This window comes from Variovorax sp. Soil_C_12, assembly GCF_057657375.1.
Genome location: NZ_JBDGIO010000014.1, coordinates 1 through 112590 on the forward strand (window position 1 = coordinate 1; position 112590 = coordinate 112590).

A 112590-nucleotide genomic window follows, 5' to 3' on the forward strand; every position below is an offset into this window, starting at 1 on the left:
TTGATCTCACCGCCGCCTGAGCGGCTCCTATCCAACCTCCGCCGCAGTGAGAAGGGCGTGGTTCATTGACCGCTTACAACTGATGGGGGCCACACCGATACTTTTTGACGAGGGCGGTTCTGGCGTCAGAAGGATGGATCGCTCGACGACAGAGGCGCCTCGGCGCAAGGCGGCGATCGGCCGGGCCAATCAGGCTTGGGCGCGCCCATATAGGACTTTCCGCCAGCTCAAAGCGCCGCGGCACCGGCAGGCTGCACGTGTGCCGGAGCAGCGAGCCCTCGCGTAGCAGGCCACCTCCTGCCCTGCAGATCAAAGCGAGGACATAGGGTCGGCGACGCGGCAATGTTCCGGCGGTTCTGCGGGTTCTCCCCTACCAGTAACCACGTGACTTTCAAAACGCACGGATGTATTCTTCTAAGCAAGTGCTTTTGGAATTCGAGCGAACGAATGCAGCAAGCGTGCGAATGCTCGGCACCCGCGCGCTGCCTGCTGAGTCTGTCGTTTTCGACGTTGATTGCTCATTGAAACCTGAACCGGACACAGATCCCTCCCCATCGCGCTTCCCCGGCGCTTGTTTCCAGTTTTTCCTACCTTCATCAGGAGCTGTTCATCATGCCCAACACCGAACATCCGGCCCCTTGGCTAGCGCGCGACCTGCAGCGCGATTCCAGCTGGATTCACAAGCTGACCGACAATCTGGTCGCGGAGCTGCGGGCGGCCGTGCGTCATGCATCGAGTCTGAACAAGCAGATCCTCGAGATGACACAGCAGGATTTCCCCCTTAATGCTGCTGCGGTGAGGGAGATTCGCGACGCATTTGCAGCCGTGCAGCGCCGATGGGGCCTGTGCCTGATGAGGGGATTCCCGGTTCGCGAATGGTCCGAAGCAGAGAGCCGGCTCGCGTTGTGGGGGCTTGCGTTGCACGTCGGCGTCGCACGCCCCCAGAACAAGAACAGCGATGTCATGAACGACGTGCGTGACGAGGGCAACCAGTACCGCACACGCGAAGGCCGAGGCTACAACACGAATTCCAAGCTCGATTTCCACATCGACCTCTGCGACGTCGTTGCGCTCCTGTGCCGACGTGCGGCCCGCAAGGGTGGCCGCAGCCTGATCGGCAGTTCTCTGGCGGTCGTCGACGAATTGACGCGCGTTCATCCGGAGTGCGCCAAAGCCCTGCTGCAGCCGTTCGCAATGAGCCGGGTTGGCGCCCAGGGGAAAGGGGAGCTGCCCGTCTACCTGTCGTCGCTGACAGGGGTCGTGAATGGAGTGCGCGCGTTCCGGATCAACCGACATTCGATCGAGCGAGGGCAGCTTGATTTTCCGGATGTTCCTCGGCTCACCTCTACGCAAATGGAAGCCGTGGACACGGTGGAGCGCTTGCTGGCGGATGACCGCTTCTGCTATTCGATGGACTTGCAAGAAGGTGACCTTCAACTTCTGAACAACTACGTGGTGGTCCACTCTCGCACGGACTTCGAAGACTTCGACGAACCGGACGAGAAGCGCCACTTGCTCAGGCTGTGGATGGCTGTGCCCGATTCGCAGCCGCTGCCGGACGACTGGCGGGATGCGTTCCACGATGTGCGGGCGGGTGCCGTCCGCGGCGGGTTGAGAGGAGGGCAGATCACCCCGGCTTTCCTCGCCTTCGAGCGGAGGCAGGCCGAGGCGTTCGGCATGCCGAACACATACATGGCCTAGTACGAATGCGAGCATTCGACAAGGAACCACAAATGAATTCTGCGGCGCAACTCAGGGAACGCCTGGCTTTGGCGCCAGTGATGGCAGCAGCTTGTTATGACTCGCTCTCTGCGCGCATCGCCGAAGTCGTCGGCTTCGATGCCCTTTACCTGAGCGGCATGGGAGTGGAGGTCAGTCAACTCGGTGCTCCGGACATCGGCCTGATCACGATGTCCGAGCTTGCCAGCCATGCCGCACGCGTCGTTGACGCCGTGGAGTTGCCGGTGGTGGCGGACATCGACGCAGGGTTTGGCGGGAACATCAACGTTTACCGAACCGTGAGAGCCATGGAACGTGCGGGCATCGCCGGGCTGCAGATAGAAGACCAGGTTCAACCCAAGAAATGCCCGGTACTCCCTGGCCGCGCGGTCGTCAGCCGTGAGGCAGCACTGGATCGTCTGAAGGCGGCGCTGGATGCGCGCCGAAGCTCGGACCTGGTCATCATCGCGCGAACTGACGCCGACGTGAACTCGCTGCAAGAGACGTTGGACCGTTGTGAGATGTTTAAGGAGGCCGGTGCCGACATGGTGATGCCGATGTATGGCGAGTTCATCAAGGGGCTGTCGCCGCTTGAACAAATGGACTTCCTCCGGAAGATGTGTTCCCGCATCCGCGGGCCGGTCATGGCGCAGGGGTCGCTACCCCCTGCAGGTTTTACGGCCGATGACCTTGCGGCCGCAGGCTTTCGGTTCGTCATGTTCGCCTCGTCGGCGGTCCTGACGACGGTCAACGGGCTGGCCAAGCTGTATCGCGAGATCAAGGAATCGGGGGCCGACGATCGCAGCTACAAGGATGGCGAATTTCCCCTGCTGCTCGATGTTTTCAAGGCCTTGCACCTGGAACGGTACAACGCCATCGATGGTGGTTGACTGCGATAGCGCGCTTCCACTGCGCGTCCTCATCGGGCGCGTCACTTGTTTGACCCCTTTCATGCCTGGAGCCTCTCATGACAAGATTTCAAGCGGACACCTTCACACCGGAGCGAGTGGCTGATCGTCTGGCCATTCAGGACCTGATCCACCGCTGGTGTCGCGCGGTCGACCGCCTCGACTTCGAGGCGATGCAAGACATCTTCCATCCTGAAGCCATCGACGACCACAACCGCTATAGCGGTGACATCCCCGGGCTGCTCAAATGGATCAAGGAGCGGCACAGCACAATCACCTTCTCGATGCACATGGTCGGCAACATGGTTATCGAGTTCGCAAGCCCAGAACTCGCCCTTTCGGAAACGTACGTCTGGTACATCCAGCGGTATCCTCCGGAAGCAAAGGAGTCTCTTATTGCGCTGACGAATGGCGTGCCCGGAAATGATGGCACCGGGATGGACCTGATGGGATGCGCCCGCTACGTCGATCGGGTCGAGAAACGCGACGGACAATGGCGCATTGCCAAAAGGACAGCCGTGGCTGACTGGAAGGGGGTCCAGCCCTTTGACAGCGGCGGGCCGGCTCCCTTGCCGCACTGGAACATCGGCCGCCGAGACAAGGGCGATCCTCTTTACCGTGAACGCGCGGCAGTCGGCTTGCCTAGCGCCTAGCTCGCCCGGACGCCGCGTTCAACAAGCAACAGGCGTGCTAAGTCGTCCTCACCCCGGGCCGTAATGGGAGCCCGGTGAGTGGGCACTCAACGTTGCCGCGATACGAGCGCCCTGGCTTTGGGGTCGGCCGCGGTATTCGCGTCCGCAGCCACCATCCGAAAGACAATCTGCGTGTATTGCTCGCCGATAGCGTCCGGCGTCAACTTTCCCGAATCGGAGAACCAGCGCGCCACGGAACTGCACAAAGCGAGAATACTCGTGCACATGATGCGAGGATCGGCAATGTCGAAATTCTTTGCCTTGCATCCTTCCACGAGCGTGTCGTAGAACAACGATTCGATCTCCTTGCCAATGTCATCGATGGACTTCCGGTATTCGGCGTTCAAGAATCGAAATTCGGTAGTGGCAACTCGCAACGGTCGCCGCATGATCGCGTGACAAACGACATGCAGCTTCACCAGAGCTGCGAGGCGCTCTTGCGGATCTGGAAAGCTTTTTGCGGTGTTGACAAGTTCCTCGATGATCCATTCGCCGACGATCCGGATGATGGTAAAGAGGACTTGCTCTTTCGTGCTGAAGTGCGTGTATACAGCGGCGGGGCTCATGTTCGCCCGATCCGCGATGTCGCGGGTACTGGAGCCGTGGTAGCCTCGATCGGAAAAACACTCGGTCGCCGCGACCAGGATGTTCCGTAACGAGTCCACATGCGTGCGGGCGCCAAAGAGCTCCTCCGGCGTTTGGGGAAACTGGGTTCGGGGACGCAGCCGCGCGTACAGGCGCTGGCTCTTGCGATCTTCATCACTCATGCTATTGACAACCTTTTCGCGTGTCGCTTGCTGTTGCTGCGCCATGGGCCGTGATTATAGCGATCACTTAGTCGAATCCAGCGACTGCTTTTAGCCGATGAGCGCCGTTCTCGGCATGCCCGCGCGCCCGTTTCACTTCATCGCAACTACGAAGAGCTTGTGGCGCGTTCACCGTCCAAGACAAGGCGGCTCGCCCGTTCCTAGGGTAACTCCCTAAAGCCTGGGTTTGACGGCCGGCAAAGCCGCGGCTAACATAAGCAAATGCTTAGGAAATGCTAGCAAATGATCTAAGAAGCGAAGCGACGGATGTGCAGTCAGTGCTGTCCGATGCCCCTGAACCTGATCCAAAGGTATCCCCTCTATGTCGGTACTGCTTACAGAAGTTCGAGAGTTCGTGGGAGTCATGACCCTGAACAGGCCCGAAAAACACAACGCGATGAACGCAGAAATGTTCGTCAGAATGGCTCAGACGTGGGACGCGTGGGCAGTCGATCCCAATGTGCGATGCGTTGTCATTACCGGTGCAGGCGAACGGGCCTTTTCAGCCGGCGGTGACCTCGGCTCATTGATCCCGGTTCTTACGCGGGCCCGACCGCCGCAAGATGAGTTCGAGACGACGATGCTGGAAACGCATCCTCGCGTTCGGGACGTTGCAATGCTCCGCACGTTTTTTCCGAAGCCGGTGATCGCAGCCATCAACGGATTCTGTGTCGCCGGCGGAACGGAAGTTATCGAGGGAACAGACATTCGGATCTGCACGGAAAGCGCCACCTTCGGTCTGCCCGAAGTCAAGCACGCCATCCTCCCTGCGGGCGGCTCGCTGACCCGTCTGACTCGCCAAATGCCGTTTTGCAAGGCAATGGAAGTGATCCTCACGGGACGATCGATCACCGCTGCAGAAGCACTCGAGCATGGCTTTGTCAATTACGTGACCTCCCGAGACCAACTACTTGCCAAGGCGATGGAAATTGCCCGAGAGATCAGCCAGAACGGGCCACTGGCGGTGGCTGCAGCCAAGAAGGCAATGATCGAGACATCTGGGATGCCTCTTGACCAGGCTTATCTGATCGAGGACAAGGCCTGGGACTCGGTAGCCAGCTCGCAAGATGCGAAAGAGGGGCCCTTGGCATTCATGGAAAAGAGGCGCCCCGTTTACGTCGGCCGCTAAGAAGCATATGAACAAACTTTCCGATAAATCGTGCATCGTGGGAATCGGGCAAACCGAGTTCACGAGGGGCACTGCAAAGAGCGAGCTGCAACTGCTTCTCGAAGCCACAGACAAGGCCCTGCAGGACTGTGGGCTCGACGCCCATCAAATTGACGGCATCGTCGGGCCGCCGGTCGCCGCGACCGCTGAGCAACTTGCCGCCAATCTGGGAATCAGGAATCTGAAATACGCATCCACCGTCTTGATGGGCGGGGCGAGCCCAGTGGTCGCGTTGCAAACCGCCGCCATGGCGGTTGCCACCGGGGTGGCGGAATACGTGCTCGTGCCCATGGGATGGAACGGTTTCACCGATCGGCGCATCAGCAAGGTCGGCACGGATGTCAAGGCGATCGCAGGTTCGCTTGGATCCTATTACATCCCGCACGGCGCGGTGTCCCCGGTGCAATGGTACGCGTGGCTCGCCACGCGGCACATGGCGATGTACGGGACCAGCGAGGATGCACTCGCAGAGGTTGCCTTGAACAGCAGGGCGCACGCGCAGATGAACCCCGATGCACTGATGCATGGCCGGCCGCTGACACGCGACCAGTACGACAGTTCGCGCTGGATATCCAAGCCCTTCCGGATGTTCGACTGTTGTCTGGAAACGGACGGTGCGTGCGCGGCGATCGTCTGTTCGCCCGAGCGAGCAAGAGACCTGCGCAAGAAGCCGGTCTTCATTGCAGGCATTGGCGAGGGACACCCCTATCCCGCCGATGATTTCTGTTCACGCGAGGACATCTTCAGAATCGGGTTGTCCGACGCAGCCCCTGGTGCTTTCGCCGACGCAGGCATCACTCACAAGGACGTCGACTTTCTCGAGGTGTACGACTGCTTCACCTTCGTCGCATTGCTTCAGCTCGAAGCCATGGGGTTCTGCGAGAGGGGGGAGGTCGGCCAGTTCGTGAGCGACGGGCGGCTGCGTCTTGGAGGCGCGATGCCGATGAACACGCACGGCGGCCTGCACTCCGAAGCCCATGTCTGGGGCATGAACCACATCAATGAAGCCGTCAAGCAACTGCGTGGAGAGTGCGGCGACCGGCAGGTGTCCGGTGCCAAGGTCGGCGTGGTAACCGGTTGGGGCGATTTCGGCGACGGCGGCTTGGCAATCCTGCGGAATGACTGACATGAACGACAAAATCGCCTTTATCGCTCCGGCCCCCTCCAAATTGTCGGACGAGTTCTACAGTCACTTTTTGAACGGCAACTTCTGCATTCAGAGGTGCAGCGCGTGTGACGCCTGGCATCACATTCCGAGAGAGAGATGCGCAAACTGCGGCTCTTTCGACCTGCGATGGGCGGCGTGTTCAGGAGAAGCTGAGCTGTTCTCCTGGACCGAAACAAGGACAGCGCCGCTACCGTCTCTGCAGGAAGACGTTCCATTTACCGTGGCGTTGGTCCAACTCGAAGAAGGCCCGCGCCTCGTTTCCCGACTTGCCAATTTCAACAACGACGATTTAGCCATCGGGCGCAAGCTAAAGCTGAAGGTTGAGTTGGTGGATGATGAATTTGCTCTGCCTGTCTTTGAGCCCGCCTGACTTGCCTGGAGATGCACATGACCCAATTGAGAACCCCGGACGATAAATCTATCTATTACGAGTATTACCCTGGTCGCGGCCCAGTCGTCGTTCTTGTCCATGGCTGGGGACTCAACGTTCGAGCCTGGGATGCGACCCTCAACGCTCTCATCGGCAAAGGGCGCGCGGTCGTTGCCTTCGATCAGCGGGCTTGCGGCAAGTCCGACATGGATTTCCAGACCGCAACCATCGAAGACGGAGCCGGTGACGTGGCCAACCTGGTGAAGTCCCTCGGGCTGCAGGAGGTCGTGCTGAACGGCTGGTCACTTGGCGGCGCCATCGCGGTCGAGGCTGCGCACCAATTGGGTGCGGTGTGCAAGGGACTCGTCCTGACCTGTGCCGCGGCGCCCCGCTACACCAATGGCGCGGGCTTCACCGCGGGGGTGCAGCAGGCCGATCTGGATGGTATGGCGTCGGCCTTCCGGCGCGACAAGGCCGCAACCAGCTTGGCTGTCGCCACCGCATGCTTTGCACCAGGTCGTCCGGCGAACGACATCGAGTGGGTGCAACGGATGTTTCTGGACACCGGTCCGATGGCCCTCCAGACGCTGGAGGCCCTGGGGCCCCTCGACCAGCGAGAGGTGATGAAGGGGCTGAAAGTACCCACGTTGATCATCGCGGGGGAAGTGGACACGGTGACTCCGCTGGGATTGGCACAGTCGTCACATGAGCTGATTGCCGACAGCCGCTTGGCCGTCCTGTCCGGATGCGCGCATGTGCCCATGGTGGAAGGCTTTGACGAGTACCACGCCGTGCTCTTCGACTTCATCGACAACAAGGATTGACGCTGCCATGAATCCGAACGCCGGGGTCCTGAGCGGCCTGCGGATCGTGGATCTTTCCACGATCGTGTTCGGCCCTTACTGCACGCAGATGCTGGCGGACATGGGGGCCGAGGTCATCAAGGTCGAAGCACCCGAGGGTGACTTCTTCCGCCAGAGCGGCAAGGCCCGGACCTCCGACGACATGGGTCCGATCCACATGACGCTGAACCGGGGCAAGAAGTCCGTCGTCCTCGACCTGAAGTCGGACTCCGGGAAGCAGGCGCTGATCGACCTGATTCGCAGTGCCGACGTCTTCATCCACAACGTCAGAAGCGCCGCGATCAAGAAGCTGGGGTTCGACTACGAGACAGTCGCGACCCAAGCGCCCAACGTCATCTATGTTCACTGCGTCGGGTACGCGTCCGTCGGGCCCTATGCTGATTTCCCCGCGTACGACGACACGATCCAGGCGGCGAGCGGGCTGATCGACCTTTGCGCGCGGACCTCGGAAACCTACAGCCCGAAGTTCATTCCCACGATCGTGGCGGACAAGGTTAGCGGCCTTTACGCGGCCCAGGGCGTGCTCGCGGCGTACATCCACAAGCTGCAGACCGGCAAAGGTCAGCACGTCGAGATCCCGATGTTCGAGAGCTTCGTCCACTTCCTCCTCGAAGAGCATCTCTTCGAAAGGACGTACGAACCGCCGGTCGGCAACTTCGGGTACCGCCGGATCATGGACAAGGATCGGAAGCCCTTTCCGACCTCGGATGGCTTTATCAGCATCCTGGCTTATACGGACCAGAACTGGAAAGATCTCTTCAAGCTGCTCGAGTGCCCCGAGATTCTTTCCGCCCAGCCCGTCGAGGGTTCGCTGCTGCGAGTCCAGCACGTTGGCCAGTTCTATGCGGCCATCGCCGAAAGGACACCGATGCGCACGACCGCGGCCTGGATGAAGCTCTTGAACCAGATCAATGTTCCGGCGATGCCGGTGCGGAAGATCGAAGATATTCTCGAAGACCCGCAACTTGCCGCCGGGGGCTTCTTCAAGGTAGTCGAGCATCCTACGGAGGGTTCTTACATCCAGATGCAGCCCCCCGTCAAATTCAGCGCTGTCGGCTCGCCAGAGGTCGGGCACGCCCCGCGTCTCGGTGAACACACGCAGGAGGTGCTGGAGGAACTCTCGTCGGGCGCCAGACCCGACAAATCAGTTGAAATCATGGAGCGTCATCGATGACAAACGAGTCGGTTGTATTCGAGCGCGAGGGTAGTGTCGCGATCCTGAAGTTGAACAGGCCGGAGGTGCTGAACAGCCTGACCCGGGAGATGCACGTCAGGATCAGGGAAGCCTTGGACGAAATCGAATCATCGACAAAGTACCGTGCGCTCGTCATTACGGGCACCGGACGGGGTTTCTGTGCAGGGGCCGATCTATCGCAGATCGACATGACTCCGGATGAGGAACTGCTGGATCGCATCGACCCCGGCAAGCTGCTGAGCGAGGCGTACAACCCCACGGTCCGGCTCCTGAAGAAGCTCAGGGTGCCCACGATTGCTGCGGTCAACGGCGTGGCGGCGGGGGCAGGGGCGTCACTGGCGATCCTGTGTGACCTGATCATCGCGGACCCGAAATCCTATTTCGTGCAGTCGTTCGCGAGAATTGGGATGATTCCGGATGCAGGTGCCACCTGGAGTCTGGTGAACCGCATCGGCTATGGCCGGGCCATGGGCTTGTGCATGACTGGAAAGCGCTTGGATGCGAACCAGGCGAAGGAATGGGGCCTCGTGTGGGACGTGAGCGAATCCTGTCTGGCCGATTCGATCCGCTTGGCAACCGAGCTCGCGAGCATGCCGACCCGGGCCCTCGCCGCCTTGCGACAGGTCCTGAGCGTTGCCTGCCATCAAGGCATGGATGACCAGCTCGACATCGAAACGAGCTGTCAGTCGGATCTTGGCAAGAGCAAGGATTTCATCGAAGGCGTCACAGCTTTCATGGAAAAACGGCCAGCGGTGTTCCTGGGCCTCTGATGAACGAGAACGAGCGTAAACCATGAAGTTGTCGCTGATCACTGAGGAAGAGGGCGTCTACACGCTGACGCTGAATGCGCCGGAGAAGCTGAATGCGATGTCGTATGAACTTCTCGACGACTTCAGCCGAAGCCTCGATGTCGTCAAGGCCGACAAGCGCGCCAGAGCCGTCGTTCTGACGGGCGCCGGGCGCGGGTTTTCCGTCGGCGCAGAGCTGGGGGCGATGGATTCCCGAATGGCGGATAAGAGCTTCGGGGCAGGAGTAGCTCACTTCATGCACTCGGTGTGCTCTCCCGTCATCGAAGCGATCAGAACGATGCAGGTGCCCGTCATCGGTGCCATCAACGGTCCAGCGGTCGGCGGCGGATTCGGGCTTGCCATAGCGTGCCACATCGTGATTGCTGCTCGCTCGGCTTATTTCAACTTGCCGTTCGTCCCAAAGCTGGGCTTGATCCCGGACATGGGGGCCACCTGGTTTCTCCCGCGCTTTATCGGCCGTTCCCGGGCTCTCTCCCTCTGCTTGCTTGGCGAGCGCCTGTCTGGCGAAGATGCGGCAGAAATGGGATTGATCCACCGCTGCGTCGACGACGCGGACCTGATGCAGGAAGCACAGGCCCTCGCCGCGAAGATGGCTCAATTGCCTGAAGGTGTCTTCGGGGAGCTTTGCGACGCTTTTGATGTCGCGGAGCGCAATACGCTCACGCAGCAACTTGCCTTGGAAGCGGACCGGCAAGGTGTGTTGATCGAGCGACCTGCGTTCAAGGAGGGCGTCGCCCAGTTCCTGAAGGCGAGGGCTACGAAGTCCAGCTGAAGTGCGGTGGCTCGTGGCCACCGTTGGGGTTGTGCAATACAAAGGACGGTGTGGAATGTCGACGGATACCGGCTCTTCCGCGGACGAAGCAAGGCTGCCGCCGGATCTCGAGTTTCGGGGGCGGATTGCCTTGGTCGTAGGCGGCGGATCGGGAATCGGTGCGGAAGTTGCCCGCCAACTCGCCGCGATGGGATCGGAGGTCATCCTGATGGATCGATCGGCGGCTGCAGTCGAGGAGAGGGTGAAGTGCATCCAGGACTCCGGCGGCGCGGCCACTGCGATCACGGCCGACGTCACGGACTTCGCGCAGTTGCAACCGGCACTACAGGCGGTGTCAGCCAGGCATGGCGGCATTGATCTCGCTGTCAACGCGGCAGGAGTGGCGTCGAAGCCAGCGCAGTTGCACGAATGCAGCGCCGAAGATTGGGACCGGGTCGTCGGAGTGAACCTCACCGGCTTGTTCAACTGTCTGAAGGTGCAGATCCCGCTCATGCTTTCGAGGGACCGGCCCGCCATCGTGAACATTGCGTCGATCGCTGGCCTGGTCGGAATGGCGGGATCAAGTTCGTATTGCGCGTCGAAACACGGGGTGATCGGGCTCACCAAGGCATGTGCGCTGGACTACGCAAGGTCCATCCGTGTCAACGCCGTCGCGCCCGGCTTCATCGCGACGCCTTTGCTTGGCAGCGTGGTTCCGGCAGAGGGCGGTCTTGACAGACTCGCGCCGCTTCAGCCGATGAAAAGGATCGGTACCGTCACCGAGGTGGCCGATCTGATCACCTTCTTGCTTTCGTCCCGGGCCAGCTTCATCACGGGCTCCGTCTTCAATTGTGACGGCGGATTCGTAGCCCAGTGAAGCGGATGCTGTCATCTCTTGACGCCCGGGGCAGCTCTCCTTCCCTTCCACCTGACCTCGCGGACCCGCGCGGGATCGCTGCGGGCTGAAATCATGCTTCACGGACTCATGCAGGATCAGCCTCTGCTGATCTCGAATCTCATCTGCTTTGCCGAAAGGCACCACGGCGACACGGAGATCGTTTCGCGTCGCGTCGAGGGCGACATCCACCGGAGCACCTGGCGTGAGTGCGCTGTGCGCGCGCGGCAGGTGGCGAACGCGCTGGAGGCCGAGGCCCTGCGTGTCTCCGACCGTGTCGGGACGCTCGCCTGGAATGGCTACCGCCACCTCGAGCTCTACTACGGCGTGTCCGGTTCCGGCCGCGTATTGCACACGATCAATCCGCGCCTTCATCCTGACCAGGTCGCATGGATCGTGAACCATGCCCAAGATAAGGTTCTGTGCTTCGACCTCAGCTTCCTGCCGCTCGTCAACGCCATCCACGAGAGATGCACGAGCGTGAGGAAGTGGGTTGCCCTCTGCAGCGCAGAGCGGTTGCCGGACACGGGCGGCATGCCCGGTCTGGTCAGTTATGAGGAGTGGATGGGGCGCCACCCGTCGGACTACCACTGGCCCCAGTTGGATGAAAACTCCGCTTCGAGCCTGTGCTATACGAGCGGCACGACGGGCAATCCCAAGGGCGTCCTCTACAGCCACCGATCCAGCACGCTTCATGCGTATGCGATCGCTCTTCCGGATGCCATGAATCTCTCTGCGCGGGACTCGCTTTTGCCGATGGTGCCGATGTTCCATGTCAACGCTTGGGGAATTCCGTTTTCCGCTGCGCTGGCTGGATGCAAGCTCGTGTTGCCGGGCCCCGCTTTGGATGGCCCGTCGGTTCACGGCCTGATCGAGGCCGAGAAGGTCACCTTCGCGGCCGGTGTTCCCACGGTCTGGCAGGGGCTGCTTGGCCATATGCAGGCAAACGATCTGGGGTTCAGTACGCTGCGTCGAACCATGATTGGCGGAGCGGCATGCCCGCCAGCCATGCTCCAGACCTTTCGTGAACAGTATGGCGTTGATGCGGTGCACGCGTGGGGAATGACGGAGATGAGTCCTCTCGGGACGGTCTGCACGCTGAAGAACAAGCACCTCTCGCTGGCCCCGGAGCAACAGCTGGCGGTGCGCATCAAGCAGGGACGGGCGATCTTCGGCGTCGACATGAAACTCACGAACGATCAGGGTGAAGAGCTGCCTTGGGACGGCAAGACCCCCGGCAACTTGATGGTCAGAGGGCCCTGGGTGGTCAGCCGATATTACGAGGCAGAAGGTGGTAAACACTCCGCCATTCACCAGGAGGGTGATGGCTGGTTTCCGACCGGTGACGTTGCGACGATCGATTCCGACGGCTTGATGCAGATCACCGACCGCAGCAAGGACGTGATCAAGTCCGGCGGCGAGTGGATCAGCTCCATCGACGTCGAAAACGTCGCTGCTGCCCATCCGGGCGTCGCGATGGCTGCGTGCATTGGAGTCTTCCATCCCAAGTGGGATGAACGGCCCGTCCTCGTGGTGGTCAGGATGCCCGGGGCAGAGGTGAGCCGGGAGGAACTGCTGGCGTTCTACTCCGGCAAGATCGCCAAGTGGCAGATCCCGGATGATGTGGTGCTGGTGGAGTCCATCCCCGTGGGCGCCACGGGGAAAGTCCTCAAGAGCCGTCTGCGAGAACAGCTGAAGGACTACAAGTTGCCGGAGGTTCCTGGATGACCAGGTGCACTCTCTGCGTCCTTAGCAGTTAGGCTGGTGCGCCGGCGTCGCGCCGGCGTCTCCAGACTGCTATGCGCAGTCGTAGCCACTCATTGCATGCCGTCCGCCTAGCGCCCTCGGCGTAGTCGAACGCGACCAGCTGTCGTGGTAAAGAAGTGCCGCCAGCTTCAAACTCCCTTCAGGGAATGCGCACCGCGCCGCGCCGCGCCGCAGCGCACATGTCTCGGAACACATTGAAGACGATGCGGGCATCGACCGCCCCGAGAAAGATCCTGCAGCCCTTTGCCGCAAGTCGCTCGCGCGATGCAGCGGCAGCCGCCGGCTCCCAACCATCGAGGAAACAAACGACCTCGATGCCGCGACTGCGCACCAACTCCATCGCACCTTCGAGCTTGGCAAGCACTGCAGGGTGGCTTCGATCCCCGTCGCAGCCCATCGAGACAGCAAGATCGAATTCGCCGAACTGGATTCCATCGATGCCAGGGACGTCCAGGATCTCCGACAAATTATCCATACCTTCAGCTGACTCCACGAGAAGCCACACTGCACAGTCGCGGTTGGCACGCGTGGCATGCTCCGCCCACCCTGGCGAGCTATAGCGGGTGGAACGAACGCTTGGGCAAGCACCACGCGTTCCCAGTGGATACTTCTCCGTTCTGTATTTCGACGCAGCGACCACGGCTTGCGCTTGCTCAGCTGATGCAATCTGGGGCACCAGGAGTCCCATGGCGCCCGCATCGAGAAACTGTCCTAGCTCCTTGAGCGTACCGCCCGCGACGCGCACGATCGGCATGGTCCCGGCTGCCTCGGCGGTCCGAATGAGTTGCACCGCGGTGTCGAACCCAAATGCCCCGTGCTCACAGTCAATAACAACGAAGTCATACCCGACCTCGCCGGCAATCTCGGCGATGCCGGTGCTCCCCAGTTGCAGGAACGCCCCCACCGCTGCCTCGCCGACATCGAGTCGCGAACGAATTCGGTTGATTGATCTGAAATTGCTTGGCCAAGTAGAACGCGCCATTCGGTTTGATTCGGTCATAAGGTCCTTCCACTGCTCAACGGAAATTGAAGCCGCCTTCGGGCCCGGCTCTGGAACTCTATTGCTTTTCTAGTTCAAGCAAGCGCTTACCATACACGGCATTCAACACAAAGTCACGCGAAACGGAAGCAGATCACTAGGTCGATGAAGAGCCGTCCTGGTCCGCACCGTGACGCCCTTGCAGGACCAAACCGCAGCCCGTCGGTCGGCCGCGCTGCCAGCTGAACCCACCACGCTGCTTGTGCTGCATTCGCTGTAGGCGCGCCCAACTCGCAGAAAAAAATGCAATCGACCGAGGGGAGACCCTAGGTGTCAACTCGTTGACAGTCTGCGTGGCGGATGTAGACTAAGCAAACGCTCGATGAGCAGAAGCAATAGCTCTTTTTGTTGAGCGTTTCGGCGGACCTCTCCCAGCCGCCTCGCTTGACTGCTGTATCTCATCGAACAAGGCCCGGACCACCATGCCCACGACATTGCTGCGAACGTATTTCATCAAGCCCGGACATTGGGACGACTTTCTCTTCATGTGGCGTCAGGTCGCAGCGATCCGCAAGCGCTTCGGGTTCACCATCGAGTTCGCTTACGAGGATCGAGAAAAAAACATCTTCACCTGGGCGATCAGCCACCCGGGCAACGTAGATGAGGTTCACGCTGGCTACTACGCTGATCCCGACCGTGTGAAGTTAAAGCCGATCAAGGAACATCTGGCGGCGATCGACGTCAGGCAGGTTCAGCCCGTCTCGTTCGAGTAGCGCCGGTTTGCTGTTCGCCCAACCCCCGAACGCCATCTGCCACCATCAAGGAGATTCAGAAATGCGCCATCAATTCACCCGTCGCCAAGTTATCCACGCTGCCAGTTTGATGCCGGCAGCGGCGCTCGCAATGATCTTGTCCACGTGGTCCGGCAGTGCGATCGCGCAGAGCGCCTATCCAGCCGGCAAGGTTGTGACGATCATTACCCCGTTCGGCTCGTCGACGGAAATCTTCGCAAGAATCGTCGCGGAGCAGCTGACAAAAAGGCTCGGTGGAACGTTCATCGTCGAACAGAAGTTGGGGGCAGGCGGGACGATTGGAACAGCCTATCTAAGCAAGCAGAAACCGGACGGCTACACGCTCGGTATCGGGCTCAATTCGACTCTCAGCGTCGCGCCGCACATTTATAAACGGATCAACTATGAGCCGCGTGATCTGACGTACCTGGCTGGCCTGATGACGGCACAGTCAGTTCTTCTGGCGGCGCCGAACATCGGAGTGAAGTCGCCCCAGGACCTGGCCGAACTTTCGAAGAAGCGTTCGCTGAACTATGGTTCACCGGGTGTCGGAAGCTCCATGCACCTCGGAGTCGAGCAATTCAACTCCGCTGCCAACATTGCCAAGGCTGTGCACGTGCCATTCAAGACCACTGAGACCCTGGCAACGGCTCTGATGGCGAGCGATATCGACTACTACATGAGCGTGACATCCGTCAGCAAGGAGCTGGTCAAGGCCGGGAAATTCACGGCCATTGCAGTCAGTGGCCAAACACGAAATCCAGATCTCCCAAATGTGCCTACGTTCCGCGAGGCCGGTCTGGGCAGCATCGATCTGGATGTGTTGTATGGCGTCATTGCGCCGCCCGGCCTCCCTGGAGAGATCGCCGATCGGCTGCTCAGCGCACTCCAAGCGATGGCGGCTGACCCTGAATTTCGCGCCACCATTCTGCGGACGGGCAACTTCCCCGTGGCCATTATGGGAGACAGCTTCAAGAAGACCATCATTGAGGACATGTCCCGGCAGGGAGCGCTGGTGAAGGGGATCGGCATTGAACCTCAATAGCGGTTCCTTCCACGTCGCATGGCAAAAGGCTGCGGCGAGTGCCCGCGATGTGACTGTTGACGCGATGTTTCGGCGGGCCTTTCGCACCTTTGCCGGCCGGCCGGCCGTCACGTGGGAGGACGGCAGCCGCACATATTCCGAGGTGGGTGACCGTGCGTGGCGGCTTGCCAACGCGTTGCGCGGCTTGGGATATCGGCGCGGTGACACGATCGCGGTGTTGTCCGACACAAGACCGGAATACGTCGAGGCCTACGCAGCGTTTGCCGCACTCGGGATCACGCTGGCGGCGCTGAATATCCGCCTCCACCCCGCGGAGTTGTCTGCTTGCATTCGCAAGTGCCGCCCCACGGCGTTGTTGGTGTCCGATTCGTTTGCGATGCTGGCCAGCCAGCTGCGGATGGATGCGCCTGGTGTGCGGAACTGGATTGTATTTGGCGAGGTGCCCGGCTTCGACAGCTATGAAGCACTGCTCAAGGACAGCACGCAGGACGAACCGCTTCGTATCGCATGCGGCGACGACGTGCACAACATCCTGTTCACAAGCGGCACAACAGGGGCGCCCAAAGGCGCGCTGATCAGCCAGCAGGCCGCGGCTATGCGCGGCCTACGGATCGCACAGTGGTTCGGTCTGACGGAGAACGACGGCTTCGTCGGGTGGTTGCCGCTGTTTCATTGCGGCGGGGACGAATCTCTCTATGCCACCATCTGTACAGGGGGCACTTTTGCGACCTTGCGGCGGGCGGAAGTGCTTCAGATGTACCGGCTGATCGAGCGTGACCGACTCACTTGGACATGCCTTCTTCCGGGCGTCATCACCGCGTTCCTCGATGATCCTGCGCGAAAGCAACACGACCTTTCCAGTCTCCGCTTCGCGCTTGGCTACGCGAACATGATGCCGCAGGTCATCGCCCGCCTCACGCAGGAGTGCAAGCTTCACTTCTATGATGCCTACGGACAAAGTGAAGTCAGCTATTTGCTGGCCCACGGCCGTTCGGGGCCAGGTGAGGTGCCCAGCCTACGCAAGACACCTGCTCCACTTTTGGAGGTGCGCATCGTCGACGATGACATGAAGGACATGCCGGTAGGGGAGGCAGGCGAGTGCGTCGTACGGGGTCCCACGGTTATGTCCGGCTACATCGACGACGACGCGGCAAACGAAGAAGTCTTCCGCGGCGGCTGGGTCCATACAGGCGACCTCTTGCGACGCGAGGCCGACGGCACGTTGACATTCGTCGATCGGAAGCGCTATCTGGTGAAAACTGGTGGGGAGAACGTCTATCCCGCCGAAGTAGAAGCAGTGATTGGTCAGCACCCCGCAGTGCAGGAGGCCTGCGTTTTCGGCGTGCCGGACGATCATTGGGGCGAGTCCGTCAAAGCGGTGGTTGTCGCGCGAACCGGGAGCGAGGTGACCCGCGATGAGATCGCAGCCTGGTGCCGCGAGCGTCTGTCAGGGTACAAGAGGCCACGCTACTTGCAATTTTTGGAAAGCGACGAGTTGCCTCGAAGTACCACGGGCAAGGTGCTTCGCCACGAACTTGCACGGCTGCCCACAGACGATTCACAGCGCGCCGCGTAGCCCCTAACTTACGCCCGCATCCAATCTGAACCGCATGTTCCGGAGATGACATGGAAAAGTCACGCGAGAAGAGTCTGGCAGCTTGGGGTGTAAAGCTTGCAATGCCCGATCAAGTGCTGAGTGGTTCGGCGGAGTGTGTTCTTCCCGCCGAGTTGGCACGCTTGAACCTTCATCGAGCATTTCTTATCGTTAGCGGCAGCCTGAATTCCAAAGCTGACTCGATCACGTCGATCGTCACAGCCCTCGGGCCGCGTTGTGTTGGTGTTTTTGATCGCATGCCGTCGCACACGCCGGACACGGCGGTCGTGGAGTGTATGAAGCTCGCAAGCTCGCTGAAGGCGGATGTCATCGTCAGCATCGGTGGCGGGTCGGTGACGGACGGGGCAAAAGCCGTAGCGCTGTGCGTATCGAACCACGTAAGCGATCTTGAGGCGGTCGAAAAATACTACACGCAGGTTGATGTGAACGGCACTCGTTCTTATCCGGAGTATCCGGGCATAGCCGTGAAAGTCGTGTGTGTTCCGACGACTTTGTCCGGAGGCGAATTCAATTCTCGGGCCGGGATAACCGACACGCGAAGCCGGATCAAGCGAAGCTTCGATCACAAAAGTTTGACTCCGTGCTCGATCATTCTCGATCCGCACCTGGCATGCAGAACCCCTTCAGAGCTCTTCTTGTCCACCGGCGTTCGGGCCATTGACCATGCGGTAGAGACGCTCTGTTCCTTGGACGCCAACCCCTACACCGATGGACTGGCGATTCAAGCACTCAGGCTTCTTGGACCAGGCCTCAAAGCGGTGGCTGCAGATGCTGATGATGTGGCAGCAAGGTTGGACTGCATGGTGGGTGCCTGGATGTCGATGACGGGGATCGTTGGCGGGATGCGGATGGGCGGCAGCCATGCCCTTGGGCACGTTCTCGGCGGTGCATTCGCAGTTCCTCATGGCGTGACCTCATGCATCACCTTGCCTGCAGTGCTTGAATGGAATGAGCCGGCGACACGGAGCATTCAGCAGATGATTGCCCGCGAAATGGGGTTTTCCAGCGAAGTACTCGCCTCCGAAATGCGCCGCTTTGTCGGGGAACTCGGACTGCCCCGGCGCTTGAGTGATGTTGGCGTCGGCCCAGAGCACCTTGAGATTGCTGCGGAAAAATGTCTGCTCGACGAATGGCTATATTCCAATCCAGTGCCCCTAGATAAGGAGGCAATCATCCAAGTTTTGCGACGTTGTCTTTGATCGAATACCGGAACGCGGCGCGCGCCAGCCTAATGCGTGTGGCCTGCGGCCCAGTCTGATTCAGGCTAGTGTCGTGAGTTAGAAGTTCGTTGAACTATTGATTACTGCTGAAGTCTCTCGTGTACCGTGTGTACCCGACGAGGCTGCAATGAGCGGACGACCCAAAGCGACACTGGTTTTGACCGATGCCGAGCGCGAGGACCTCCGAGCCCCTTTATACCGATCCGATGTTCGTGGAACTGGAGCTGGGCGGAAATCTGGTCTTAGCCAACACTCAATGCTCTGACGTACGAAGTTCATCGCTTAACCAGTCCACCACCTTCAGGGTGTCCGAGCGCCGGCTCAAGTGAGGCGCTACCCAAACGGAAAGCGTGTGGGGTCCGGCCAGGAAGCCCAGCGGTGCGATCAGTGCTTCGCTGTTCAAGTCATCGCGCACCAGCATGCGTGGCACGTTAGCCATCCCGAGGCCGCACTTGGCGGCCTGGATCAGCAGGTAGAAGTGATTGAAGGACTCGGCGATGGGCGGTGCCACAAGATCCGTACCGGCGCAACGACTCCAGTCGTCCCAGGCTTGGGGACGGGTGCGCGAGACCATCAGTCGCGCGTGCTGTAGATCCGCCGGCGAAGTCAGCCGAACGGTTTGCAGGTAGCCAGGGGAACAAACCGGGCCGATCCATTCGGTCACGGTGCCCACGCGAATGACGTCCTTGGGCGGCTCGATCGTGGACAAGCGGATCGCCACGCTGATGTTGTCGCGTGCAAAGTTCACCGGCCCGAAGCCAAGGTTGAAGCGCAATTCGACATCCGGGTTGTGCTCCTGAAAGCGCGTGAGCCGCGGCAGGAGCCAGTACATCATGATCGAATCGGAGCACGACAGCGTCAGCGGTCCGGGTTGAAGTTGCTCGACGCTGGCTCTGATGGACTGAAATCCCAGCGCAAGACCTTCGGCCAGCCGCTGGCCCTCGAGAGTCGGCTCGGTCCCATGGGCGCTGCGCTTGAGCAGTTGCAGGCCCAGGTCATCTTCCAGCATCCGAACATGGCGGCTCACCGCACCGTGCGTCACCGACAACTCATCCGCCGCGGCGCTGAAGCTGCGCAGCCGGGCCGTCGCCTCGAAAGCGCGCAAGGCATTGAGGGACAAGCGGTCCACGGCCATGTCGGTGCTCCTCTGTGAACGAAAGCCGGGTTGGGGTTTTCCCGGCTGTTGTGTGAGTTTTCATCACAGCCCGGAGAAATCATATCGTTTGTCCCGCTGCGGTGTCGCTCCTACCATTTACCCCCATCGAGTTTCTTCCCACGCAACCCGGCCGGTCAATCCAGTCAAGCGAAAAGCTCACACCCCATGACACCTCAGACATCGCCACGCGCCGAATTCCGCGCACGCTATCTCGTCGAAAGCACCGTCCCGTCGGAACACGTGGCCGAGGTCATCGCCGGCGAGCAGTCCAGCGGCACCTTCCTGTCGCTGCCGGGCGAGACCGAACAGCTCAAGGAGCTTTCACGGGCCCGCGTCGTCCGCATCGACCCGCTGCCGCCAGCGGCGCAGCCCACGTTGCCGAGTGCGTTCGTGGCGCGCCGTGGCAACCCGGCCGTGTTTCACCGCGCCGAGATCGAGATCGCCTTTCCCGTGGCCAATGTCGGCCCGAACTTGTCGACGCTGCTGGCCACGGTTGCCGGCAACCTGTTCGAGCTGGGCGAAGTCACGGCGCTTCGCTTGCTCGACCTGGACCTGACTGCCGACTACGCCGCCCAGTTCCAGGGTCCGGCCTTCGGCATCGAGGGCACGCGGCGCCAGGCGGGTGTCTTCGATCGCCCTCTGATCGGCACCATCATCAAGCCCAGCATCGGCCTGACGCCACAGCAGACGGCCGATCTGGTGAACGACCTTTGCGCGGCCGACATCGACTTCATCAAGGACGACGAGCTGATCGCCGACCCGCCCTATGCTCCCTTCGACGAGCGGCTGAAGGCGGTGATGCCGGCGCTGCGCCGCCATGCCGACCGCATCGGCCGCATGCCGATGTACGCGATCAACATCTCGGGCTCGATCGACGAGATGCTGCGCCGGCATGACGCGGTGCTGGCAGCCGGCGGCACCTGCGTGATGGTCAGCATCAACTGGGTCGGCTTCGCCGCCGTGGAGCACCTGCGCCGTCACGCGAAGCTGCCGATTCACGGGCATCGCAACGGCTGGGGCGCCTTCACGCGCCACCCTGGCTTGGGTTTCTCGTTCAAGGCCTACCAGAAGCTGTGGCGGCTGGCGGGGGTGGACCAGCTGCACGTCAATGGGCTGCGCAGCAAGTTCTGGGAGCCGGACGAATCGGTGCTGGACTCGGCCCGCGCCTGCCTGTCGGATTTCGCCGGCCTCCAGCCCTTGATGCCGATCTTCTCCTCGGGGCAATGGGCCTCGCAGGCGCCGGACATGTACCGCGAACTTCGCTCGGGCGACCTGATGCATCTGGCCGGCGGCGGAATCATCGGCCACCCGGACGGCATCGCCGCCGGCGTGCGAAGCATGCGCGAAGGCTGGGAGGCCGCCATGCAGGGGGTGCCGCTGGACAGCTATGCCAGCACCCATCCGGCGCTGCAAAAGGCGCTGGCGCACTTTGCCGGACGCTGAGGTGAACGCCATGTTCGACCAACCCACTTCCAGGCCCTTGCGCCTGGCCTTCTACGGCGACGACTTCACCGGCTCCACCGATGCCCTGGAGGTCCTGGCCTTCAGCGGCCTGCGTTGCGCGCTGTTCCTGTCGGTGCCGACGGCAGCGCAGATGGAAGCCCTGGGCGGCTTCGACGCCATCGGCGTGGCCGGCAGCACCCGCGCCATGACCAACGCGGAGCTGGACGCTCATCTGCCGGGCGTGTTCGCCGCCCTGGCTGCGCTGCCGACGCCGCTGGTGCACTACAAGGTGTGCTCGACCTTCGACAGCGCGCCGGCCACCGGCAGCATCGGCCACGTGATGGAGCTGTCGCGCGAGGCCTTCAGGCAGCCGCTCATCCCCGTCGTGGCCGCCACCCCGGCGCTCGGGCGCTACTGCCTGTTCGGCCACCTCTTTGCCCGCTCCGGCACCGACGGGCAGGTGTACCGGATCGACCGCCATCCCATCATGAGCGTGCACCCGGTGACGCCCATGCACGAGTCCGATCTGGCCCGGCATCTGGGCCAGCAAACGACGATGACCATCGGCAACCTGCCGCTGACCCGCTTCGGCGCGTCTTCGGGCTCGATGGTCGAGGAGGTGACGGCCATGGCGGGCGCCTGCCAGGCGGTGGTGCTCGATGGCCTGGAAGCCGGCCACTTGACCCAGGCCGGCGAATGCCTGCAACAGATGGCCTCGGCGCAGGCGTCGCCGCTGTTCGTCGTCGGCGGATCCGGTGTCGAGTACGGGCTGACCCAGTACTGGCAGCAGGATGGACAGGCGGATTTCGAGGCCAAGAGCCACAAGAAGGCTGCGGACCGCTACAGCCAGTTCGACGGGGTCGATCAGGTGCTGGTGGTCTCCGGCAGCGCCTCGCGCCTGAGCGCCACGCAAATCCAGACGGCCGTCGACGCAGGCTTCAAGGAAGTGGCCGTCGATGTGCAGGCCCTGAGCCTGGCCTCGCAAGCCGTCGCCGCCGTGGAGCGGCTGGTGCGCGAGGTGCTCGATGCCCTGGCCACCGGCGCCAGCGTCGTGATGCATACCGCGCGTGGCCCGGAAGACGTGCGCATCGATGCGCTGATCCAGACCCTGCAGGCCGAGGGTCACGGCCCCGAGGCAGCCCGGCACCACGGCGGCCGCCTGGTCAGCGACCGCTTGGGCGAGGTGGTCGATGCGATCGTGCGTTCGCATCCCTTGCGCCGCCTCGTTCTCTCCGGTGGCGACACCTCCAGCCGGATCACCCAGGTGCTGGCGCCCGATGCCTTGGAGATTCGCGCCCGGCTGGCGCCTGGTGCGCCGCTGTGCCGGCTGCTGTCGTCTGCACCCCACCTGCACGGGCTGGAATTGGCCCTCAAGGGCGGGCAGATGGGCAGCGCCGACTACTTCGTGAAAGCGCTCGAGGGCAGCGCCATGCCCGCCGGAGTCGCCCGATGAATCCCGATCCGAATCCATTGAACCAGGAGCCAATCAGCATGCAACAAGCAACCTCCCCGACCCGTGTCGCTTTCGTCACCGGCGGTGCCATGGGCATCGGCGCCGACGTCTGCCAGCGGCTGGCCGCAGCCGGCATGACGGTCGTCGTGGCCGATCGTGACACGGCGGCCGCCGAAAAGACGGCGGCGGAACTTCGCGCCCAGGGCCTCCAGGCCGAGGCGCAAGCTGTCGACGTGGGCGACGCGGATTCCGTGGCCCGCGCCTTTGCCGAAGTGGAGCAGCGCCACGGCCGCTGCGACGTGCTCGTCAACAGCGCCGGCATCGCCAAGGTGTTCCCCTTCCTCGAGTTTCCGCTGGACAACTTCGTGGCGACGATGAATGTCAACGTCACCGGTGCGTTCCTGTGCTCGCAGCACGCGGCGCGCCTGATGGTGCGCCACCAGTGGGGCCGTATCGTCAACGTCGCCTCGGTGGCCGGCATGCGCGCGGTGGGCACCGGTCGAACGGCGTATGGCACCTCCAAGGCCGCGGTGATTGCGCTGACACGCCAGATGGCGGTGGAGCTCGCCGAGCACGGCGTGACGGCCAACGCCGTGGCACCCGGCCCGGTCGACACGCCCATGACGCAGGTGCTGCACACGGAGCGCTTCCGCCAGGAGTACTCCAAAGCCATACCCATGAACCGCTACGGCACGACGGGCGAGATCGCCGCGGCCGTGATGTACCTCGTATCTGAAGACGCTGGCTACACCAGCGGCGTGACCTTACCCGTGGACGGTGGCTTTCTCGCCTCCGGCGCACGCGGCCTCTAAACGACCAACCCAAGGAGACAGTGATGAACAACGTGAAACTCAAGACCCTCGTGACCAGCATGCTGGCCGCTCTGCTCGTGGCCGGCGCGACCGGCGCTATGGCGGCGGACATCAAGGAACGCACCATCAAGTACGCCGTCATCTACGACATCAAGCACCCGCATGGCCTGGGGGCGCAGAAGTTCGCCGATCTCGTGGCGCAGCACAGCGGCAACAAGATGAAGGTCAAGATTTACGCCAATGCCACGCTCGGCGGCGAGGTCCCGATCATTTCGTCAATGCAGGGCGGCACGGTCGAAATGTCGGCCATGGCCACGTCGCAGTTGGTCGGCGTGATCAAGGATTTTGCGGCGTTGGACTTGCCGTTCCTGTTCAACAGCGAGAAGGAGGTCGATCGCGTCGTCGACGGCCCGGTCGGCAAGGTGTTTCTCGACAAGCTGCCCGAGAAAGGCCTGATTGGCCTGTCGTGGTTCGAGCACGGTTTCCGCAACCTGACCAACAGCCGGCGCCCGGTGACCAAGCTCGAGGACATCCAAGGGCTGAAGATCCGCGTGGAACAGAACGCAGTTGCCATCGATGCCTGGAACGCACTGGGCGCCAACGCGGTGCCCATGCCCTTTCCCGAGCTGTACAGCGCGCTGGAGCAGAAGGCGGTCGATGGACAGGAGAACCCGTACAGCACGGTCGACAGCTCGAAATTCTTCGAAGTTCAGAAGTACCTGAGCGTCACGAAGCACAAGTACACGCCGCTGATCCTGACGATGAGCAAAAAGTTCTGGGACCAGCTCTCCGACGACGAGAAGAAGGTCATCCAGAGTGCGGCCACCGAGGCTGCCGTGTACCAGCGCAAGGCCAACCGCGACCTCAACGATCAATACCTCCAGTCGCTGAAAAAGGCGGGCATGCAGATCAACGAAATCCCTGCCACCGAGGTGGAGCGCATGCGCGCCAAGGTGCAACCCGTGGTGGACAAGTACAGCAAGCAGATCGGCGGCACGCTGGTGAAGGACCTTTACACCGAGATCGAGAAAGCCCGCAAGCAGTAGCAGTCAGGCCGGTTGGTCCACGGCCCGCGAGCATCGAAGTGTCCACGCGCGGTGCCCGGTCGTGCGACCGCCTCTAAAGCACAAAGGATTCACAGACATGCGGCCAAGCAATGCCAAGATCGTAGCCACCCTCGGGCCGGCTAGCGACGATCTTCAGACCATACAGGCGCTCTTCACCGCCGGTGCCGACGTGTTCCGCCTGAACTTCAGCCATGGCACGCATGCCGACCACAAGCAGCGGCTGGACACCATCCGCGCGATCGAGAGCGACGTCGGCCGCCCGATTGGCGTGCTGCTGGACCTGCAGGGCCCCAAGCTGCGCGTCGGCACATTTGCCAACGGACCGGTCAAGCTGGTCGAAGGTGCCGCCTTCCGGCTCGATCTGCAGCGCGATCAACCCGGCGACATCACCCGCGCGCCCCTGCCGCATCCGGAGATCTTCGCCGCGTTGAAGCCCGGCGCCGAACTGCTGCTCGACGATGGCCGCTTGCGCCTGAGGGTCGAAAAATCCGGCCCCGACTTCGCCGATACGGTGGTGGTCAACGGCGGCATGCTGTCCGACCGCAAGGGCGTCAACGTGCCCGGCGTGGTGCTACCGCTGTCGGCCCTGACGGAAAAAGACCGGGCCGACCTGGACTACGGCCTGACCCTGGGAATCGACTGGATCGCCCTGTCCTTCGTGCAGCGCGCCGAGGACATCACCGAGATCAAGGCCATCGTGCAGGGCCGCGCCGGCATCGTCGCCAAGCTGGAAAAGCCGGCCGCGATCGAGAGCCTGGACGCGATCCTGGCCGAGACCGATGCGGTGATGGTGGCGCGCGGCGACCTGGGCGTAGAGGTGCCCGCCGAACAGGTGCCAGCGATCCAGAAGCGCATCGTGCGGGCCTGCCGGCGGCTCGGGAAGCCGGTGATCGTGGCCACCCAGATGCTCGAATCGATGGTAGGTGCGCCGGTGCCCACGCGGGCTGAAGCCTCGGATGTGGCCACCGCCATCTACGACGGCGCCGACGCGGTGATGCTGTCGGCCGAATCGGCCTCGGGCAAGTACCCGATCGAGTCGGTCGCAATGATGGACGCGATTATTCGCCAGACCGAGGCCGACCCTTACTACCGCGACGCGATCGATGCCGGGCACACGCCGCCGGGCGCCAACACGCCCGATGCCATCGGCTGGGCCGCGCGCTCGGTCGCCGGCCTGCTCGATGTAGCCGCCATGGTGGCCTACACCAGTTCGGGCGCCTCAGCGCTACGCATGGCGCGCGAGCGGCCGCGCGCGCCCATCGTCGGCATGACGCCGCGGCGATCCACCGCGCGGCGCTTGGCGCTGGTGTGGGGTGTCAATGCTGTGCTGTGTCACGACGTAATGAGCGTCGACGAAATGACCGAGGTGGCTGTGGAAACGGTCGCCAAGCTTGGCTTCGCCCAAGCGGGCCAAGCCCTCGTGATCGCCGCTGGCATGCCCTTCGGTACCGCCGGTACCACCAACCTGCTGCGCATTGCGCAAGTTTGATTGAAAGGAAAGTTTGATGGCAAGCATTCGACAGGTTCGCGGCTTCGAGATCCTCGACTCCCGCGGCAATCCCACCGTCGCGGCCGAGGTCGTGCTGTCCGACGGGGCGCTTGGCTACGCGGCCTCGCCGTCCGGCGCATCGACCGGGGCGCGCGAAGCGCTGGAACTGCGCGATGGCGATGCGCGCCGCTACCTCGGCAAGGGCGTACTCAAGGCGGTCGCCAACGTCAATGGTGAACTGCGCCAGGCGCTGGCCGGGCTGGCGGCTGACGACCAGGCCGCGCTCGACCGGCGGATGATCGAGCTCGACGGCACGCCGACCAAGGCGCGCCTGGGCGCCAACGCGATCCTCGCGGTCTCGCTGGCGCTGGCCAAGGCCGCTGCGGCCTCGGCCGGGCAACCGCTGTACCGGCACCTGGCCGGCGCCCGCGCCGCGCGGCTGCCGGTGCCCATGATGAACATCATCAACGGCGGCGCGCATGCCGACAACAGCGTCGACATGCAGGAGTTCATGATCGTGCCACTGGGCGCGCCCACCTTCTCGGAGGCGCTGCGCTGGGGCGTGGAGGTGTTCCATGCCCTCAAGGGCCTGCTCAAACGCCGCGGGCTGGCTACCGCAGTGGGCGACGAAGGCGGCTTCGCGCCAGACCTGCCGTCAAACGAGGCGGCCATCGAAGTGATCCTGGCGGCCATCGAGACGGCCGGTTTCAAGGCGGGAACCGAGATCGCGCTCGGGCTCGACGTGGCCAGTTCCGAGTTCCACAAGGGCGGCGTCTACGAACTCGCGTCGGAAGCCAGGCACTTCGACTCGGCGCAGTTTGTCGACTACCTGGCGCGCTGGGTCGATACCTACCCGATCGTCACCATCGAAGACGGCATGGCCGAAGACGACTGGGACGGCTGGGAACTGCTGACCGCCAAGGTGGGACAGCGCGTACAGTTGGTGGGCGACGACCTGTTCGTCACCAACACGGAGATCCTGCAACAGGGCATCGCGCGCAGCGTGGCCAATTCGATCCTGATCAAGCCCAACCAGATCGGCACGCTCACTGAAACGCTGGCTGCCATCGACATGGCCGATGAGGCCGGTTATGCCTCGGTCGTGTCGCACCGCTCGGGCGAGACCGAGGACACGACGATCGCAGACCTGAGCGTCTGCACCGCGGCTACGCAGATCAAGACGGGCTCGCTGTGTCGCTCCGACCGCGTCGCAAAGTACAACAGGCTCCTGCTGATTGAGCAGGAACTCGGTAATGCTGTGCCCTATCTGGGCCGCGCGGCCTTCCGAGCCCAAGGTTGAGCATCATGGCGACTGTTGTGCTCCTGCGTCATGGTGAATCGACCTGGAACCGGGAAAACCGCTTCACCGGCTGGGCGGACGTCGACCTGACGGAGAAAGGTATGAGCGAGGCCCGCGCCGCGGGTGAGCTATTGAAGGACCGGGGCCTTGTCTTCGACGTCGCGTTCACGTCCATGCTCAAACGCGCCAACAAGACCCTGTCGACCGTGCTGGACGTGATGGACCGGATGTGGATCCCTGTCCACCACTCCTGGCGTCTCAACGAGCGGCATTACGGCGCGCTGCAGGGCCTCAACAAGGCCGAGACGGCGGCGCAGCATGGCGAAGCTCGAGTCAAGGCCTGGCGCCGTGCCTATGACATCGCGCCTCCTGCGCTGCCAGATGGTGATCCCCGCCTCAGTGACACGGACCCCCGCTATGCGAACGCCGACGGGTCGTTACCGCGTACCGAGTGTCTTAAGGACACAGTGGCGCGATTTCTGCCCTACTGGCATGGAGCTATCGTGCCGCAGATTCAGGCAGGCAAGCGCGTGCTCATCGTCGCCCACGGCAACAGCCTGCGGGCTCTGGTGAAGTACCTCGACGACATCTCGGATGCGGACATCGTCGAGCTCAACATTCCCACGGGCCAACCGCTGGTCTATGAGCTCGATGCGGACCTCAAGGGCCAGTCCCACCGGTACCTGGGCGATCCGGAGGCCATTGCCGCTTCCATGCTGGAAGTGGCGCGCCAAGGCACCGCGGCTCGCTGAACAGGCGAGACGAGCACGCAGAACTGCCCGCGCCGCCGGCGGCCCTGCCATCCCTACTTATGGAGACAAAATGTCGAAGTTCCTTGACGGTTACTGCAGGCTGCTCGACGGCCTGATCGCGCTCGCGCTGGCCATCATGGTGGTGCTGGTGTTCGGCAACGTGGTGTTGCGCTATGCCTTCAACACGGGCATCACGATGAGCGAGGAGGTGTCGCGCTGGCTCTTCGTGTGGCTGGTGTTCCTGGGCGCCATCGTCGCGCTCAAAGAGCACGCCCATCTGGGCAGCGACATGCTGGTGTCGCGCCTGCCACGCGTGGGCAAGAAGATTTGCCTGGTGCTCGGGCAGCTCTTGATGCTCTACATCACCTGGCTGATTTTCTCCGGCAGCCTGGCGCAGGTGAAGATCAACATGGACGTGGAGGCACCGGTCACCGGCATGTCGGTGGGCATCTTCTACGCCGCCGGCATCGTGTTCTCGGTCTCGGCCGGTTTTTTGCTGCTGCGCGAGTTCTGGCGCGTGCTCTCGGGCAAGGTGCGCGATGAAGACCTGGTGATGGTTAAGGAATCGGAGGAAGCGGGCGAGCTGGAAGAACTGCAGGCGCAACTGGCCCGCGAGAACGCCGAGCTGCCCGCCACCATCAACACCCACCCCGGAGCCAAGCCATGACCGTCGCCATCTTTCTGGGCGCCCTGATCGGCGCGATGGCCCTGGGTATTCCGATTGCCTACGCCCTCTTGGCCACCGGCGTGGCGCTGATGTGGCACCTGGACATGTTCGACGCGCAGATCCTGGCGCAGAACGTGATCAACGGGGCCGATTCGTTCCCGCTGCTGGCCGTGCCCTTCTTCATGCTGGCCGGCGAGATCATGAACGTGGGCGGCCTGTCCAGGCGCATCGTCAATTTCGCGCTGGCGCTGGTGGGCCACGTCAAGGGCGGCCTGGGCTACGTGACCATCGTGGCGGCCATCCTGCTGTCGGCCCTGTCGGGCTCGGCGGTGGCCGATGCGGCGGCGCTCACGGCGCTGCTGCTGCCGATGATGGTGGCCGCCGGCCACAACAAGGCCCAGGCCGGCGGCCTGATCGCCGCCTCGGGCGTGATCGGGCCTGTGATTCCGCCCTCCATCGGCTTCGTGATCTTCGGCGTGGCCGCCAACGTGTCGATCTCCAAGCTGTTCCTGGCCGGCATCTTCCCGGGCATCCTGATCGGCGCGGCGCTGTGGCTGACCTGGATGTACCTGGTGCGCAAGGAAACGCTGGTGCCGCCGCCGCGTCAGAGCAAGGCCGAGATCCTCGCGGCGCTGCGCAAGGCGACCTGGGCGCTGATGTTGCCGGTGATCATCCTGGTGGGCCTGCGTTTCGGCGTGTTCACGCCGACCGAGGCGGCCGTGGTGGCGGCGGTCTACGCCTTCTTCGTGGCCACGGTGGTGTACCGCGAACTCAAGCTCAACCAGCTCTACGCCGTGTTCGTGAGCGCGGCCAAGACCACGGCGGTGATCATGTTCCTGGTGGCCGCGGCGCTGGTGTCGGCCTGGCTCATCACGGTGGCCGACCTGCCGAGCAAGGTGATCGATCTGCTTCGGCCTTTCATGGGCAACCAGACGCTGCTGCTCATCGCCATCATGGTGCTGTGCATGCTGGTGGGCACGGCGATGGACATGACGCCCACCATCCTGATACTGACGCCGGTGCTGATGCCGGTGATCAAGGAGGCCGGCATCGACCCGGTGTACTTCGGCGTGCTGTTCATCATCAACAACTCGATCGGACTGGTGACACCGCCGGTGGGCACGGTGCTCAACGTGGTGGCCGGGGTCGGGCGAATGAAGATGGACGAGGTCACCAAGGGGGTGATGCCCTTCATGCTGGCCGAGTTCGCCATCCTGCTCCTGATGGTGCTGTTCCCGCAGCTCGTCACCGTGCCCGCCAAGTGGTTCGGTGGTTAAGAAAACTAGCGCCGTGAAGTTAGCCGAGGCGACACCTGTTGTCTTGCGTAGCGCCGCCCTGTCACTAGAACAAAAGCACGAGCAGCTTGCGAGTCGCATGCCACTTGGATCGCGGCTTGAGCATTTAGTAGCTCAAAGCAGATCTGCACGACCAATGGAGGAGACCCAGGAGAGGGCACTTACCGGTCGGGCGGAACTCACCAGCAAGCAGTTGGCGTGCGTCAAGGGCGCGGGCCCGAATCCGACAGTCGCAGAAATCGATGCCGTCGAGTCCCTCGAGCGGACCGCCGCGAAGTTGGCCAAGGAGATGGACAACTTCGTGAAGCACAGACTCGGTTGACGGCCGGGTGTCGCTTCGACCTTAGGCCGCCTTGTATTGGCGGCTTGTCTTTCGTGAGGGTGCCTAGCAGGCGGGGCGGTGCTCAGGGCCCGCGGTGTTCCAAAGTCTATTAATGGGTGAAGCACAGCGAGCTGGCGTTTTTTTTAAACACTGTTTGTCAGTTTCCGATCTCTATTGGCGCGCACCACGGGGCCGCCTTTTTCAAATGGCTCAAGGGACTGAAGGCCATCGACGCGGGCGTGGCAGCAGGCCGGAGCGCGCATTAAGCAGCAATGGTCGACAAGGCCGCCGTCTCCGCCGGCAAAGTCTTGACGCGGGACAGGATTGCGACGACGCTGAAGCTCAGCGGCAATGCCGCGGCCATCTACCTGACCGCGAGGCACCCTGACTTGATCGGCGGGCTGTTCGAGGACATCGGCGGCAAGCTGGGCCTGTCTCCGTTCCTCAGCAAGTTGATCGGTTGGTCCCGGCTGCTGTCGCCCGTTATGGCCTGGCTGCTGCCCTTGGCGCTCGCAGCGCTATCCGCCCTGGTCCCTGCGCTGATTGCACTCGCGAGTCTGGGCGCATGGCTACGCGGGCGGGCGCACCCGCGGTAATCCCCATTCATAGGCCTCTCTGTCTGGGATCGGTAACGCGCGCTGGAAATTGCGTCGATCGAGCCCCTCGACCGTCGGCTTCTGGGCCGTACCTCGGGTCACGTCTTTGTGGAGTCAGCGGGAGGCCGCTACAACGTCACTTCGCGGTACTAATGCACGCGCCAAGCGCTGACCCCAACCCGACAGGCGAACTCCGTCGTCGCGTCGGCGCTGCTCGCGACCATCGATTGTCCGGAAGAACAAATTGGGGTCAGTTGTGTCGTACCGTAGGCTTGGCGGGCCAGAGAGCACCGTACCTCGGCTCGATGCCGATTCGACCATCTTGGACTCTCAACTCAAGGTCCCCGTTCTTCAAAATCACGTTAGTAGTCGCCCGCACTGTTGTCAATTCGGTAGAAGATATTTGCCCGGGTGCGCCTCAGGGGCTCGCCGTACTTGCCGCCGCCCCCCGTCATCGCAGCGGATGACTTCGTAGAACGTGGATTTGACGCCTTCGATGCTTCTCGTGCAGCGATGGCACCACTGCTGTGCTCTGCGAAGCGCTGGTTCTTGCTCAGGTGCATCGCAATCACCAGCGGCACATGGAAGAGCAGCTCTCAGTTGTAGACCGCGTACGCTCCGCCGGAGGTGAAGTCCAGATCCTTGACCGGACGCGGCTCACTCACGAGCGCAGAAGGGTTGTAGTGGGTCATCGAACAGGGCAAGCAACCGGCTGAGCAGCACCACCGTCGGCAACGCCGCGCCGGAGCCCTGCCGTCTGCGACTGACAAGTGCAACCAGACCTTCGTCGCCGGGCCACGAGCGGTGGTCTGGGCCAGCGAGACCCGCAACGCCCCGCAGTTAGTTTTTTTGGCATATTTGTCTTAATTTGGCAAAGTCAGGCTAGGCGCTCATACTTTCGCCATGATTGAATTTCGCCAAGATTTCCGGACCTCCGCTGAGGACGTGAGTCGCAGGCTGGATGACATCAGCCGGTCGCTGAAGCGCTTCTCGGATGGCCCGGGACGGCTGACCAGGATTACCAATGGCAAGCTGTCCCTCGCCAGCTCGCCGCCGGGCGCCGTCAGCGCCTTAAGAGACAGCGCGGAGGCGGTTGAAAAGGGTCTTGGCGGACGCCGAACGCGTGTTCGCCGCCTACCCAGACTCGGCAGAGTCGCTCAGCGCGGTGGAACTGGGCCGCCTGCTCGGCGTGACTGACGAGACGGTGCGGAACCGCGAGCAGGCGGGCGTCCCTCCTGCGCCCGGGCCGCAAGCGCGGGCGGGAATACCCCGCCTTCCAGGCCTGGGACGGCGTCGCTGGCGAGCCGCTCAAGCAGGTGCTCGCGGCGCTGGGCCGCCCGAGTGGCCCCGCTGCGTACGGCTTCTTGACGTCCCCGCAGGACACCCTCGCGGGCCTCACGCCGCTGGAGGCTCTGGTGGGCGCGACCGGCCGCGAGGTCGCGCCGGAGGCGCAGGAGTTCCTCAGTTCCGACGCGGGCGATCGCTTGGCGGTGGTCCTGCGGGCCGCGCGAACCTACGCCTCCAGCCTGGCTGCATGAGCGCCACGTTCGAGGGCGCGCAGTTCGACCTGGAACTGTTGGACCCGGGCGGCCCGCCCCTGGTGCGACCCTTTTGCCGAGTTCTTCATCCGGGCGTGCGCACCCATGTTACCGAAATCGAGCGCATCCATCAGATGTTCAATCAATACCTCCGAGTCGACGGCTTCGAGCTCGTCGAAAAGGGTCGAATGGGCCCGTCTACGCGGGGCGCTTCGTCGGCATCGCAGGTAGTCGCTTGGTTCTAGGCCGCCTGCGGCCGCTAGGGGCCTTACTATCGTCGCTTTTCGTTTGCCGTGAGCTTTGGATTTCTCACCGGTCCAGGAAAAAAGGTGTTGGCGCGTGGCGTCCACGGAGATGAATCCATTGAGTGCCTTCAGGCGCCCGATATGGCCCCAGCCTCCGAGTTCGTCGGGCAGGAGAATCGGCCTGATGAAGGTCGGGTTGTCTAGATTGGTTGTGCTTGACTTCATACTTGCCCCTCGCTGCCAAGTCACGACGCATTGCAGCAGAGGAGCGGGGTCTGATCAAGCAGTTGTTGGCGCGCGCAATCGCTCCTCCGTGCTTGGAACCCTCGGATCCCAAACAGGAGGTCATTTAAGTATGTCGAGCAAACCGGGAACGTCGCGCGTCGTGCTGTGATGCCCGACTGCAATAGCTGCTTGGCGACACCTTCGTCACCGAGCGGGGCGGAGCAAGCGACCGCCGAGTACCCGGGCTGCCAGCGCGAGCCCGCGAGCCCCGGCGTGGAAGGACCGATCGCGCACGAGGGTGCCGTGACGGATGAAGATCTGGGCACGGCGGCGGAATGTAGATGATCCCTTTGCCGAACTGTGCCGGACTAGATCGCAACCCGCAAACGCTTGGCCCGCTCCTTGAAAGCCTTCTCGCCTCCTTCGAGAATTTCGCAAACCCGTTGCCTGATGCGCGGGTTCTCCAGGCCACCGCACTCGTAGGCGATCTCGGGAAGCTGCCCGAGCCGATGCCGGCCGCATGAAGCCACGATGACCTGGTCGGCATCGGTGTTCACCACGAGATTGGCGTTGTGCGTCACGATGATGATCTGGCGCCGCTTCCTGGCTTCCCGAAAGCGCGTCACCAACTCCTCGAACACCGACTGCGGATCCAGGTTCTCCTCGGGCTGGTCAATGATGAGCGGCCGGTCGTCCTCCGCGTCGATCGAAAGGTACAGTAGCAACAAGACAATGCCGCGCGTGCCTGGCGATAGCTGCTCGATCTCGACGCCGTCGTACTGCAGGCTGTAGCCCACGTGGATGTGATCGGTGCTGTAGAGCCAGTCCGAGATGCGCAAGGCCCATTCCCGGAATTCGATGTTTTCCGGCTTGTGCGCCTTCAGGTTGTCCTCGTTGGCCTGAACGAATTCCAGTAGGGCCGTTGCTGCATCGGCCGCCGAGCCGCTTTGCCATGCCTGCTGTAACTTGGCTCTGACAGCCTGCAGCAACTGTCCACGCCCGCGGAACGGTCCGGTGCGAAGGTCCAGCAGCGCCTCCCCGTCGCTTGCCCAGCGCTCGACATCGACTTGGCGCCTCACCGTGAATGCCAGGCGAGCCATGGAGCCGGTATCCGACGAGATCCTCTTCTGGATCGGGGCATAGAGCTCCTTGAGCGTCTGTTCTTCCTCAACGATTGCTTCGAACACACCCGCATAGGCGCTGCGGCGCAGCTGAATGAGCTCCTTAATCTTGGCGTCAGCCTCGCGAGCCCGTTTGATCTGCTCGTCGAGCTTGCCCAGTGCCAACTCGGCCTTCGTGATCTTTTCGCTCAAGGCCGCGTAACGCTTGACCTTCGTCTTGTCGGCGCCCACCAATTCATTGAGGCGCTTGACCTCGCGGTCTAGCAGTGCCAGGGTTTGCTGGCCCAGATCCGAACCGGCCGCAATGAGCGGCATGGTCGGATCGGCCTTCTCCTTCAGCGGCGCATCCGGTGGCGCCGGCCCTTGCAAGCTGATTGCACGCGCCTTGGCCTGGCGCAGGCGCTCGGCAAGTAGGCTGTCCACATCGCCGACAAAATCCACTTTCAACTGGTCCCAGTCCGCATCGGACATCTCGGTATCTGGGCGGTCTTGCTTGAGTTCACTCAGCAGGGCGGGGGCGCGCCGAGTCCGGAAGTCCCGAACGTCCTCCTGTAGATGGGAAAGCATCTGCATTCGGCGCTTGGCGCGTTCGACCTGTTGGCGCCTTTGCTCAGCCGCATGCGACACCTCTTCCAAGCGCTTGACCCGCTCTTCGTTGCCGTGGGAAACGAGAGACTTTCGATCACGCTTGTCCTGCTCGTTGGTCTTGTCCTTTTCTTCGCGTTCCTTGACAAGTGCTGGAAGGCCAGCCTTGCGCGTGCGCTCCTGCGTCAGATCGCTCGAGGCTTTTTGCAACATTTCCTCGTGGCGCCGGCGCTTGTGATGCGAACCTTCCAGCCGCAGTTGCAGTAACTCCTCGAAGTTGGATGCACCTGATCGAGCGTCGCGCGGGTGGGCGCTGAAAATGACACGTTCGATCTCGGCGTTCAGCGGGTTGCTGGTGTCTTCCGGCGAGCACAGCTTGTTCACGAATTGCTGGGAGAGGTACTGAACATGGGGGGAGTCCCAGAAATCCTCGTCATCCACACGCGACAACTCGTTGCTGGTGGTCTCTGCGTTCTCCCAGGTGAGCTGCGCCTTGCACGTGCCGAGATGCTCTTTCGCACGAAAGACGAACGACTCCTTGTTGAGGTGAGGCGAGAGCGCCAGGCCACCGGCAGCGACCAGGTCGGCGAGCGCAGTCTTTCCGGAGCCGCGGGCGCCGATCACTGCCACCAGGCCGGCGTTCAGCGGGATGGTCGCCTTCTTGAGCCACGGTGCGCCCGAGACATCCAGCGACCCGATGGTATGGCTCTGCAAAGAGCCGCGTCGTGGCTCGGGACCGATCACGACTCGTTCTTCCGGCTCCAGGCACGTTTGGCGCAGCGCTTCGAAGGTGAGATCGCCCTTGATCCAGCAGAAGCGTTGCTGGTCCGGCGTTCCCACGGTCTCCGTCGCATGAGCGTCCGAGCCGTGAAGGCAGGGCTTGCGGCCGTTGTACTGGGCGTCGAGCTCCGCCGCCGACAGGCGACCTTGACCAAGCCAGAAGCTCACCTGCTTCGGATTCGAGTCGAAAATGATGTCCGCCAGTTGCTCGATGTTCTTGCGCTGGGCGGCCCAGGAGTCGGACGGATCCCGCAGTCCCGACGTGCCGTCCTTCTGGCCGCCGGCGACCGCGATGAGCGCGTTGCGTTTGACCCAGTCGTGCTTGGGCCAAGCGGCCTTTAGCTGTTCGAGGCTCACCTTGAACAGGTTCGCGCCCTCCGACCGGGCCGCTTCGTCGTTTGTCTGTGACGGGTTGTGCTTCCTGCCAAGCCGTATCAGGTCCTCACGGTGGCAACGGAAGTTTTCCCCTTGGTACCCGAACTCGAACTCGAGAAGGAAGCGCTTGATGCGATCGACATGGTCCGGTTCGTCAGGCGGGAAGAGGAGGTGCAGGTTGAGGGCTGCCCCTCGGTTCGTTTCGATGCCCAGGCGCAGTTCCACGTTGGGGAAGATCAGCCCGACGTTCGGCAATCGGCCCTGGCGCTTGAGGTCACGCACCTTCTCGTAGGGGTCAATGCCGAAATAATCGGTGATCCCGAGCGCCTCAATCGCGGGACTCGCGGCCTCCACCTTCGAGAGAAACGCTTCCCACGGGTCAGATCCTTTGTACTGGTCGTTCAGGACGGTTCCGGGCGTGTGAATGTGAGGATCCCATCGACGCCATTCGGAGCCTCGTTCGCTGTGAACCCAATCAATCTCCTCCGTCCTTGCCTCAACTAAGTTCATCCCTTTGTTTCCAAAACGAGAGCGACCATTCTCTACTACGCGCGCGCACTCGCCAGCACGTAGGTCTGAGGGCAGTTTTGGGTACATGCCAGAAGCCCTGAGCGCCGCTCAGACTAGCTTTCCACGGGTCAGAGCGGAAGTGGTCAAAGAGGGGGAGTGGGCCCTGTTCAGGCAATTATTGGCACTCGCGCGCTCTCCATCGCGGCTCGGGTAGGCGTTGTTTGGGATTTCAGGAGCCGCTGCCAGCGGAAAAGGCCCTTCGGAAGCCGCGCGCTGCTTAGGTGCGCGTTTGCGCATATTTTGAGCCGGAACAGCATTTGTAGTGCTGCCGTCGCGCCGACGCAGCTCAGCAGTTTCAGGCAAGAACGAGCGCGTTTCCGACAAACGGCGCCGGCGCGTCGGGAGGACACTGCGCCATTTGGCATCACGCTCGACCCAGGACAGGAGCTGACATGGACAGTCCCGCAACCCCCTTGATCTCGCGACGCGACGCACTCATCGCCGGCGCCGCAGCCGCCGCGGCGGTTTCGTCGACGGCGCCCGCTGCGGCCGCGCCGGCCCCGGCTTCCGCCGCTGCTGTGCCGCTGATGAAGCTCTCGCTGAGCGTCAACGGCCAGGCTCGTACGCTCGAGCTCGATACGCGGGTGACCTTGCTCGACGCGCTGCGCGAGCACCTGCACTTGACCGGCACCAAGAAGGGCTGCGACCACGGGCAGTGCGGTGCCTGCACCGTGATCGTCGACGGCAGGCGCATCAACGCATGCCTGACGCTCGCCGTCATGCACGAGGGCGCTCAGGTCACCACCATCGAAGGCCTGGGCACGCCGCAGCGCATGCACCCGATGCAGGCCGCTTTCGTCAAGCATGACGGCTACCAGTGCGGCTACTGCACGCCTGGCCAGATCTGCTCGGCGGTCGCCGTCCTCGACGAAATCAAGCGGGGGGTCCCGAGCCACGTGAGCGCGGATCTGACCGCGCGTCCTCTCCTGTCGGCCGAAGAGCTGCGCGAGCGCATGAGCGGCAACATCTGCCGCTGCGGCGCCTACTCCAACATCGTCGACGCCATGACGGAAGTGGCGGGGAGCAGAACATGAAGCCGTTTACCTACGAGCGGGCGCAATCTCCGGCGCAGGCCGCCGCGGCCGTGGTGCGGAGCCCGGGCGCCAAGTTCATCGCCGGCGGCACCAACCTGCTGGACCTGATGAAGCTGCAGATCGAGGCGCCGACGCACCTGGTCGACGTAAACGGTCTTGCCCTGGACAGGATCGAGGCGACGCCAGAGGGCGGATTGCGCATCGGCGCGCTGGTGCGCAACACCGATCTGGCGGCAGACGAGCGCGTGCGGCGCGACTACGGCGTGCTGTCCCGCGCGCTGCTGGCCGGCGCCTCCGGGCAACTGCGCAACAAGGCGACCACCGCGGGCAATCTTCTGCAGCGCACGCGCTGCCCCTACTTCTATGACACGGACCAGCCCTGCAACAAGCGCCAGCCCGGCAGCGGATGCAGCGCCATGGGCGGCGTGAGTCGCCAACTCGCGGTGATCGGCGGGAGCAAGGCCTGCATCGCAACGCACCCCAGCGACATGGCCGTGGCGATGCGCGTGCTCGACGCCGCGGTCGAGACGGTACGGCCCGATGGCCGCACACGCGTGATCCCGATCGCCGATTTCCACCGGCTGCCCGCCGACACGCCGCACATCGAGACGGCGCTGGAGCGGGACGAACTGATCACCGCCGTGACGCTCCCCCGTCCCGTCGGCGGCACCCACATCTACCGCAAGGTCCGCGACCGCGCTTCCTATGCCTTCGCGCTCGTTTCCGTCGCGGCGATCGTCCAGCGCGACGGCTCGGGCCGGGTGGCACTCGGCGGCGTGGCCCACAAGCCGTGGCGCCTCGAGGCTGCGGAGGCCGCGATGCCGCAGGGCGCCAAGGCGGTGACGGCCCAGCTGCTGGCCGGTGCGCAGCCGACCCACGAGAACGCCTTCAAGCTGCCACTGGCCGAGCGCACGCTGGCCGCCGTGCTGCTGCAAGCGAGGAGCTGATCATGAAATTCGATACACCCGCCACGACCAACCCGATCGATCAGCTCAAGGTGATCGGCAAGCCCACCGACCGCGTCGACGGCCCCCTCAAGACCACGGGCACGGCGCCCTACGCGTACGAGCGTCACGATGTGGCGCCCGATGCGGCCTACGGCTATGTGATCGGCGCGGGCATTGCGAAAGGCCGCATCGCCTCGATGGACCTGGCCGCCGCGCGCGCAGCGCCTGGCGTGCTCGCCATCGTCACCGCGCGCAATGCCGGCAAGCTCGGCAAGGGCGACTTCAATACGGCCAAGCTGCTGGGCGGGCCGGAGATCGACCACTACCATCAGGCGGTGGCGCTCGTCGTCGCGAACACCTTCGAACAGGCGCGTGCCGCGGCGCAGCTGGTGCGCATCGTGTACACGCGCTCGCAGGGGCGCTTCGACCTGGCTGCAGAGAAGGATGCGGCGCAGATGCCGAAGCCGAACGAATTCTCCGGTCCGCCGGAAACGAAGGCGGGTGATTTCGCCGGCGCCTACGCCGCCGCCCCCGTGCAGTTGGATGCGACCTACACCACCCCCGAAGAGTCGCACGCCATGATGGAGCCGCACGCCTCGGTGGCCGCCTGGAAGGGCGATAAGCTCACTGTCTGGACATCGAACCAGATGATCGCCTGGGGCGTCGGCGATGTGGCCAAGACGCTCGGCATCCCGAAGGCCAATGTCCGCCTGGTTTCCCCATTCATCGGCGGCGGCTTTGGCGGCAAGCTGTTCGTGCGCGCGGATGCGATGCTCGCTGCGCTGGGCGCGCGGGCCGCCCGGCGGCCGGTGAAGGTGGCGCTTCAGCGGCCGCTGATGATGAACAACACCACGCACCGGCCGGCAACGATCCAGCGCATCCGCATCGGTGCCACGTCCGACGGCAAGATCACCGCCATGGCCCACGAGGGCTGGTCCGGCGATCTGCCGGGCGGGCAGGCGGAGACCGCGGTCAATCAGACCCGACTGCTGTACGCCGGCGCGAACCGCCTGACGACCACGCGCCTGGCGGTGCTCGACTTGCCCGAGGGCAACGCCATGCGAGCTCCCGGCGAGGCGCCGGGCATGATGGCGCTGGAGATCGCCATGGACGAAATGGCGGAGAAGCTGGGGCTCGATCCGGTCGAGTTTCGAGTGCGGAACGACACCCAGGTCGATCCCGAGAAGCCGGAGCGCCCGTACTCCCAGCGCAAGTTGATCGAATGCATGCGCACCGGGGCCGAGCGCTTCGAATGGAGCAAGCGCAACGCACGACCGGGGCAGCAGCGCGAAGGGCGCTGGCTCGTGGGCATGGGGGTCGCCGCGGCTTTCCGCAACAACCTCCTGACAAAGTCGGCCGCGCGCGTCCGTCTGGACAACCGCGGTGTGGTCACGGTGGAAACCGACATGACCGACATCGGAACCGGGACGTACACGATCATCGCGCAGACCGCTGCCGAAACGATGGGCGTGCCCCTGCAGAAGGTGCTGGTGCGCCTCGGCGACTCGGCGTTTCCCGTCTCGGCCGGCTCGGGCGGGCAGTGGGGCGCCAACAACTCGACCTCGGGTGTCTACGCGGCGTGCATGAAGCTGCGCGAGGCCGTGGTGAAGAAGCTCGGCATCGCGCCGGGCGACGCGGAATTCTCGGAGGGCATGGTGCGCGCCGGCGATCGCGCGGTGCCGCTTGCCGAGGCGGCCGGCACGAACGGCCTCGCGGCGGAGGACGTCATCGAGTACGGCGACCTCGACAAGAAGTACCAGCAATCCACCTTTGGCGCCCACTTCGTGGAGGTCGGCGTCGACGCCGCGACCGGCGAGGTCCGGGTGCGGCGCATGCTCGCCGTCTGCGCCGCCGGGCGCATCCTGAACCCCAAGTCCGCCCGCAGCCAGGTGATCGGCGCCATGACGATGGGCGTCGGCGCGGCGCTGATGGAGGACCTGGCGCTCGACAAGCGGCACGGCTTCTTCGTCAATCACGACCTGGCGGCCTACGAGGTGCCGGTACACGCCGACATCCCCCACCAGGATGTGATCTTCCTGGACGAGACGGACCCGATCTCCTCGCCCATGAAGGCCAAGGGCGTGGGGGAGCTCGGCATGTGCGGCGTCGCTGCCGCGGTGGCCAATGCCGTCTACAACGCGACCGGTATCCGCGTGCGCGAGTATCCGGTCACGCTCGACAAGTTGCTGGATCGCCTGCCGCCAGTGGCGTGACGGCTTTGCTCATTCCGAGCGGGCCCACACGTCGACGCTTGCGATTGCCGCGGAAGCGCGTAGCATTCTGGCGGCATCTCTCAGTGACGTCCTTTGCCGTCCGCGCGAGGCCCGCTTGCATCCCCTTGCCCGCCTTGCAGATGACTCGCAGATCATTTCACTCCCAGTGCGCTTGAACGGCGTCGGGCGGTCGCGTCGGTTTCGAGGGCAGTTGGCATCGGCCGCCTATGTCGAACCTGAAGGAGATGACATGGTCACTTACGTTGGCTTGATGAGTTTCACCGACAAGGGCTTGCAAGCGATCAAGGACACGACCAAGCGCGCGGCCGCCGCCAAGGAGGCAGCGAAGAAGTCCGGCGTCAATCTGCGGGAACTGGTCTGGACTCTGGGAGAGTACGACCTTGTTTCCATCATCGAAGCAGACGACGAGCAGGCATTGGCCGCTTTCAGTCTCGCCACGGCCATGCAGGGCAACGTGCGCTTTCAGACGCTTCGCGCGTTCACGAGCAGCGAAATGGACGCGATCCTGGCCAAGCTTCCGTAGGTGTTTTTGGCTCAAGATCCCCGTCGATCGTCTTTGCGGCACTGCCAGGGCGATAGCTGCGTGCGCAACCACGCGGCCAGGTCGGCCATCACCTGCGTGCCCAGCGGCGACACGGCGGTGAAGTGAATGCAGGCGTGGATGGCGCCGGGGTAGTGGCGGTGCGCGGTCGGCACGCCGGCCTGCGCGATGCGCAGCGCCAGCGCATGGCCTTCGTCACGCAGCGGGTCGTGGCCCATCGTGCCCAGCCAGGTGGGTGGCAGCGTGTCCAGTGCCTGCGCGTGCAACACGGCGAAATCGGCGTGCCGAGCCAGCGCCTGGCGCCCGCCGAGGTAGCAGTCGATGAACCATTGCATGACGCCGGTGGTGAGGAACTTGCCCTCCCCGTTCTCGACCATCGAAGGGCTCGGTTCGCTGTAGTGCTGGGCAACAGGATAGATGAGGCCCAGCGCACGCGGCGCGACCGAGCCGGCTGCACGCAGCGCCGCCACGGTGGCGAGCTGCGCGCCTGCGCTGTCGCCGGCCAGCGCGATGCGCGACGGGTCGGCGCCGAGCTCGCCCGCGTGTGCGGCCACCCAGTGCAGCGCACAGGCTACGTCGTCCACCGCCGCCGGAAAGGGATGCTCTGGCGCCAGCCGGTAGTCCACCGCCACCACCACGGCGGCCACGTCGTGGCACAAGGTGCGGCACACCTTGTCGTGGGTCTCGAGGTCGCCGATCACGAAGCCGCCACCATGCACGTAGAGCAGCAGGGGAAGCGGCCCTTCTGCATCGGGCTGGTAGATGCGCAGCGTCAACGGGCTGCCGGGTCCATCGATCACACGGTCGTTCGCCGAGGCGATGGCCGGTGCCGGCAGTCCCAGGCCGGCGGCCAGGTCGCGGTAGATCTGGCGTGCCACCGGCAGCGGCAGTGTCTCGAGCGGTGGGTTGCCCTGCGCAGCGGCTTGCGCCAGGAAGCCGGCCAATGCCGGGTCCAGGGGTGCCGTGTCGAGCACGGTGGCGATCGGATCAGTCATTGCTGTGTTCCACGAAGTTGATGAAGCGTTGTGGGGTGTGCGAATCCCGTGCGCTGCACCGGCGCGCCCGGTCGCAACAGGAAATAGCCCAGCGCGGGCAACAGCACCAAGGCGCCGACCATGTTCCACACGAACATAAAGGCCAGCAAAATGCCCATGTCGGCCTGGAACTTGATGGGCGAAAACGCCCAGGTGCCCACGGCCAGCGCCAGCGTGATGCCGGTGAGCATGACCACCCGGCCGGTGAAGCGCAGCGCGTGCGCATACGCGTTGGCCAGGCTCGCGCCTTCGCGCATGCGCGTCAGCGTGACGCTGAGCACGTACAGCGCGTAGTCCACGCCGATGCCCACGCCCAGCGCGATCACCGGCAGCGTGGCGACTTTCACGCCCATGCCCAGGCCCACCATCAGGGCCTCGCACAGCACCGAGGTCAGCACCAGCGGCAGCACCGCCACCACCACGGCGCGCCAGGAACGGAAGGTCACCCAGCACAGCAATACCACGGCGGCGTAGACCCACAGCAGCATCTCGCGCATCGCCTGGTGCACCACGATGTTGGTGGCCGCGGCAATGCCGGCGCTGCCGGCCGCGAGCTTGAAGCTGACTTCGGGCGTGTTGTTGGCGGCGGCAAAGCGCTCGACTTCGGCCGTTACCCGCGACAGCGTCTCGGCCTTGTGGTCCTTCAGATAGACGTACAGCGCCAGGAACGAGCAGCTCTGGTTGAACAGCTCGCGCGGCGCGCGCGTCTGCACGCCGCCCAGCGCGCCCTCGTTGGGCAGCAGGTCGAACCACTTGAGGTTGCCCTCGTTGTAGCCCACCATCGCCAGCTTCGACAGCGCCGCCATGGAGTTGGTGGACTCCACGCCGGGCAGTTGCTCCAGCCGCCAGGCCAGTGCGTCCATCTTCGCCAGCGTGCCGTAGCGCGTGCACTGGTCCACCGGCGTGGTGGCCATCACGGTGAGGATGTCGGTGCTGGCGGCATAGTGGCCGATCAGGTAGTCGTTGTCCCGGTTGTAGCGCGCCTCGCGCCGCAGCTCGGGCGCCCCCGGGTCCAGGTCGCCGATGGACAGGTGCAGGCTCACCGCGAAACCGGCAGTGGCGAGCAGGCCTCCCACGGCGACTGCGCCAACGGCCCAGAGCCGCGTGGTGAAGCGCTCCAGCAGCGACCACAGGCGCGAGCGCTGCGCATCGGGGGCGGTTTCCAGGCGCAGGCTGCGCGCGGCCGCCTTGGGGCTCACGCCCAGGTAGGACAGCAGCACCGGCAGCAGCACGAGGTTGGTGAAGATCAGCGCGGCCACGCCGATGCTGGCGATCAAGGCGAGGTCCTGGATGACCTTGATGCGGATGATGACCAGCACCGCGAAGCCCACCGCGTCGCACAGCAGCGCGGTGAGGCCGGCCACGAACAGGCGCCGGAAGGTGTAGCGCGCGGCCACCAGCCGGTGCGTGCCGCGGCCCACGTCCTGCATGATGCCGTTCATCTTCTGCGCGCCGTGGCTCATGCCGATGGCGAACACCAGGAAGGGCACCAGCACCGAATATGGATCGAGCTCGTAGCCCAGCAGCGCCAGCAGCCCGAACTGCCACACCACCGCCACCAGCGAGCAGGCCACCACCAGCGCCGTGCTGCGCGCGCAGCGCGTGTAGCCGTACAGCACGGCACTGCAGATCGCCAACGCCAGCAGGAAGAACAGCAGCACCTGGTGCAGGCCTTCGATCAGGTCGCCCACCACCTTGGCGAAGCCGGTCACGCGGATCTGCAGCGCATCGTTGTCGTACTTGCCGCGCAGCGCTTCGATCCGGCGCGACAGCTCGCCGTAGTCGAGCGCCTGGCCCGTCTGCGGATGGCGGTCCAGCAGCGGCACGAACACGATGCTCGACTGGAAGTCGGCGGCGACCAGCTGGCCGATCTCGCCCGAGCGTTCGACGTTGGCGCGCAGCTCGGCCAGGCTTGCAGGCGAGCCGTCGTAGGCGTTGGGAATCACCGGCCCGCCGTCCAGCCCGTCTTCGGTGACCGCGACCCAGCGCGTGTTGGAAGTCCACAGCGACTTCATGAAGGGCCGGTCCACGCCCGGCATGAGGAAGATCTCGTCGTTGATCTTCTGCAGCGCATCGAGGTAGGCCTTGTCGAAGATGGTGCCCTGGCGCGCCTGCACCACCACGCGCATTGCATTGGCCTGGCCGCCCAGGTCGGCCTTGTGGGCCAGGTAGTTGACGATGTAGGGGTGGCCGGTGGGCAGCGTCTTCTCGAAGCTGGCATTGAGCTGCAGCTTGAGCGCCTGCCAGCCCAGCGCCACGGTGAGCAGCAGGCACAGGGCCAGCACCCAGGGGCGGTGATTGAACAAGGCGCGTTCGATGGCCGAGCCGGAGCGCGCGTCGAAGTCTTCGATGCGCGCCACCACGGCCTGCGCGCTGGAGGGAGAGTCGGTGTGCATGGGGCGTTGAAGCGGTTCTTTTTGTCAGTCGAGCGCCAGCGCGGGCAGCCGGCGCATGCCGCGCAGGCTGGCCAGCACCAGGGCGCCGTCAGCGGCCACGGCGATGCCGGCCACCGGCACGGGCTCGCGCGAGGGGATGCGGCGCAGCGCGGCCGTGTCGTGCCGCGCCAGCAGCAGATCGCCGGCCTGCGTCGCCAGCGCGAAGCCGCCGCCCGGCAAGGCCGTGCCCGCGGCCACGGTCAAGGGCGTGGCGCTGTCCAGCCTGTCCCAGTGCGCGCCATCGTCGCCGGAGCGAAAGGCCGAACCGCGCAGGCCGTAGGCCACCAGCGCGCCGCCACGCGTGCGCAGCAGGCCGAAGAAGCTGCCCTTGTAGGGCGAAGGCAGCGGCGCGAAGCTGGCGCCGCCATCGACGGAGCGCAGCAGCAGGCCCTGCTCGCCGGCGACCACCAGCGTGCCGCCGGCCGCGCGCACGCCGTACAGGTGCAGGCTCCTGGGGTTGGGCAGCCGCCCGAGCCAGGGCTCCCAGCTGCGGCCGCCGTCTGCCGTGGCGAACATCAGGCCATACGCGCCGATGGCGAAGCCGCACTCCGCGTCGGTGAACTCGAGGTCGAAGAAGGGCTTGTCCGCGCCCTCGCTCACCAGTTGCCGCGCCTGCTTGATCGCGGTGGCATCGCCCGTGCGCTGCGCGGCCGTTTCGATCAAAGCCGCCGCGGCCAGGCCATCGAGCTGCATCTGCCAGCTCTGCCCGCCGTCATCGCTGCGCAGGAGGGTGCCCAGATGGCCCGCCGCCCAGCCGGTGCGCTCATCGACGAAGCACACGCTGGTGAGCGTGGCCTGCAGCGGCACCCGGGCCTGTGCCCAGTGCGCGCCGTGGTCGTCCGACAGCAGCACCGTGCCGCGTTCGCCCACCGCCACCAGGCGCGTGCCTGCACGGCTCACGGCCAGCATGGCAGCGCCCAGCGCCTTGGGTGTGAGCACCGCCGGCGACGACAGCACCGCGGGCGCGGCCGATGCGGTGGGTGCCGCACGCGCGCGCACCGGCAGCAGCGCGGGCAGCGCACAAGCGGCCAGCCCCGCCACGGCGGCGCGCCGTGTCAGCCCGTTGGATGCCGCAGCGGCCATCAGCGTAAGCCCTCGTTGGCCAGCGCTTCCGGGCTGAAGAAGGTGCGCGGAATCGGCGCCAGCACCTCGTACTGCTTGCGCAGTTCGTTGGAGGCCATGTTCAGGTAGTAGGCGCCAGTCTGCATGTCATAGCCGCCCCACAGCACGAAGCTGGTCACCGCCGGGATGTCGGGCGCGGTGAGCATCAGCGAATAGTTGGTGCGCCACAGCTGGCCGTTGGCGTCCCAGCCGTCGAACAGCACGATCTGCCAGGAGTCTTCGTCGATGTAGTACTTGCGCTTGGGCACCACGTGGCGCTTGCCGGCGGCCAGCGTGGCTTCCACTTCCCACACGCGGTGCAGCTCCCAGCGCACCTGCGCCGGGTTGAGCGTGTTGGGCGTGACCAGCTCGTCCACCTTGGCGGCGGCCGCGCGGTTGTTGTTGTAGGGGATGTAGATTTCCTTCTTGCCCAGCAGCTTCAGCTCGTGCTTGTCGATCGGGCCGAAGAGATTGAAGGCTTCGTCGAACAGGCCGATGCCCGAGGTCACCGAGTCGGGCGTGTCGTAGGCGACCGAGGGCGCCTTGCGCACGCGGCGCTGGCCCACCAGGTACTGCCACAGGCCGCGCGGCACCGACTCGTTCATGCCGTCGTGCGCCAGGATGGCCTCGCCGGCCTTGGAGCCGGGCTCGGTCACGAGGAACTTGCCGAACTGGTAGTAGCCGTCGAACTTGTCGGCGCTGCCGTCCTTGTCGTAGTAGGCCTGGCGCACCGTCTGCACGCCGCCCGAAGCCATTGCACGCCGGCCGTCGGAGGTCACCACCCACACGCGCACGGGCATGGCGTAGTTGCCGCCCTTCCACGCCAGGCGATGGTTCCAGATCGCCTCGTAGCCGTCCTTCGGAATCGGGAACGGAATGCCGCCCCAGGCGCCTTCCACGCCGTGGCCGCCATCGACCGTTTTGGCCTGCGTCGCGTTCCTGAAGGTGTTGTCGTACACCGATTGCGGCGCCGCCGCGCTGCGGTGCGTGGGATAGACGTCGATGCGGAAGTCGGGGTACTTCTTCATCAGCGCCTGCACGCCGTCGGTCAGCTTGTCGGCGTACTGCGCCATGTTCTTGGCGTTGATCGACAGCACCGGCTTCTCGTCCGCGTACGGGTCGGGCCTGGCGTCGCCGTTCTTGTAGCCGGGCGGCGCCTTGGCGAGGCCACCGTCCCAGGCGGGGATGGTGCCGGCCTTGTTGCCGGCCTTCTCCGCGCCCACCGGGGTCAGCGTGGACTTGAGCTTGGCGGCCTCGTCCGCGCTGACGGCGGCCTGGGCCGAAACGGCGGACGCCAGCAGGGCGGCCAGCAGCAGTGATTGTTTTGCGGTCTGCATCATGGTGTGTCTCGATGGTTTTTTCAGAAAGTGCGGGAGACGCTGAGCGACAGGTAGTTGCGGTCCTTCAGCGTCTGGCCAAAGGACAACATGCGCGTGGGCGTGCGCGCGTCGGCGACCGTGAAGGTGTTCTCGTTGCCGAAGAAGGCCGTGTAGCTCAAGGCGATGTTCCAGGTGTTCTGGTACTTGCCCTTGATGCCGAGGGTCACGTCGCCCGCGTTGGAGGCGCCGCCCGCGAAATTGAAGATCGCCGAGGAGCGGCCGCCGAAGTTGTAGCCCAGGCCCATCGGGATCGACAGGTCCAGGCCGGGCAGCACCTGGAAGTACTGCGGCTCGAAGATCATGCGGAAGGCGGCGGCCGAACGCGTGGTGTTGGGGTCCAGCCCGCCGAAGCCGGTCGTGGCCGGGTTCTTGGTGACGCTCATCACGCGGTTCCACGCCAGCTCGGCCAGCACCACGCCGCCGTCCCACAGGCCGGACTTCTTCAGCACGTAGATGCCCGACAGGTTCAGGTGGGCCGTCTTGCCGATGGCATAGCACGGATTCGCCGCCGTGCCATTGCAATTGATTGGCGGCATGAAAGGCGCGCCGCCCAGCACGGCCGGGTCGCTGGTGAGCGGGGCGTCGGCGCGCATCGAGCCTTCGAGCGCCCAGTTCAGCTGGCCGATCGACGAGGTGACGCTGGCGCCCACGGTCTTGATGCCCTTGGCGTAAACCGTGTGCGCGTTGCCGTTGACCAGGTCGAACACCGGCACGGCCGGCGTCTTGTCGTTGTAGCGCGCCGCATAGAAGCCGTACTCGAAGGCGCTGCCGGTCGGCGACCAGCGCAGCTGCGCGCCGAACTGGCCGCTGTTGCCGGGCTTCTGGTCCTTGCTGTTGTCGGTGACCAGCACCGGCGGCAGCGGCGGGCCGAAGTACACGCGGCCGCCGCCGATGTAGTCCTGGTTGGAGAAGTAGCTGCCGACCCCGGGGATCTTGCTGGGCCGCCACTTGAGCTGGTAGTAGCCGCCCAGCGTCACGCCCTCGGCCAGCTGCAGCGTGCCGGAGATCTGCTCCACCGGCAGCAGCACTTCCTTGAACTGCCAGTTGGGCACCGAGGCGATCTTGGCGATGTCGACCGGCCCTTGCGCCGCGGCGATGCCGTTCTGGCCGAAGAACAGGCTTTCACCGTATTGCAGCGCGTGCTTGCCCACGCGAATGGAGGCGGGCATGTCGCCGAGCGATCCCTTGGCATAGACGAAGGCATCGAGGAACTGGTCGCTGCGGCCGTGCTGGCTACGCGTGGCGGGAAGGAACTCGTTGGGCGCCTGGCCCGGCTGGTTGCTCACGCCCAGCGAGCCGTCGTTGGCGTTGGCGCCCAGGTACTTGGAGTCGTACCAGGCCGCGTGACTCAGGCGCAGGCCCCAGTTGCCGTGGTTGTAGTCGAACTCGGTCAGCAGGTCGAAGCGGTTGGAGACCACGCCCTTCCTGAAGTTGGCGTCGCCATCGTTCTCGTTGGCCACGCCGCCGTCGCCCCGCGCGCCGGGCGAGGTGAGGGTGGGCGAAGGGTCCTTCAACCGATACGCCAGGCTGTACTTGGGCGTGAAGTCCAGCCGGATCTTGGCGTCGGGGTCGCTGGACTCCAGCTCGATCGCCAGCGCCGGCAAGGCGCAAGCCAGGGAGCAGGCCAGGACCAGCGCTCGCGGGCGGAAGGGAAGGGATGCGAATGTCATTGTGTCTCCTCGTCTCTCTCTCTATTTGTTGTGTGGATGGCGGGTCAGATGTAGGTCGATGCCAGCCCTCCGTCGACGGGGATGTTGGCGCCGCTGATCCAGCGCGCCTCGTCGCTGCACAGCCACGCGATCACCGGCGCAATCTCGTCGGCGAAGCCGGGGCGCAGCATGCGGTGCGCATCGGCCTGCACCCGTTCCTGGCCGAGCATGCTCACGAAGTCGCCCAGGATCGGCGTGAACACCGGACCCGGCGCGACGCAGTTCATGCGCACGCCGTGTTCCAGAAACCACTTCTGCGACTGCGTGGCACTCCAGACGATCAGCGCTTCCTTGAAGTACTGGTAGCAGGTCTCCTGCGGCACGGGGTGGTCGCGCAGCCAATGGGCGCCGGCCTCGAAGCCTTGCGCGGCGGCCAGCGCCTTGTGCGGCGCCAGTCGCTGCGCCCATTCGGCGCCGAGGATGGAGGCCACGTTGACGATGGAGCCACCGCGTGGGATGCGCGGCAGCGTCTGTTCGGTCAGATGGCGCAGCCCCAGGTAGTTGATGTCGGCGACGAGCTTGACGGGCGCCGTGCCGGGCACGCCGGCGATGTTGCACAGCGCGTCGAAGCGCTCGGGCAATTGCGCCACGGCCGCATCGATGGCGCCAGCGGAACTCAGGTCGGCCTTGACGAAGCCGTCGAGCGTGAGGCTGGGGTCGTTGCGGTCCATGCCGATGACGCGGGCGCCGGCAAAGCGCGCGATGCGCACCACCTCGGCGCCGATGCCCGACGACACGCCGGTGACGACGATGGTTTTTCCTTGAAGCTGCTGCATGGGATGTCTCCTCGTGGGTTCAGTCGATAAAACTCAGAACGGATAGGGATGCGGCGCCTGCTTGATGGTCAGCCACTGCCACTGGGTGTATTCCTCCCAGTCGGCCGGGCCGCCCACGCTGCTGCCGTTGCCGGCGATGCCGGGGCCGCCGAAGGGGTTGACGCACTCGTCGTTGACGGTCTGGTCGTTGATGTGGACCATGCCGGAGTTCAACTGCGCGGCGATTGCCATGGCCCGTCCGATCGAGGGCGAGATCACCGCCGACGCCAGGCTGCCCTGGTGGTCGTTGGCCAGGGCCACGGCTTCTTCGTCGGTCTTGAAGGCGATGATGTTGGCGACGGGGCCGAACACTTCTTCGTCGAACACGCGCATGCCGGCCTTCACGCCCGCCAGCACCGTGGGCTTGTAGAACAGGCCGTCGCTGCTGCCGCCGGCCAGCAACTGCGCGCCGGCCGCGATGCTGTCCTGCACGATGGCGTGTACGCGGTCGCGCTGCTTCGCGTCGATCAGCGGCCCCAGGGCCACCTGGCCGCTGGCGCCGTCGCCCACCGGCAGGTGCTGGGCCTTCGCGACCAGCCGCTGCGTCAGGGCGGCGGCGACGCTCTCGTGCACGAGGATCCGATTGGTCGCCATGCAGATCTGCCCCTGGTGCAGGTAGGCACCCCAGGCGGCATTGCTCGCGGCCACGTCGAGGTCGGCGTCTTCCAGGATGATCAGCGAGTTGGCGCCGCCCAGCTCCAGCGTTACCTTCTTCAGATGACGACCGGCCAGCTCGCCGATGCGCCGGCCCACGGCGGGCGAGCCGGTGAAGGCGATCATCGGCACGCGCGCATCGGTCACCAGGGCTTCGCCGGCGGCGGCGTCGCCGGGCAGCACCTGCAGCAGGCCGGCGGGCAGGCCTGCCTCTTCGAACACGCGGGCGATCATGAAGCCGCCGCTCACCGGCGTGCGCGAGTCGGGCTTGATCACCACGCCGTTGCCGGCCGCGAGCGCCGGCGCCACGGCGCGAAGGGTGAGGATGAGCGGGAAGTTGAAGGGCGAGATCACGCCCACCACGCCGCGCGGCACGCGCCGCGCGAGGCTGGTGGTGCCGCTCGCGCTCGGCAGGATCTGGCCCTGCGCCTGTAGCGGCATGGCCGCCGCCAGATGGCACAGCGTGACGGCCTCGCGCACCTCGTGCTGGCCTTTGGGCAGGATGGCGCCGGTCTCTCGGGCGACGTAAAGCGCCAACTCGTCGAAGTGCTGCTGGAACAAGGCCGCGGCCCGTTGGAACACGGCGGCCTTCTCGCGCGGCGCGACCTGCGCCCAGCTCTTCTGCGCTTGCGCTGCGGCGGCCGTGGCCAGCCCCACGTCCTGCGCGTCGGCGATGCCGATGGCCGCCATCACCTGGCCCGTGGCCGGTTCGACGACCTCGCGCACACCGCCTGCGGACGCGACCCAGGCGCCGTTGAACACCTTGCCGGCCCAGACCGCCGCGTCCAGGAACGCCAGCTTCTCCGAAACACCCATGACTCACCCCTTGCGAAAAAGTTGATCGGCTGGCCGCGGGTGCAAATGCCCGCGGCGCGCCTTCTTTTCGCAACGGGCGTACCAGCGGCGCCGCGGCGGGGTGACCCGACGCCGCTGCGCGACGCCGGTTTTCATTGGGGGACTAGGTGAATTCCCGGGGTCTTTATGGTTATCTTGAGTAACTGGTTTACCCGGATCGACGCTTTCACGAAATGATCAAAAAATTGATCACTGCTTTCACCAAACGATGAGCCCGAAATTGATCAAAGCCACTGCCTCACCCGTCCCGGAGCGGATCTCGCTGGCCGAGGTGGCGCGCGCCACCGGCGCCGCGCTGGGCCGTTTCGACGGCGCCGAAGTGGCGCGTGCGATGAGCCGATTCGAGGCCTCGCATGTGAGCAGCGAAGAGCACCCGACGATTGCCGACATCAGCGAATGCCTGTTCTTCTCGCCCGGCGACGGCCGCATCTGGCTGCAGGATCAGCGCATGGTGCTGCTGCATACCGAGGCGCTGGGGTCGCTGCGGCGCGAGCTCATCGACAGCCTGGGCCAGGAGAAGGCCCGCGGCCTGTTCACGCGCGCGGGCTACGTCAGCGGCGCGCGCGACGCGCAGCTGGTGCGCGAGCATTGGCCCGAGGCCGAGCCGGCCGCGGCCGCCATGGCCGGCACCCGCCTGCATGCCCTGGAAGGCCTGGTGAAGGTCGAGCTGGTGCATGCGCGCTATGACCCCGAGACCTCGGACTACGAGGGCGAATTCCTCTGGCACCACTCGAGCGAGGACGACGAGCACATCGCCGCCTACGGCATCGGCGGCTCCCCGGCCTGCTGGATGCAGGTGGGCTATGCCACCGGCTACGTCAGCACGCTGTTCGGGCGGCTGGTGGTGTTCCGCGAAGTCGCCTGCCGCTCGATGGGGGAGAGCCATTGCCGCGTGATCGGAAAATCGGCGGAGCGCTGGGACGACGTGGAAGAAGACATGCGCTACCTGCGTGCGCGCGACTTCGTCGGGGTGTCGCAGTACGGCAGTGCGCCGCCGCAGGCCGCGGAGTTGCCCACGCCACCGCGCGGAAGCGACGCGATGGTGGGTGCGTCATCGGCATTCAACGCGGCCTGCCACCTGTTGCACCGCGTTGCGCCGACCACGGCCACCGTGCTGTTTACCGGCGAGTCCGGCGTCGGCAAGGAAAGGTTTGCCAGCATGCTGCACAGCATCGGCCCGCGGCGCGACAAGCCCTTCGTCGCGGTGAATTGCGCGGCCATTCCGGAGACGCTGGTCGAGTCCGAGCTGTTCGGCGTGGAGCGCGGCGCCTACACCGGCGCCGGCGCGGCGCGGCCGGGACGCTTCGAGCGCGCCCATGGCGGAACGCTGTTCCTGGACGAGATTGGCACGCTGAGCTACGCGGCCCAGGGCAAGCTGCTGCGCACCTTGCAGGAGGGCGAGGTCGAGCGCGTGGGCGGCACGCGCAGCATCCGGGTCGACACGCGCGTCATCGCGGCCACCAACGTCGATCTGCGCCAGGCCGTGCGCGAGGGCAAGTTTCGCGACGACCTGTTCTTCCGGCTCAATGTCTTTCCCATTCACCTGCCGCCGCTGCGCGAGCGGCGCGATGACGTGCCGCTCCTGATGAGCCATTTCCTGAAGCATTACGGCCGCAAGCATGGCCGGCAGGTCGCCGGCTTCACGCAAGCTGCCGTCAAGGCGCTTCTGAACTACGACTACCCCGGCAACATCCGCGAACTGCAAAACCTGATCGAACGCGCCTTGATCGTCGTCCCCGAGGGGAGCCTGATCGAAGTTCAGCACCTGTTCACCAGCGGCGAGACGCTGGACAAGAACGTGCTGTCGGTTCGACCGGATGGCCACCTGGCCGGCGCGGCCGGCGCCTCGCCTCCGCGGGCCACGCCTGCAAACCGCCCCGTGGCAGAGGGCGGGCACGGCGCCGGCTCATTGGGGCAAGCGGAAGAGGCGCTGATACGCCGTGCGCTGGAGCAATGCGGGGGAAACCTCTCCGCAGCGGCGCGCGTGCTGGGTGTCACGCGTCCCCAGCTGGCCTACCGTGCGCGCAAGCGCGGCATCACGAGCTGACGACCGCTCGCGCCTGTCGCCTCGGTGCCGTCCGTCCGGAAATCACGTCGCTCTCTTGCGCTGCCCGGATGTAGCCTGCGACCGCACACTCCACGTCGCGCACCAGTTCTTCAGTGCCGGGGCAGACGTCCTGCACCAGCAAGGCCTGCTCGACGATGGCGTCGATGATCGCAAACGCGTTGAACGCGGTACGCCGCGGATCGAGCGCCGCCGGCCAGTCGGAAGACGCGACGAGCGCATCGTGAAACAGGCCCACGAACTCGCGGTAGATCTCGCGATAGCTTTCGGGTGAGGAGAGGCGGCGCTCGACGAACAAGAGCGCACGCCATTCGTCGGCATGACCGAGCAGGTCGTGCACGTGCGCTGCCACCATCGCGCGGATCGTCTGCTCGATCGTGCGTGGAGCCGGCGCCTCGGCCGCCTGCGCGAGGATCGCGGCCTGCTTGCGCATCCAGCTGCGAACGGTAACCGCGGCAATGGAGTCCTTTCCGGGAAAGTACAGGTACAGGGTCCCCAGGCCTACGCCCGCGACGCCTGCGATGTCGCGCATCGAGACCTTCTCGTAGCCGCGCTCGACCAGCAGCAGCACGAAGGCATCCTGGATTGCGCCGGTGGTCATCCAGGCGCGCGACTGCAAGGGTCTGCGGCGAGGCTTCACGATCGAATTCATGCAGGGATCTTCGGGGTTCGCAGCGGCTGCTGCAAGCCGCCCTCTGCGGGTGGCGCAAACCTGAACATCCCGCGTGCATACGCCCCGCAATCGCCTCCGGCGCAGAACCTGAACACGCCTCGCACGCATCGGGCTTAAGCTGATGCTCACCTCTTGGTTCACCCTGCGGGCGTCCGCGACCATGGGGCAAGCGAGTGACTCTCCACGGAAGGGAAGCGATCAAGATGAGCAATCCGAGCACCACCCCGATGCCCGCCACGCTGGCCGATCTGGTCCATCGTCTGGACCAGGCCCGGCTCACCGGCACGCGAGAGGAGGGCGAAGAGGTGGGTACGGTTTCCACTCGCCGCTACACGGACCCTGCGCATTGGCAGCAAGAGCAGGCGTCGCTGTTCGGCCAGTGGCCCATCGTCGCTGCCCACAGCGCCGAGCTTGCGAAAGAATCGGCACTGCCTTTCGACGCCCTGGGCGTCCCCATCGTCCTGACCCGGGCGGCGGACGGCCGCGCGCGCGCCTTCCTGAACGTCTGCCGGCATCGCGGCATGGCCTTGGTCAGCGCCGACGGGCCCGAGCCGGCCAAGGCCAAGGCCTGCAAGGCGCTCGTGTGTCCGTACCACGCCTGGACCTACGAGCTCGATGGGCGGCTGCGGCATCGCCTGCACGCGCAGACCTTCGAGGGCTTCGACCCGGCCACGCTGAACCTGGTCGAGCTCCCGTGCGACGAGGCGGGCGGGCTGATCTTCGTCAAGCGCAAGCCCGGCGAGGCGTTCTCGGCAGCGGCATTCCTGCAGGGGTTGGACGCGCACCTGCACTGGATGGGCTTGCCCGGGATGACCGTGTTCCGCAAGGTGGATCGCGTGCACGCCGCGAACTGGAAGCTTACCGTCGATGCCTTCCTGGAGGGCTATCACATCCGCGTGCTGCATCGCGAGACGATCTATCCCTTCTTTGCCGATGCGTACACGGTCAACCTGCATGCAGGGCCGCACCAGGACTCGCTGGTGGCGCGGCGAGCCGCCTTCGAGGCCTTCTCGCCGCCGCCAGACCGCTACGCCCTGTGCAAGCTGGCCACGCCGACACAGCTCGTGTTTCCGAACACATTCCTCATCTGGCACCCCGACTACGTGAGCCTGATCGGCATGTTCTCGCCGGCGGTGGACCAGGTCCGCTGGGTTCACACCATGCTGATTCCGCCGGATCGCACCGGCGAAGACTGGAATGCCCATTGGGAGAAGACCTTCCAGCTCATCGAGCAGACGGTCTTTCAGCAGGAGGACATCGCCACCGCGGTGGCGATCCAGCGCGGCCTGGCCAGTGGTGCCAACACGGACTTTCATCTGGGCCGGCTCGAACACGGGGTGTTGCGCTTTCACCGCGGCATCGACGATGCCATCGGCGGAACGCTGGTGCCCATGCTCAGCTCCGGCTAGACCACCATCGGCGTCAGCGCGCCGTCCATCGTGATGAGTGCCCCCGTGACGTAGCTGGCACAGTCCGACACGAGAAAGACGGCGGCGTTGGCAATTTCATGGGGGTGCGCGTAGCGGCCGAGCGGGACCCGGGCCTCGTTGGCCTTCAGCAGCTCTTCCTCGGGCTTGCCGGTCAGGCGCGATTCCGTCTCGAGCGAGTTCTTCACGCGGTCGGTGTAGGTCGCGCCCGGATTGATCGATCCTGCACGCCTTGCGACCATCGACTGCAGCGCCGCGTCCATCGCATGCACCCTGCACACCAATGGTTCCGCTCGCTCGTGGCGTGCTTTGCGAAGCAACGGTGCGCGACGCAATGCCATAGAACCGGTCTAGTCGCTCGCGGGCCTGCGCCAAAGGCCCGGACGAATCACTTGCCCCAGATTTTCCGATAGGCGTCCCGGTAGCCGTTGTCCGGATCGAAGCTGTTCTTCGGTCCGCCGTCGCTCTTGATGTTGTCGGCCGTCACGAGATGCACCGGCGTCGAGTAGCCGCTGGGCGGCTGGCCGCCGAGCGCACGGTTGACTTCGTCGACCATCTGCCAGCCATGGAGGTTGAGCGGCTCGGGCACGGTGCCGGCCTGGAAGCGCTGGTTGCGGATGCGTTGGTACGCAGACTCCGAGCCGTCGCCGCCCGAAAGGTTCTGGAGCGCCTTCGCGCTGCCGCCGGCCGACTGCAGGGTAGGGCCCATGAAGTCGAAATAGAGGTCGTTGATGCCGAGCGAATAGCTCCACTTGGCGCCGTGACGCTGGATCAGCGAGGTCGTCAATTGCGGCATGCGGGTCGAGGTGTCGGCCAGTGGCGTGTCCTCGACGCCGAGCAGAGTGCAGCCGGCGCACTTCTTGATGACGTCCGCCATCGCGTTGGACTTGGCGATCGCGACCGCATAGGCCGAATCAGTGAACACCACCACGCCCGCCTTGCCCTCCGACTTTGCGACCGCATAGAGCGCCGCGATCTCCGCGACGTCCTGCGCCCTCGTCGTCACGTTGAAGAACATGCCGTCGACCGCGCCGGCTTCCTTCGCGGCATGCCAGCCGACCACCGGAATCTTGCTCTCGGCGGCCTTCTTCACGTTGGTGGCCTGCTCCTTGGCGTCGAAGCCGCCAAGCAGAATGCCGGCCGGCTTGAGCGCCATCGCCTGGTTGAAGGCGGCGGTGCGGCCCTGCACGGTGCCCTGGCCGTCGAGCACGCGGACCTTCCATCCGATCGCCCGGGCGGCTTCTTCCACGCCCTTGGAGACGCCGAGCACGCCACCGTTGCGCATGTCGGAGGCGACGAACACGAGGGTCTTGTCGGCCGCTGCCCTGGGCCCGGTGGTGGGGCCATCCCACTTGTTCTTCGGTGCCGTCGCGGCGGCGACCTTCTGCTTGGCCAAGGCGAGGAAGTCGTCTGCCATTGCGTGGCCGCAGAGGCTCGCAAGGGTCGCGGCCAATGCGCCGGCGAGCGCCGTGCGGCGGGCGCTCCGCATCGCTGCATGGAGGGATGTTTTCATGGGTGTCTCCTGGTTGTGGTTGGGGGTTGAAACGGAACTCAAGACTCCAAGGGCAGCTTCGGTGCGACGCCCGGATGCGATGCAATCTGCTGCTCGGCGATGCGGCGCTTGATCGACTGGCCGCGCTTGCGCTGCGCATAGCCCGCAATGCCGATGGACACCAGCAGCGTGACGCCGTTGAACAGCGGCTCGACGAAGAAGGCGCCGCCGAACTGCTGGATGCCCGAGATGCCCACCGCGAGGATCGCCACGCCGACCAGCGTGCCCCAGACGTTCACGCGGCCGGGCCGGATGGTGGTGGACCCAAGGAAGGCGCCGACCAGCGCCGGCAGCAGGAACTCGAGCCCCACGCCGGCCTGGCCGATCTGCAGCCGTGACGCCAGCACGACGCCCGCGAAGGCCGACAGCGTGCCCGAGGCGACAAAGGCGCCCATCACGCATTTCTGCAAAGGAATGCCGTTGAGCACGGCCGCCTTCGGGTTGGAGCCGATCACGTAGAGCGCACGGCCGATCGGCGTGTGCTCGCTCACCAGCCAGAGCACGACGGCCACGGCCAGCACGTAGAACGCCGTCACCGGCAGGCCTAGAAACTCCGCGCCGGCGATGTTGACGAATCCGTCCGGCAGGCTGCCGATCACCTGCCGCCCGCCGCTGTGCCACAGCGCGATGGCGTACAGCACGGTGCCGGTGCCCAGCGTGGCGATGAACGAGTCGATCTGCGCCTGCTCCACCAGCACGCCGTTGAGAACGCCGAACAGCGCTCCGCACAGCAGCACCACGGCAACCGCCACAGGCCAGGGCAGCCCGAAATGGGTCTGCAGGCTGATCGCGAGGATGTGCCACAGCACGATGCCGTAGCCGACCGTGAGATCGATCTTGCCGGTCATCATCGGGATGGTGGCGGCGAGCGCGAGCAGCGCGATCACCGACTTGTCGCTGAGGATCGAGCGCAGGTTGAACAGCGTGGGAAAGCTGTGCGGCAGCAGGATGGAGAACAGCACGATCAGCCCGAGCGTCAGCACCGGCAGGCCGTAGACCGGCGCCTGCCGGCCGATGCGGCCCAGCAGGCCCGAAACCCTGGCGTCGAAGGACGGATCGGGTTCGAGCGCAGTGGCCTTGATGGAAGTGGTCATGATGCGATTGCCTCTTGCGTTGTGGAGTTCTTGAATCGTGTTGCCGGCTCGTCGCCGCCCGCCGCGGCGACCAGCAATCCGGCGACGTTGAGCGCGGCACCGTCCAGTTCGCATGCCACCGTGCCGCCGCGAAACACCATGGCGCGCGTGCACACGTTGGCGACTTCCTCGAAGTCGGTGGAGATCACCAGCACGCAGACGCCGGCGTCGGCCTGTTGGCGCAGGATCTCGTAGATCTGCCGCTTGGCGCCCACGTCGACGCCTGCGGTGGGCTCTTCCAGGATGAGGAGCGGCAGCTTCAGGTTCATCCAGCGCGCCAGCACCACCTTCTGCTGGTTGCCGCCGCTGAGGTTCTGCACCTCGGCCTGTGGCGCCGGGGGATTGACGTCGAACTGCCGGATCAGGCGCTGCGCCTCGATCGACTCCTCGTGCGGAGCCAGGCGCGTCATCAGGGTGCCGAGCGTCAGCGCGGGATTGGGGAACAGGTTCTCCTGCACGCTGAGGCTGCCGCCGAGGTTCTCCTCCAGCCGGTCGGCCGCCACCAGACCGATGCCGAGCCGGATCGCCTGTGCAGGATTGCGGGGCGCCACCGCCTGGCCTGCGAGCACGATGCGGCCCCGCTCCAGTGCGGACAGCCCGAACAGCAGGCGGCCGATCGCCTCGTGCCCGGCACCCCGCAGCCCGATCAGGCCCAGCACCTCGCCGCGGCGCGCCTTCAGCGTGACCGGGCCGGCATTGGCCGAGTACACCGCGTCGAGCGCCAGCACGGTCTCGGTGCCGTCGCCGCGGGCCTTGGGCAGCGAGACGTCGAACTTGCTGCCGACGATCAGTTCGACCAGCTCCGCGGCGCTCGCCTGCGCCGTGATGCGAGTGCCGACCAGCTTGCCGTCACGCATGACCGCGGCCCGATCCGAGATGTCCAGGATCTCGTCGAGCCGGTGCGAGACGTAGATCATCGCCACGCCGCGCTCGCGCAGTTGCCGCAGCAGCGCGAACATGCGCTGCACGTCAGCCATCGGCAGACTGGCGGTGGGCTCGTCGAGCACCAGCACCCGGGCGTCGGCGTCGAGCGCGCGGCCGATCGCGAGAAGCGACTTTTCGGCACGCGTCAGCGTGAAGACGCGTCGCCGTGGATCGATGTCGCAGCCGACATGCCCGAGCACGCGGCGTGCGTTGCGCTCGACCTGCCTCCAGTCGATCAACCCGAGCCGGCGCGGAAAGCCCATGCCGAGCGCCACGTTCTCGGCCACCGTCATCCATTCGACGAGGCCGAGGTCCTGGTGGATGAAGGCCATGCCTTGCCGTTCGCGCGGCGCGGCACGCCACTCGGCCTCGGGACGCCCGTGCAGCGCGACGCTGCCGCTGTCCTGGCTGTAGACACCCGCCAGGATCTTGATCAGGGTCGACTTGCCGGCGCCGTTCTCACCCAGCAACGCAAGGATCTCGCCGGCGTGGAGGTCCAGCGAGACATCGTCGACGGCCTGGGTGCCGCCGAAGCGCTTGCTGAGCGCCTCGATGCGCAGCACGCGGGCTGCGGACGCCGTGCCGTTCACAGCAGCACCGCGCATGACACGTCCGGCTCGCGCTGCGTCCCGATGAAGCGTTCGAAGGCCAGCGTCTCCATGTTGAAGTAGCCGAGCTGGTCGTTGTCCTGGCTCACGAAGGCGAGCGGCCGAGTGGGATGGAAGCTCAAGGCGATCGGGCGCGCCTCCATGGGGATGTGGGCCAGTTCCTCCAGGCTCGCCGGATCGACCACCGACAGGCTGCGCTCCCCATAGTTGGTGACGACCAGCCGCCCGTCGCGGTGGAGAAAGAGGCGCGTCGGGTCCTCGCGCGAGGGCGCTTCGCGCAGCACCTTCATGGTGGCGGTGTCGATGACCGCGAGCGTGTTGCTCCAGCGGTTGGTGACGTAGAGCGTCTTCTCGTCGGCCGACAGCGCATGGCCCTCGGGCTTCTCGCCGGGCGAGCAGGGCACCGGCGCCACCGTGGCGTCGTGCGGCCGGATCCTGGTGACGGTATGCGAGAGCAGGTTCATCACGTAGGCCGTCTGCCCGTCGCGGGTGAGCGCGAACAGATGGCTCTTGATGCCCCCGGTGGGCACGGCGCGCCGCGGCGCGGTGTCGGTCTCGGGGTGGTCGAGCACCACCAGCTGCGCCCGGTCCTCGCTCAGCGCATAGAGGCGGCCTTGCTGGTCCATCTGCATGCCGTGCAGCCGGTTGAAAGGGGCGATGTCGATGGTGCGCGCGAGCCTGCGCGCCGCGATGTCGATCTGGAAGATGCGCGTGCCGCCGTGGCCCAGGTGGCCCGATGTCTCGACGCCGTAGTGGCCGACGTAGGCAAAGCGCTTCGCAGCGTCCACCACGAACTCGTGCGGAAATTCTTCGAGGGCGATGCTGTGCAGCCGTTCGCCGCTCGCGATGTCGTAGTAACTCAAGCAGTGGCTGCACTTTTCCACCAGGAGCAGGATGTCTTGTGTCATGGACGCTGGATTCCTTCGGTACGAAGAACGATTCGATAGAGCGAGCTGCTCGCCGCAATGTAGAGCTGGTCGCGTCGCGCACCGCCGAAGCAGAGGTTGCCCACCTTCTCGGGCACGTGGATCTTGCCGAGCAGGCTGCCGTCGGGGTGGTAGACCTGCACGCTGTCGAGGCTGCTGGTGTAGATCCAGCCCTGGGCATCGAGGCGAAAGCCGTCGGGCAGGCCGGGGTTGACCTCGGCGAATACGCGTCCGTTCGCGAGCGCGTCGTCGCGCACATCGAACACCATCAGGTGATGGCGCCCACTGCCGTCGGAGCGCATCGCAGCCGAGGTGTCGCTCACGTAGAGCCGCGATTCGTCGGGCGAGAAGGCCAGGCCATTTGGCTCCTGCACGGCATCGGTCATCGCGTCGAGGCGGCCGCTTGCCGGATCGAAGCGGAACACGAAGTTGGCGGGCTGCTCGCGCTCGGCGCAATGACCCTCGCGGTCGCTGGCAATGCCGTAGGGCGGGTCGGTGAACCAGATCGTGCCGTCGCGCTTCACCACGAGGTCATTGGGCGAATTGAGGCGCTTGCCGAGATAGCGGTCGACCACGACCTCGTCGGGTGCATCGGCGCGCACGCCGCCGGCCGAGACGCGCGTGCGCACGATGGCGCGCAAGCCGTGCGAGCAGTGGAGCAGGTCGCCGTCGAGGTCGCGGGTGTGGCCGTTGGTGAATTCGACGCCGGTGCGCCATACGGTCATCCCGTCTGGCGCGGACCAGCGCAGCATCCTGTTGTTCGGGATGTCGCTCCAGAGCACGGCGTCGTCCTCGTGCATCCATACAGGCCCTTCGCTCCACTGGGCACCGGTCCACAGTCTCTCGAGCCGTGCGCCCTCGACGACGGGGCGCAGGCGTTCGTCGATGATGTCGATGGGGGTGTCCATGGGGCTCATTCCGGATTCACGTCATTCGCTTCAGGCCAGCGTGTACGCCGTCTTCACCACCGTAAAGAACTCCTGCGCATACCGCCCCTGCTCCCGCGGCCCGTAGCTCGACCCCTTGCGCCCGCCGAAGGGCACGTGGTAGTCAACCCCCGCCGTCGGCAGGTTCACCATCACCATCCCCGCCTGGCTGTGGCGCTTGAAGTGCGTCGCGTACTTCAGCGAGGTCGTCGCGATGCCGGCCGACAGCCCGAACTCCGTGTCGTTGGCCGTCGCCAGCGCCTCCTCGTAGTTCTTCACCCGGATCACGCTCGCCACCGGCCCGAAGATCTCTTCCTTGTTGATGCGCATGCTCGCCACCGACTCGCTGAACAGCGCCGGCGACATGTAGAAGCCCTCGGTCGCCAGCTTCAGCCGATCGCCGCCCGCGGCCAGCGTGGCGCCTTCGCCCTGGCCGATCTCGATGTAGTCCAGGTCCTGGCGCAGCTGGCTCTCGCTGGAGACCGGCCCGATGTCGGTGCCCTGCGCCAGCGCATCGCCGACCTTGATCTTCGCCATGCGCGCCTTCATCGCCTCGATGAACTTCGGGTAGATGCCCTCGGTCACGATCAGCCGGCTGGATGCGGTGCAGCGCTGGCCGGTGGAATAGAAGGCGCTCTGCACGCTGAGCTCCACCGCCTGGTTCAGGTCGGCATCGTCCAGCACCACCTGCGGGTTCTTGCCGCCCATCTCCAGCTGCACCTTCTTGCCCTTCGTCGCGCACGCCACGGCGATGCCGCGGCCCACACCGACCGAGCCGGTGAAGCTGATGGCATGAATGCCGGGATGGTCGACCAGCGCATTGCCGATCACGCTGCCGCGGCCCATCACCAGGTTGAACACGCCGGCCGGGATGCCCGAGCGGCTGATGATCTCGGCCAGCGCCCAGGCGCAGCCGGGCACCAGGTCCGCGGGCTTCAAGACCACGCAGTTGCCGAAGGCCAGCGCCGGCGCGATCTTCCAGGCGGGGATCGCAATCGGGAAGTTCCACGGCGTGATGAGCCCGACCACGCCCACCGGCTCGCGCGTGATCTCCACGCCGATGCCCGGGCGCACCGAGGGAAGAACTTCGCCCGACAGGCGCAGGCATTCGCCGGCGAAGAACTTGAAGATGTGGCCGGCGCGCGTGGCCTCGCCGATGCCCTCGGCGCGGGTCTTGCCCTCCTCGCGCGCCAGCAGCGTGCCCAGCTCTTCCTTGCGCGCGAGGATCTCGTTGCCGATCTTGTCGAGCGCATCGCTGCGTGCCTGCACGCTGCCGGTGGACCAGCCCGGGAAGGCCGCGGTGGCGGCCGCCACGGCCTCGTCGACCTGCACGGCGTCACCCTGGGCGTAGTGGCCCAGCACGTCTTCCAGGTTGCTCGGGTTGGTGTTGGGGCTGTAGCTGGCGCCCGCGCGCCATTCGCCGTTGATCAGGTTGTCGAAGTTGTTCATGCGTTCGAATCGGAAGGGGGTGGAAGGTCGATGCGGTAGAAGCGCAGCGCGTTGCCGCTCATCACGGCCTGCTGCTGGTCGGGTGCGAGGCCGTCCAACATGCGCCAGACGCCCCGCACCAACTGCGGAAAATCGATGCGCAGGCCCGCAACGGGAAAGTTGCTGGCGAACATGCAGCGTTGCCAGCCGAAGATCGCCAGCGTGTCGCGCACGATGCGCGCGTTGGCATCCCAATCCCAGGGCTGGTCGCGCAGGCCGAATTCGGAGAGCTTCACGTGCACGTTCGGCTGGCGCGCGAGCACTTCCATCCAGCCACGCCAGCGCGCAAGGCCTTCCTCGCTGCGGTCCCACGCAAAGCCGTGGTGGTTCAGGACCATCGGCACCCGCGGAAACATGGCCGCGACCGTGGCCGCTTCGGGCAGGTGCCAGGCGGGCACCCGCATGTCCCAGCTCAGCCCGTGTTTCTCCAGCAGCGAGAAGCCGCGCAGCCAGGCCTCGTCCTGCATGCTCCCCGGCTGGCCCGCCACGCTTTGCCCTGGCGCCGCAGACGTCACCGGCTTGCTGCGGATGCCGCGCACCAGCGGATAGCGCAGCTGCCCGAGCAGGCACTGCTCGGTGTCCGGCCGGTCGAGCCAGGCATGCGCGACGACGGCATGGGGAAATCCGTGCGCGGCGTTCATCTCGTGCAGCCAGGCGGTTTCTGCAAGTTGCTCGCTGCGGCCGCGCTCGGCCTCCACGTGTACCGTCGCCAGCACCTCGACGCCGGCGCTCGCGGCGCGATAGTCCGCAGGCAGGAAGTCCCGGCGCAGCGCGGCATGGTCGCCCAGAAAGAAGGCCTGCGGGTCGTACGCCTGCTGCAGCCAGGGATAGCGCCCCCGCGACAGGTCCCAAAGATGGTGGTGCGCGTCCACGATGGCCATGCGCGGCATGTCAGTGAATCCAGACGAGCGAAGAATCGGGCTCGCGCAACGTGGCGATCTGCTGCTCGAACTCGAAGCTTTCCAGATTGAGGCGCCGGATCGTCTGGTCCTGGAACGAGATCCAGGCCGCCCGTCCGCCGGGATGGAGCGACAGCGCCAGCGGGTTGGCCGGCAGCTCGATGCAGCGCTGCTCCTTCAGGTCGGTGCCGAAGACCGAGAGGCTTTGCTCGCCCGAGTTGGTGGTCAGCAGCACATCGCGACCCCGGGCGTCGGTGCTGCGGTAGACGCGGTTCGGATCGCGCCGCGTCTTGCCCGAGGCAACCACCTCCATGCTGGCCGTGTCGACGGCGACGATGGTGTCGTCGCCGCGGTTCGCCACGTACAGCAGCGACTCGTCGGCCGACAGCACGTTGCCCTCGGGTACCGGCCCCGGCACCATGGCCACGGGTGTGAAGGTGGGATCGTGCGGCCTGATCTTGGTGACGGTGTTCGACAGCAGGTTGAGCGCATAGGCGGTCTGCGCGTCCTTCGTCAATGCGAACAGGTGCGTCTTGTAGCCGCCCGAGGGTACGGCCAGGTCGGGCACATGGCGGTTGACCGGGTCGGAAAAGCGCAGCAGCGTGTTGTGGGCCTCCGACATCACGTACAGGCGGCCCTGTGCGTCCACCGTCAGGCCGTGCGGGCGATGGAAGGGCCAGATGTCGAGCGTGGCGACATGCTCCCGGGCTTCCAGGTCGATCACGAACACCGAGTGGCCGCCCGGCTCGCCCAGGTGGCTGGCGGTCTCGATGCCATAGTGGCCCACGTAGGCGCGCTTGCGCACCGTGTCCACCGCGAACTCGTGCGGAAAGTTCGGCAGCACGATGTGCTTCTCGGCCTGGCCGGTGCCCAGGTTGTAGAAGCTGAAGGTATGGGCGCATTTCTGCACCAGCAACAGGATTTCGGGGTCGGGCATTGCGTGGCTTTCAGGGATCAGCGGAACCAGCTGGCCGGCACCATGACCAGCTGCGGAAACAGGACGAACAGAAACAGCAGCACCGTCTGCGCCAGCAGGAAGGGCCAGACCCCCTTGATCACGGCGTCCAGTGGGGTCCTGGCCACCCCCGCGACCACGTTGAGCACCGTTCCGACCGGTGGCGTCAGCAGGCCGATCGCGTTGTTCATGATGAACATCACGCCGAAGTAGACGGGGTCGATGCCGGCCTTGGTGATCACCGGCATCAGGATCGGCGTGAGGATCAACACCGTGGGCATGAGGTCCAGCGCCGTGCCGACCACGATGACCAGGATCATGATCACGAACATCAGCAGGATCTTGTTGCCCATGAAGGGCTCGAGCATCGCCGTCGCCTGGGCCGGGATGTCGGCGATGGTGATGAGCCAGGCCGACACGAGCGCGCAGGCCACCAGGAACATCACCGTGCTCGAGGTCTTGGCCGCCGACAGCATGAGCTCGGGCAGCCGCTCGAACTTGAGCTCGCCGTAGACGAAGCGCCCCACCAGCAGCGCATAGACCACCGCCACCACCGCGGCCTCGGTCGGCGTGAAGATGCCGAACTTCATGCCGCCGATGATCACGCCCGGCAAGGCCAAGGCCCAGACGCCGTCGGCCATCGCCACGGCGAGCTTGCGCGCATCGAATCGCCGGGCGGCCGCGCCGGGCTCCTTCTTGGCGCACAGCCACCAGGTGAACGCCAGCGCGGCGGCCATCATGAGGCCCGGAAAGATGCCGGCCAGGAACAGCTTCGTGATCGACACTTGGGCCGCCACGCCGAACACCACGAAGGCGATGGAAGGCGGAACCACCGGCGCGATGATGCCGCCGGCAGCGATCAGGCCGGAGGCGCGCGGCACGTCGTAGCCGGCGGCGCGCATCATCGGGATCAGCAGCGCGGCCACGGCCGCCGTGTCTGCCACGGCCGAGCCGGAGATGCTGGCGACCACCACGCAGGCGATGATGGCGACATAGCCCAGGCCGCCGCGCACGTGGCCCACCAGCGCTTCGGCCACCGCGACGATGCGCCGCGACAGCCCGCCTGCGTTCATCAGCTCGCCGGCCAGCATGAAGAAGGGCACCGCCATCAGCGGATAGTTGTTGACGCCCTCGAGCAGGTTCTGCGCCAGGATCTGCGTGTCGAAGCTGTTGAGATGGATCATCAGCGCCACGCCGCACACCAGCAGCGCGAAGGCGATGGGCGTGCCCAGCGCCATGGCGCCGAGCAGGGAGAAGAGGAAGATGGAGATGGTCATGTCGCGTCCTCCTTCACTCGCCGGCGCTGACGCTCTGCGGCACCAGCTCTTCGCGTGTCATGCGCCCGGCCAGCTGGCGCCAGAGCGAATGCGCCAGCAACAGGGCCATGCCGGCGCTGCTGACCACCAGGCACAGGTAGACCAGACCCAGCGGCACGCCGGTCACGGGCGCGTGGTCGCCCATGCCGATCACCACCTGCTTCCAGGCGCCGTGCGCCAGCAGCAGGCAGCAGCCCAGCGTCAGCGCATCGGCGGCGAAGCGGCAGATGCGCTGGCCGGTCTCGCCCAGGCGGTCGACCAGGCTGGACATGCCGAGGTGGGCCTTGTCCTTCATCACCACGAGCGCGCCGATCAGCGTGAGCCACATGAAGACGAAGCGCGACACTTCCTCGGAAAAGACGATGCCGGAATTGAAGGCATAGCGCAGCACGACATTGCCGAACACCAGCACCACCATGACGGCGAGCAGGGCGATCAGCAGCCACTGCGCGGCGCGCGTGAGCAGATCGGGTTTCATCGGGAGCTCCTGGCTGGGGCGCTTACTTGACTGCATCCACCGCAGCAAGCAGCTCGGGGCCGTTCTTGGTCACGTAGGCCTTGCGCACGACATCGCCCACGATGGCCTTGAAGGGCGCGGGGTCGTAGCTCTCGATCACCGACATGCCCTGCTTGCGCAGGTCGGCGACGATGCCGGCCTCGTTCTTCTGGTTGGTGTTTCGCTGCAGCAGCTTGGCATCGTTGGCGCTGTCCAGCAGCACCTTCTGCAGCTCGGGCTTGAGCGCGTCGAACTTCTGCTTGCTGTAGACCACCGGCATGGCGGTGAAGGCGTGCCGGGTCAGCGTCAGGTGCTTCTGCACCTCGTAGAACTTGGCCGCATAGGTGATGTCCACCGGGTGTTCCTGTGCATCCACCGCGCCCGATTCCAGGGCCTGGTAGAGCTCGCCCAGCGGCATGGGCAGGGGGTTGCTGCCCAGCAGCTTCCAGGCCTGGATATGGACCGGGTTGCCCATGGTCCGGATCTTCAGTCCCTTGACGTCCTCGGGCGTGCGTACCGGCCGGTTCTTGGTCGTGATCGAGCGAAAGCCCACTTCCCAGAAGGCGAGCTGCTTGAGGCCGTGGGCCTCCAGGTCCTTCATGAGGCGCTGACCCACTTCACCGTCCACCGTGGCATAGGCATGCGCCGGGTCGCGAAACAGGAAGGGGATGTCGAGCACCTCGAACTTCGAGACCAGGCCCGAGAAGTTGCCGCTGCCGGCCATCATCATGTCGATGGTGCCGCCGCGCACCGCGCCCAGCGTGGTCGAGTCGTTGCCCAGCTGGCTGCTGGGATAGACCTGCACTTCGAGCTGGCCCTTGCTGCGTTCCTTGACCAGGCGGGCGAATTCCAGCGCGGCCTGGTGCTGCGATGCGGTTTCGGGGCCGGCATGGGAAAAGCGGATCTTGGTGACCTGGGCGTGGGCGGCGAGGCCGGCTGCGAGCAATCCGCTGCACAGGGCGAGCTTGAGGAAGGAAAGGCGTTGCATGGTGATGTCTCCTGTATGAATTTGTGGGGTCGCGGGGGAAGGGGCGCGCGCGGCTATGCCGCCCAGCGCAGCACCAGCGGATCGAGCCGCCGGGCCGTCTCGATCAGCCCTCTGCGGGTTTCGGGGTGCATGGGGGGCCAGGGGTGGCGCGCGGCCTCGCAGGCAATCACGCCGCCTTCCTTCATCAGCGCCTTGGCGGCCAGGAAGCCCGACTGCCGGTTCTCGTGGTTGATCAGCGGCAGCCAGCGCTGGTAGAGCGCAAAGGCCTTGTCGCGATCGCCCGTGCGATGCGCTTCGATGATCGGGCGGATGCCGTCGGGGTAGCCGCCGCCGGTCATGGAGCCGGTGGCGCCGGCATCGAGGTCGGGCAGCAGGGTGATCGCTTCCTCGCCGTCCCAAGGCCCTTCGATCGCGGCGCCGCCCAGGCGGATGAGCTCACGCAGCTTCGACGCCGCGCCCGCGGTCTCGATCTTGAAATAGGCGACGTGCTCGATCTCGCGCGCCATGTTCGCCAGGAACGCGGCCGACAGCACGGTCCCGGCAGCCGGCGCGTCCTGCACCATGATCGGAATGTCCACCGCATCGGACAGCCGCGCGTAGAAGTCGAAGATCTGCGGCTCGGGCACGCGGAAGGTGGCGCCGTGATAGGGCGGCATCACCATCAGCATCGCGGCGCCCATGTCCTGCGCGCGGCGGCTGCGCTCGGCACAGACGCGGGTGGCGAAGTGGGTGGTGGTCACGATCACCGGCACGCGCCCGGCCACGTGCTCGAGGATGGTGCGGGTCAGCACTTCCCGCTCGTCGTCGGCCAGCAGGAACTGCTCGGAGAAGTTGGCCAGGATGCACAGGCCGTCGGAGCCCGCGTCGATCATGAAGTCGACGCAGCGCTTCTGGCTGTCGAGGTCGAGCGCGCCGTCTTCGGTGAAGGTGGTGGGCACGACGGGGAAGATGCCGCGGTAGCGGGCGGGCTGGGTGGTGGTCATGGCGTCAGTGAAAAGAAGGGGGTGCGTCAGGTGACGACGCTGATCTGCCAGGGAACGAATTCCTGCTGGCCGTAGCCGTGGCGTTCGCTGCGCGAAGGCTGGCCGGAGGCGGTGGCCAGGAGCATCCGGAACAGCCTCGCGCCGAGTTCCTCGATGCTCTGCGTGCCTTCGAGCACCTCGCCGCAGTTGAGGTCCATGTCGTCCGATTGCCGCTGCCACAGCGCGGTGTTGGTGGCGAGCTTGAAGGAAGGCGAGGGCGCGCAGCCGTAGGCCGAGCCGCGGCCGGTGGTGAAGCAGATCAGGTTGGCGCCGCCGGCGACCTGGCCGGTGGCCGAGATCGGGTCGTAGCCGGGCGTGTCCATGAACACCAGGCCGCGGGCCGTCACCGGCTGCGCGTATTCATAGACGTCCACGAGGTTGGTCGAGCCGGCCTTGGCGATGCCGCCCAGCGACTTTTCCAGCACGGTGCTCAGGCCGCCGGCCTTGTTGCCGGCCGAGGGGTTGTTGTCCATCGCCGCGCCGTTGCGCGCGCAGTAGGCTTCCCACCAGCGGATGCGCTCGACCAGCTTGCGCCCGACCTCGGGCGTCTGCGCGCGCCGCGTGAGCAGGTGCTCGGCGCCATAGATTTCGGGCGTTTCCGACAGGATGGCCGTGCCGCCATGCGCGACCAGCAGGTCGACCGCGGCGCCGAGCACCGGGTTGGCCGAGATGCCGGAGTAGCCGTCGGAGCCGCCGCACTGCAGGCCGACCACCAGATGGCTCGCAGGGACGGTTTGCCGGCGCACGGCGTTGGCCTGCGGCAGCATCGCCTTGATGCGCTCGATGCCGTGCGCGATGGTGCGCGTGGTGCCGCCGGTGTCCTGGATCGTGAAGCTGTGCAGCCGGTCGCTGTGCTGCAGGCCCTGGGTCGCGAGCAGCTTCGCGATCTGGTTGGTCTCGCAGCCCAGGCCGATGACCAGCACGCTCGCGAAGTTGGGATGGCAGGCGTAGCCGCCCAGCGTGCGCTGCAGGACGGCGAGGCCTTCGCCTTCCGGGTCGACCGCGCAGCCGGCGCCGTGCGTGAGCGCCACCACGCCATCGATGTTCGGAAAGGGCGCCAGCATCTCGGGATGGATGTCGCGGCGGAAATGATCGGCGATGGCGCGCGCCACCGTGGCCGAGCAGTTGACGGAGGTGAGGATGCCGATGTAGTTGCGCGTGGCGACGCGGCCGTCATCGCGCACGATGCCCTCGAAGCTCGCCGGCTCGGCGGCACGCGGCGTCGGCCGCGCCTCGGCGCCGTGGGCATGGTCGCGCGCGAAGTCGCCCATCGCCAGGTTGTGCGTGTGCACGTGCTGTCCCGCACGGATCGGCTGGCTCGCAAAGCCGATGATCTGCCCGTAGCGGCGGACGACGCTGCCCGCCTCGATCGCCCGCGTGGCCATCTTGTGGCCCGGCGGAACCAGCCCGGCGACGGTGATGCCTTCGCTCTCGACGTGCGTGCCCGAGACCAGCTGGTCGAGCGAGATCACGACATCGTCGTCGGCATGCAGGCGTATCACGCGTGCGTTCGGCTGGAAACTCGAGGACACCATGGCCGCTGCGTCATTCGACGATGTCGAAGTCCTTGAGGTACTCGGTCTTCAGCGTGAGACCAAGCCCGGGCTTGTGGTCGTCGAGCTGCAGGAAGCCGTTCTCGGCCACCGGCTCGCCGTCGAAGATGTAGTAGAAGAGCTCGTTGCCCACTTCGACGTCGTGCATCGGGAAGTACTCGCTCATCGGCGAGGCCAGCGTGCTCATGGTCAGGTGGTAGTTGTGCATCTGGCCCGCATGCGGGATCACCGGCACGCTGTGGGCCTCGCACAGCGCGTTGATCTTGTGCGCGGCGGTGATGCCGCCGACGCGGTTGGTGTCGTACTGCACGACCGACACTGCCTTGCGGTCCAGCAGCTGCTTGAATCCGTAGAGCGAGAACTCGTGCTCGCCGCCCGAGATCGGAATGCCGGTCAGCTGGTTCAGCTCGGCATAGCCGTCGATGTCATCGGCGATCACAGGCTCCTCGAGCCAGCGCGGCTGGAACTTCTCGAGCTTGGGGCAAATGCGCTTGGCGTACTCGAGGTTCCAGCCCATGTAGCACTCGAGCATGAGGTCGTTGTCATAGCCGATGACTTCGCGCACGGCCTCGACCGACTTCAGGTTTTCCGCCACGCCCTTTTGCAGGTGGGCCGGCCCGTAGCCGAAGCGCATCTTGAAGGCCGTGAAGCCCTGGTCGAGGAACTTCTGCGCCTCGGCCTGCATTTCCTTCAGGTCGGTGCGGTAGAGCTTGGAGTAGTAGCAGGGGATCTTTTCCTTGGTGCGACCGCCGAGCAGCTTGAACACCGGCTTGTTCACCGACTTGCCCAGGATGTCCCAGATGGCGAGGTCGACCGCGGAGATCGCAGCCATGGTCACGCCCTTGCGGCCCCAGGCATGGGTGGCGCGGTACATGCGCTGCCACAGGTACTCGTAGTCCCACGGGTCCTGGCCGACGACCAGCGGCGCCAGGTACTGGTCGATGATGGCCTTGGCGATGGCTGGCGCCAGCGCCACGTTGCCGAGGCCGACGATGCCGTCGTCGGTCTCGATCTCGACCACGGTCCACGAATGGAAGCGGAAGGTGCTCATGGTCTCCTGCGGCGCGTACAGCAGGTCCATCGCGTTGGAGCAGAAGTTGCCCTGCGGCGGAACGGTCTTGCCTTTCCACTGGAAAACACGGGCGCGGACGGATTTGATCTTCATGGTGTCTCTCGGGTGTGGGAGGGGGTTCAGGCGGGGGTGCGATTGGCAAAGCGGTGCGCGGCGCCCATGCGGCTCGCGATGCGGAAGGCCTGCCACATGGCTTCGACGCTGGCCGTGCCCTGGCCCGCGATGTCGTAGGCGGTGCCATGCGCCGGCGTGGTGATGGGGATCGGCAGCCCGCCCTGCACCGTGACGCCGCGGCTGAAGCCCATCAGCTTGATGGCGATCTGGCCCTGGTCGTGGTACATGGTGACGACGGCCTGGTAGTCGCCCGCCTGCGCCTTCAGGAAGATGGTGTCGGCCGGAAAGGGGCCGTGGAAGGGGGACTCGGTCGGCCAGTCGCGGGCCTGTAGGCGCTGCACTGCCGGGATGATGATGTCGACCTCCTCGCGCCCGCAAAGACCGCCGTCGCCGCCGTGCGGATTGAAGGCCGCGACGGCGATCTTCGGCTGCGCCACGCCGTTGGCCAGGAGCGAGCGGTAGATCAGCTCGGCTGCCTGCTCGATGCGTTCCACACTCAGGTAGCCGGCCACGTCCTTCAGCGGCACGTGCGAGGAGATGCGCGAGGTCCAGAGTTCGCCGAGAGTGTTGAACTCGCAGAAGTAGCCGGCAACGCCCAGGTGCTGCGCGAAATGGTGCAGCTCGTCCTCGTGCTGCATGCCGCCGATCTTCATGGCGTGCTTGTTGAGCGGGGCGAAGCAGATCGCGTCGACTTCGCCGGCCAGCGTCGCGTCCATGCACTGGTCGAGCACCTGCAGCACCGAACGGCCGCCCGGCGCCGCGGCGTGGCCGCGCTGCACCAGCGCAGGGTCGATGCTGTGCAACGCCAGGAATGCGGGGCGCGTCGTACCGGCACGCCCACGCACCTCGGCCAGCGAATGCACCTCGTCGGTGGCGACGGAGGTGCCGGCGATGCGTTGGCCTTCGTCCCACAGCCAACGGTCGCCGACCAGCACGATGTTGGCGAGCGCCGAGGCTTCGGGCTTGGCCAACAGCTTGGCGATCAGTTCGGCGCCGATGCCGGCGGGGTCGCCGAGGGTGAGCGCAACAACGGGAAAGGAAGAGGTATTCGTCATGTCAATCCAGGCGGATGCGGTTTTTCTTGATGACCTCGCCGAAGCGCTTGTATTCGGCGGCGTGGAACTGCGCGAACTGCGCCTGAGTCATCGGCGTGATCTCGGCGCCGATGGCGTCGAGGCGGGTTCGGGTCTCGGGCATCGCGAGCACCTGGTTGACCGCGTCGTGCACCCTGTCCTGCACCGCCTTGGGCGTTGCAGCGGGCATGTAGATGCCGTACCAGGCGCTCATCTCGACGTGCGGCACGCCCGCTTCGGCCAGGGTGGGTACGTCGGGCAGTTGCGCGTTGCGCTTGGCGGTGGTCACGGCGAGCGCGCGGACCTTGCCGTTCTTGATCTGGCCGATCACCGAGGGCAGGGTGTCGAAGCTCAGCTGCACCTGGCCGCCGACCAGGTCGACCAGCGCCGGACCGCTGCCCTTGTAGGGCACATGCGTCATGTCGGTGCCGGTCGCGTCCTTGAACATCTCGGCCGCGATGTGCTGGGTGCTGCCCGAGCCGCTGGTGGCGTAGTTGAGCTTGCCCGGATCCTTCTTCGCCAGCTTGACCAGCGCCTGCACCGAGTCGGCCGGCACGCTGTTGCTCACCACCAGCACGTTGGGCACGGCGCCGACAAAGGCCACCGGCACCAGGTCGCGGTTGCTGTCGTAGCCGAGCTTGAGCAGGTGCGGCGCGATTGCGTGCGCCGTGACCACGCCCATCACCATGGTGTGGCCGTCGGTGGACTTGGCCGTGGCATCGGCCGCCAGGGTGTTGGAGACGCCGGGCCGGTTCTCGACGACCACCGGCTGCTTGAGCAGGGGGCCGAGCCGATCGGCCACCGCGCGCGCCATCGCATCGGTGCCGCCACCAGGTGCGGAGCCCACCATGATTCTGATCGGGCGGGTGGGCCAACCTTGGGCCTGTACGGCGCCCGCGGCGAGCGCCAGCAGGCCTGCGGCCGCAGCCGCGATGAGCTTCTTCATTTGCTTGTCTCCAGTGTTTCGAGGAATCGTTGGCGGCAATCGTAGGGACGCGATTGATGCACGTAAACTGAAAGCTCTTGATCGATCAATATCCTGAGGTAATCAATCGTGGGCTCCCTCGACAAACAGGATTCGACCCCCCAGCTGCTCAACCGCGTTCGCATGAGGCAGGTGGCGCTGATGCTGGCCGTGGAAGAACGACGCACCCTGCGCGCCGCCGCCGATCAACTGGGCCTGACGCAGCCGGCCGCCACCAAGATGCTTCACGAGCTCGAGAGCGCACTGGGCCAACCGCTGTTCGAGCGCGCCGGGCGCGGCCTGCGGCTCAACGCCGCGGGCGAGCGCGTCATGGGTTACTTCAGGGGCATTCGCGGCAGCATGGAGGCGCTCAATCGCGAGCTGCACGAGTTCCAGCTCGGCAGCGTGGGCAAGTTCTCGCTCGGCAGCATCATGGCCGCCTCGCCCGGCCGGCTGACCGATGCGCTCACCGAACTCAAGGCGGCCCATCCCTTGTTGGCCATCGAGATCGCGGTGGACACCAGCGACAAGCTGCTCGGCCAGTTGCACGAGGGCGTGCTCGAGGTGGTGGTGGGGCGCCCCGTGGGTCCTGAAGCGGCGATCTGCACCTTCAAGGCCATCGAGGACGAGGCCCTGGCGGTGGTGGCCGGCAACGACCATCCGCTGGCCGGACAGTCACGCGTGGCCTTCGCCGATCTGCTGGATTACCCATGGATCCTGCAACCGGCGCACAGCCCCATGCGCGACGTGATCGAGCGCGAGTTCCAGGTGCACCACGCGGTGGTGCCGCGCGGCCTGATCGAGACCGGTTCGATCCTCACGACCATCAACCTGATTCGCAAGTCGCGGATGATCGGCGTGATCCCGGCGACGGTCGCGCAGCGGGACGCCGAGCATGGCGTGCTCAGCATCGTGCGCTACCCGATACGGCACAAGCTCGCGACCTACGGCAGCATCGTGCGCAGCGACCGGCCGCTCAGTACGCCGGCAGAACAGTTCCTGGAACTGCTGCACAGGAAGCGATAGGAGAACCCCGGCCGTCGTGCATCAGGCCCTGATGCCCTGGTGGCGATTGTTGGTTGCCACGCCCCTCGTGACGGTGCACAGTCGTGCGGAAGAACCGAACGTTCATGGAGAATTTGCCAATGGACCTCACCGACCACAGCCTCCCGAACCTGTTTCGGCAACTCGGTTTGCCAAGCACACAGCCCGAGATCGATTCATTCATCGCAAGGCATCGACCCCTGCGCGATGAGATCGAGTTGGCAGACGCTCCGTTCTGGACTTCCGGGCAAGCGCAGTTCCTGCGCGAAGAGATCGGTGAGGACGCCGATTGGGCCGAGCTTGTGGATCAGCTGAACGTGTTGCTGCGCGCGTAGCCGTTCTGGTACGGCGGAATCCCGGCGGTGATCGCGCGGCTGAGCAAGTCGAGTTGTCGTGACTTGGGGCCGCCTGCCTACAATTGCCAGCGTCTACCACGCGAGGTTCCATGAGATCAAAACTGTTGCTTGCTGCGGCATGCGCGCTGAGCGTCGTCCCCCTGGTCTTTGCCCAAGGCCAGCCTCACTGGAGCTACAAGGGCCATAGCGGCGCGGCACATTGGGGCCAGCTGCACGAAAGCTTCAAGACCTGCAAGCTGGGCAGGCACCAATCCCCGATCAATGTCGAAACCCGGGCGACGAAGAAGGCAGTTGACGCGAAGCCGATCGGCTTTGCCTACACGGCCGGGCCGGGTGAAGTGGTCAACAACGGCCACACGATCCAGGTGACGCTGCCCGCGGGCGGCTCGGTCACCCTCGACGGCGTCGACTACAAGCTGCTGCAGTTCCATTTCCACACGCCGAGCGAAGAGAAGATCGACGGCAAGGCGTACCCCCTGGTTGCGCACCTCGTGCACAAGAACGCGAAAGGCGAGCTCGCCGTCGTCGCCGTGCTGTTCAAGGTGGGCAAGGAGAACACGGCGCTGAAGCCCGTGTTCGAGCACCTGCCGTCCAAGGAAGGCGAAAGCTTCAAGCTGGACCTCGACATCAACTCGGCCGATCTGCTGCCGGCCAACCGCGCCTACTACGCCTTCATGGGGTCGCTGACGACGCCACCGTGCAGCGAAGAAGTGCGCTGGCAGGTGCTGAAGACGCCGGTCGAACTCTCCGCCTCGCAGCTTGCCGCGTTCAGGAGGCTCTACCAGATGAATGCACGGCCGGTGCAGCCCTTGAATGGCCGCAAGGTGCTGGCGGGCAGCTAGACACTCGCGGCCGACGCCGGCTCAGGTCTCCACCGCGGAGGGCCATGGCGGCTCGTCAATGAGCCGAGCCAATGAATTCATTTGCTTTCCTCGTTGGACGCGCCCCAACCGAGGGCCTCTAAAGGCGATCGCCGCGGCACTGGACGCCGCGGGCGTCGACAGCATCGAGATCGCGCACGGCGCGCGACCTCGGCATGGACGACGTGCGGGACCGGTTCCGCGCGTTCAAGGAGGTGCTGGGCGCCGACACGCAGACCGGCAACCACGCGCACCACAACCTGAGCCTCGGCGTGGCGAACTCGATCGTTCTATCGAGCTTCCTGCGCCGCGATCCCTCCTCATGCGCTGGCAAAGGCAAGGGAGCTGGGCCAGCGGTTGCGGGCCCACCGGATCGATCGGGGCTGGACGATCGCTGCTGCAGCCGAGCGCCTGCTGTGTTCGCCCACGACCTTGCGGGCACTCGAGGCCGGGCGGCCAGGCACGAGCATCGGGCTGCTGCTGAATGCGCTGTGGTTGCTGGGCCAGGTCGACACCCTCGATCTCGTGGCCCCGGCGCCGACCAGCCTGACAGCCAACAGGCGTGTCCGAAGAGCGGCCGGGAAAGCTGCAAAGGGAGTCATCAGCGACGATGAACGCGACTTCTGAACGGGGAGGTTTGAAGGAGCGCTCGGTCTATGTCGGCCTGGCGAACCACGCCGGCGAAGGCGTGCAGGCGGTGGGCTTGTTGAAGCTCGTCCAGCATGGCGTCATGCAATCCGGCGAATTCGCGTACGGCCGACGATACCTGGGCGACCCCACCGCGCAGCCGCTCAATCCGGACCATCTGCAACTGCGCGATGCGCCGTTCGTGCTGCCGGAGAAACGCTTGCGCGACGGCGGCGCTCTCCCGCTGACACTCAGGGATGCGCGCCTCCCGATTGCCGCGGAGCTGCCCATCGACTCGTATCCGGCGATCGACGCGCTGGCCGAGGCGTCTCGCCGCATCGAAGCCGGACTCGACGTGGCGCCCGCGATGCGGAAATTGCTGGTCGGCGGCAGCCTGGGCGGCGCGCGGCCCAAGGCCACGTTCATCCATGCGGGGCGGCGCTGCATCGCCAAGTTCGCCTCGCGTGGAGACGACCATGACGTCGAGGTGCTCGAGGCGGCAACGCTGGGGTTGGCGATGTCCTGCGGCATCTCGACCTCCAGCTTCTTCATTCAACCCTTGGCAGTCGGCCATGCGCTGCTGCTCGAGAGGTTCGACCGCACGGGCCCGGTCCAATCCGAGTCCCGCTTCCACTATTTGTCGGCTGCGGCGTTGCTCGACGGCCCGTACGAATCGAACCAGGGCAGCTATGTCGAGCTGGCGCAGGCCTTGCGCCGCGTCTCGTCCCGGCCCGAGCAGGATCTGAACGATCTGTTTCGCCGGCTGGTCTTCAACCTCTGCATCGGCAACACGGACGACCACGTCAAGAACCACGGTGTGCTGCACCAGGGTCATGGTTTCTGGCGGCTGGCCCCGGCGTTCGATGTGGTGCCCCAGCTCAACGCAAACGTCGGCGTGCAGGGGATGGCCATCCTTCCGGGCAGGAACGACTCCAGCCTGCAACTCGCGCGCGAGGCTGCGCCCCACTTCGGACTGAGCAAGGTCGCGGCAGAGGAGGTCGTCACCTCGATCAGTGACAGCGTGATCCAGCAGGCTTACCGTGCGGTGCGCGCAGCCGGAGGCGACACCAGGCTGGCGCGGCGGATGAAGGCCTATGTCGCGCAACAGGCGGATCGCATCCGAGCCTGAGGCGGGGTGACCGCGCCAGCGGGTCGAAACATTTTTCTTGCTGCGCTTGCGCGCGGGCCAGCCTATATTGCCGTGCGTAAGAAAGGCCCCGCATGCGCACACTCGAACTCTCGGCAAACCAAAAGATCCCGGTCCTCGGACTCGGCACTTGGCGCATGGGCGAAGAGCCCGGCTCGCGCAAGGCCGAAGTCGCCGCGGTGCGTTCGGCCATCGCAATGGGCTACCGCCTCATCGACACGGCCGAGATGTACGGCGAGGGCGGCGCCGAGGAAGTGGTGGGGCAGGCCATCGCCGAGGCGCTGCGTGCCGGCGACGTGAAGCGCGAGGAGCTCTTCGTCGTCAGCAAGGTCTATCCGCACAACGCCAGCCGCAAGGGCACGCCCGCGGCTTGCGCGCGCAGCCTGGCGCGGCTAGGGCTGGACCGCATCGATCTCTACCTGCTGCACTGGCGCGGCGAACATCCGCTCGACCAGACTTGCGAGGCGATGCGCCGGCTGGTGGATGACGGCCGCATCGGGCGCTGGGGCGTCAGCAACTTCAACACCGACGACATGGACGAGCTCGCGGCGGTGTGCGGCGAGCCGCTGGACTGCGCGGCGAACCAGGTCTACTACTCGATGAGCGAGCGCGGGCCGGAGTTCAGCCTGCTGCCGTGGCAGCGCGAGCGCGGCATGCCGCTGATGGCCTACAGCCCGATCGACCAGGGCGCGCTGGCCGGCGACGCGGCGCTGAAGAAGATGGCCGAGCGGCTGGGCGTGACGGCGGCGCAGCTCGCGCTGGCCTGGGTGGTGGCGCAGCCCGGCGTGGTCGCGATTCCGAAGGCGGTGCGCGAAGCGCATCTGCGCGACAACCTGGCTGCGGCGGAACTGCGGTTGAGTGCGGAAGACCTGGCGGAGATCGACCGGCTGCATCCTCCGCCGCGGGGCAAGAAGCCGTTGGCGATGATCTGAAGCGACCCGCGGGCCGCGTGCAGCGCTTCGATCACGCAGGCGCCTTGCGAGCCGGCCGCACCACGGCTTTGCCGGGCGGATAGAGCGCAGCGATGAAGGCCTTGTCCGACTCCGACAACGTGCTCCCGCCCTCGATGGGCTGGCCCGAGCGCAGGAGTTCCGCCGGGAAGCCGTACAGCATCACCGACTGTGCGTCGAAGGGCCGGTAGGGCGGGCGGCTGGGTGGGTTCGGCGTGAGGATGTGGTGGTCGATCATCTCCTTCGACCATTGGTTGGGCGGGCCGCCGAAGTGCTTCATCACCGCCTGGCGATCCCACTCGATGCCGGCCATCGGATTCCTGTGTTCCTGCCACAGGCCCAGCGCATGGCCGAACTCCATCAGCACGACCCGCTGGAACTCGGCTTCGGGCGTGTGGGGATCGAGCCAGCCGAAGTTCATCGTCGGCTGTCCGGCCGGAACGGAGCGCGCATCGGTGCCCACATAGGACCAGCTGCCGTCGTTGCGCTGGAACGCGATGCGGATGTCGGCCGTCTCCTTGCTGCCGCGAGGCAGCACTTCGTAATGCAGGTTGGCGAACTTGAACCACTGCGCAGCGCAGCGCATCACCCGCTGGCGCAGCTTCGCGTCGCCGGAGAGGAAGGCAATGCGCAACGTGCTGCCGTTGGGCCAGAGCTTGAGGGGTGTTGCGCGCGGCGGCCTGGCGGCGGGCTTGGGCGGGGCCTGCGGGTGCTCGGGCTGCCGGGCCATCGCTTCGACGTGTTCCCACAGCGTGTCGTCCCCGGGGCGATGCGCGAGCGCGAGTGCCACGATCCGGCGCAGCCGGCCGCCCGCGGCGGCGGCTTTCGCCAGTGCGGCGATCACATCGGGCGGATCGGCCGCGGAGGGCTGGGCCTCCAGCAGACCGTGAAGCTGCGCAATTTTCAAGTCGTCGCCGAGCACTTCCCCCAGGCGGTCGAGGCCCCAGCCGCCCCGGCCGAAATCCTCCGGCAGGCCATCCACGATGCGGGCGATCACGGCAGCGCGCAAGGGGTGCAGCATGGCGTAGGCTTCGTCCGCCTCGAGCAGCTTCTGCCGGTCAGGGGGCGGCAGAGACAGCATCTCGGCCAATTGGTAGCAGCCGGCGACCAGCGGTGCTTCGCGCATCAGGTCGATCGTCTTGCCATCCGCTCCGCCAAGGCGCACCAGCGCGCGCAGCGCGTCGACGAGCGCCTCGCGTGCTTCGGGCGGCGACTTGCGGTCCCCCGCCTCGGGCAGCGGGTCGATGCGCGCGAGCACGGCGCCGCCCTCGGCGGGGTCCTGCATCGGCGTGCCCACGGCGCGGCCCAGGCCCCGGAGCACGACCTCGATGCCCGCGTCGAGCGTGCGATGGCTGGCCACGGCGGCGACTGTGCCGATCCCACGCAGCCGGCGCGGATCGAAGCGCTCGCCCGCACTCTCGTCGAGCACGGCGAAGACGGTGCTGTCGCCGCCGTTTTGTACCTTGAACAGGCCCATCATCGACTCGGTGCGGGTCAGCCTCAGCGACACCGTGCGGCCGGGAAAGACCACTGCCCCGCGCAGTGGCATCAGCGGCAGGAAGGTGGCGCCGGCACGCTGGAGCTCGTTCGGGTCGGCGCCGGCATCTTGCGTCGGCGGCAGTAATGGCGCGAAGGGTGCTTCGGCAATGGCCAGCACCTCGGGCCAGCGCACGCCGCAACGCACGCAAAGGAGCTCCAGCACGCGCTCCGGCACGCCGCCGGTGGCCTTCAGGATCTCGTCCGCGAGGCCCGCGGCATCGCGTGTTTCCTCCGGCCCGAGGCCGTCGAGGCCCGCCTCGCCGCCGTACCGGTCGATCCAGAAGCGCAGGTCGTCCTCCGCGATACGACCCAGGGCGGGGAGCATGCCGCGGGACCCGGCGAACAGCATCACGCTGACGAGGGCGGCTTCCACGATCACCGCTTCGGCACCTTCGGCGCGATCCAGCAGGTACAGGAATGCGGGGACTTCTGCGGACTGCAAGTCCTGCAATTCGGCTCGCTGCGCTTCGTCCAGCCGCTCGACGCCGTCGATGGCAATCGCCAGCGGCCTCGAGCGGGCGAGCGCGGCCGTGCGCTCATGGATGCGCGGCCACGGCGCCTGCGCCTCCAGGCCGAGTGCCAAAGCGAGCGATGCCCGCAGCGAGCCTGGAGCGGCCGGGTCCGTGCCCAGCCACAGCAGGGCGGGCGCCCGCTCCAAGTGCCCGAGCAGCCGCAGCAGCACCCAGCGGTGGCCATGGTCGCGCGGTCCGCGAATCAGCAGTAGCTCGTGCGCGTCGGATTGGCGCAGTGCGTCGCGATGGGCTGCCCGCTGCGCCACGAAGTCGAGCTCCCGCAGCGCCTTGCAGACCGCGACCGGGTTGCCTCCCTGCGGCACCGGCGGCATGGCGGGCATGGCGCCGCGCATCGCCACGAACCAGTTCTTCGACAGGCTGGCCGGCCCGCTGCCGTGCTCCGCCGCATCCAGCCAGGCCTGGGCGCGTTCCGGCGCGAGGAAGTTCAGGGCCGTGAGCTGCTGCGCATGCCGCAGCTCCGAGCGCTCGAACCATGCCGTGCGGCGCTCCGCGTACTGCCACAGCAGGGTGGCGACGGCGCGCAGCCGGTCCGGGCCATGATGCGCGACCAGGCGCATCAGCAGCAGCTCGCGCACCGGGGCATCCATCATGTAGAGGCCGTTGCCCTCGGCATCTCGGCACAGCGTCGACAGCAGCAGCCGGGCTTCGACCCAGTGCGGCACACGCTCGCGCTCGAAGAAGAAGTTGATGCGCAGCAGGTGCAGCAGGCCGGGGTCGAAGGCTACCGCCAGCGCGGCATGGGCCGCCAGGTCGAGCGCGGAGCGCACCAGGGCCTGCGGGTCGGGCTCGCCCATCGTCCCGGCGGCCGCGTGCAGCGCGCGCTCGAACTGCCGCAGCCTCCGCTCGGCCAGCTGGCGGGCGGCGTCCTCGCTCACAGGGGGCGCTCCAGGTTCACCGGATGCCCGCGCAGCGCGTTGACCGCGAACTGGATGCCGGATCGGTCGAGCGCATACATGGGCACGTGCCGCGCCAGGTGCGCCGCGACGGTGTGAGCCCACAAGGGCTGGGGCACCGGGTTGAGCCAGACCACGGCCGAGGCACGGCGGCGCAAGGCCTTGACGAAGGCCAGCGAGTCCTGCACGCGGGCCGGTTCGGCGCGGCCGCGCGCGGCGCCGGCATCGCCGACGACCAGCGCCGCGGTGCCGGGCGCCATCGTTGCCAGAAGTTCGCGCAGCGGCAGGCCCTTCTCGAGCTGCGGGTCGGCATACACGCGGCCTGTGTCCAGCGGCTCGATGCGCGAGAGCACCGGGTCGAGCGCGGGGAAGAAGTCGCCGGCGTCCAGCTCGGCCAGCAGCGAACGGTCGGTGCCTTCGGTCGGCACGTCGTGAAAGTAGTGCAGCGAGGTCTGCTGCAGCATGCCGGCCTCGCGCACCGCGGTGCAGAAGGCCTCGACGAAGGGTGCGTAGGGCGCCATCGAGCCTTCCACGTCGACGAACAGCGCCAGCCGCGAGGCGTTGCGACGCCGCGGCACCAGCACCGGCGGCATCGCAACGCCGGTGCGCAGGCGCTGGCGCAGCGTCTGGTCGATGTCGAGTTCGGCGGGCGGGCCGAAGCGCATGGGTCGGCGCAGGCGCCGGAAGGCCTGCGCGATCTCGCGGTGCGTGAGCGGGTACTGCTCGACAAGCACCAGCCGCACATCCGCGATCTGCACGCCGGCGAGCGTGAGCTCCGGGATGCCGAGCGGCTTGCGGCTGACGCTGATCTGGATCTCTTCGACACGCTCGGGCACAGGCGCTTCGCGCGGGGCCTGCGCGTCGCCGCCCGCGTGCGCAGGCCGGCCGGGCGCGGCCATCGGCCCCGGCGCGGCGGCATCGGGCTCGGGCGTCCAGTCCTCGGGCCAGGCCAGCCGGGCGAACAGGGCGCGCACGATGTCGGCTTCGTGCGGCGACTTGGCCCACAGCGCGACCATCAGGTCGCGCAGCGCATCCTGCGAGGACCAGCCGAAGCCGGCGGTGAGTGCCATGCGCAGCGCGTCGAGGTCGGGCGGGCCGATCGGGAGGCGCCGCCGCTGGAGCTGCCTGAACAGTTCGCGCACCAGCGCGAACGCGTTCGCTTCAGACACGGCGCGCCGCCGGCATGGACGAAGGGAAAGCTTCGTGCGCCAGCTTCAGGTCGGCGACGTTCTTGATCAGCGCCTGCACCGCCGGCAGGCGGTCCAGCTCGGCCGGCTTGATCTTGCGCGCTTGCAGGTAGCCGACCCAGTCGAGCAGCTCCGAGAGGCCGGGCTTCTTGAGCAGCTGGCGCTCGCGCAGGGTGTTCACCACCTCGATGGCTTTCTTGCGCAGCCCGGCGCTGTCGATGCTGTGCCGGGACAGGATCGCGTCCAGCTCGTCCTTGGGAAACTCCACGTAGTGAAAGATGCAGCGGCGCAGGAAGGCGGTCGGCAGCGCCTTCTCCTCGTTGTGGGTCACGAAGATGATGGGGCGCAGGGCCGGCTGGTCCCCCGGCACCCGGAAGCCGATCTCGGGCGCCTCGGCGACATCGAACTCGAGCCGGTCGAGCTCGCGCAGCAGGTCGTTGGGGAAGTCGAGGTCGGCCTTGTCCACCTCGTCGATGAGCACCACCGAGCGGCGGCCGTGGTGGGCGCGGATGATGGCGCGGCCCAGCGGTCCAAAGCGGATGTAGTCGGCCACCGTGTTCGCGCCGCGGCGCTCGCCCTCGGCCGGCGGCAGCTGCGCGTCGTGCAGGCGCCGCACCGCGTCGTAGGTGTAGAGCAGGTCCTGCGCCTTGCTGGTGGACTTGATGTAGCTCTCCTCGATGGGCAGGCCCAGCGCATAGGCGACCGCGTGGGCCAGCCGGGTCTTGCCGCAGCCCGGGTCGCCTTGCAGCAGCAGCGGCCGCCCGAGCGCGATCGCCAGGTTGACCACTTCCTCCAGCGCGGCGCTGGCGAGGTAGGCCTCGCGCTGCACCTCCACCTTGGCGGGGCGGCTGGTCGGCACCGGGTCGAGGTCGGCCGCCTCGATCTTGCGGGTGTCCGGCTGTTTGGCCAGGCGATTGAAGCGCAGGGACAGGTCGATCTGGTGGCGGGAGCTCATGGACGGTCCTCTTCCGATGTGTCCGCTCAGGGCGGCGACTTGAAATGCTCGCGCAGCGCCGCCTGGGGCAGGTTCTGGCGCAGCAGGGCGATGGCGGTCTCGAGCGCGAAGTAGGCGACGTCGGTCGATGGGGCGGGCGCCTGGTCGGCCACTTCGTGCAGCCAGCGCTTGAACTCGTTGCACAGGTCGAGCGGCCAGCCCTTGTCGCGGGTCACGTCCTCGACCCACTCGTAAAGGTCGGTGTCCTGGAACTGCGGCAGCGGCAGCAGGGTGCAGCCCGGGGGCGGCTGGCCGTCGGGTCGCGTGTTGACCAGCAGCACCAGGTGGTGGCTCAGCGCCTCGGCATAGGCGGCGAACAGCTTGCCCAGCAGCAGCGCGAGCGCCTCGTCCGGGGCGTTGTCGGCATCCACCATGCAGACCACATGCTCCAGCGTCAGCCTGGCCTTGAGCCTGGCGATCAGCTCGATGGTCTTGTCGATGGGGGTGAACTTCTCGTCCAGCCGAAGGCGCGAGGCGCTGGTCGAGGCCGGGACTGCCAGGTGCAGGCGCAGGCGCTCGATCACGTTGCCGACCACGGTCTGCTCTGCGCCGCACAGGAGGAACACCACCAGCCGTTGACGGGGCACGGCGAGCTCCCTGCGCCATATCGCCTCCAGCGGCCGCAGGTCGAACGAGCGCGTGTGCAGCAGCTCGGCACTGCTGCCGGCGCGCTCGACGCCGATCAGGCGGGCGAAGGCGAGCAGTCTTTCGTTGCCGGGGCGCCGCTCGAGCGCGACCGCCAGCACGGTGGCCAGGCCCTTCTCGCCGTTCGCGCCCTCCACGTAGTCCAGGAACTCGTACGCCATGTCTTCCACGGAGCCCTGCGCCACCTTCGCGGCCAGGTTGCTGACCTGGCCGGTCGCTTTCGCGAACTGGCTGAGCGCGCGCGCCGACCTGAAGGCATCGACGAGGGCATCGCGGAAGGCTTCGATGTGGTCACCGTAGCGCAAGGGTGTCTCTCCGGAAGCCGCTCAGCCCAGGGCCGGCAGCAGCCCTAGCTTGCCGCTGGCGCCCATGCGCTGGACGATCGCGCTCGTCGCGACGGCCCGGTTGGCAGCATGCGTCTGTGGGTCGACCCGGTGGTGCATCGCCAACAGGGACCAGTCCGCGGCAAAGCAGGGAGACCCCGAGGAGCCTTCTTCGGTCTCGGCCGTGTGCTCGTAGACGGCCTTCTCGCGGCCCGGCAGCCACTGGGTGACCACGCCGGGCGCCACCTCGATCGTGCGGCCGGCCGGATGCTGCAGCACCAGGCAGCTCTCCTTCGGGAATTCGAAGCCGCGGGTGCCCAGGGCGAGCCAGCCGCGCTTCGTGCCGTCAGCCACGGCCTCGCTGCCGATGTCGCGCGTGAGGGAGAGCAGCACATAGTCGAGCTCCAGCTTGTGGCTGGCGTCCTGGTAGCCCGGGGCGGGGTCGAAGGGCACGTCGATGCCCGGGTCCGCCGGCTCATGGCCCTCGGCCGCGCGGAAATCGAAGCAGGCCGAGTACGCGCCGGGAGCGCCCAGCTGGCCGGAGCCGACCGGCGATTCGAAGACATGCCAGTTGCTCATGACCAGCCGAGGCGCGACCAGGAAGCCGGTGCCGATCGCCTTGCCGCCGGCACGGATCTGGCAGACGCGACGCTCGCGCTGGATCATCTGCTGTCGCCAGCGGCCGGTGGATTCGAGGCCCGAGGCCTGGATGATCCTGGCCTGGAAGCCGGCATCGAGTGCGGCGGCCCGGGGGCCGGTGAAGGGGGCAGGCGCGAAGCCGTGGTTCAGCGCCAGCGCCTGCAGCATCGGATTGCCGGGATTGCGCGCGACCGCGTCTCGCAGCAGCATCTCGGTCCAACCCCGGGCCTCGGTGAGCTCGAGCAGATCGAACGCAACGTCGTCCAGCGGGCCCTTGCCCACCTTGGCCTCGAGGTTGATGTCCAGCGCGAAGGCGGCCAGCTGCTTCAGCGATGCCCAGTTGCGGTAGCCGTTCACCAGCGCATCGCGCGCGGCCTCCAGCTGTTCCGGACCGAGCCCCTTCATGGCGCCTCGTATTCGAAGTCGAACTCGGCGAGCGGCTGGTCACCGCCCGGCGGCCAGTAGGTCTCGTGGACGGTGCGGCCCTGGAGGTCCAGCGTCACGTAGCCGTTGGGGCCGTAGCGCGCGGGGTTCTCGGTCACGTAGGGGTTGGGCCCGTCCAGCACCACGCCGCCGGGCAGGTAGTTGGCGGCGTCGAAGCGGACCCAGCGCGTCTCGTTGCGCGCTCCGTTCTTGACCAGCCTGAAATAGGGAAAGCCGCTGTGGCCGATGCAGCGCCCGTGCATCTTCCAGCCCGGATGCCGGTCGTAGCGCACGCAGCTGTGCTCATGGCCCCAGTACCAGGCGGCGACGCGGCCGGTCGACAGCAACGGCATCAGCTTGTGCTGCAGCAGCGGGCCCTGCGACTCGAAAGCCGAGAAGGGCTGGTGATGCGAGAACAGCAGGATGCCGTGCCCGGGCAGCGCATCCGCCAGCGCGCGCAGCCAGGCCGTCTGCGTGCCGTACAGGTCGTGTTCGGCATAGGCGGTGTCCAGCCCGACCAGCAGCCAGTGCTCGTTGTGCAGCGCGAAGTAGCTGGCCGGCTGCGCGAAGGCGGCACTGCCCAGGATGCGGTCGAAGTAGGCGTTGCCGCCGGTGTACATCTCGTGGTTGCCATTGAGCGCGCGGTTCGCGGCGCCCGGGTGCCGGGGCCAGTGCGCGAGGAAGCGCTCGTCGACCTCGTCGGTGTCGCCCGCGTAGTAGATGTCGCCCAGGTGCAGCACCATGTCGATGGCTCGCTTGTCGCTTTCGATCGAGCGGGCACAGACCGGTGCGCCGTAGAGCCCGGTGCCCCAGTCGCTCAGCAGCGCGAGGCGGTAGTCGTTCGCGATCTCCTGCGAGCCGGGCGCCGCGTCGAGGAACTCGTGCTTGCGCAGCTTCTTGATCCAGTCGCGCAGGCTCCAGATCCAGCCGGGGTCCACGTTGTCGAACTTGGCCTCGTAGCCCTCGGCGGTGGCCAGGTTCGCCGGCACCAGGCTGCTGCCCTTGGCGGCCTGCTTCGCTTCGTGCGCCAGGTAGGTCTGCAGCAGCGACATCACGTGATCGTCGACCGAATGGAAGACGCCGGGCGGGTGCTGAACTTGCGTCGCGGCGCTGCGGCAGCGCCGGAGCTCGGCCAGGAAGCAGGCTTCCTCGACGTCGGCGGCGCTGGCGGATTCGAAGCCCTCGTTGCGAGCGCGCGTCAGCGCGTGCGCCACGGAAGAGATCGCGACCGAGACATTCGAGACCATCGCAGCTCCTCGAAGGGGCTCCTGCGCGGGAGCACCGCGTTATTGATCGCGGGCCAGCATAGCAGCCAGGGTCTCGGCGTCAATCGGATCGTTACCCGGCGGGGCGGATGCCGTGCGAACTTGGGCCGAGCGCAGGAGCTCAGTGCGCCTCGGCCTGCTTGGCCGCGGCAATCACCGCTTCATCGTCCTGCTTCGCGCCGTTCAAGAAGAGGTTCAGCAGCACCGCCGCGATCGACGCCAGCAAGATGCCCGACTCCACCAGCGAGTGAATCGCATGCGGCATCCATTGCTTGAAGTTGGGCGCGATCAGCGGAATCATGCCGATGCCGATCGACACCGCGACGATCATCGCGTTGTGGCGGTTGCCCTTGAAGTCCACGCCGCCGAGGATGCGGATGCCGGTGGCCGCGACCATGCCGAACATCACCAGGCCCGCACCGCCCAGCACCACCGTGGGCAGCGACTCCACCAGCGCCGCCATCTTGGGCAGGAGGCCCAGCACGACCAGGATCACGCCGCCGGCCACGCAGACGAAGCGGCTCTTGATGCCGGTCACCGCCACCAGCCCGACGTTCTGCGAGAAGCTGGTGTAGGGGAAGGTGTTGAACACGCCGCCGATCAGCGTTCCCAGGCCGTCGGTGCGCAGGCCGCGGGCCAGGTCCTTCTGGCCGATGCTGCGGCCGGTCATCTCGCCGAGCGCGAGGAACATGCCGGTGGACTCGATCATCACCACGATCATGATCAGCGTCATGGTGAGGATCAGGATCGGGTCGAACTGCGGCATGCCGAAGTGGAAGGGCAGCACCACGTCGACCCAGGCAGCCTTGCCCACTTTCTCGAAGGTCATGAAGCCGAAGATCGTGGCGACCACGGCGCCGATCACGATGCCCAGCAGCACCGAGATGTTGGCGATGAAGCCGCGGGCGTACTTCACGATCAGCAGGATCGACACCAGCACCAGCGCCGCGATGCCCAGGCCACCCAGGTCGGCGTACTTGGGATTCGGCACCGAGGGCATGATGGCCAGCCCCTTGGGGATGGGCGGCACCGAGCTGCCCGGCGAGGTGACCTCGGCCAGCCACTTGGCGTAGACCGGGTCGACCAGCGCCGGCGCCGTCGGCCCCACCGGGTTGCCGAAGATCCAGTTGATGCCCACGCGCATCAGGCTGATGCCGATCACCGCGATGATGGTGCCGGTCACCACGGGCGGGAAGAAGCGCAGCATGCGCGACACCAGCGGCGCGATCAATATCGAGATGACGCCCGCGCCGATGATGGCGCCGAAGAGCAGCTGCGCCCCGTTCTGGCCCGGGTTGGCGTTGGCGATCGCGACCATGGGCGCGACCGAGGCGAAGGTCACGCCCATCATCACGGGCAGCTTGATGCCGAACCATTGCGTGGCGCCCAGCGCCTGGATCAGCGTGGCGATGCCGCAGCAGAAGAGGTCGGCCGAGATCAGCAGCGCGACCTCGTCGGGGCTGAGCTTGAGCGCGCGGCCGACGATCAGCGGCACGGCCACCGCGCCGGCATACATCACCAGCACATGCTGCAGGCCGAGGGCGGTGAGCTTGCCGGCGGGCAGGCGCTCGTCGACGGGGTGGACGGAGGAAGAAGAATCGGACATCGAGGAAGCTCCGGGCGCGGATGGCGAAAAGGGCGAGCGCGGGCCTGGGGGCCGATGGCTCACACATCTGTACGCCAAACTGTATACAGTTAATGGACGCAACCCTATGGCGGAAAACCCCGAGGCCTGGGCGAGTCCGCCCTTGCTACTGCGGCGAAAGAATGAACGTGGGGTGCGCTGCGGCAGGCGGACCCGACGTATCCAGGTCCATGCGTGAAGCTGGTTCAGCGGCGGCGGCCGCGCAGCCATTCGAGCACCAGCAGCAGGCTGGTGGTGAACAGGATCAGCAGCGTCGCGACGGCGGCGATGGTGGGCGAGATGTTCTCGCGGATGCCGGTGAACATCTGGCGCGGCAGCGTGACCTGGTCGGGCCCGGCCAGGAACAGCGTGACCACCACCTCGTCGAAGGAGGTCGCAAAGGCGAACAGCGCGCCCGAGATCACGCCCGGCGCGATCACCGGCAGCGTGATGCGCACGAAGGTGTTGAAAGGCGTTTCGCCCAGGCTCAGCGAGGCGCGCACCAGGTTGTGGTTGAAGCCGGCCAGCGTCGCCAGCACGGTGGTCAGCACGAAGGGCGCGCCCAGCGCGGCATGCACCGCGATCAGGCCGAGGTAGCTGTCGGCCAGCCCGATGGGCGCGAAATAGAGGTACGTGGCCACGCCCACCACCACGATTGGCACCACCATCGGCGAGATCAGCACGCTCATGAGCAGGCCCTTGAACGCGAATTCGGTGCGCGACAGGCCCACTGCGGCGAGTGTGCCCAGCACGGTGGCGAGCACCGTCGCGGCGGGCGCGACGATGAAGCTGTTGCGCGCCGCCCGCGCCCATTCCGGCGATTCGAACAGGTGGCGGTACCACTTGAGCGACCAGCCGGGGATCGGGTAGGCCAGGAAGGAGCTGTCGGAAAAGGACAGCGGGATCACGACCAGGATCGGTGCCAGCAGAAAGGCGAGCACCGCCACGCAGCCGGCGCGCACCGCCCACCAGCCGAGCTTGTCGGCGAAGGTGGCGTAGGCGGGAAATTCGGGAAGCTTCGGCATGCTTGTCTTTCGTGCGCTCAGCCCAGGCTCAGGTCGGCCTTGCCGACGCGGCGGTACACGGCATAGAGCACCAGCGTGGCGGCCAGCAGCAGGGCGCCGAGCGCGCAGGCCATGCCCCAGTTGATTTCGACATTGGTGTAACGCGCGATGTAGTAGCTCAGCATCTGGTCGTCGGCGCCGCCCAGGAGTGCCGGTGTCACGTAATAGCCGATCGCTAGGATGAAGACCAGCAGCGCGCCGGCACCGATGCCCGGGTAGGTCTGGGGCACATAGACGCGGAAGAAGGCCGTCAGCGGCGGGCTGCCGAGCGAGACGGCTGCGCGCACGTAGGTCGGCGGCACGCTTTTCATGACGCTGTACAGCGGCAGGATCATGAAGGGCAGCAGGATGTGGACCATCGAGATGATCACGCCGGTGCGGTTGAAGAGGAGCGCCAGCGGGTGGTCGATCAGCCCGATGCCCATGAGGCCGCGGTTGACCAGCCCTTCGGACTGCAGCAGCACGATCCAGGCCGCCACGCGCACCAGGATGGAGGTCCAGAAGGGCACCAGCACCAGGATCATCAGCACGTTGGCCTTGCGCGCCGGCAGCGTCGACAGCCACCACGCGAGCGGGTAGGCGAGCAGCAGGCAGAAGAAGGTGACCACGGCGCTGATCTCGAAGGTGCGCAAGAGGATGCCGCCGAAGGCGCGCTGGTCCGGCGGCATGCGCTCGACGCTGCCCGAGGCGTCGCGCCGCAGGTCGACCGAGGCCAGAAGGTAGTCGGGCGTCCAGCGCGAGCCGTTCTTGGCGATCGCCTGCCAGTAGGGCACTTCGCCCCAGCGCGGGTCGATGCCCAGCAGGCGTGCCTTGATTTCCTCCGGCGTGCCGGTGATCGGCAGCGCGCGGTAGGCACTCATCACGAGCGAGCGGGCGCCGGCGATCTCGGTGTTGAGCCGGCGCGCCAGCGCCCCCGCGTCGGCGCTGTCGGGCAGCTGGCCGAGGTCGGCCGCGATGGCGGCATAGGCCTGCGGCGCGGGGGCGTCATGGCGATTCCAGCCGTCGAGCGCGCGCACCGTCCGGGGCAAGGCATTGGCCACTTCCGGGTTCTCCACCGCGCGCTGCAGCAGCGCCACGATCGGCACCAGCAGCGTCAGCAGCAGGAACAGCAGCAGCGGCAGCGTGAGTGCGAACGCGCGCCACTTGCGGCGCGCCTCGGCCCGCGCCAGGGCGCGCCGAAGCTCTCGTGGCGGTGCCTCTGCCGGGAGGTGGGAGGCGAGCGTTGCCGCGTGCATGGCTGCTTACTGCGTCGCCCAAGAGGCGAAGCGCTTCTCGAGCGCCTCGCCCTGGTCGGCCCAGAAGGCGACGCTGAACTGGATGCCTTCCTTGGCGTTGGCGGCGGAGGTCGGCAGGTCGTCCAGAATCTTCTTGTCGAGCGACGCCAGCGCCTTGGTGTTGGTTGGGCCGTAGGCGATGTTCTGCGCATAGACCGCCTGCGTTGCGGGCTGCATGGCGAACTGGATGAACTTGAGCGAGGCCTCCTTGTTGGGCGCGCCCTTCGGAATGACCCAGTAATCGAGGTCGTAGATACCGCCCGGCCAGAAGATCTTCAGCTTGCGGCCTTCGCGGTTGGCGGCGTCGATGCGGCCGTTGAAGACGGTGGTCAGCACCACGTCGCCGGCCACCAGGAACTGCGGCGGTTGCGCGCCGGCCTCCCACCACTGGATGTTCGGCTTGAGTTCGGTGAGCTTCTTGAAGGCGCGGTCGGCGCCCTCCTTGGTGGCCAGCACCTTGTAGACATCGGCCGGCTTCACGCCGTCGGCCATCAGCGCGAACTCGAGGTTGTAGCGCGCGCCCTTGCGCATGCCGCGCTTGCCCGGGATCTTCTTCACGTCCCAGAAATCGGCCCAGGAGGTGGGGGCCGTCTTGAGCTTCTCGCCGTTGTAGGCCATGACGGTGGACCACACGAACACCCCGACGCCGCATTCGGTGACGGCGGCCGGCAGGAAGTCCGCCTTGTTGCCGATCTTCGCGTAGTCCAGCTTCTCGAACAGGCCTTCGTCACAGCCGCGCGCAGCGTCGGGCGACTCGACCTCGACCACGTCCCAGGTGACCTTCTTGGTCTCGACCATGGCCTTGATCTTGGCCTGCTCGCCGTTGTATTCGACCGGGATGACCTTGGTGCCGGTCTTTTCATAGGGCTCGTAGTAAGCCTTCTTCTGGGCATTGGCGTTGGCGCCGCCGAAGTTGACGACGGTGATCTGCTGCTGCGCAAATGCCGGCAGCGCGAGCACGGCGGCCACGACGAGGGCGAGGCGGGTCTTTTTCATGGAAGGAAGATTCCTTGTGGGTTGGCGGTGGCAGAAAAAAGAAGGGATGCGAAGGCGCTCATGCCGCATAGATGCGCACGTGGTCGACCGGGAACCTGAGCCAGACTCGCTCGCCGCTTTGCGGCGGTGCGGCGCCCTGCAGGCCGCTCAGCGGCAGCTTGACCGTGGCGTCCGCCTGGCCGCCGCCGATGGTGCACAGCAGCCGCAGGTGGTCGCCGAAGTAGATGACGCGTGCCAACTCGGCCTGGAGCACCTCGGGGTCCGCTGCCTCGACCTGCCGCTGCAGCACCACGCGTTCGGGGCGGATGCAGGCCTCGACCTGGGCGCCTGCCGCCGCGCCGCTCACATTCAGGCCGGTCAGTACGCGGCCGTCGGGCAGCGCCATCTCGGCACAGTTGCCGCCGCTGCGCAGCACGCCCTTGAGCACCGTGTTGTCGCCGACGAAGCCGGCGACGAAACGGTTGGCCGGCTTCTCGTACAGCTGCTCCACCGTGTCGAGCTGCTGGATCACGCCTTCGTTGAACACGGCGACGCGGTCGCTCATGGTGAGGGCTTCGCCCTGGTCGTGCGTCACGTAGACGAAGGTCACGCCGAGCTGGCGATGCAGTTCCTTGAGCTCGATCTGCATGTGTTCGCGCAGCTGCTTGTCGAGCGCGCCGAGCGGTTCGTCCATCAGCACCAGCTGGGGCTCGAACACCAGGGCGCGCGCCAGCGCCACGCGCTGCTGCTGGCCTCCGGAAAGCCGGCCGGGCAGCCGGTTGTCCATGCCGCGCAGCTGCACCATCTCGAGCGCGCGTTTCACGCGGCGCTGCTGCTCGTCCTTCGGCACCTTGCGCACCGTGAGCGGGTAGGCCACGTTCTGGCCCACGCTGAGATGCGGGAACAAGGCGTAGTTCTGGAACACCATGCCGAAGTGCCGCTTGTGCGGCGGCGTGCCGGTGATGTGGCGGCCGTCGAGCAGGATGTCGCCGGAGGTCGGCGACTCGAAGCCCGCCAGCATCATCAGCGTGGTGGTCTTGCCAGAACCCGAAGGCCCGAGCAGGCTCAGGAATTCGCCGCGGTGGATGTCCAGGTCGAGCTGGCGCACCACCAGCTGTTCGCCGTCGTAGGTTTTCTGGACGCGCTGGAAGCGCACCAGAGGTTCTTGGGTCATGGCGGTGTTCAAGGATGGGTCGATCAGCGCAGCGCGGCGAAACTGTCCGCCGGCAGCGCCGGGTCTTCGTCTACTAGCAAGTCGGATGCCGTCGGTGGAATGGGAATGGCGGCACTTTAGGTTTCGCAAGCCGGCGCGGCCATGTACAGCCGGAGCGCCGATTCGGCGGACTGTACTGGTCTTGTATCCTGTACATACTTTCCTCCATGTGGTGCAGACCGGTCTGCCCAGGCTTCCTCCGATGCTCATTCTTCGCCCCGAACTTCCAACACCTCTGGTCAGCCAGATCGTGGAGGGGCTGCGCGGGTTGATCGGCACCCAGAGACTCAAGGCCGACAGCAAGCTGCCGTCGATCCGCGCCTTCGCCGCCGCCCACGGCGTCAGCGTCTTCACCGTGGTCGAGGCCTACGACCGGCTGGTGGCCCAGGGCCTGCTGGTGTCGCGCGCCAACGCGGGATTCTTCGTCAAGCGGCGCAGCGAGGAGGGCGCCGCCGGTGCGACCGGTACGCCGCGCGCCGACCCGCGCTTCGACGCACGGTGGTACCTGCAGCAGATCTTCGAGAACCGCAACCTGCAGCTCAAGCCGGGCTGCGGCTGGCTTCCGCACGACTGGCTGTTCGAGGATGGCATGCGCCGCAGCCTGCGCCACCTGTCCGCCGGCGGCACCGACATCGGCGGCTACGGCCTGCCCTTCGGGCACATGGCGCTGCGCATGGCGGTGGCGGAATCGCTCTCGGAGCGCCAGATCGTGGTCGACGCCGCGCAGGTGCTGCTGACCCAGGGCTCCAGCCAGGCGCTGGACCTGGTGGCGCGCCGGCTGCTGAAGCCGGGCGAAGCGGTGCTGGTGGATGACCCCGGCTATCCCAATCTGATGTTCATGCTGCGCTTCCTGGGCGTCCAGCTCATCGGCGTGCCGCGCACGCCGACCGGCTACGACCTCCCGGCATTGGAGGCGCTGCTGGCGGTGCATCGGCCCAAGGCCTTCTTCACGCAGCCGCGGCTGCAGAGCCCGACTTGCTCGACGGCTTCCCTGCCGCAGCTCGTGCGGCTGCTGGAACTCGCCCGGGCGCACGATTTCATGCTGGTCGAGAACGACATCTACGCCGACATGGACGCGTCGATGCGGCCCTCGCTTGCCAGCCTGGGGCAGTTGCGCGAGGTCGTCTACGTGAGCAGCTTCTCGAAGACCATTTCGCCGAACATCCGCGTCGGCTATGTCGTCGCCAGGCCCGAACTGCTCGAAGACTTGGCCCAGCTCAAGATGGTCTCGGGACTGACCTCCTCGGACATCACCGAGCGGCTGGCCTTCGGCACCGTGACCGACGGCCGCTGGCGCAAGCATCTCAAGTCGCTGCGCGACCGGCTGGGCCGGGCACAGGCCGGCGTGGCGCGCCGGCTGGACGCACTGGGCTTCGAGCTGTTCCATGAGGCATCGGCGGGGATGTATCTGTGGGCCCGGCATCCGGACATCGTCGACAGTGCCGAACTGTCTACGCGCGCGGCCGCCGAGGGCATCATGCTCGGCCCGGGGCAGTTGTTCCTGGTCAATCCGCGTCCGACCGGCTGGCTGCGCTTCAATGTCGCGTTCAGCGAGGACGAGCGGCTCTGGAGCTTTTTGGGCCGCAGCATCGAACAGCAGCAGTGCCGCGAGTTGTCGCAGCAGGTCGAGGGGTGAATGCGCCTCAGCCGACCCCTCCGGCGAGTCGGGCTGCTTCCGGCAGGGATTTCAGCCGCAGCATCGCCAGCGTTCCCAGCGCGGGACCCGGCGCGAGCAACACGAACACCCACCGCCATCCAAAGGCTTGTGCGACCACCGGGATCAGCCAGATCGTCACGCCCGTGAGGACGAATCCGACAGCGAGTTGCAACGTCAACGCCGTTCCGACATAGGACGGATCCGCAAGTTCGGTGACCATCGCGGAGAACTGCGCCGAGTCGGCCACGACCGTGAAGCCCCACACCAGTGCGACGACGAGCAGCAGCCATGTGGAAGAGCCGAACAGCAGGCCCATCAGGATGCAGCAGCAGCCGGACAGGCTCATCATGAGCGCGGTCGTCCGGGTCCTGCCCCAGCGGTCTCCCAGGATGCCGCCGACCCAGCAGCCCAATGCCCCGACGGCAATGACCGCAAACGTTGCAAACGCGGCAGCCGAGCCACCTGCGACACCCCGTGCCGCCAGCGCCTCGGAAAAGAACAGGAGGAACCAGGCGTACATGGCGAACAACTCCCACATGTGGCCAAAGTAGCCCATGGAAGCAAGCCGGACGCCGCGGTTGCCGAAGACGCGCCAAATCTGCCTGGGGTCGAATGTTGCCTTCGGAAATGGGAAGGTGCCCTCCCTCACGGCGAACGCCGCGATCAAGCCGCCTGCGAGCGTGAGAGCGGAAGTCAGGTGGATCACCACGCGCCAATCCAGCCCGCCCAGACCATTGATGAGATGGGGCATCGCCTGCCCCAGGACGATCGCGCCCACGAGGATGCCGAGTGCGACTCCGCGGTCCCTGCGAAACCATGTGGCCATCAGCTTGAGGGCTGGCGGGTACACGCCCGCCAGGAAAAAGCCTGTGGCGAAGCGCAGCGCGATTCCGATATCGCCCGCCCCGGCAAGGCCCAGCAGTGCGTTCGCGGCGCCAGCGCCGATCGTTCCGCCCAGGATCACACGCCTGGGCGAGACCATGTCGGAAACATTCAGGGCACTCGAAACCAGCGCACCGCACACGAAGCCGAGTTGCACGGCGATGGTCAGCCAGGCGGTGGCGTCAGCGGAAAGCGCCCACTCCTGCCGCAGCTGGGGCACCACTGCGGAAGCCGAGAACCAGGTCGTCATCGAAAGGACGAGGGCGACGGCGAGTACTGCCAGCATTCGCCAGCGCGCGGGACTTTCCCCTTCGAGCGCGTCGTGGTGTCTCAAGCCGCAACCCGGGCGAACTTGAACGCAAGGGCCCGAGGAGACAGCCAACCCAGCACCGCGGCGACAAGGAACAGCGCGAGAACGTCCCCATAGAGGTGGCCGATGTGCTGCGTGTTGGTCACGGACTGCACGGCCATGGTGGCGCCATGCGCGACGCTGGACCAGATGGTGAAGGAAATGAGGCTCAGGTGCCGCTCGGGGTCGCGCGCGGCAAGGAGCAGAAAGACGCCCAGCGTGGCGTAGATCGCGATGATCATCTGAAGGTATTCGGACTGCCCGGAGGCGTGCCATGCCCAGCCTGAGGGCCAGAGGAGGGTGAGCGGGTAGACGCCCACGATGAACACCACCCCGAATACGCGGAGCGCCAGCCGGAGGTACTTGAGACGGTCGAAATCGTCCATGGGGCTCTCCTGGTCACGTGTCGCTTGCGCGGCGTGATGGCGGTGGCTCGTGGACCCACCTGGACTCCCTGGCGCATTCTGCCTCTTCGACCCTCGACGCACATCCCTCCAATGTGGGGGACTCGAACCGCCCGTCCTCAGATCGACAGCGACCCCAGCCGCTCCACCACCATGTCATGCAGCCCTTGCGCCGCCGCCGACAGGCTGCCCTCGCGCCGCTGCACCACGTAGATGCGCCGCGTGAGCTGGGGCAGCGGCAGCGGCCGGATTGCGATGGTCTCGCGCCTGAACTGGTAGAGCGTGAGCGTGGGCACCACGCTGATGCCGAGGCCGGCCTCGACCATGCCCATCACGGTGGCCAGTTGCTCGACCTCCAGCACCGTGTTCATCGCCAGCGGATGCAGCGCGACCTCGAGCGCCTGCCGCACGCTGCTGTTGCGCGTCATGTGGATGAAGGCGTAGGGCTGGAGCTTGCGCAGCGTGAGCCGGCGCTCGGTCGCCAGCGGATGGTCGGCCCGGCACACCAGGTGGAAACGATCGGTGCATAGCACGCGCATGCGCAGCTCGGCGCTGTCGGCCGCGCGGCTGCCGACCGCCGCCAGCGCGAAGTCGGCCTGGCCGCCGCGCACGAGGTCGATGCAGGCGTCCGACAGCTGGTCGCTCAGCGCCAGCTCGATGCCGGGCCATTGCGCGTGGAAGTCCGAGAAGAGCGCGGGCAGCCAGCCCGCTGCCAGCGAGGGCAGGGCGGCGACGTGCACGCGGCCCTTGCGGCGCTCCACGTGGTCGCCCAGGTCGCCGATCGCGCGCTCGACGTCGGCCAACAGCCGTCGCGCCGAGGCTTCGAACAGGCGTCCCTCCGGCGTGAGCTGCACGCTGCGCGTGTTGCGGTCGAACAGGCGCGTGCCCACCTCCTGCTCCAGCTGGCGGATCAGCGTGCTGAAGGCCGGTTGCGACAGATGGCAGGCCTGCGCGGCGCGCGTGAAGTTGGGCAGGTCGGCCAGCGCGACGAAGGCGCGCAGCTGGCGGGTGGAGAGTTCCGTGGCTGCCATGTGTCTTCTATGTGGTGAATTGATCTGGAATTCGAATGAGCCGATCCGAAGTTTCGATTTTACGGATGACTGAGGAATGCCTACATTCGCATCACAACCCGAGACAAGCATGAGTTCTTCCCCTGCATCCTCCCTGCTGATCGGCTGCGCCGCCGGCTTCTCCGGCGACCGCACCGATGCCGCCGGCCCCGTGGTGGACACCCTGATCGCCCGGCTCGCGGGCGGGCCCGCGGGACAGCGCGCCTTCCTCATCTTCGAAACGCTGGCCGAGCGCACGCTGGCCCTGGCCCAGCTGCGCCGCCGCGCCGACCCCGAAGCCGGCTACGAGCCGCTGCTCGACGCGATGCTGCGGCCGGTGCTGGCGCGCTGCCTCGCGCACGGCATTCGCATCGTCAGCAACTTCGGTGCCGCCAACCCGCGGGCGGCGGCGCGCCACATCGCCCGCCTGGCCCGCGAGCTCGGTGCCCCCGCGCCGCGCATCGCGGTGGTGGAGGGCGACGATCTCTCGGGCAACGAGCACCGCTCGCTGCTGCGCGAGCGGCTGGGCGCGGCGATGGACGGCATGCGTGTGGTCAGCGCCAACGCCTACATCGGCGCGGAGCCGATCGCCGCGGCCCTCGATGCCGGCGCGCAGATCGTGGTCTGCGGGCGCGTGGCCGATCCTTCGCTCACCGTCGGGCCGGCGATGTCGCATTTCGGGTGGCGCGCCGACGACTGGCAGCGCCTGGGCCGCGCCACCATGGCCGGCCATCTGCTCGAATGCGGCGCGCAGGTCTGCGGCGGCTACTTCGCCGACCCGGGCTACAAGGACGTGCCGGGGCTGGATGCGATCGGCTTCCCCATCGCCGAGATCGATGCCGACGGCGGCTGCACGCTGGGCAAGGCCGAAGGCACCGGCGGCTTCGTGAGCGAGGCCACGGTCAAGGAGCAGCTGCTCTACGAGGTGCACGACCCGGCCGCCTACCTCACGCCCGACGTGGTGGCCGACATCGGCGAGGCCGAAGTGCGCGCCGCCGGCGCCGACCGCGTGGCGCTGTCCGGCGTGCGCGGCCATGCGCGGCCGGCGCAGTACAAGGTCAACGTCTGCTACGAGGGCGGCTGGCTGGCCGAGGGCGAGATCTCCTATGCCGGCGCGCGCGCCGAGGCACGGGCCCGGCTGGCGGCCGACATCCTGCGCAGCCGGCTCGCGGGGCTTGCGCTGCGCGTCGATCTGATCGGCGCCCTCAGCATCCTGGCCGACGACGGCGGCCGCGCCCTGGCGGCCGCGCCCGCGGGCGAGGCGCGCGACGTGCGGCTGCGGGTGGCCGCGGTGCACGACGAGCGCGCGCAGGCCGAGCGGCTCACGCGCGAGGTGATGGCGCTCTACACCTGCGGCCCGGCCGGCGGCGGCGGCGTGCGCACCGCGCTCACGCCGCGCCTCAACACGCGCTCCTGCCTGCTGCCGCGCGAGCAGGTGCCGGTGCGCTTCGAGATGCTGGAGGAGCAGGCATGACCCATCAAACGCATCGCGTCCCATTGTTCCGCGCTGCCCATGGGCGCACCGGAGACAAGGGCGACCGTTCCAACATCAGCGTGATCGCCTGGCATCCAGAGCTCTACCCGCTGCTGGTCGAGCAGATCACGCCCGAGGCGGTGGCCGCGCAGTTCCGCCATCGCGCGCCCAGCGGTGTGCAGCGCTTCCTGCTGCCGCGCCTTCATGCCATGAATTTCGTGCTCGACGGCGTGCTCGACGGCGGCGTCAACGACGCGCTCAACCTCGATGCGCATGGCAAGGCGCTGTCCTTCCTGCTGCTGGACATGACGCTGGAGGTGCCTGAAGCGCTGCTGCACCGCCTCGCGGGCCCCCCGAAGGCTGAGCGTCGAATCCCCTTTTCACCCATTCAACGACCCCAAGGAGACAAGCAACCATGATCCGATCGTCATCCCTTCCGCTGGTCCTCGCCGCGCTGCTCGCCGCGGGCAGCGCCGCGGCGCAGGGCTATCCCGAGAAGCCCATCACCTTCGTCGTGCCCTTCGCGGCCGGCAGCGCGACCGACCAGATCGCCCGCGCGCTGGGCAACGGCGTGACGGCCGAGGCGAAGCAGCCGGTGGTGATCGACAACAAGGCCGGTGCCAGCGGCTTCATCGCCTCGCAGCAGGTGGCCAAGGCCGCGCCCGACGGCTACACCGTGCTGATCACCACCAACACCACGCACGCGGCCAACGAGCACCTGTTCAAGAAGCTGCCCTACGACCCGGTGAAGGACTTCGCCCCCGTCGCCGCCTTGGGCAAAGGCGGCCAGATCATGGTGGTGCGGCCCGACTTTCCGGCGAAGACGGTGGCCGAGTTCGTCGCGCTCGCGAAGAAGGACCCGGGCAAGCACAGCTTCGGCAGCGGCAGCTCGTCCAGCCGCATGGCGGGCGAGCTGCTGCAGCAGCTGGCCGACATCAAGCTGCTGCACGTGCCGTACAAGAGCAACCCCTTGGCCGTGACGGACCTGCTGGGCGGCCAGATCGACATGATGATCACCGACACCGCGACCGGCCTGCCTCAGGTCAAGGCCGGCAAGCTGCGCGCGCTCGGCGTCTCCGGCGCGAAGCGCTCGCCGCTCGCGCCCGAGGTGCCCACCATCGCCGAGGCCGGCGTGAAGGGCTACGAGATGGGCTACTGGTTCGCCGCCTACGCGCCCGCGAAGACGCCGCCCGCGGTGGTGAAGCGGCTCAACGAGTTGCTGGTGAAGGCCGCGAAGAGCGAGGCCGCCAAGACCGCCTTCTACGACCCGACCGGCACCGAGGTGTTCACCAGCACGCCCGAGGAGCTCGCGAAGTTCCAGGCCGGCGAGTCGCAGAAGTGGGGCCGCATCGTGAAGGCGGCCGGCATCGAGGCCGAGTAAGCGGCCGGACGCTCTCGCACAACAACCAGGAGACAAGCATGCAAAAAACCCAGGAGGCGCGCCGCCGGCGCGCACTCTTCGCCGCCGCATGGGCGATCGCGACACTGACACTGAGCGCCTGCGGCGGAGGCGGTGGTGGCGGCTTTTCCGGATTCCTGCCGGTGGCGACCACCCCGGCACCGGCCGCGGCCACACCGCAGACGAAGCTCGCCATCAGCGCCACCGCCGACTACCCCGGCAGCTTCGGCAGCGTCGGCGCCTACGAGCAGCTCACCGGGACGATCAGCGGCGAGCTCGATCCCAAGGACCCCAAGAACGCGATCATCCAGGACCTGGAGCTCGCGCCCGTCAACGCCCGTGGCATGGTCGAGTACAGCGCCGACTTCGTGATGCTCAAGCCCAAGGACATGAGCAAGGCCAACGGCGTGCTGCGCTACGACGCGCCCAATCGCGGCAACATCCTGACGATGCCCAACTTGGCGGCAAACCCCAGCGACGCGGAGTACTTCGAGCGCGGCTATGTGTGGATGTTCTCGGCCTGGCAGGGCGACGTGCCCAAGAGCACGCCGCAGCGGCTCACCGTGACGGTGCCGGTGGCGAAGAACAAGGACGGCTCCTCGATCACCGGGCCCTACGCCACCGAGCTGATCGCCTCGGTGGCCACGCCCTCGATCGCGCTGCCCGGCGGCGTGTTCAACGGCAGCATGATCCCCTATGCGCCGGCGAGCATGGACAACACGCAGCCCGGCTACCAGTTGACACGGCGCGTGAACGAGACCGACCCTCGCATCGCCATTGCGCCCTCGGACTGGAAGTTCGCCAACTGCGACGCCGCCGCCAACCCCTTCCCCGGCACCGCCGACCCGGCGCGCGTGTGCCTCATGGGCGGCTTCCAGCCCAACCAGCTTTACGAGCTTCAGTACGTTGCCAAGGACCCGAAGGTGATGGGCGTGGGCCTCGCTGCGCTGCGCGACACCATCAGCTTCTTCCGCTCGGCGGCGGCCGATGCGGCCGGCACGCCGAACCCGCTCGCCGGGAAGATCGCCCACACCATCGGGCAGGGCACCTCGCAGTCGGGCAATGCGATGAAGACCTTCCTGCACCTGGGCTTCAACCAGCGGCTGGACGGCGGCAAGGTCTTCGACGGCATCTTCGCGCACGTGGCGGCACGCCAGACCAACATCAACACGCGCTTCGCGGTGCCGGGCGGCGGCGGGGGCTTGCGCACCGACCACCGCGCCTTCGGGCAGACCGCGCCGCGCGGCCTCGCCGCCGACTACGTCGACGCCGTCTCCGGCCGCAGCGGCGGGGTGATGAAGCGCTGCACCGCCACCGCCTCCTGCCCCAAGTTCTTCCTGGGTCTCTCGGGCACCGAGTTCTGGCAGCTGCAGGGCTCGCCGGTGCTGACCGACGCCAACGGCTTCGCCGACCTGGTGCAGCCGGCCAACGCGCGCATCTACTACTACGGGAGCACGCAGCACGGCAGCGGCACCGGCGGGCTGGCGACGGGCATCAACTTCAACCCGGCCGCCACCGTCTATCCCGCCGGCTCGATGGTGGACTTCGCCGACACCTTCCGCGCGCTCTTCATGGACATGGAGGACTGGGTGGTGAAGAACACCGCGCCGCCCGCCAGCCAGGTGCCCAAGGTGGCCGATGGCACGTTGGTGCGGCCCAGCCAGCTGTTGTTCCCGACCATCGCGGGCCTCAGCTGGCCGCCGGCCGGCGGCACGCCGGCGGCGATCCCGGTCTTCAGCTACCTGGCGCGCTACAACGGCTTTCCCCTGCTGGACTACGGGCCGCAGTACCGGCCGGAGGACGAGTCCGGCATCCCGACCGTCGTGCCGCCTTCCTACATGGGCAAGGACTACGCGATCCTGGTGCCGCAGGTCGATCCGGGCACCGGCCTCACCCGGGCCGGCATCCGCAGCGTCGACGTGCAGGCGCCGCTGGGCACCAGCCTCGAGTTCAACTACGTGGCGACCCCCGGCATCGTCGACCTGGTCAACCTGACGGGCAGCTTCATCCCCTTCCACAAGACCGAGGCGGCGCGCACCGCGGCGGGCGACACGCGGCCTTCGATCGAGTCGCTGTACGGCACCCAGGCCGGCTACCTGTCGGCCGTGACCAGCGCGGCCAACAGCCTGGTGGCGCAGCGCTTCCTGCTGCAGCGGGATGCAGACCGCCGCATCCAGCGGGCGCAGGCCAACCCTGTGCTGCCGTGAGGCCGACGCCTCGTCTTTCAGGTGTTTCCTGGAAGTACTTCTGTCGCGGCTTGTAAACGACGGCTAGTACCTAAGTTTTCGAATTGGGAGGCCGCGCCAGCGGCCTTGCCCTTTGACGTCGCTCGGGGACCACGGATGCCTGTTTGACGGGCACTCCGTCGGAGCGCGCATGGGGCCTCGCACGGATGAGTTGCCCTTGGACTTTTCCACAACGTTATCCACCTGCCCGGGGGATAAATTTCCCTCTGGAAGCGCGTCGCAAAGGGGGCCGGCGGCCGGACTTAGCCACATGCGCGGCTAACAAATAATTCACGGGCTGACAAGGCGCGTTACCGAGCAAAGACACAGGCTTGACTTCTCGCGGCGGCTGCCCGCTGCGGCAGAAATCGCGAGCTTCAGGTCCGCGCGGGCGCTGCCTCCAGCGGCCGCAACGCGCCCAGCACCGTCGGCAGCAGCTCCGACACCGTCGGATGGATGAACACGGCGCGCTGCACGGTCGACACGGGCTGGCGCGCGTACATCAGCGTCAGCAGCGCATGCACCGCCTCGTCGGCCTCCACGCCCAGCAGCGTTGCGCCCACCAGGTGCTTCGTCTGCGCATCCACCAGCACGCGCAGGAAGCCCTGTTCCTCGCCCTTCTGCACGGCGCGGCCGACCCTGGACATGGGCCGCTCGCCGATCAGGGTCGGCCGCCCCGAGGCCAGCGCCTCGCCCACCGTGATGCCGATGCGCGCCAGCGGCGGATCGGTGTAGAGCGCATAGGCGGGAATGCGGTCGCTCACGCGCCGCGGATCGTCGTCCAGCAGGTTGGCGGCGACGATCTCGAAATCGTTGTAGGCGGTGTGCGTGAAGGCGCCGCGGCCGTTGCATTCGCCCAGCGCCCAGATGCCTGCCGCCGCGGTGTGCAGCTGGTCGTCGACCTCGATGAAGCCGCGCTCGTCGACCTTGACGCCGGCGCGGTCCAGCCCGAGGTCGTCCGTGTTCGGCTGGCGGCCGGTTGCGTTGAGCACGTGCGTGCACAGGAACTCGTCCTTGTCATCGCCGCAGCGCCAGCGTGCCGCGATGCGCTCGCCTTCGCGCCGCAGCGCGAAGCACTCGCTCCTGGTGCGGATCTCGACGCCCTCGCGTTCCAGGATCTCCTGCAGGGTGCGCGCCACGTCGGCATCCTCCCGCGGCACGATCTGCGCGCCGCGCTGAATCACTGTCACGCGCGAGCCGAAGCGCCTGAACATCTGGGCGAACTCCAGTCCCACGTAGCTGCCGCCGACCACGCCCAGGTGCTCGGGCAGGCGGTCGAGCGCCATGAGCGACGAGTTGTTCAGCACGTCGACGCCGTTGCGGATTTCGGGCGCCAGCTCGCTCGCGCGTCCGCCCACGTTCACGAAGACACGCTCGCTGCGCAGCAGGCGGTCGCCCACGCGCACCACGCCGGGTTCCTCGAATCGCGCATGGCCCTCGATGACCGTGACGCCCGGCATGCCGCGCAGCCACTTCTCGACGTTCTCGCTCGAACGGCCGGAGATCCGGCCCTTGCGCGCCATCACCGCGGGAAAGTCCACCTCGGCCTTGCCCTGGATCGAGATGCCGTAGTCCTCGCTGCGATGCAGCAGCGCCGCCACGTGCGCGCTGGCCACCATCGCCTTGGTCGGGATGCAGCCGGTGTTGACGCAGGTGCCGCCGAAGCGGTGGCGCTCGACCACCGCGACGCGCCAGCCAGCCTGCGAGAGGCGGTCGGCCAGCGCGGGGCCGGCCTGGCCGCTGCCGATGACGATGGCGTCGAATTGCTCGTCCATGTGCAGCTCCTTGGAAGCGCGCAGTGTCTCAGGCCGGCGGCCTCTTGGCGAGCGCGGCGGTGGCCTTTTCCGTGCAAACTCGGGCGCTCCATCGCCATCGAACCCCATCTTTCCCGATGCCAACGCCGCCGGCCGGATGCTCTACGAGAAGCTCGCGAAGCACCTGGGATTCATCGTCTACACGAAAGAGCTGTGAGCGCCATGAACTTCGTCACCTGCACGCACGACGCCCATGCCGGCGCCATCCTCGAGATCTTCAACGACGCCATCGTCAACTCCACCGCGCTCTACGACTACAAGCCTCGCACGCCCGAGAACATGGTCGGCTGGTTCAAGACCAAGGAGGCGGGGCGCTTCCCCGTGATCGGTGCGGTCGACGACAAAGGCGAACTGCTCGGCTTCGCGAGCTACGGCACCTTTCGCGCATGGCCGGCCTACAAGTACTCGGTCGAGCATTCCGTTTATGTCCACAAGGACCATCGCGGCAAGGGCCTGGGGCGGGTCCTCATGCAGGAACTGATCGCGGCCGCCAGGGCGCAGGAGGTCCACGTCATGGTCGGCGCCATCGACCTGGCCAACAAGGGCAGCATCGCGCTGCACCAACGGCTCGGCTTCGAGCATGCGGGCACCATCCGGCAGGCCGGCTTCAAGTTCGGGCGCTGGCTCGATGTGGACTTCTGGCAACTGGTGCTGGAGACGCCGGCGCATCCGGTCGACGGTTGATCACGCCCTCGCGCGCCGTCAAGCCAGCAGCGCCTTGACCAGGTCCAGCTGCCGGTCCGGCCCCTGCGTCGTCAGCTGCAGGTTGGCCTCGATGCGCAGCAGGTGCCCGGTCATGCAGGCCACGGCCGCCTCGGCATCGCCGCTGCGGGCGACGCGCAGGAAGTCCGAGTGCTCGTCGGAGGAGCAGTGCGGGTCGTTGGAGGAGTGGTAGAGCATCGCAATGAGCGAGCTGCGCGCCACCAGCTCGCGCACCAGCTCGGCCAGGGTGTGGTTGCCCGCAGCCTCGGCCAGCGCGACGTGGAAGTCGCCCAGCAGCTTCTCGCGCACCGTGCCGGTGGTCGTGGTGGCGCGCAGCGTGGTGCGCTCGAACTGGATGTGCTGCTCCAGCGCGCGGTAGTCGGCGGGCTTGGCCTTGGCGACGAAGAGCCGCACCACCTCGGCCTCGAGGATGCGGCGCACGCCGAAGACCTCGCGCGCCTCTTGCACGCTGGGCTTGGAGACGAAGGCGCCCTTGTCGGGAATCATCTCGATCAGCTTGTCCTTGGACAGCGTCAGCAGTGCCGCGCGGATCTTGGTGCGGCTCACCGCATAGACCCGGCCCAGCGCCTCCTCGCGCAGCCAGGTGCCGGGCGGCAGGCGCTTTTCGACGATGGCGGTGGCGATGTCCTGGGCGATGCTTTCGATGGTCGCGCTCTTGTCGGGTGCGGCGGCGATCGCGGCCGCCTCGGGTTCGGGGCTCGGCGTCGGGAGCGGGGAGGCGGGTGCTTTGGGCGCGCGTGGCATGGCCCGATTGTGGACGAGGCGCGGGGCGCGTTGCGTGCCGCGGCTCCTTCCCACCTTCTTCAGGCGGCGCGCTTGAGCGCCGGCGCCTGCAGGGTGAAGCCTTCCAGCAGGCCCGCGACCGGCTTGGCCGGCGGCAGCGCCAGCTCGCCGCGCTTGCTGGTGGAAAGGCGCAGGTTCACCAGCGACTCGACCAACTGCGTGCCCGCCGCCACCCCGTCGACCACCGGCACGCCCAGCACCTGGCCGATGTGGGCGCACAGGTCGGCCATGCCGGCACAGCCGAGCACGATGGTGTCGCTGCCATCCTCCGCCAGCGCGCGCCGGCATTCGTCGACGATGCGCTCGCGCGCCTTGCTGCCCGGCGCCTCCAGCTCCAGCACCGGGATCTCGCAGGCCCGCACGTTGGCGCAGAAGCGCTGCATGCCATAGGCCTCGGCCAGGTGCCGGGCCTGGCCGATGGTGCGCGCGAGCGTGGTCACCACGCTGAAGCGCGTGCCCACCAGGCTGGCCACGTGCATGGCCGCCTGCGCGATCCCCACTACCGGGCCGTGCGCCAGCTCGCGCGCCGCCTGCAGGCCCGGGTCGCCGAAGCAGGCGATGACGTAGCCGTCGACACCCTCGCGCTCGCCCGCCGCGATCTCCTGCAGCAGGCCGGGCACGGCCAGCGCCTCGTCGTAGTGGCTCTCGATGGAGGCCGGCCCCATCGCCGGGCTGACCGCCACGATCTCGGTGCCGGGCCGCGCGACCGAGCGCGCGCAGGCACCGATCTTCTCGGTCATGCTCCAGGTGGTGTTGGGGTTGATGATCTTGATGCGCATGGGAGGTCGTCAGTCAGGGCTTGCGGTTGAGAAGGGCGTAGATCACGAAGCCCAGGCCCATGCCGATGAACCAGGCATAGTTGGCGGCGCCACGCCAGGCGGGGATGAGCACGCACAGGATCGGGATCAGCGCCGAGGGGATCATGGTCCACACGGCCTTCATGTTGTAGCCCTTGGTGTACCAGTAGCGGCCCTTGGGGTTCAGCGTGTAGAGCTCGTCGACCACCACGTGCTGCTTTTGCACCAGGTAGAAGTCCGCGATCAGGATGCCGAACAGCGGGCCGATGAAGGAGCCCAGGATGTCCAGCGTGTAGTGGATCACCTCGGGGTTGTTGTAGAGGTTCCAGGGCGTCAGGAAGATCGAGCCCACCGCGGCGATCATGCCGCCCGTGCGCCAGCTGATGTGCTGCGGCGCCACGTTCGAGAAGTCGAAGGCCGGCGAGACGAAGTTGGCCACGATGTTGATGCCGATGGTGGCGATCATGAAGGTCAGCGCGCCCAGCACGACGGCGGTGGTGCTGTCGATCTTGCCCACGGTGTGGACCGGGTCGGTGATCAGCTCGCCGAAGACCGGCAGCGTCGCGGCCGTGGTGATCACCGTCAGCAGCGAGAAGAACACGAAGTTGATCGGCAGGCCCCAGAAGTTGCCCTTCTTCACTGCGTCGAAGCTCTTGCCGTAGCGCGAGAAGTCGCCGAAGTTGAGCATCGGCCCGCTGAAGTAGCTCACCACCAGCGCGATGGCCGACAGCATCACCGGCAGCGCGTCCCAGCCCTGGAACTTGACGCCGCCGAGGTTCAGGTCGATGTTCTTCCAGCCGGCCTTCCACACCAGCCAGCCGCACAGCACCGCCATCACCACGTACACGCCCGGGCCCGCCCAGTCGATGAACTTGCGGATGGCTTCCATGCCGTGCCAGAACACGAAGGCCTGCAGCACCCACATCACCATGAAGGCGACCCAGCCCAGCGTCGACAGGCCGGCGAAGCCGTGCAGCTTGACGTCGGCGTAGGGCGCGAGGTTGGGGAACAGGTGCAGCGCCAGCACCATGAAGGCGGCCGAGGCCAGGTAGGTCTGGATGCCGTACCAGGCCACTGCGATCAGGCCGCGGATGATGGCCGGGATGTTGGCGCCGCGCACGCCGAAGGAGGCGCGGCAGATCACGGGGTAGGGCGTGCCCGTCACCTGGCTGGGCTTGGCCACCAGGTTGCAGAAGAACTGCACGATGCAGATGCCCACCAGCAGCGCCACCAGCACCTGCCAGCTGGACAGGCCCAGCGCGAACAGGCTGCCGGCCGTGATGTAGCCGCCGACGCTGTGCACGTCGGACATCCAGAAGGCGAAGATGTTGTACTGGCCCCAGGTCTGCTTCTTCAGCGGCGCGAGGTCTTCGTTGGTGAGGGCCGGGTCGTAGCCCGGCTTGATGACGGCGTTCGATTCATGGGCATGCGGCGCGGGGCTGGCGAGCGGCAGCTCCACGCTGGCTTGGCTGACGGCGGTGTTCACGGGTTGTCTCCTCGTGGCGGGTGGCGGGTGTCCGGAACAGGGGTGTCCCGGTTCGATGATTGCACCCTATATTTGTATACAAAAAATGGGTGCAATCAAGCGAGAAGTTGGGGAATAGGGTTGGTGTTTACCCGGAGGAGGTCGACAATGGGCCGCCCGAATCAGCGAGAGGCGCGCATGGATCCACAGGACGAGAACGGACCGATCGAGCACCGCCTGGTGCGGGTGCGCGGCATCGTGCAGGGGGTCGGATTCCGGGACGGCTGCATGCGCCACGCGCAGGCGCTGGGCATCGCGGGCTGGGTCCGCAACCGCCGGGACGGCTCGGTCGAGGCGCTGCTGCAGGGCTCGCCGCGGCAGTTGGCGCAGATGTGCGACTGGCTGCGCCACGGCGTGCCAGGCGCGCGCGTCGATGCGCTGGAGCAGACCGCCGTGCCGGCACCGTCGCCGACCCTGGAAGGCTTCGAGGTCCTGCCGACCGCCTGAGTCAATCCTGCCTTGTGTTGTCCAGCGCAGTGACGGCGGCGTACACCTCGACAGGCGCCGCCTTGCCCCGGAACGATGCCGCCCCGAGGGCTTCGACCGGAATGCGTCCACCAAGCGCCATGCAGGTTGCCGGATCGATCAGGATGGTTCGCTTTGCCAGCTTGGTGTGCGCCTCCAGCCGTGCGGCAAGGTTCACCGTGTCGCCGATGCAGGTGTAGGTCGCGCGCTGCTGCGTGCCCGTGTAGCCGGCCACCATCTCGCCGGTGGCGATTCCCACGCCGATGCGGATCGCAGGCTTGTCCGCAGCGATGCGCTCCGCGTTCAGCAACTCGATCATCTCGACCATCTCGAGCGCCGCTCGCACCGCCGCCGCGCTGTGGTCGGGCAGCGGCAGTGGGGCGCCGAAGATGGCCATCAGCCCGTCGCCGATCATCTGGTTCACCACGCCGCCATGGCGATTGATGGCGTCGAACATCAGCGTGTAGTACGTGTTCAGCAGTTCGATCGTCTCTTCGGGCGGCTGCGACTCGACCAGCGCGGTGAAGCTGCGAATGTCGGAGAACATCACCGCGCCCCGCACGCGGCGCCCGCCGAGCGCAAAGCCGGATTGCTGCAGGTCCTGCGCGACCTCGGAAGTGGCGAAGCGGCGCACCAGTTCCTTCTGCTGGTCGCGCAGGTGCTTCTTCTCGAGGCTGGCGCCGATGCGCGCCTTCAGCAGTACCGCATTGACCGGCTTGTGCAGGTAGTCCTCGGCGCCAAGTTCGATGCAGCGCGCGATCGTGGCGACGCCTTCGAGCGACGAGGTCACGATCACGGGCAGGTCGCGCAGCTTCGGATCGGCGGTCAGTTGCTCCAGCACCTGGAAGCCGTCCATCTCGGGCATTTCCATGTCGAGCAGCAGCAGGTCGTAGGTGTCGCGCCGCAGCAGCTCCAGGGCGACGCGTCCGTTCTCGGCGCAGTCGACGCGGTGGCCCTGCAGTTCGAGGCTGCGGGTCAGCAGCAGGCGATTGACCTTGTTGTCTTCCGCCACGAGGAGGCGGGCCGGCGCGTGGCGCAAGTCAACCATGGGCCAGCTCCGTCAGGGCCGCGGCGACCCGGGCGTACTCCAGCGCCAGCGCGTCGAGAGCATTCGATTGCTGCGCGGCCGCCAGGCCGCCGAGCTCCTGTTCGCGCGCCATGGCGCCCAGCGTACGCGCGCCGAAGGTGAGACTGTTCGACTTGAGCGAATGTGCGGCGCGGCGGAAGGCATCCGCGTTTGCCGACGCCGCCGCGTCGCGTAGCGCGCTCAGCATGGCCGGTGCCTCCTCGAGGAACGTTTGCACCAGTTCCTTGACAAAGTCGGCTCCCGCGGCGTCTTGCAGTTCCTTGAAAGTCGCGAGGTCGATGGTCGCACCGGTCATGTCATCGGTCCTTTCGTGCGGGCACGCTGTTCAGCGCTTCCACCAGCCGATCGACGCGGATCGGCTTGGTCAGGTAGTCGTCCATGCCCGCGTCCATGCATATCTCACGGTCGCCCTGCATGGCGTTGGCCGTCATCGCCACGATGCGCGGCCGCTGCGACGCTTCCATCAGCTTGCAGATCTGCCGCGTAGCGTCCAGTCCGTCGAGTTCGGGCATCTGCACATCCATCAGCACCACATCGTAGGCCTGCCGCTTCACCGACTCCACCGCCTCGATGCCGTTGGAGGCGAGATCGGCCCGGTAGCCCATCTGCTGAAGCAGGCGCATTGCGAGCTTCTGGTTCACCGCGTTGTCTTCGGCGAGCAGAATGCGCAGCGGATGGTGTGCTGCCATCGTTGGGTCGATCTGGGGCTTGGCTGCATCGGCGGCTGAGGGACTCACGGGCGTGTCGTGCCCAAGCAGGCTCACCAGCGTGTCGAACAGGTGTGACTGGCGGATCGGCTTGGCCAGGTACGCATCGAAGAGCGATCCGGTGGCATGCGGCTCGTGCCGCCCCAGCGAGCTGAACAGCACGAGCGGCAGCACGGCGTGGCTCGCCCGGATGCGTCGCGCGAGGTCGATGCCATCCATCTCCGGCATGTGCATGTCGAGGATCGCGAGGTCGAAGCGCTCGCCCTGTTCGAGCCAGCGCAAGGCTTCGAACGGCGATTCCGTGTCGCGCGAACGCATGCCCCACTTGCCGGTCTGCAGCGCGAGCAAGCGCCGGTTCGTCGCGTTGTCGTCGACGATCAGCACGCGCCTTCCCTGCAGTTCGGGCTGCACGCCGACATGGTCGCGGCGCTGGCTGGGCGGCAACTTGGCGGTCGGCGCCTCGATGGTGAAGAAAAAGGTCGATCCCTTGCCCGCGCCCTCGCTCTCCACCCACATGCGTCCGCCCATCAGTTCCGCCAGTCGCTTGCTGATTGCGAGGCCCAGGCCGGTGCCGCCGTACTTGCGGGTGGTACTCGAATCGGCCTGCGAGAACGACTGGAACAGGCGGCTCATGCCTTGTGCCGACATGCCGATGCCGGTGTCGCGCACGGCGAAAGTCAGCGCGACCTTGCCGGCAGAGGCGATCCCTGAACTCACTGTCAGCACCACCTCGCCGGCCTCGGTGAACTTCACGGCATTGCTCAGCAGGTTCAGCAGGATCTGCCGCAACCGCGCGAGATCACCGCTGATGGCGGCGGGCACCTCGCCCTCGAACACGTAGGCAATGTCGAGCTGCTTCTCGGTCGCGCGCGTGCTGACGAGGTCGAGTGCCGCCTCCACGCAGTCGCGCAGGTCGAACGGGTGCGACTCGACGTCCATGCGCCCGGCCTCGATCTTCGAGTAGTCGAGGATGTCGTTGATGATGGTCAGGAGCGCATCGCCCGAATCGCGGATCGTTGCGACGTAGTCCTGCTGCTCGGCATCGAGCTTGGTGTCGAGCAGCAGGCCGCTCATGCCGATCACCGCGTTCATGGGCGTGCGAATCTCGTGGCTCATGGTTGCGAGGAAGGAACTCTTCGCTTCGTTGGCGGCCTCGGCCGCGGCGCGCGCTTCCTGCGTCTGGCTGAACATCCGGGCGTTCTGAATGGCGATCACGGCCTGGTCGGCGAAGGTCTTGAGAAGCTCCACCTCGTAGCTGGAGAACGGCCCGGGCGCGCTCCGGGTCACGCTGATCATGCCGATGGGTACGCCCTCGTGCACCAGCGGGACGCCGGCCTGGCTGCGCCAGCCTCTGCGGCGCGCAAGCTCCCGCAATGCATCCGAGACTTCGGCATTCGCCTCGATGTCGTCCAGGAGAAGCGGCTCGGCCGTCACCAGCGGCTGGTAGATGTAGTCCGACGTCAGCGGGGCGGGGAAGTAGCTCCTCAGTGCCCGGTCACCCTTCTCGGTGGTGGGCGTGTACGCAGCAAGATGGATCGACCCGTCGATGAGCCGCAGCAATGTCGCCGAGAACCCGCCGACCAGCTGACGAGCGCTTTGAACGATGGCGCTGAAGACAGGTTGCACGTCGGCAGGCGAACTTGCAATGACCTTCAGGATTTCCGCTGTCGCCGTCTGCCGATCCAGCGCTTCCTGGGTCTGACGGAACAGGCGTGCGTTCTGGATCGCGATCACGGCCTGGTCGGCGAAGGTCTTCAACAGCCCGGCCTCCTGCTCGCTGAAGGGCTGGGGCGGGTTGCGGGTCACGTAAAGCATGCCGATGCCCCGCCCTTCCCACTGCATCGGCGCGAAGAGCTGCGAGTAGTTGCCGGTCCCGAGCATCACCGCGGCGTTGCGCACGCTCTTGGGCGTGTCGGCCCCGTTCAACACGTCGGCGTAGCGCAGCACGCGGTTCTCGCGGATCGCCTGGTGGACCGGCTCCTCGCGCAGCGGCAGCGGAAAGATGCGCGCCACCGCGGGCGCCGACTTGCCGCGGTAGGCCGCGGAGCGCAACAGCTGCTGCTCCTCGTCGACGATCACGATGCCGAGCTCGGAGCTGCGGAACAGGCGAGCGCAGCTCTCCAGGATCTTGTCGAATACCGGCGCGGTGTCGGCCACCGAGCCGCTGATGACCTGCAGGACTTCGGCACTTGCCGTCTGCCGCTCCAGCGC

Annotated in this window: 98 protein-coding genes and 3 pseudogenes (1 of these 101 only partly in view); 50 read left to right on the forward strand and 51 right to left on the reverse strand. The window is 66.3% G+C overall.

All coding sequences use genetic code 11. The annotated features are described in order from the left end of the window. The first annotated feature begins 612 nt into the window (after window positions 1-612). From AC3A6X_RS28285 to AC3A6X_RS28295, 3 genes are all read left to right on the forward strand, one after another. Entirely contained in the window at window positions 613-1701 is a 1089-nt protein-coding gene (locus tag AC3A6X_RS28285; RefSeq protein ID WP_487845266.1) for a TauD/TfdA family dioxygenase, read from the forward strand. Between the two features lie 32 nt (window positions 1702-1733). Beyond that, window positions 1734-2609 (forward strand): isocitrate lyase/PEP mutase family protein, encoded by an 876-nt coding sequence (locus AC3A6X_RS28290; RefSeq protein WP_487845267.1) that lies wholly within the window; start codon window positions 1734-1736, stop codon window positions 2607-2609. Between the two features lie 77 nt (window positions 2610-2686). Further along, entirely contained in the window at window positions 2687-3280 is a 594-nt protein-coding gene (locus AC3A6X_RS28295; protein ID WP_487845268.1) for a nuclear transport factor 2 family protein, read from the forward strand. Between the two features lie 86 nt (window positions 3281-3366). Here AC3A6X_RS28295 and AC3A6X_RS28300 read toward each other — a convergent pair whose 3' ends face one another. Continuing rightward, window positions 3367-4131, reverse strand: a complete 765-nt coding sequence (locus AC3A6X_RS28300; RefSeq protein ID WP_487845269.1) for a TetR/AcrR family transcriptional regulator — start codon at window positions 4129-4131, stop codon at window positions 3367-3369. Window positions 4132-4447: 316 nt separating this feature from the next. On the opposite strand from AC3A6X_RS28300, the gene AC3A6X_RS28305 reads away from it, so the two are divergent. The 9 genes from AC3A6X_RS28305 to AC3A6X_RS28345 all read left to right on the forward strand — a co-directional run bounded on the left by AC3A6X_RS28305 (window position 4448) and on the right by AC3A6X_RS28345 (window position 13072). Continuing rightward, on the forward strand, window positions 4448-5254 hold the full coding sequence (locus tag AC3A6X_RS28305) for an enoyl-CoA hydratase/isomerase family protein (RefSeq protein WP_487845270.1): 807 nt from the start codon (window positions 4448-4450) through the stop codon (window positions 5252-5254). A gap of 7 nt (window positions 5255-5261) precedes the next feature. Then, a complete protein-coding gene (locus AC3A6X_RS28310) occupies window positions 5262-6419 on the forward strand; it encodes a thiolase C-terminal domain-containing protein (protein ID WP_487845271.1) in 1158 nt (385 codons plus the stop codon). A gap of 1 nt (window position 6420) precedes the next feature. Beyond that, on the forward strand, window positions 6421-6831 hold the full coding sequence (locus AC3A6X_RS28315) for a Zn-ribbon domain-containing OB-fold protein (protein WP_487845272.1): 411 nt from the start codon (window positions 6421-6423) through the stop codon (window positions 6829-6831). A gap of 17 nt (window positions 6832-6848) precedes the next feature. Next, window positions 6849-7655 (forward strand): alpha/beta fold hydrolase, encoded by an 807-nt coding sequence (locus AC3A6X_RS28320; protein ID WP_487845273.1) that lies wholly within the window; start codon window positions 6849-6851, stop codon window positions 7653-7655. 7 nt (window positions 7656-7662) lie between these two features. Further along, on the forward strand, window positions 7663-8868 hold the full coding sequence (locus AC3A6X_RS28325; protein ID WP_487845274.1) for a CaiB/BaiF CoA transferase family protein: 1206 nt from the start codon (window positions 7663-7665) through the stop codon (window positions 8866-8868). Beyond that, a complete protein-coding gene (locus tag AC3A6X_RS28330) occupies window positions 8865-9659 on the forward strand; it encodes an enoyl-CoA hydratase-related protein (RefSeq protein WP_487845275.1) in 795 nt (264 codons plus the stop codon). The genes AC3A6X_RS28325 and AC3A6X_RS28330 overlap by 4 nt, the downstream gene beginning before the upstream one ends. Window positions 9660-9681: 22 nt before the next feature. Next, window positions 9682-10470, forward strand: a complete 789-nt coding sequence (locus tag AC3A6X_RS28335; protein ID WP_487845276.1) for an enoyl-CoA hydratase/isomerase family protein — start codon at window positions 9682-9684, stop codon at window positions 10468-10470. A 55-nt stretch (window positions 10471-10525) separates the two neighbouring features. Then, a complete protein-coding gene (locus AC3A6X_RS28340) occupies window positions 10526-11326 on the forward strand; it encodes an SDR family NAD(P)-dependent oxidoreductase (protein ID WP_487845277.1) in 801 nt (266 codons plus the stop codon). Window positions 11327-11419: 93 nt separating this feature from the next. Further along, window positions 11420-13072, forward strand: coding sequence for a 3-(methylthio)propionyl-CoA ligase (locus tag AC3A6X_RS28345; protein ID WP_487845430.1), 1653 nt, complete (start codon window positions 11420-11422; stop codon window positions 13070-13072). A gap of 178 nt (window positions 13073-13250) precedes the next feature. On the opposite strand, the gene AC3A6X_RS28350 is transcribed toward AC3A6X_RS28345, so the two are convergent. Beyond that, on the reverse strand, window positions 13251-14111 hold the full coding sequence (locus AC3A6X_RS28350) for an HpcH/HpaI aldolase family protein (RefSeq protein WP_487845278.1): 861 nt from the start codon (window positions 14109-14111) through the stop codon (window positions 13251-13253). A gap of 461 nt (window positions 14112-14572) precedes the next feature. Here AC3A6X_RS28350 and AC3A6X_RS28355 point away from each other — a divergent pair, with 461 nt between their 5' ends. The 4 genes from AC3A6X_RS28355 to AC3A6X_RS28370 all read left to right on the forward strand — a co-directional run bounded on the left by AC3A6X_RS28355 (window position 14573) and on the right by AC3A6X_RS28370 (window position 18740). After that, the gene (locus AC3A6X_RS28355; RefSeq protein ID WP_487845279.1) at window positions 14573-14863 is read left to right on the forward strand and encodes a hypothetical protein; all 291 of its coding nucleotides are present in this window, start codon (window positions 14573-14575) and stop codon (window positions 14861-14863) included. A 61-nt stretch (window positions 14864-14924) separates the two neighbouring features. Then, on the forward strand, window positions 14925-15926 hold the full coding sequence (locus AC3A6X_RS28360) for a Bug family tripartite tricarboxylate transporter substrate binding protein (RefSeq protein ID WP_487845280.1): 1002 nt from the start codon (window positions 14925-14927) through the stop codon (window positions 15924-15926). Next, on the forward strand, window positions 15913-17502 hold the full coding sequence (locus tag AC3A6X_RS28365) for a class I adenylate-forming enzyme family protein (RefSeq protein ID WP_487845281.1): 1590 nt from the start codon (window positions 15913-15915) through the stop codon (window positions 17500-17502). The genes AC3A6X_RS28360 and AC3A6X_RS28365 overlap by 14 nt, the downstream gene beginning before the upstream one ends. Window positions 17503-17552: 50 nt before the next feature. Further along, window positions 17553-18740, forward strand: a complete 1188-nt coding sequence (locus tag AC3A6X_RS28370) for an iron-containing alcohol dehydrogenase (protein ID WP_487845282.1) — start codon at window positions 17553-17555, stop codon at window positions 18738-18740. 274 nt (window positions 18741-19014) lie between these two features. Here the strand turns inward: AC3A6X_RS28370 and AC3A6X_RS28375 are convergent, their stop codons facing one another. After that, the gene (locus AC3A6X_RS28375) at window positions 19015-19896 is read right to left on the reverse strand and encodes a LysR substrate-binding domain-containing protein (protein WP_487845283.1); all 882 of its coding nucleotides are present in this window, start codon (window positions 19894-19896) and stop codon (window positions 19015-19017) included. 186 nt (window positions 19897-20082) lie between these two features. Here AC3A6X_RS28375 and AC3A6X_RS28380 point away from each other — a divergent pair, with 186 nt between their 5' ends. The 13 genes from AC3A6X_RS28380 to AC3A6X_RS28440 all read left to right on the forward strand — a co-directional run bounded on the left by AC3A6X_RS28380 (window position 20083) and on the right by AC3A6X_RS28440 (window position 32896). Next, window positions 20083-21360: a ribulose-bisphosphate carboxylase large subunit family protein gene (locus AC3A6X_RS28380; RefSeq protein WP_487845284.1), complete on the forward strand. Its 1278-nt coding sequence runs from the start codon at window positions 20083-20085 to the stop codon at window positions 21358-21360. A 10-nt stretch (window positions 21361-21370) separates the two neighbouring features. After that, entirely contained in the window at window positions 21371-22813 is a 1443-nt protein-coding gene (locus AC3A6X_RS28385; protein WP_487845285.1) for a four-carbon acid sugar kinase family protein, read from the forward strand. Window positions 22814-22851: 38 nt separating this feature from the next. Further along, window positions 22852-23625 carry an SDR family NAD(P)-dependent oxidoreductase gene (locus AC3A6X_RS28390; RefSeq protein ID WP_487845286.1) on the forward strand — a complete coding sequence of 258 codons (774 nt, stop codon included), beginning with the start codon at window positions 22852-22854 and terminating at the stop codon, window positions 23623-23625. Between the two features lie 23 nt (window positions 23626-23648). After that, window positions 23649-24671 carry a TRAP transporter substrate-binding protein gene (locus AC3A6X_RS28395; RefSeq protein WP_487845287.1) on the forward strand — a complete coding sequence of 341 codons (1023 nt, stop codon included), beginning with the start codon at window positions 23649-23651 and terminating at the stop codon, window positions 24669-24671. Between the two features lie 97 nt (window positions 24672-24768). Further along, the gene (gene pyk, locus AC3A6X_RS28400) at window positions 24769-26181 is read left to right on the forward strand and encodes a pyruvate kinase (RefSeq protein WP_487845288.1); all 1413 of its coding nucleotides are present in this window, start codon (window positions 24769-24771) and stop codon (window positions 26179-26181) included. Between the two features lie 16 nt (window positions 26182-26197). After that, a complete protein-coding gene (gene eno, locus AC3A6X_RS28405) occupies window positions 26198-27481 on the forward strand; it encodes a phosphopyruvate hydratase (protein WP_487845289.1) in 1284 nt (427 codons plus the stop codon). A 5-nt stretch (window positions 27482-27486) separates the two neighbouring features. Continuing rightward, window positions 27487-28233: a 2,3-diphosphoglycerate-dependent phosphoglycerate mutase gene (gene gpmA, locus AC3A6X_RS28410; protein WP_487845431.1), complete on the forward strand. Its 747-nt coding sequence runs from the start codon at window positions 27487-27489 to the stop codon at window positions 28231-28233. 70 nt (window positions 28234-28303) lie between these two features. After that, window positions 28304-28900: a TRAP transporter small permease gene (locus tag AC3A6X_RS28415; protein ID WP_487845290.1), complete on the forward strand. Its 597-nt coding sequence runs from the start codon at window positions 28304-28306 to the stop codon at window positions 28898-28900. Then, on the forward strand, window positions 28897-30177 hold the full coding sequence (locus tag AC3A6X_RS28420; RefSeq protein WP_487845291.1) for a TRAP transporter large permease subunit: 1281 nt from the start codon (window positions 28897-28899) through the stop codon (window positions 30175-30177). The genes AC3A6X_RS28415 and AC3A6X_RS28420 overlap by 4 nt, the downstream gene beginning before the upstream one ends. A gap of 154 nt (window positions 30178-30331) precedes the next feature. Further along, window positions 30332-30517: a hypothetical protein gene (locus tag AC3A6X_RS28425; protein ID WP_487845292.1), complete on the forward strand. Its 186-nt coding sequence runs from the start codon at window positions 30332-30334 to the stop codon at window positions 30515-30517. 272 nt (window positions 30518-30789) lie between these two features. Further along, complete coding sequence (locus AC3A6X_RS28430) at window positions 30790-31113, forward strand: hypothetical protein (protein WP_487845293.1); 324 nt, start codon at window positions 30790-30792, stop codon at window positions 31111-31113. 1364 nt (window positions 31114-32477) lie between these two features. Then, on the forward strand, window positions 32478-32651 hold the full coding sequence (locus AC3A6X_RS28435) for a hypothetical protein (RefSeq protein ID WP_487845294.1): 174 nt from the start codon (window positions 32478-32480) through the stop codon (window positions 32649-32651). Continuing rightward, a complete protein-coding gene (locus AC3A6X_RS28440) occupies window positions 32648-32896 on the forward strand; it encodes an AbiJ-related protein (protein ID WP_487845295.1) in 249 nt (82 codons plus the stop codon). Before AC3A6X_RS28435 ends, AC3A6X_RS28440 begins: the two co-directional genes overlap by 4 nt. 593 nt (window positions 32897-33489) lie before the next feature. Here AC3A6X_RS28440 and AC3A6X_RS28445 read toward each other — a convergent pair. Beyond that, window positions 33490-36492: a TrlF family AAA-like ATPase gene (locus AC3A6X_RS28445; protein ID WP_487845296.1), complete on the reverse strand. Its 3003-nt coding sequence runs from the start codon at window positions 36490-36492 to the stop codon at window positions 33490-33492. A 452-nt stretch (window positions 36493-36944) separates the two neighbouring features. Between AC3A6X_RS28445 and paoA the strand changes: the two genes are divergently transcribed. From paoA to AC3A6X_RS28465, 4 genes are all read left to right on the forward strand, one after another. After that, complete coding sequence (gene paoA / locus AC3A6X_RS28450; protein WP_487845297.1) at window positions 36945-37586, forward strand: aldehyde dehydrogenase iron-sulfur subunit PaoA; 642 nt, start codon at window positions 36945-36947, stop codon at window positions 37584-37586. Further along, the gene (locus tag AC3A6X_RS28455) at window positions 37583-38533 is read left to right on the forward strand and encodes an FAD binding domain-containing protein (protein WP_487845298.1); all 951 of its coding nucleotides are present in this window, start codon (window positions 37583-37585) and stop codon (window positions 38531-38533) included. Before paoA ends, AC3A6X_RS28455 begins: the two co-directional genes overlap by 4 nt. A 2-nt stretch (window positions 38534-38535) precedes the next feature. Further along, window positions 38536-40746 carry an aldehyde oxidoreductase molybdenum-binding subunit PaoC gene (gene paoC, locus AC3A6X_RS28460; RefSeq protein ID WP_487845299.1) on the forward strand — a complete coding sequence of 737 codons (2211 nt, stop codon included), beginning with the start codon at window positions 38536-38538 and terminating at the stop codon, window positions 40744-40746. A 250-nt stretch (window positions 40747-40996) separates the two neighbouring features. Beyond that, window positions 40997-41290, forward strand: a complete 294-nt coding sequence (locus AC3A6X_RS28465; RefSeq protein ID WP_487845300.1) for a GYD domain-containing protein — start codon at window positions 40997-40999, stop codon at window positions 41288-41290. 11 nt (window positions 41291-41301) lie between these two features. Here AC3A6X_RS28465 and AC3A6X_RS28470 read toward each other — a convergent pair whose 3' ends face one another. The 7 genes from AC3A6X_RS28470 to AC3A6X_RS28500 are packed head-to-tail and all read right to left on the reverse strand — an operon-like array spanning window position 41302 to window position 51251. Continuing rightward, entirely contained in the window at window positions 41302-42303 is a 1002-nt protein-coding gene (locus AC3A6X_RS28470) for an alpha/beta hydrolase (protein ID WP_487845301.1), read from the reverse strand. Further along, window positions 42300-44738, reverse strand: coding sequence for an efflux RND transporter permease subunit (locus AC3A6X_RS28475; protein ID WP_487845302.1), 2439 nt, complete (start codon window positions 44736-44738; stop codon window positions 42300-42302). Before AC3A6X_RS28475 ends, AC3A6X_RS28470 begins: the two co-directional genes overlap by 4 nt. 24 nt (window positions 44739-44762) lie before the next feature. Then, window positions 44763-45860, reverse strand: coding sequence for a WD40/YVTN/BNR-like repeat-containing protein (locus tag AC3A6X_RS28480; RefSeq protein ID WP_487845303.1), 1098 nt, complete (start codon window positions 45858-45860; stop codon window positions 44763-44765). Next, on the reverse strand, window positions 45860-47218 hold the full coding sequence (locus AC3A6X_RS28485) for a DUF1329 domain-containing protein (RefSeq protein ID WP_487845304.1): 1359 nt from the start codon (window positions 47216-47218) through the stop codon (window positions 45860-45862). The genes AC3A6X_RS28480 and AC3A6X_RS28485 overlap by 1 nt, the downstream gene beginning before the upstream one ends. Window positions 47219-47238: 20 nt before the next feature. Further along, window positions 47239-48927 carry a DUF1302 domain-containing protein gene (locus AC3A6X_RS28490; RefSeq protein WP_487845305.1) on the reverse strand — a complete coding sequence of 563 codons (1689 nt, stop codon included), beginning with the start codon at window positions 48925-48927 and terminating at the stop codon, window positions 47239-47241. Window positions 48928-48971: 44 nt separating this feature from the next. Further along, complete coding sequence (locus AC3A6X_RS28495) at window positions 48972-49742, reverse strand: coniferyl-alcohol dehydrogenase (RefSeq protein WP_487845306.1); 771 nt, start codon at window positions 49740-49742, stop codon at window positions 48972-48974. A 33-nt stretch (window positions 49743-49775) separates the two neighbouring features. Then, window positions 49776-51251 carry a benzaldehyde dehydrogenase gene (locus AC3A6X_RS28500; RefSeq protein ID WP_487845307.1) on the reverse strand — a complete coding sequence of 492 codons (1476 nt, stop codon included), beginning with the start codon at window positions 51249-51251 and terminating at the stop codon, window positions 49776-49778. Window positions 51252-51621: 370 nt separating this feature from the next. Here AC3A6X_RS28500 and AC3A6X_RS28505 point away from each other — a divergent pair. After that, a pseudogene (locus tag AC3A6X_RS28505) lies at window positions 51622-52785 on the forward strand (sigma 54-interacting transcriptional regulator); the annotation flags it as partial. On the opposite strand, the pseudogene AC3A6X_RS28510 reads toward AC3A6X_RS28505, so the two are convergent. After that, a pseudogene (locus AC3A6X_RS28510) lies at window positions 52723-52911 on the reverse strand (hypothetical protein); the annotation flags it as partial. The pseudogenes AC3A6X_RS28505 and AC3A6X_RS28510 overlap by 63 nt on opposite strands. Between AC3A6X_RS28510 and AC3A6X_RS28515 the strand changes: the two are divergent. Next, window positions 52876-53337, forward strand: a complete 462-nt coding sequence (locus AC3A6X_RS28515) for an AAA-type ATPase lid domain-containing protein (RefSeq protein ID WP_487845432.1) — start codon at window positions 52876-52878, stop codon at window positions 53335-53337. The pseudogene AC3A6X_RS28510 and the gene AC3A6X_RS28515 sit on opposite strands and share 36 nt — an antisense overlap. Here the strand turns inward: AC3A6X_RS28515 and AC3A6X_RS28520 are convergent. Continuing rightward, window positions 53327-53956 carry a TetR/AcrR family transcriptional regulator gene (locus AC3A6X_RS28520; protein ID WP_487845308.1) on the reverse strand — a complete coding sequence of 210 codons (630 nt, stop codon included), beginning with the start codon at window positions 53954-53956 and terminating at the stop codon, window positions 53327-53329. The genes AC3A6X_RS28515 and AC3A6X_RS28520 overlap by 11 nt on opposite strands. A gap of 275 nt (window positions 53957-54231) precedes the next feature. Between AC3A6X_RS28520 and AC3A6X_RS28525 the strand changes: the two genes are divergently transcribed. Next, window positions 54232-55437, forward strand: a complete 1206-nt coding sequence (locus tag AC3A6X_RS28525) for an aromatic ring-hydroxylating oxygenase subunit alpha (protein WP_487845309.1) — start codon at window positions 54232-54234, stop codon at window positions 55435-55437. Here the strand turns inward: AC3A6X_RS28525 and AC3A6X_RS28530 are convergent. From AC3A6X_RS28530 to AC3A6X_RS28610, 17 genes are all read right to left on the reverse strand, one after another. Next, window positions 55434-55736: an SDR family oxidoreductase gene (locus tag AC3A6X_RS28530; protein WP_487845310.1), complete on the reverse strand. Its 303-nt coding sequence runs from the start codon at window positions 55734-55736 to the stop codon at window positions 55434-55436. The genes AC3A6X_RS28525 and AC3A6X_RS28530 overlap by 4 nt on opposite strands. A 107-nt stretch (window positions 55737-55843) precedes the next feature. Further along, window positions 55844-56968 carry a substrate-binding domain-containing protein gene (locus AC3A6X_RS28535; RefSeq protein WP_487845311.1) on the reverse strand — a complete coding sequence of 375 codons (1125 nt, stop codon included), beginning with the start codon at window positions 56966-56968 and terminating at the stop codon, window positions 55844-55846. 38 nt (window positions 56969-57006) lie between these two features. After that, on the reverse strand, window positions 57007-58101 hold the full coding sequence (locus tag AC3A6X_RS28540; RefSeq protein ID WP_487845312.1) for an ABC transporter permease: 1095 nt from the start codon (window positions 58099-58101) through the stop codon (window positions 57007-57009). Next, window positions 58098-59669: a sugar ABC transporter ATP-binding protein gene (locus AC3A6X_RS28545; RefSeq protein ID WP_487845313.1), complete on the reverse strand. Its 1572-nt coding sequence runs from the start codon at window positions 59667-59669 to the stop codon at window positions 58098-58100. Before AC3A6X_RS28545 ends, AC3A6X_RS28540 begins: the two co-directional genes overlap by 4 nt. Beyond that, window positions 59651-60580, reverse strand: coding sequence for a YncE family protein (locus AC3A6X_RS28550; RefSeq protein ID WP_487845314.1), 930 nt, complete (start codon window positions 60578-60580; stop codon window positions 59651-59653). The genes AC3A6X_RS28545 and AC3A6X_RS28550 overlap by 19 nt, the downstream gene beginning before the upstream one ends. Continuing rightward, window positions 60577-61506: an SMP-30/gluconolactonase/LRE family protein gene (locus AC3A6X_RS28555; RefSeq protein WP_487845315.1), complete on the reverse strand. Its 930-nt coding sequence runs from the start codon at window positions 61504-61506 to the stop codon at window positions 60577-60579. Before AC3A6X_RS28555 ends, AC3A6X_RS28550 begins: the two co-directional genes overlap by 4 nt. Window positions 61507-61536: 30 nt before the next feature. Next, window positions 61537-62973, reverse strand: coding sequence for an aldehyde dehydrogenase family protein (locus tag AC3A6X_RS28560; protein ID WP_487845316.1), 1437 nt, complete (start codon window positions 62971-62973; stop codon window positions 61537-61539). Next, entirely contained in the window at window positions 62970-63902 is a 933-nt protein-coding gene (locus tag AC3A6X_RS28565) for an amidohydrolase family protein (RefSeq protein WP_487845317.1), read from the reverse strand. Before AC3A6X_RS28565 ends, AC3A6X_RS28560 begins: the two co-directional genes overlap by 4 nt. A 1-nt stretch (window position 63903) precedes the next feature. Next, window positions 63904-64848 carry a YncE family protein gene (locus AC3A6X_RS28570; RefSeq protein ID WP_487845318.1) on the reverse strand — a complete coding sequence of 315 codons (945 nt, stop codon included), beginning with the start codon at window positions 64846-64848 and terminating at the stop codon, window positions 63904-63906. Between the two features lie 17 nt (window positions 64849-64865). Then, a complete protein-coding gene (locus AC3A6X_RS28575) occupies window positions 64866-66143 on the reverse strand; it encodes a TRAP transporter large permease (RefSeq protein WP_487845319.1) in 1278 nt (425 codons plus the stop codon). Between the two features lie 13 nt (window positions 66144-66156). Then, on the reverse strand, window positions 66157-66660 hold the full coding sequence (locus AC3A6X_RS28580) for a TRAP transporter small permease (protein WP_487845320.1): 504 nt from the start codon (window positions 66658-66660) through the stop codon (window positions 66157-66159). 22 nt (window positions 66661-66682) lie between these two features. Further along, window positions 66683-67666 (reverse strand): TRAP transporter substrate-binding protein, encoded by a 984-nt coding sequence (locus AC3A6X_RS28585; RefSeq protein WP_487845321.1) that lies wholly within the window; start codon window positions 67664-67666, stop codon window positions 66683-66685. A gap of 53 nt (window positions 67667-67719) precedes the next feature. Next, window positions 67720-68649 (reverse strand): dihydrodipicolinate synthase family protein, encoded by a 930-nt coding sequence (locus AC3A6X_RS28590; RefSeq protein ID WP_487845322.1) that lies wholly within the window; start codon window positions 68647-68649, stop codon window positions 67720-67722. A 26-nt stretch (window positions 68650-68675) separates the two neighbouring features. Continuing rightward, the gene (locus AC3A6X_RS28595; protein ID WP_487845323.1) at window positions 68676-70223 is read right to left on the reverse strand and encodes a UxaA family hydrolase; all 1548 of its coding nucleotides are present in this window, start codon (window positions 70221-70223) and stop codon (window positions 68676-68678) included. A 10-nt stretch (window positions 70224-70233) separates the two neighbouring features. Beyond that, a complete protein-coding gene (locus tag AC3A6X_RS28600) occupies window positions 70234-71406 on the reverse strand; it encodes an L-rhamnonate dehydratase (protein ID WP_487845324.1) in 1173 nt (390 codons plus the stop codon). 26 nt (window positions 71407-71432) lie between these two features. After that, the gene (locus tag AC3A6X_RS28605) at window positions 71433-72482 is read right to left on the reverse strand and encodes a 4-hydroxythreonine-4-phosphate dehydrogenase PdxA (RefSeq protein ID WP_487845325.1); all 1050 of its coding nucleotides are present in this window, start codon (window positions 72480-72482) and stop codon (window positions 71433-71435) included. A 1-nt stretch (window position 72483) separates the two neighbouring features. Further along, window positions 72484-73446 carry a Bug family tripartite tricarboxylate transporter substrate binding protein gene (locus AC3A6X_RS28610; RefSeq protein ID WP_487845326.1) on the reverse strand — a complete coding sequence of 321 codons (963 nt, stop codon included), beginning with the start codon at window positions 73444-73446 and terminating at the stop codon, window positions 72484-72486. Window positions 73447-73554: 108 nt separating this feature from the next. Here AC3A6X_RS28610 and AC3A6X_RS28615 point away from each other — a divergent pair, with 108 nt between their 5' ends. The 7 genes and pseudogenes from AC3A6X_RS28615 (at window position 73555) to AC3A6X_RS28645 (ending at window position 78430) form a co-directional block, all read left to right on the forward strand. Further along, entirely contained in the window at window positions 73555-74490 is a 936-nt protein-coding gene (locus tag AC3A6X_RS28615; RefSeq protein ID WP_487845327.1) for a LysR family transcriptional regulator, read from the forward strand. Window positions 74491-74609: 119 nt separating this feature from the next. After that, window positions 74610-74843, forward strand: coding sequence for a DUF2789 domain-containing protein (locus tag AC3A6X_RS28620; protein ID WP_309973466.1), 234 nt, complete (start codon window positions 74610-74612; stop codon window positions 74841-74843). Window positions 74844-74953: 110 nt separating this feature from the next. Continuing rightward, window positions 74954-75706: a carbonic anhydrase gene (locus AC3A6X_RS28625; RefSeq protein WP_487845328.1), complete on the forward strand. Its 753-nt coding sequence runs from the start codon at window positions 74954-74956 to the stop codon at window positions 75704-75706. Between the two features lie 188 nt (window positions 75707-75894). Next, window positions 75895-76080, forward strand: a pseudogene (locus AC3A6X_RS28630) (4-hydroxy-2-oxovalerate aldolase); the annotation flags it as partial. 1 nt (window position 76081) lies between these two features. Continuing rightward, window positions 76082-76351 (forward strand): helix-turn-helix domain-containing protein, encoded by a 270-nt coding sequence (locus AC3A6X_RS28635; RefSeq protein WP_487845329.1) that lies wholly within the window; start codon window positions 76082-76084, stop codon window positions 76349-76351. Window positions 76352-76361: 10 nt separating this feature from the next. Then, the gene (locus AC3A6X_RS28640) at window positions 76362-77480 is read left to right on the forward strand and encodes a type II toxin-antitoxin system HipA family toxin (RefSeq protein WP_487845330.1); all 1119 of its coding nucleotides are present in this window, start codon (window positions 76362-76364) and stop codon (window positions 77478-77480) included. A gap of 92 nt (window positions 77481-77572) precedes the next feature. Continuing rightward, a complete protein-coding gene (locus AC3A6X_RS28645) occupies window positions 77573-78430 on the forward strand; it encodes an aldo/keto reductase (protein WP_487845331.1) in 858 nt (285 codons plus the stop codon). Window positions 78431-78461: 31 nt separating this feature from the next. Here the strand turns inward: AC3A6X_RS28645 and AC3A6X_RS28650 are convergent, their stop codons facing one another. The 11 genes from AC3A6X_RS28650 to AC3A6X_RS28700 all read right to left on the reverse strand — a co-directional run bounded on the left by AC3A6X_RS28650 (window position 78462) and on the right by AC3A6X_RS28700 (window position 93000). After that, the gene (locus AC3A6X_RS28650) at window positions 78462-81395 is read right to left on the reverse strand and encodes an LON peptidase substrate-binding domain-containing protein (protein ID WP_487845332.1); all 2934 of its coding nucleotides are present in this window, start codon (window positions 81393-81395) and stop codon (window positions 78462-78464) included. Then, window positions 81392-82582 (reverse strand): VWA domain-containing protein, encoded by a 1191-nt coding sequence (locus AC3A6X_RS28655; RefSeq protein ID WP_487845333.1) that lies wholly within the window; start codon window positions 82580-82582, stop codon window positions 81392-81394. The genes AC3A6X_RS28650 and AC3A6X_RS28655 overlap by 4 nt, the downstream gene beginning before the upstream one ends. Then, the gene (locus tag AC3A6X_RS28660; RefSeq protein ID WP_487845334.1) at window positions 82575-83555 is read right to left on the reverse strand and encodes an AAA family ATPase; all 981 of its coding nucleotides are present in this window, start codon (window positions 83553-83555) and stop codon (window positions 82575-82577) included. Before AC3A6X_RS28660 ends, AC3A6X_RS28655 begins: the two co-directional genes overlap by 8 nt. A 26-nt stretch (window positions 83556-83581) precedes the next feature. After that, complete coding sequence (locus AC3A6X_RS28665) at window positions 83582-84544, reverse strand: effector-associated domain EAD1-containing protein (RefSeq protein WP_487845335.1); 963 nt, start codon at window positions 84542-84544, stop codon at window positions 83582-83584. Between the two features lie 21 nt (window positions 84545-84565). After that, on the reverse strand, window positions 84566-85606 hold the full coding sequence (locus AC3A6X_RS28670; RefSeq protein ID WP_487845336.1) for a trypsin-like peptidase domain-containing protein: 1041 nt from the start codon (window positions 85604-85606) through the stop codon (window positions 84566-84568). Next, complete coding sequence (locus tag AC3A6X_RS28675) at window positions 85603-86871, reverse strand: metallophosphoesterase family protein (protein WP_487845337.1); 1269 nt, start codon at window positions 86869-86871, stop codon at window positions 85603-85605. The genes AC3A6X_RS28670 and AC3A6X_RS28675 overlap by 4 nt, the downstream gene beginning before the upstream one ends. 139 nt (window positions 86872-87010) lie before the next feature. Beyond that, entirely contained in the window at window positions 87011-88495 is a 1485-nt protein-coding gene (locus AC3A6X_RS28680; protein WP_487845338.1) for a nucleobase:cation symporter-2 family protein, read from the reverse strand. A 224-nt stretch (window positions 88496-88719) separates the two neighbouring features. Beyond that, a complete protein-coding gene (locus AC3A6X_RS28685) occupies window positions 88720-89538 on the reverse strand; it encodes an ABC transporter permease (protein ID WP_487845339.1) in 819 nt (272 codons plus the stop codon). Window positions 89539-89555: 17 nt separating this feature from the next. Beyond that, complete coding sequence (locus AC3A6X_RS28690) at window positions 89556-90812, reverse strand: ABC transporter permease (protein WP_487845340.1); 1257 nt, start codon at window positions 90810-90812, stop codon at window positions 89556-89558. Window positions 90813-90818: 6 nt separating this feature from the next. Next, window positions 90819-91847 carry an ABC transporter substrate-binding protein gene (locus AC3A6X_RS28695; protein WP_487845341.1) on the reverse strand — a complete coding sequence of 343 codons (1029 nt, stop codon included), beginning with the start codon at window positions 91845-91847 and terminating at the stop codon, window positions 90819-90821. Window positions 91848-91905: 58 nt separating this feature from the next. Beyond that, window positions 91906-93000, reverse strand: coding sequence for an ABC transporter ATP-binding protein (locus AC3A6X_RS28700; RefSeq protein ID WP_487845342.1), 1095 nt, complete (start codon window positions 92998-93000; stop codon window positions 91906-91908). 241 nt (window positions 93001-93241) lie between these two features. Between AC3A6X_RS28700 and AC3A6X_RS28705 the strand changes: the two genes are divergently transcribed. Next, window positions 93242-94675, forward strand: coding sequence for an aminotransferase-like domain-containing protein (locus AC3A6X_RS28705; RefSeq protein WP_487845343.1), 1434 nt, complete (start codon window positions 93242-93244; stop codon window positions 94673-94675). 7 nt (window positions 94676-94682) lie between these two features. On the opposite strand, the gene AC3A6X_RS28710 is transcribed toward AC3A6X_RS28705, so the two are convergent. The 3 genes from AC3A6X_RS28710 to AC3A6X_RS28720 form a co-directional block, all read right to left on the reverse strand. Then, window positions 94683-95864: an MFS transporter gene (locus AC3A6X_RS28710; RefSeq protein WP_487845344.1), complete on the reverse strand. Its 1182-nt coding sequence runs from the start codon at window positions 95862-95864 to the stop codon at window positions 94683-94685. A 44-nt stretch (window positions 95865-95908) separates the two neighbouring features. Further along, window positions 95909-96313, reverse strand: coding sequence for a DUF6632 domain-containing protein (locus tag AC3A6X_RS28715; RefSeq protein ID WP_487845345.1), 405 nt, complete (start codon window positions 96311-96313; stop codon window positions 95909-95911). Between the two features lie 137 nt (window positions 96314-96450). Further along, a complete protein-coding gene (locus AC3A6X_RS28720) occupies window positions 96451-97362 on the reverse strand; it encodes a LysR family transcriptional regulator (RefSeq protein ID WP_487845346.1) in 912 nt (303 codons plus the stop codon). 109 nt (window positions 97363-97471) lie between these two features. Between AC3A6X_RS28720 and AC3A6X_RS28725 the strand changes: the two genes are divergently transcribed. The 4 genes from AC3A6X_RS28725 to AC3A6X_RS28740 are packed head-to-tail and all read left to right on the forward strand — an operon-like array spanning window position 97472 to window position 102460. Next, window positions 97472-98854, forward strand: a complete 1383-nt coding sequence (locus AC3A6X_RS28725; RefSeq protein ID WP_487845347.1) for an acyclic terpene utilization AtuA family protein — start codon at window positions 97472-97474, stop codon at window positions 98852-98854. After that, window positions 98851-99273, forward strand: coding sequence for an AtuA-related protein (locus AC3A6X_RS28730; RefSeq protein WP_487845348.1), 423 nt, complete (start codon window positions 98851-98853; stop codon window positions 99271-99273). The genes AC3A6X_RS28725 and AC3A6X_RS28730 overlap by 4 nt, the downstream gene beginning before the upstream one ends. Beyond that, on the forward strand, window positions 99270-100235 hold the full coding sequence (locus AC3A6X_RS28735; protein WP_309973564.1) for a Bug family tripartite tricarboxylate transporter substrate binding protein: 966 nt from the start codon (window positions 99270-99272) through the stop codon (window positions 100233-100235). The genes AC3A6X_RS28730 and AC3A6X_RS28735 overlap by 4 nt, the downstream gene beginning before the upstream one ends. Before the next feature lie 38 nt (window positions 100236-100273). Further along, window positions 100274-102460: an alpha/beta hydrolase domain-containing protein gene (locus tag AC3A6X_RS28740; protein WP_487845349.1), complete on the forward strand. Its 2187-nt coding sequence runs from the start codon at window positions 100274-100276 to the stop codon at window positions 102458-102460. A gap of 395 nt (window positions 102461-102855) precedes the next feature. Here the strand turns inward: AC3A6X_RS28740 and AC3A6X_RS28745 are convergent, their stop codons facing one another. Next, window positions 102856-104253, reverse strand: coding sequence for an FAD-containing oxidoreductase (locus AC3A6X_RS28745; RefSeq protein ID WP_487845350.1), 1398 nt, complete (start codon window positions 104251-104253; stop codon window positions 102856-102858). Window positions 104254-104454: 201 nt separating this feature from the next. Here AC3A6X_RS28745 and AC3A6X_RS28750 point away from each other — a divergent pair, with 201 nt between their 5' ends. Then, window positions 104455-104976: an N-acetyltransferase family protein gene (locus AC3A6X_RS28750; RefSeq protein WP_487845351.1), complete on the forward strand. Its 522-nt coding sequence runs from the start codon at window positions 104455-104457 to the stop codon at window positions 104974-104976. 18 nt (window positions 104977-104994) lie between these two features. Here the strand turns inward: AC3A6X_RS28750 and AC3A6X_RS28755 are convergent, their stop codons facing one another. From AC3A6X_RS28755 to AC3A6X_RS28765, 3 genes are read right to left on the reverse strand one after another with little or no spacing between them, the layout of a single operon-like run. Then, window positions 104995-105759 (reverse strand): GntR family transcriptional regulator, encoded by a 765-nt coding sequence (locus AC3A6X_RS28755; protein WP_487845352.1) that lies wholly within the window; start codon window positions 105757-105759, stop codon window positions 104995-104997. 59 nt (window positions 105760-105818) lie between these two features. Continuing rightward, window positions 105819-106577, reverse strand: coding sequence for an aspartate/glutamate racemase family protein (locus AC3A6X_RS28760; RefSeq protein WP_487845353.1), 759 nt, complete (start codon window positions 106575-106577; stop codon window positions 105819-105821). 13 nt (window positions 106578-106590) lie between these two features. Beyond that, a complete protein-coding gene (locus AC3A6X_RS28765; protein WP_487845354.1) occupies window positions 106591-108081 on the reverse strand; it encodes an NCS1 family nucleobase:cation symporter-1 in 1491 nt (496 codons plus the stop codon). A gap of 177 nt (window positions 108082-108258) precedes the next feature. Between AC3A6X_RS28765 and AC3A6X_RS28770 the strand changes: the two genes are divergently transcribed. Continuing rightward, on the forward strand, window positions 108259-108567 hold the full coding sequence (locus AC3A6X_RS28770; protein ID WP_487845355.1) for an acylphosphatase: 309 nt from the start codon (window positions 108259-108261) through the stop codon (window positions 108565-108567). A 1-nt stretch (window position 108568) separates the two neighbouring features. Here the strand turns inward: AC3A6X_RS28770 and AC3A6X_RS28775 are convergent, their stop codons facing one another. The 3 genes in view from AC3A6X_RS28775 to AC3A6X_RS28785 are tightly spaced (at most 1 nt apart) and all read right to left on the reverse strand, a layout consistent with a single transcriptional unit that may run on beyond the window. After that, the gene (locus AC3A6X_RS28775; protein ID WP_487845356.1) at window positions 108569-109633 is read right to left on the reverse strand and encodes an adenylate/guanylate cyclase domain-containing protein; all 1065 of its coding nucleotides are present in this window, start codon (window positions 109631-109633) and stop codon (window positions 108569-108571) included. Then, the gene (locus AC3A6X_RS28780) at window positions 109626-109967 is read right to left on the reverse strand and encodes an Hpt domain-containing protein (RefSeq protein WP_487845357.1); all 342 of its coding nucleotides are present in this window, start codon (window positions 109965-109967) and stop codon (window positions 109626-109628) included. Before AC3A6X_RS28780 ends, AC3A6X_RS28775 begins: the two co-directional genes overlap by 8 nt. A gap of 1 nt (window position 109968) precedes the next feature. Continuing rightward, window positions 109969-112590, reverse strand: the 3' portion of a protein-coding gene (locus tag AC3A6X_RS28785; RefSeq protein WP_487845358.1) for a GAF domain-containing protein. The gene runs 1626 nt beyond the window's last position; 2622 of the gene's 4248 nt are visible here — the last part of the coding sequence; its start codon lies beyond the right edge, outside the window; its stop codon occupies window positions 109969-109971.

What these genes read in the sequence shown, in the direction of transcription:
- AC3A6X_RS28745 (WP_487845350.1), bottom strand. Translation starts at nt 104,253, where the DNA reads ATGGACGAGCAATTCGACGCCATCGTCATCGGCAGCGGCCAGGCCGGC.
- AC3A6X_RS28445 (WP_487845296.1), bottom strand. Translation starts at nt 36,492, where the DNA reads ATGAACTTAGTTGAGGCAAGGACGGAGGAGATTGATTGGGTTCACAGC.
- AC3A6X_RS28685 (WP_487845339.1), bottom strand. Translation starts at nt 89,538, where the DNA reads ATGCCGAAGCTTCCCGAATTTCCCGCCTACGCCACCTTCGCCGACAAG.
- AC3A6X_RS28725 (WP_487845347.1), top strand. Translation starts at nt 97,472, where the DNA reads ATGAGTTCTTCCCCTGCATCCTCCCTGCTGATCGGCTGCGCCGCCGGC.
- AC3A6X_RS28520 (WP_487845308.1), bottom strand. Translation starts at nt 53,956, where the DNA reads ATGACCACCGGCGCAATCCAGGATGCCTTCGTGCTGCTGCTGGTCGAG.
- AC3A6X_RS28340 (WP_487845277.1), top strand. Translation starts at nt 10,526, where the DNA reads ATGTCGACGGATACCGGCTCTTCCGCGGACGAAGCAAGGCTGCCGCCG.
- AC3A6X_RS28590 (WP_487845322.1), bottom strand. Translation starts at nt 68,649, where the DNA reads ATGACCACCACCCAGCCCGCCCGCTACCGCGGCATCTTCCCCGTCGTG.
- AC3A6X_RS28295 (WP_487845268.1), top strand. Translation starts at nt 2,687, where the DNA reads ATGACAAGATTTCAAGCGGACACCTTCACACCGGAGCGAGTGGCTGAT.
- AC3A6X_RS28325 (WP_487845274.1), top strand. Translation starts at nt 7,663, where the DNA reads ATGAATCCGAACGCCGGGGTCCTGAGCGGCCTGCGGATCGTGGATCTT.
- AC3A6X_RS28695 (WP_487845341.1), bottom strand. Translation starts at nt 91,847, where the DNA reads ATGAAAAAGACCCGCCTCGCCCTCGTCGTGGCCGCCGTGCTCGCGCTG.
- gpmA (WP_487845431.1), top strand. Translation starts at nt 27,487, where the DNA reads ATGGCGACTGTTGTGCTCCTGCGTCATGGTGAATCGACCTGGAACCGG.
- paoC (WP_487845299.1), top strand. Translation starts at nt 38,536, where the DNA reads ATGAAATTCGATACACCCGCCACGACCAACCCGATCGATCAGCTCAAG.
- AC3A6X_RS28310 (WP_487845271.1), top strand. Translation starts at nt 5,262, where the DNA reads ATGAACAAACTTTCCGATAAATCGTGCATCGTGGGAATCGGGCAAACC.
- AC3A6X_RS28625 (WP_487845328.1), top strand. Translation starts at nt 74,954, where the DNA reads ATGAGATCAAAACTGTTGCTTGCTGCGGCATGCGCGCTGAGCGTCGTC.
- AC3A6X_RS28335 (WP_487845276.1), top strand. Translation starts at nt 9,682, where the DNA reads ATGAAGTTGTCGCTGATCACTGAGGAAGAGGGCGTCTACACGCTGACG.
- AC3A6X_RS28440 (WP_487845295.1), top strand. Translation starts at nt 32,648, where the DNA reads ATGAGCGCCACGTTCGAGGGCGCGCAGTTCGACCTGGAACTGTTGGAC.
- AC3A6X_RS28670 (WP_487845336.1), bottom strand. Translation starts at nt 85,606, where the DNA reads ATGAAGGGGCTCGGTCCGGAACAGCTGGAGGCCGCGCGCGATGCGCTG.
- AC3A6X_RS28555 (WP_487845315.1), bottom strand. Translation starts at nt 61,506, where the DNA reads ATGGACACCCCCATCGACATCATCGACGAACGCCTGCGCCCCGTCGTC.
- AC3A6X_RS28385 (WP_487845285.1), top strand. Translation starts at nt 21,371, where the DNA reads ATGTTCGACCAACCCACTTCCAGGCCCTTGCGCCTGGCCTTCTACGGC.
- AC3A6X_RS28525 (WP_487845309.1), top strand. Translation starts at nt 54,232, where the DNA reads ATGAGCAATCCGAGCACCACCCCGATGCCCGCCACGCTGGCCGATCTG.
- AC3A6X_RS28515 (WP_487845432.1), top strand. Translation starts at nt 52,876, where the DNA reads ATGAGCCATTTCCTGAAGCATTACGGCCGCAAGCATGGCCGGCAGGTC.
- AC3A6X_RS28330 (WP_487845275.1), top strand. Translation starts at nt 8,865, where the DNA reads ATGACAAACGAGTCGGTTGTATTCGAGCGCGAGGGTAGTGTCGCGATC.
- AC3A6X_RS28550 (WP_487845314.1), bottom strand. Translation starts at nt 60,580, where the DNA reads ATGACACAAGACATCCTGCTCCTGGTGGAAAAGTGCAGCCACTGCTTG.
- AC3A6X_RS28750 (WP_487845351.1), top strand. Translation starts at nt 104,455, where the DNA reads ATGAACTTCGTCACCTGCACGCACGACGCCCATGCCGGCGCCATCCTC.
- AC3A6X_RS28720 (WP_487845346.1), bottom strand. Translation starts at nt 97,362, where the DNA reads ATGGCAGCCACGGAACTCTCCACCCGCCAGCTGCGCGCCTTCGTCGCG.
- AC3A6X_RS28425 (WP_487845292.1), top strand. Translation starts at nt 30,332, where the DNA reads ATGGAGGAGACCCAGGAGAGGGCACTTACCGGTCGGGCGGAACTCACC.
- AC3A6X_RS28775 (WP_487845356.1), bottom strand. Translation starts at nt 109,633, where the DNA reads ATGGTTGACTTGCGCCACGCGCCGGCCCGCCTCCTCGTGGCGGAAGAC.
- AC3A6X_RS28420 (WP_487845291.1), top strand. Translation starts at nt 28,897, where the DNA reads ATGACCGTCGCCATCTTTCTGGGCGCCCTGATCGGCGCGATGGCCCTG.
- AC3A6X_RS28545 (WP_487845313.1), bottom strand. Translation starts at nt 59,669, where the DNA reads ATGCGCGGTGCTGCTGTGAACGGCACGGCGTCCGCAGCCCGCGTGCTG.
- AC3A6X_RS28690 (WP_487845340.1), bottom strand. Translation starts at nt 90,812, where the DNA reads ATGCACGCGGCAACGCTCGCCTCCCACCTCCCGGCAGAGGCACCGCCA.
- AC3A6X_RS28705 (WP_487845343.1), top strand. Translation starts at nt 93,242, where the DNA reads ATGCTCATTCTTCGCCCCGAACTTCCAACACCTCTGGTCAGCCAGATC.
- AC3A6X_RS28370 (WP_487845282.1), top strand. Translation starts at nt 17,553, where the DNA reads ATGGAAAAGTCACGCGAGAAGAGTCTGGCAGCTTGGGGTGTAAAGCTT.
- AC3A6X_RS28780 (WP_487845357.1), bottom strand. Translation starts at nt 109,967, where the DNA reads ATGACCGGTGCGACCATCGACCTCGCGACTTTCAAGGAACTGCAAGAC.
- AC3A6X_RS28375 (WP_487845283.1), bottom strand. Translation starts at nt 19,896, where the DNA reads ATGGCCGTGGACCGCTTGTCCCTCAATGCCTTGCGCGCTTTCGAGGCG.
- AC3A6X_RS28585 (WP_487845321.1), bottom strand. Translation starts at nt 67,666, where the DNA reads ATGCAACGCCTTTCCTTCCTCAAGCTCGCCCTGTGCAGCGGATTGCTC.
- AC3A6X_RS28645 (WP_487845331.1), top strand. Translation starts at nt 77,573, where the DNA reads ATGCGCACACTCGAACTCTCGGCAAACCAAAAGATCCCGGTCCTCGGA.
- AC3A6X_RS28660 (WP_487845334.1), bottom strand. Translation starts at nt 83,555, where the DNA reads ATGAGCTCCCGCCACCAGATCGACCTGTCCCTGCGCTTCAATCGCCTG.
- AC3A6X_RS28600 (WP_487845324.1), bottom strand. Translation starts at nt 71,406, where the DNA reads ATGAAGATCAAATCCGTCCGCGCCCGTGTTTTCCAGTGGAAAGGCAAG.
- AC3A6X_RS28540 (WP_487845312.1), bottom strand. Translation starts at nt 58,101, where the DNA reads ATGACCACTTCCATCAAGGCCACTGCGCTCGAACCCGATCCGTCCTTC.
- AC3A6X_RS28355 (WP_487845279.1), top strand. Translation starts at nt 14,573, where the DNA reads ATGCCCACGACATTGCTGCGAACGTATTTCATCAAGCCCGGACATTGG.
- AC3A6X_RS28285 (WP_487845266.1), top strand. Translation starts at nt 613, where the DNA reads ATGCCCAACACCGAACATCCGGCCCCTTGGCTAGCGCGCGACCTGCAG.
- AC3A6X_RS28595 (WP_487845323.1), bottom strand. Translation starts at nt 70,223, where the DNA reads ATGGTGTCCTCGAGTTTCCAGCCGAACGCACGCGTGATACGCCTGCAT.
- AC3A6X_RS28305 (WP_487845270.1), top strand. Translation starts at nt 4,448, where the DNA reads ATGTCGGTACTGCTTACAGAAGTTCGAGAGTTCGTGGGAGTCATGACC.
- AC3A6X_RS28465 (WP_487845300.1), top strand. Translation starts at nt 40,997, where the DNA reads ATGGTCACTTACGTTGGCTTGATGAGTTTCACCGACAAGGGCTTGCAA.
- AC3A6X_RS28730 (WP_487845348.1), top strand. Translation starts at nt 98,851, where the DNA reads ATGACCCATCAAACGCATCGCGTCCCATTGTTCCGCGCTGCCCATGGG.
- AC3A6X_RS28470 (WP_487845301.1), bottom strand. Translation starts at nt 42,303, where the DNA reads ATGACTGATCCGATCGCCACCGTGCTCGACACGGCACCCCTGGACCCG.
- AC3A6X_RS28390 (WP_487845286.1), top strand. Translation starts at nt 22,852, where the DNA reads ATGCAACAAGCAACCTCCCCGACCCGTGTCGCTTTCGTCACCGGCGGT.
- AC3A6X_RS28580 (WP_487845320.1), bottom strand. Translation starts at nt 66,660, where the DNA reads ATGAAACCCGATCTGCTCACGCGCGCCGCGCAGTGGCTGCTGATCGCC.
- AC3A6X_RS28560 (WP_487845316.1), bottom strand. Translation starts at nt 62,973, where the DNA reads ATGAACAACTTCGACAACCTGATCAACGGCGAATGGCGCGCGGGCGCC.
- pyk (WP_487845288.1), top strand. Translation starts at nt 24,769, where the DNA reads ATGCGGCCAAGCAATGCCAAGATCGTAGCCACCCTCGGGCCGGCTAGC.
- AC3A6X_RS28475 (WP_487845302.1), bottom strand. Translation starts at nt 44,738, where the DNA reads ATGCACACCGACTCTCCCTCCAGCGCGCAGGCCGTGGTGGCGCGCATC.
- AC3A6X_RS28535 (WP_487845311.1), bottom strand. Translation starts at nt 56,968, where the DNA reads ATGAAAACATCCCTCCATGCAGCGATGCGGAGCGCCCGCCGCACGGCG.
- AC3A6X_RS28575 (WP_487845319.1), bottom strand. Translation starts at nt 66,143, where the DNA reads ATGACCATCTCCATCTTCCTCTTCTCCCTGCTCGGCGCCATGGCGCTG.
- AC3A6X_RS28715 (WP_487845345.1), bottom strand. Translation starts at nt 96,313, where the DNA reads ATGGACGATTTCGACCGTCTCAAGTACCTCCGGCTGGCGCTCCGCGTA.
- AC3A6X_RS28760 (WP_487845353.1), bottom strand. Translation starts at nt 106,577, where the DNA reads ATGCGCATCAAGATCATCAACCCCAACACCACCTGGAGCATGACCGAG.
- eno (WP_487845289.1), top strand. Translation starts at nt 26,198, where the DNA reads ATGGCAAGCATTCGACAGGTTCGCGGCTTCGAGATCCTCGACTCCCGC.
- AC3A6X_RS28455 (WP_487845298.1), top strand. Translation starts at nt 37,583, where the DNA reads ATGAAGCCGTTTACCTACGAGCGGGCGCAATCTCCGGCGCAGGCCGCC.
- AC3A6X_RS28620 (WP_309973466.1), top strand. Translation starts at nt 74,610, where the DNA reads ATGGACCTCACCGACCACAGCCTCCCGAACCTGTTTCGGCAACTCGGT.
- AC3A6X_RS28565 (WP_487845317.1), bottom strand. Translation starts at nt 63,902, where the DNA reads ATGCCGCGCATGGCCATCGTGGACGCGCACCACCATCTTTGGGACCTG.
- AC3A6X_RS28345 (WP_487845430.1), top strand. Translation starts at nt 11,420, where the DNA reads ATGCTTCACGGACTCATGCAGGATCAGCCTCTGCTGATCTCGAATCTC.
- AC3A6X_RS28710 (WP_487845344.1), bottom strand. Translation starts at nt 95,864, where the DNA reads ATGCTGGCAGTACTCGCCGTCGCCCTCGTCCTTTCGATGACGACCTGG.
- AC3A6X_RS28290 (WP_487845267.1), top strand. Translation starts at nt 1,734, where the DNA reads ATGAATTCTGCGGCGCAACTCAGGGAACGCCTGGCTTTGGCGCCAGTG.
- AC3A6X_RS28415 (WP_487845290.1), top strand. Translation starts at nt 28,304, where the DNA reads ATGTCGAAGTTCCTTGACGGTTACTGCAGGCTGCTCGACGGCCTGATC.
- AC3A6X_RS28380 (WP_487845284.1), top strand. Translation starts at nt 20,083, where the DNA reads ATGACACCTCAGACATCGCCACGCGCCGAATTCCGCGCACGCTATCTC.
- AC3A6X_RS28740 (WP_487845349.1), top strand. Translation starts at nt 100,274, where the DNA reads ATGCAAAAAACCCAGGAGGCGCGCCGCCGGCGCGCACTCTTCGCCGCC.
- paoA (WP_487845297.1), top strand. Translation starts at nt 36,945, where the DNA reads ATGGACAGTCCCGCAACCCCCTTGATCTCGCGACGCGACGCACTCATC.
- AC3A6X_RS28700 (WP_487845342.1), bottom strand. Translation starts at nt 93,000, where the DNA reads ATGACCCAAGAACCTCTGGTGCGCTTCCAGCGCGTCCAGAAAACCTAC.
- AC3A6X_RS28610 (WP_487845326.1), bottom strand. Translation starts at nt 73,446, where the DNA reads ATGAAGAAGCTCATCGCGGCTGCGGCCGCAGGCCTGCTGGCGCTCGCC.
- AC3A6X_RS28300 (WP_487845269.1), bottom strand. Translation starts at nt 4,131, where the DNA reads ATGGCGCAGCAACAGCAAGCGACACGCGAAAAGGTTGTCAATAGCATG.
- AC3A6X_RS28480 (WP_487845303.1), bottom strand. Translation starts at nt 45,860, where the DNA reads ATGGCCGCTGCGGCATCCAACGGGCTGACACGGCGCGCCGCCGTGGCG.
- AC3A6X_RS28680 (WP_487845338.1), bottom strand. Translation starts at nt 88,495, where the DNA reads ATGTCCGATTCTTCTTCCTCCGTCCACCCCGTCGACGAGCGCCTGCCC.
- AC3A6X_RS28755 (WP_487845352.1), bottom strand. Translation starts at nt 105,759, where the DNA reads ATGCCACGCGCGCCCAAAGCACCCGCCTCCCCGCTCCCGACGCCGAGC.
- AC3A6X_RS28605 (WP_487845325.1), bottom strand. Translation starts at nt 72,482, where the DNA reads ATGACGAATACCTCTTCCTTTCCCGTTGTTGCGCTCACCCTCGGCGAC.
- AC3A6X_RS28315 (WP_487845272.1), top strand. Translation starts at nt 6,421, where the DNA reads ATGAACGACAAAATCGCCTTTATCGCTCCGGCCCCCTCCAAATTGTCG.
- AC3A6X_RS28430 (WP_487845293.1), top strand. Translation starts at nt 30,790, where the DNA reads ATGGTCGACAAGGCCGCCGTCTCCGCCGGCAAAGTCTTGACGCGGGAC.
- AC3A6X_RS28395 (WP_487845287.1), top strand. Translation starts at nt 23,649, where the DNA reads ATGAACAACGTGAAACTCAAGACCCTCGTGACCAGCATGCTGGCCGCT.
- AC3A6X_RS28570 (WP_487845318.1), bottom strand. Translation starts at nt 64,848, where the DNA reads ATGCCCGACCCCGAAATCCTGTTGCTGGTGCAGAAATGCGCCCATACC.
- AC3A6X_RS28735 (WP_309973564.1), top strand. Translation starts at nt 99,270, where the DNA reads ATGATCCGATCGTCATCCCTTCCGCTGGTCCTCGCCGCGCTGCTCGCC.
- AC3A6X_RS28500 (WP_487845307.1), bottom strand. Translation starts at nt 51,251, where the DNA reads ATGGGTGTTTCGGAGAAGCTGGCGTTCCTGGACGCGGCGGTCTGGGCC.
- AC3A6X_RS28350 (WP_487845278.1), bottom strand. Translation starts at nt 14,111, where the DNA reads ATGACCGAATCAAACCGAATGGCGCGTTCTACTTGGCCAAGCAATTTC.
- AC3A6X_RS28770 (WP_487845355.1), top strand. Translation starts at nt 108,259, where the DNA reads ATGGATCCACAGGACGAGAACGGACCGATCGAGCACCGCCTGGTGCGG.
- AC3A6X_RS28320 (WP_487845273.1), top strand. Translation starts at nt 6,849, where the DNA reads ATGACCCAATTGAGAACCCCGGACGATAAATCTATCTATTACGAGTAT.
- AC3A6X_RS28485 (WP_487845304.1), bottom strand. Translation starts at nt 47,218, where the DNA reads ATGATGCAGACCGCAAAACAATCACTGCTGCTGGCCGCCCTGCTGGCG.
- AC3A6X_RS28495 (WP_487845306.1), bottom strand. Translation starts at nt 49,742, where the DNA reads ATGCAGCAGCTTCAAGGAAAAACCATCGTCGTCACCGGCGTGTCGTCG.
- AC3A6X_RS28360 (WP_487845280.1), top strand. Translation starts at nt 14,925, where the DNA reads ATGCGCCATCAATTCACCCGTCGCCAAGTTATCCACGCTGCCAGTTTG.
- AC3A6X_RS28490 (WP_487845305.1), bottom strand. Translation starts at nt 48,927, where the DNA reads ATGACATTCGCATCCCTTCCCTTCCGCCCGCGAGCGCTGGTCCTGGCC.
- AC3A6X_RS28675 (WP_487845337.1), bottom strand. Translation starts at nt 86,871, where the DNA reads ATGGTCTCGAATGTCTCGGTCGCGATCTCTTCCGTGGCGCACGCGCTG.